We start from the raw sequence: 115343 nt of genomic DNA on the forward strand, positions 1-115343 counted from the left end.
TTTCGCAGGTGGCTAACCTAATAGACCAGCGCAAGGTTTACCAAACCGAGATAATATCGGCTACCTATATGGTAAATGCTACCGATAAATCTTACCAGGCAGGTAACAACTCCTTAAAAGACCTTATCCGTTTAAAGGCCCTGTTATTTGGTTTGCAGAATGATTTGGTTGAGATAGACCGCCAGATAAACGGCCTGCAAAGCGAATTAAAAACCCTGTTAGTTGCTAACCAGGAGCAATTTATAGCACCGCAAATTACTTTTAATAATACCGATACCACGCTTAACGCGAATGATCTGTCGGCCCTTGCAAAAGCAAACCGTGGCGATTATTTAGCCAACCAATATTTGTTAGATCAAAACAATCACAACTTGTCGCTACAAAAAGCGCTGGCCGTGCCCGATGTTACCATTGGTAGCACGTTTGACCAAAACAGCAGCTACGCCCGCAACTTTGTGGGTTTAGAGATAAGCTTGCCGCTGCCCGTGTTCAACCGCAACCAGGGTAATATTAAAAACGCCAAGCTTGCCGCGCAAAGCCAGGAATACACCCTAAAGAATAGTGAACTACAGGTGAAGAACGATGTATACTCGGCTGTGCAACAGTATAAATTAAGCCAGCAACTGTTGGGCAACCGCGAGAACGACTTTTACAGTAAGTACGATCAGTTGTTTAAAGGCATGTCTAAAGCTTACCAGTTGAAACAGATAAACCTACAGGAGTTTATAGACTTTTTTGACTCGTACCGCGAAACCAAGATCAAAATTTTACAGCAGCAGCTAAACCTGCAAAAAGCCATTGCCGACCTCAACTTTGCGGTAGGCACTACAGTATTAACCCCTTTATAATCAAACAATAGCACTAACACATATAATGAAAAAGCACATCATATACCTAGGCCTGGGTTTAATTGGCCTTAGCGCTTGCCAGGAAAAAAAGACCGGCACTATGGAAACCAAACAGGTTTGCGTAAGCGATTCATTGCAAAAAATGATCAAGATAGATACCGCCAAAAGCACACCAATGAAGGATGAGCTTACCCTATCCGGTGAGGTATCATTCGATGAAAATAAAGTAGTAAAGGTATTCCCGTTTACCAGCGGGCAGGTTATGGAAGTTAAGGTTTCCCTTGGCGATAAGGTGGTTAAAGGGCAAACGCTTGCCATCATCCGCAGTGCGGATGTTGCCGGTAGCTATACCGACCTGAGCGCTACAAAATCTGACCTGGCCATTAACAAACGCCAGTTAGAACAAGCCGAATACCTGTACAAAAATGGTATCTCCAGCGAGCGTGATTACACCGAGGCAAAAGAGAATTATAATAAAGCAGTAGCTGCGAATAGCAAAGTCCGCGACCAAATTGCTATTAACGGCGGTGGCAATACCAGCGCCAGCGGCTCGCTTATTATAAAAGCGCCGGGAAGCGGTTACATTGTAGAGAAAAATATCTCTGCCGGTAACTTCATCCGCCCGGATAATGCCAGCAGCTTGTTCACCATATCTGATATGAAGGATGTATGGATCTGGGCGAATGTGTTTGAATCTGACATCGCTAAAGTTAAAAAAGGGTATGATGCCAAAATAACAACCCTGGCCTATCCCGATAAAGTTTTTAGCGGCAAAATAGACGAGATCAGCTCGGTGCTTGATCCCGACAATAAGGTAATGAAAGTGCGTATCGCTTTAGAGAATAAAGAGATGCTTTTAAAGCCGGAGATGTTTACCAATGTGCTTGTATCAAACAAGGATATGCAAACTTCGATAGCTATCCCGGCATCATCGGTGCTGTTTGATAACAGTAAATATTTTGTGGTGGTTTATAACAGCAAATGCGACCTGCAGGTGCGTGCCGTAACCATGATAAAAACGGTTGACGATATTACTTACATCTCATCGGGCTTAAAAGCGGGCGAGAAGGTTATATCAAAAAATCAGCTGTTGCTTTATAATGCCTTGATCCAGGAATAATTGAGTCAAGACATTTTGAATTAATTATCGAGATAAGAAACAACAAGTTAATGTATGTAGTCAAATCAGACTTATAAGGATCTCTTGATTCTTGGCTCTTGATTCCTGACTCTCAAAAATATACAAATGAACAATTTCATTAAAAATATCATATACTTTTCGCTAAGGCACCGGGCGATGGTATTCTTTTTAACAGCGGTGCTGGCTGTATTGGGCGTCTGGAGCTACTTGAATACCCCTATAGAGACGTTTCCGGACGTTACCAATACGCAAATTATCATTATTGCACAATGGCCCGGCCGCAGTGCCGAGGAGATAGAAAAAATGGTGACCATACCAATGGAAACCGTACTAAACTCTGTTCAAAAGAAGGCTAACCTGCGCACAACCTCGTCATTTGGTTTGTCATACATCCGCATAATTTTTGATGACGATGTAGACGATGCCTTTGCCCGCCAGCAGGTACTAAGCCGCTTAGGTAACGCCGACCTGCCCGACGGTGTAAAACCGGAAGTAGAGCCGCCTTATGGCCCAACAGGCGAGATCTATCGTTATACGCTAAAAAGCAAAACCAAATCGTTACACGAGCTTACCGCTATACAAGATTGGGTGCTTGACAGGCAGTTTAAAGCCGTACCAGGTGTTGCCGATGTAAACAGCTTTGGTGGCGAAGAAAAAACGTATGAAGTAAGCGTTAACCCGGCGCTGCTGCAAAAATATGGGATGACATCCCTTGATGTATTTAACGCTATAAGCCGCAGTAATATAAACGTAGGGGGCGATGTAATTGAAAAGAACGACCAGGCCTTTGTGGTGCGTGGTATTGGTTTGATCAACAACATTAGCGAGATAGAGAACATCATTGTTAAAAACGTAAAAAACGTACCTATACTGGCGCGTAATGTTGCCGAAATTAAAGAAAGTGGCTTGCCACGTTTAGGCCAGGTAGGGCGCGATAAAAACAGCGATGTTATTGAAGGTATTGTAGTAATGCGTAAGGGCGAGAACCCTGCCGAAGTGCTTACCCGCATTCGCGCTAAGGTGCAGGACCTGAACAACAACATACTCCCTAAAGATGTAAAGTTAGATACGTTTTATGACCGTACCACGCTGATGGATTTTTGTACCGAAACGGTGATCCATAACCTGTTAGAGGGTATTGTGCTGGTAACTGTTATCGTGTTCCTGTTTATGGCAGATTGGAGGACAACCCTAACCGTAGCCATTATTATCCCGCTGGCGCTGCTCTTCGCGTTCATTTGTATGCGCATTAAGGGGATGACAGCCAACCTGCTATCGATGGGAGCGATAGATTTTGGTATCATTATAGATGGTGCCGTGGTGATGGTGGAGGGCATCTTCGTAGCGCTCGACCATCGCGCCAAAGAACTGGGCATGGAGAAGTTTAACAAGATAGCCAAGCTTGGTTTGTTTAAGAATGTAGGTGCCGAAATGGGTAAAGCTATATTCTTCTCCAAACTGATCATCATCACTTGTTTGATCCCCATCTTCGCGTTCCAAAAGGTAGAGGGTAAAATGTTCTCACCGCTGGCATACACCTTAGGTTTTGCCTTGTTAGGTGCATTGATATTTACGCTTACGCTTGTGCCTGCATTATCAAGCATCCTGCTTAAGAAAAATGTACGTGAAAAGCATAACCCGGTGGTACTGTTTTTTGAGAACGGCATCCGCCGCATGTTCAATTTTACCTATCGTAATCAAAAATTAAGCCTTATCGTATCGGTATCTTTCATGATACTAACCTTTATATCGGCTAAGTTTTTGGGTACCGAGTTTTTACCACAATTAAACGAAGGGGCGCTTTGGGTTACGGCACAGCTGCCAATGAGCACCTCGCTCGAAAATTCTGTTAACGTAACCAATAAAATGCGCCAGGTGCTGTCAACCTTCCCCGAGGTGAAACAAACGCTGTCGCAAGTAGGCCGTACCAATGATGGTACCGACCCTAAAGGCTTTTTTAACGTACAGATCCAGGTGGATCTTTTGCCTAAAAAGGAATGGAAAAGTAAAATAACCCAGGAAGAGCTGATTGCCGAAATGGATAAAAAGCTAAGCCAGTTCCCGGGTATTATTTTCAATTACTCGCAGCCTATTATTGATAACGTTGCCGAAGCCGTGGCGGGTGTGCCCGCATCCATGGCCGTAAAAGTATTTGGGCCCGATTTTAAAACACTGGATGCCAAGGCGGACCAGGTAATGGCGGTGCTAAAAAATATAAAAGGGGTTGAAGACCTTGGCGTATTGCGTAACCTTGGGCAACCCGAGTTCAGGATAGAGCTGGATCAGCGCAAAATGGCCGTTTATGGCGTATCAACCGCTGATGCGAACTCGGTGATAGAGATGGCGATAGGTGGTAAGGCTGTTACCCAGTTATACGAAGGCGAACGCAAGTTTGATATCCGGATCCGTTACCAAAAGCAATTCCGCGATACGCAGGAAAAAATAGAGAACCTGATGGTACCTACCATGAATGGTTCTAAAATATCCATTAAAGAAATATCGAGCATTACCTCACAAACCGGCCCTGCATTTATTTACAGGGATAACAACATGCGTTACATAGCGGTTAAGTTCTCGGTACGTGGGCGCGACCTGGGCGGTACTATAGCAGAAGCCCAGGAAAAGGTAGATAAAGCTGTAAAGCTTGACCAGGGGTACTCATTTACCTGGAACGGTGAGTTTGAGAACCAGATCCGCGCATCAAATACGCTTGCACGGGTGGTGCCTATATGTTTGCTGGTTATCTTCCTGATACTGTACGTTACTTTTGGCAACGCTAAAGATGCCGTACTGGTAATTATGAACGTACCGTTCGCGCTGATGGGCGGGATCCTGGCGCTGCATATTACGCACGTTAACTTCAGTATCTCGGCCGGTATTGGTTTCATAGCCCTGTTTGGGGTGTGTATCCAAAACGGTGTTATCCTCATCTCCGTGTTCCGCAAGAACCTGGAGGCGCATATGCCGCTTAACACGGCCCTGTTAGAGGGTGTGGTATCACGTGTGCGCCCGGTGGTGATGACCGCCCTGATGGCCGCTATCGGCCTGATGCCTGCCGCCTTATCAACCGGGATAGGCTCCGAAACCCAAAAACCCTTAGCCATTGTGGTGATAGGGGGCTTGGTTACCTCAACTATTCTTACCCTCTTAATATTACCTGTTATTTACGCTATGGTTTACAAGCTAATTCATAGGCGCGAAAACCGGAAACTATTAAAAAGGATGGGCGTAGTTAGTGCTTAGTTTATTGTTTGAAACATTGCACCCTAAGATGAGCCGCGAGGGATTATCTTAGGGACTGCAATGTTATTATGTTACACCCCGGATTTGAATATCATCCGGAAGCATTGTCCCTGCTTTGGTTCTACGATCTATCGGTTGGTTTTTAACTTTGAAAACATTTGCTTTTTGAATTTTATAGATTATCTTAGATAGAAATAACAACCAGCTAATCACAATGAAAAACTTCTACTTTAAAAATAAAACTTTTAAATCGGGATTAATTTTTCTTATGGCCTTCTGCGGCATCATCTACGGTTGCCGTAAAGAAATCTCTAAAACGGATAAGGCAGCAGCCTTAACTATTACCAACTCTCAAATACTGGCCGCCAAAAGCTGGTATGAAGTTAAGTTTACAAAACGCAATGAAAATTCAGGGAAAGTTACTAATTCTTTGGGTGATGAATTTGACCTGAGCCAGTTTTTTAATCCTGATTGGAAAGATGCAAAAAATTATAGCCGTTTTGATGATGATGTAATTGAAATGCCTGTAGATTCGGCATCAAAGATAGGCTTAAAGATAGGCTCCGCTCAGCCTTCGACAAACAACAGCCGCAGCACCGTATTGATCTTAAAGGATGGCGAAAGCTACAATGCCTATGTCATGACTATTATCGGGGATGACGGTTATATCAACGGAGATTCGTCAAAACTTGCAAAGAACACTTATGCTAAACATGATGATGATTTTAGCGGCATACTTTATTACTCGACCCCGCAGGGAAAGTTTGTAAGCGGGTATTTTTACAAAAATGGAATTATAACAGGCCAAATGGTAAAAGACGCGCCACCGGTAACCAATAGCAGCCTGGTTACACAAAGCATCAAAAAAGAGATTAACCTGGCGCAAATATGTACGGCATGGTATTATACTACCCAATATACACAAGCCGACGGTACGCTTACTTCCCCCAAATATTTTTACGGTGGCCAGGATTGCTATTACACGTCCATAGATATCGGTTCATCGGGCGGCAGCGGTGGTTCTGGCAACGGAGCCGGCAGCGGTGGTGGCGGTGGGTCAGGCAGCGGCACCACAACCCCGGCACCACCCAAAATACCCTGCGACCTGATGTCGCTTCCGGGAAGGCAGCAGATTAACGGCGTTAAAGTGCAAAAGTATAAGTCTGACCCGACATGGGATGGTGGTTTCCCGTCACCTACAACGCCTAGCCCATGCACGCAGGTGGCACCTAAACCACTAATTATAAATGTTTCTCAATTGAGAACTAATTTTCCTTGTGCTGTAAAATTGATATTGGATAAATTAATGCAGAACCCGAATTACAATAATCTCGTGTTGCCTTTTGCAACTACAAAAAAACCCGATTTAAACTGGAACAATGCATCATTGAGTTGGAATAGTCCAAATCCTATGATTCCAGGGAGTGCTAACACATACATGTTAGGAAAAACTTCAACATTCGGGAGAAGTGCTGACATTACACTGAATACAAATATGTTGCAAAATAGCTCTCAATTAATAATTGCAGCGGCTGTAATACATGAAACTATACACGCTTATATAAATTACAATATTAAGACGTATGTTGATGACTTTAAAATTCCAGCTAACTATAGTTCGGAGAAGCCGTGGCTGTACGCATTAAATACCTGGGCTATAATGGACGGTTTACCAACTAATTATAGAGACCATAATGAAATGATGACTGATTATTTTAATCAAGCAGTAAGCGCTTTAAAATCATGGGATAACAATTCACACACTGATAAGGAATACGCGATGACAATGCTTTATGGCCTTGATACCGGTGATTTCGCAGTTATGCAGTCTTCGCTGGCTCAAACATATTCTGCAATTATGGCTAGGTACAATATTACAAGTTCTAATTTACAAACGTTCTGGTCATCCCAGATAACTGCAAATGTGGGTAAATTGCCTACAGGTGGCTGCTAAAACAAATCCAATGAAAAAGATACTACTTTTGTTTTTTTTCTTAAACCAGTTGTCTGCCTTGGCTCAAAGCGTAGATTCTGTGTATTATATAATTAATACTAATAAAAATTATGATAAAGATGGGATGTGGAAATTTGAGTATGATGCCCCGGTAATGTATTGTATTTTACAATGCCCTTGTCTTAAAAACGATGAGAGACCTATATTTAGTTACAAAACGACGGAAAAGAATAAAGTAATTTTGAGTAACGACAAATTAAGTTTATATCACTTAGTGAATTTACCTGGACTTATACTGAAAGCTAAAACAGCTTTAACATATGAACAAGACAAAAAATATGTTTTCTTTTTTATAGAGCCTTCCAAAAAAAGATATATTGTACATAATACTCGATTAAGTCAAACACAAACAGCTAATTAATCATAATAATTTAACGCCGATCTCGCAATTTAATAAGCTATTTAAAAACGAATGAATAAAGGTATTGAATCATATTATGAAGTATATCTTAACAATCATTTTTTGCTTTAGCTTTTACAAAAGCTATTCACAAAACACAATCGGCAATATTGATACCGTTTATTATTTGGTTGATACCTTAAAACTCCTTTAAGAGATAGAATGTTAGAAGTTGGAATTGAATCTAACTTTAAATACTTTACCATAAACTGCCCCTGTTTGGAATTTGGTGCCAAGCCAACTTTTATATATAAACTTAAGGAACCAGGACAGAGAATAGATAAAAGTATTTTTGGTAAAATAACTACAAGAAGCTTACCGACCTTAATTGATTTAGCTAAGAAAACCTTAAATTTAACAGCTACTGTGTTATATATATATATATATATATATATATATATATATATATTGAAAAGAAAGCTGACGATTCTTACTTAATGCACAAAGTTAATTTAGTTACTCCAAAAAAGCCTTTAAAGGCGATTGATTATCAAAATATACCGCCCGGAAATTAACTTTTTAGTCGCACCCCACGTTCTTTATTCGGAGAATGTCCTGAAAGATACTCTGCGACGACAAAAAAGCAGCTTGATTCAAAATGTATTTAGTGGCTTTGCAAAAGTAAATATTACTTATAGCGACGATATGAATTTAATAGCAGGGCAAAAGGGTTTCACGCCTCCACCATCAAGTTTAGATCCTAATGGGAATCTTACTATTACTGTTAATTTGAACAAAAATGAGTTGCCTAATTCTTCTCAAGAGTTTATTCAACAGTAATTATACATGAGAGCCTCCACGCATATTTAACAACTATTGGAAACTTAGGTCAGTTGCAGCATAATACAATAGCTTCAACATTTGCTTCTCAAATGGCAGTTGATCTTCGACAAATGTTTCTTGGATTATCAGTTGATGATGCAACTAAACTTTCATGGGGTGGGCTACAGTCTACCGCCTGCGCAACAGACCTCCAAAGAAATTTATCTTACCCAGCCCGATTTACAATGGTTTACAGGTGAGTGGAAATACCTATCGCACTACATTATCTTTTCCATTAACTTTAAACTTGTGAAAACATATGTGAAAAACGGGGATGGTTTTTACATCGATTTAATTAAGGGGGATTATACCCTAAAAATAGGTGGGCAAGTTTTACAATCATCTATTGGTTGTTCCATCATTAAATCAGGGGGATATATAGATAAAGATAAAAGTAAGGATAGAGTCAAATTATATTCTATGATTTAGATAGAAAATCAAAAAGTGGCGATGTTATATTAGAATTATCTCAATGTATTGGTAATATAGCGAGTTGGACGCTATCAAACCGAGAAAGCGTTATATTTGGATCTGAAACACCCGAGTGTCGTCTTACTTGATATATCCCTTAAAATGCAAAGTATAATTAATCATACTTAAACTTACACGCCCGACTTAAATATCATCCTAAAAGACTGATCTCGACTTAAATAGGCAACCGCCCAGTTGTAAAGGGTACGCAGTTTGTTGCGGTAATTCACCAAGGAGATGAGGTGGATGAACAGCCACATAAACAAAGCTAACACCCCGCGGAAGTGTACCTTGTGCTTAAACAGATCTACCACCGCGCTGTTGCGGCCTATAATAGCCATATCGCCCTTATCAAAGTATTTAAATGGTTTTAAAGGCTGGCCTTTAGCCATGGCTATAAAGTTGATAGCCAATGTACGGCCTTGCTGTATGGCAACCTGTGCTATCTGCGGGTGGCCTTTGGGGTAAGCTTCATCCGTCATTAGGATACAGGCATCGCCAATAGCATAAATATTATCTAAACCTATTACTTTGTTGTTCCCGTCGGTTATCATCCTCCGTCCCGGGCCAAGGCTGGTTGTTGGGATGCCATCAAATGTATTGGCAGTGATCCCCGCCGCCCAAATCAGCGTGCTTGATTCAATCACTTCGCCGTTTGAGAGCATGATTTTGCCGTCAACATAATCCTTAACATGCAGGTTTAGCCTTACTTTTATACCAAGGCTGGTAAGCACCTTGTAGGCTTCCTTGTGCGTTTTCTCGCTCATGGCACCTAACAGGTTAGGGCTGCCATCAATAATATAGATAGCGCCGGGCTTGTTAACCAGTTCGGGGTAATCTTTTTTAAAGATATAATTCTTCATCTCGGCCAACATGCCCGATACCTCCACGCCGGTTGGCCCACCACCTGCTACCACAATGGTCAGTAGTTTTTTGCGCTCGGCAGGGTCTTGGGTAATGGTGGCGCGTTCAAGGGTTTGCAGCAGGGCGTTACGCATGCGCAGGCCATCGTCAATGCTTTTCATCGGGATGGCATTTGCCTCTATATTAGCATTCCCAAAAAAGTTTGTTTTGGCACCAGATGCAAACACCAGGTAATCGTAGTTCAGTTCGCCATCCTTTAAATAGACGGTTTGTGTGGCAGGGTCAACCTTCACGGGTTCGCCCATACGGAAACGGATGTTATCCTTACGGAACAATTTACGGAATGGGTAACTGATGCTTGATGGTTCCAGGAAACTGGTTGATACCTGGTACAGCAGGGGAGGGAAATAGTTGAAGTTATTTTTATCTATCAGGGTAACCTGGTAGTTTTTGTTTTTTGCCACGTTTTGCGCAAAGTTTACACCGGCAAAACCGCCCCCAATAACCACAATTTTTTTAATAGTTGCAGGCGCGCTACCTGTAAAAACTTCAGGGTTAGAAAGATCGCTCATTTCTGTATTTTTTTGTTTGTCACCATTATAAATAACAATGTAAATGTACGTAAAGTGTATAGAGCACACTAAAAAATCAACCTAATTTTACATAGCCTTGATAATGGCTATTAAGGGCGTTTTTAGGGCGAAAAAAGCCGCTTTTAAGTGATTTAAAAGCGGCTTTTTTATTTCTGCGGATGGTGCTGTTACAAGTAAGATTGTAGCGCGCCACTACGCGATGATTGCTTTATACGTTGCAAGGCTTTGTCCTTAATTTGGCGAACACGTTCGCGGGTAAGGACAAATTTTTCGCCTATTTCTTCTAAGGTATGGGTGTGATTGTCGCCCAAGCCGTAAAATAGCATCAATACTTCGCGGTCGCGCTCACCTAATTTAGACAGGGAACGGCCAAGCTCGGTAGCTAACGAATCGTGGATTAAACCACTGTCGGTAGTTGGGTCATCATTGTGCATAACATCAAGCAATGTACCTTCTTCGCCTTGTTGGAAAGGGGCATCCATAGATACCTGGCGGCCCGAGTTACGTAACGAGTCGGCAATCTTTTCAACCGTAGTTTCCAGGCATTCAGCCAGTTCTTCGGGGGTTGCTTCGCGTTCTAACTGTTGCTCAAGCGATGATTGTGTTTTGCGGATCTTGCTCAATGTACCTATCTGGTTCAACGGTAAACGTACCGAACGTGATTGGTCTGATATAGCAGAGATAATAGATTGGCGGATCCACCAAACGGCGTATGATATAAATTTGAAACCTTTGGTTTCATCAAAACGGCGGGCCGCTTTTATAAGGCCAAGGTTACCTTCGTTAATAAGGTCGCCAAGGGTAATGCCCTGGTTTTGATATTGTTTTGCTACAGATACTACGAAACGAAGGTTGGCTTTTGTAAGGCGCTCTAAAGCGGCCTGGTCGCCTTCGCGTATTTTTTGTGCCAGGATAACTTCTTCCTGTGCGCTAATGAGGTCTACTTTACCAATCTCTGTTAAGTATTTATCCAGCGATTGGGTTTCGCGGTTGGTAATAGATTGACTTATCTTAAGTTGTCTCATTTAGTGGAAATAATGCGGCCACCTTTGCCGGCAATTAAATAATAAATAAACTTTAAAAGAGCGGGAGCGGGCGTTTTGAATGGCCCGAAAAAAACATAAAAAGCATTCTCCGGATTAGGGAGAATGCTTCACGATTATTAATATAGTGTATTAAGCTACTTTAACTTTTACCGCGTTAGGGCCTTTTTTGCCTTCTTCTACTTCATACTGTACAGTATCGTTTTCGCGGATGCGATCAACTAAACCTGATGAGTGAACAAACACTTCTTTGCCACCGTTACTTGGGGTGATGAATCCAAAACCCTTTTCTTCGTTAAAAAATTTTACTGTTCCTTGTTGCATTATATTGATTTAAATAGTGACAAATATACCATTTATTATTCATTAAATGGTATTAATAATTAATTGATATGCTTTTAGTTAGGCTTACCGTAGTATTTATACGTAAAATGACAATGAATTGTTTTTTGTTATTGACCGATAAATGGCGTTTGTCATCCGCACATCACAATCATACACAACGTGTAAGTTTGCGTGATATTTTACGACCAAGCGGCAATACTTAAAACCGTTTTTTACGTTATTTAATAAACACGCTTAAAAAAGCGTGTGCATCTCAAAAATTACATGAAGAAGATAATCATTCAAATCGCACTATTATTAATAGGTTTTAGCGCCCTGGCAGGTACGCCTAAAACTGCTGTTACCGATAAGGTTAAATTAGACACCGCCACATTTGCCACAGGTTGCTTTTGGTGTACCGAAGCTAAGTTTCAGCAATTAAAGGGCGTTAAAAAGGTGGTATCCGGTTTTAGCGGTGGCACAGTTGCCAACCCAACCTACAAACAGGTTTGCACCGGCACCACCGGCCACGCCGAAGCCTGCAACATTGTTTACGACCCTAAAGAGATTAGCTATGATGATTTACTCGCCGCGTTTTTTGTAGCACACGACCCAACCCAGCTTAATCGCCAGGGTAACGATGTGGGCACACAATACCGCTCGGCTATATTTTACCATAACGCCGCCCAAAAACAAAAAGCCGATTATTATATTGGTAAGCTAAATGCCGAGAAAGTCTACAAAAGCAATATTGTTACCCTGGTAACGCCTTACAAAGTTTTTTACAAGGCCGAGGATTATCACCAGGGTTATTTTAACCAAAACAAAGGGAGCAACCCGTATTGCAAATATGTGATACAGCCAGAGTTGGATAAATTCAGAAGGGTATTTAAAAATAAATTGAAAAGCTAAAAATGAAACCGATATATATCACCGCTGTATTGTTGCTGAGTGTTACCTGCAGCACATTCGCGCAACATTTAAAGAGTAATAAAGGGCACGAAAATAACCCATACTATTCTAATACCGATACCACACCTTTAAAGGTTACGGATGCCCAGTGGAAAAAAATACTGCCACCAGCCTTATACGCAACCGCCCGCGAACAAGCCACCGAACGCCCTTTTACCGGCCAGTTCTGGAACAAAAGCGCCAAGGGGACTTACTATTGCGCCGTTTGTGGTAACAAGTTATTCCGTTCTGATGCCAAGTTTGCAAGCGATTGCGGCTGGCCAAGCTTTTACGAGCCGGTGAGGAAGAGCAGCGTGATCTACAAACAGGATAATTCTGTGGGGATGCTGCGTACCGAGGTGATCTGCGCGCGTTGCAGCTCGCACCTGGGGCATATATTTAACGACGGCCCTGCGCCAACCTACAAAAGGTTTTGCATGAACTCTGTTTCGTTAGATTTTCAACCCGACGGATTGTAAGAATATATTGTTAGCAAAAAGCCCGCACTGATTACCAGTCCGGGCTTTTTGCTGTAGTAAGTTTTATGAATTAAACGCCTTCGCAAAATCAACCGCGAAATCTGTTAATTTGGTTTTACCATGGCTATGCTCATGCTTATCATAGTCTTCCCATAAAATACCGCTGCGTACAGCAGTACCCATTTCTACATAGTTACGGGCAATCTCCGGTGGTAATCCGGCCTGCAAAAGACCCTGTAAGTTCTGCTCATCGGTAAAGTCAATCCATTTTAAATCAGGTTTACCAATTGCTGCGCCTAAAATAGACGCTACCTCATTGGTGGTTCTTTCGTCGGATGAAATGTAGCGGATGCTGGTGCCGCTAAAGTCGCTTTGCAATTCTGCGGCGGCCACTTCGGCAATATCATTGGGATGTACAAACACGATGCGGGAGTTATAGCCATAATTAGCACCCAAAAAACCAAGATGTTTGATCATATCGATGTTCGCCAATAAGTTGGTGTAGAAGAAAGCCGGGCGCAGGTGTTTTATCGCCACGCCATCGAGTTGCTTGTAAGTTTGCTCTACATCGTGAATGCCAGAGATAGGGCCGGTACCGCCATCAATGTGCGCACCAGTACTGCTTAGGTTCACCACTTTTATAATGCCCGATGCTTTTATCGCTTCTGCATAGTTTTTACCAACACCGCCAATGTACGCGCGGAAGTTTGCCGCGACAAAGTTATTGGGTATCATGGTGTAGATGGTATCGGCGCCTTTAAATGCGTTAGTTAGGAAAGCAATATCATCTACCGAACCAATTGCCGGGATAGCGCCAAGCTTTTTAATTTCTGCGGCTTTATCCGCGCTGCTGCTGATAAGCGTTACGGTATGGCCTGCTTGTACCAATTCAGTTGCCAGTGGTTTACTTATGTTGCCCAATGAGCCTGTTAATGTAATTTTCATGATATTTTTTTTTGTTGATGACAAAGGTATATTTGTACTTACTTTTTTACAAGTACTTACCCTAAAGTATGTATCTATGACCGCCATTAAAGAAAGCTCGACCCGCAACGAAAACAAAGAAATAGCCATTAATGCCTGCCCGGTAAGTTATTTGATGAACAAAATAGGCGGGCACTGGAAACCCATTATCCTTTACCAGCTAATGAGCGGGCCAAAGCGCTATAACGAATTAAAGAAAGCCATCCCAAACATTACCGAAAAGATGCTGATACAGCACCTGAAACAATTGCAGGAGGATGATCTGGTTATCCGTAAATCCGAGCCTGTAGTACCACCACATGTCACTTATAAACTAAGTAAAACAGGCGAAAGTTTAACCCCGGTTATGGAAGCTATAGCCACCTGGGGCTTTAAATTTATCGGCAAAAACTAAAAAAAATAAGCGTTTGCAAATGTTTGTACTTTAGCGTTTTATGGGGGTATAGGCAATGTTTATAGACGCGTTTTATTGCGTCTGTAAACAATTTTCGATTTTTGGGCGTTATAGAAGGCAGTTACCCACTTAAAACTAATACTACGATATAGATAAACTTATACGCTTTTAACCAAATAATTAATTGAATTAAAAACATGAATAACATGAAAAGATCCGTTTTAATGGTTGGCGCATTAGTCGTTTTAAACTTAACAGCCGGCCGTGTATTTGCACAGGTACAGGATACCACCAAAAAAACCACGACAACCACTACCACTACAGCAGCACCAGCAGATGGTGCAACTGATGTGGTTGGCGCATTAGCCAGTAACGCAGATTACTCTACCGCCCTTGCTGAAGTAAAAGCAGCGGGACTTGACGCTACCCTTAAAACAGGGGGGCCATATACCATCTTCGCGCCAAACAATGCCGCGTTCAGCGCATTGTCGCCTGCAAAGCTTGATAGTTTAAGTAAAGACCCTGCTAAACTGGCTACCGTGCTAAAAGGCCATGTAGTAACCGGTAAATATGCAAAGGCCGATATCATAAAAGCATTAAATGCCGGGAAAGGTAAAGCGACGTTAACCACTATCGACGGGCAAACGCTAACGCTTTCAGTTACTGCCGATAAGAAATTGCAGTTGGCAAACGCCGCGGGCAATACCGCCCAGGTAGTTTTATATGACTTGGTAGGCGCAAATGGTGTGGTAAATGGCTTAAATTCTGTTTTGGCACCTGCTAAATAATATAGCCAAAATAAAAATGCAAAAGCCCCCGACGAAGTTAGGGGCTTTTGCATTTTTATAGTTTTTGAAAGACTGTCTTTATTCTTCTTTTTCCTCTTTCAATTCGTCTTGTTTTTTGCCACGGCCAAGGCGCACTTTTGGTTTTTCCTGTGTGCCGGTAATGGTCATTGGTATGCCGAAAATACCCAGCGGTGGTAAGCCCAACCTAAATTTGAGGTTAAGCGCACCGCTAAAACTTACCTGGCCTTCTATCCTTGGCCTAAACCCTGCCATACGCATTTTAGTGCGCTCTATGGTGATGATATTATTGGCAATAGTTGTTTTTATATCTACTTTGGATAGGTTGTTTTTACCTCCGAGGCTATCCCTACCGGTTGCTTTACCAACTGCGCTGAATAGTTTAAAGCTCTTTACTTTTACTTTTTTAACCGAGAGCACACCGCCACCTTTTAATGAAGAATAAATGGGCATCATATCGCCGCTAAGTTTGCCGCTTAGTTTATAATTTAACGATATAATCCCTTGCACATGCGCCGCCGAAGATGCCATATCATGAAATAGTTTCACCTCGCGATATGCGCGTTGTATGTCAAAATCTTTGGCATCTATGCTGTAATCAAAAAATGCTTTTTGCGGGTTGATGCTGCCGTAGGTTGCATCCATAACCACCGGTGTGCCTATCATATTAAACCCGGCCTGTTTCAATATGATCTGCCCGTTGCTGATATTCATCTGCCCTTTGGCATCATTAATATTCAGCCCGTTATATTTTACTTTTTTAACATTGGCGTTAAAACTTAGGTCGAGGTTGTTGGGCACCAATATCACGCCCGATGCTTTGGTGGGTTTGGCTGTTGCAGGTGTGCCGGCAAATGCCATAAAATCATCCGCTATAATCAGATCGCTGTTTAAGTTAAACTCACCTTTTAGCGGGGCGTTAGGTTTAAGCGCGTAGTCGATAACGTTGGAAAGCACCCCGTTTAGAACAATTATCGATCTGCCATAATCAGCTCTAAACTGGTCAAATTTCATCTTGTCCTGATTAAAGCTAAAGTTGCCTGTGCGGATAAAGAAGGGCTTTGGGAACAGGTCGCTTCGCAGGCTTATGTCTTTAACCTTTAACGTGCCCGTGTTTGCTAACTGCGCGTATCGCCCTGCTGTAGCATCGCTTTGCTTACCTTTCAGACTAAAGTTGGTACGCACCAGGCCATTTACATCGTACCCTTTTAGCGCAAATACCTTGTAAATTTTGCCAATATCTAAAGTACCGCGCGAGCTGATATTATAGTCCAGGTCGTCAAAGTTTTTGAGATTGGCTTTCAGGGTAAAAGGCTTGTCCTCAAAATTAAAGGAGATAGGTTTAATATCCACCTTAAGCCCTTTAAGTGTACCTGTATTGTTTACAATGTTTACCAGTACGTTTATGTTTTGTACCGGGTGAGGGTAGTATTTGGTTTGGATAGCACCATTTTGCAGGCTGATGGTTGCTTTGGTATGCGGGAAGATCCTGCTTTTCGGAATGTACCGGCCCTTAGTTTCAAGGTCGGCAAACAGGTCGCCTTTCAGGTTAAGGCTATTAATCGGGTAAAACTTCTTAATGTCTGCCAAGTGGAACTTTGCTTTTATTACGGCATCAATTAAAGATCCTGCTGTATTGCTCATTTTTAGGCGGCCTTTGATGTAGTTATTTAGGGCCTCGGCGTTTATATTGCTCATATCCATGGTGGCGTGGGCAATGTTATTATCGGGGCAATTGGCGTTCAAGTCAAAACGAATATTCCTCAGGGCTTCGGGCAGGCGGGTGTATTTCACATAGCCATCCCTAAATGATGACCGTAACGTAAACTTAGGTATGCTGGTGATAACAGTATCCACCTTTTGCCTGATGCCCGTATGTTTTATGCCGGTACTGTATTTGCCTTCGGCAAGCAGGTTTAACTTGTACCTGCCCTTAAATTGGAAGGATTTTATACCGAATGCCTTATACCATTTCTCCAAGTCTATCTCGGTATTTATCTTAGCAAAAACCTGTGGCGATTTAAGGCCTTTAATTTTAATTACCGAGCCGAAATAGTCCTTACCAATATTAAAATATATTGAATCGATATTCAGGTTGAGGTTATTGGGGTTTAGTCCCGGCACTTTGGCATCCATATTCACATACAGGTTAGTAACCGGTGCAGGTGTGTTTTTATTAGCTACATATCCGTTGCGCACCTTTAGGTTAAGGCTCAAATCGGGCATGATGTTTTTGGCGGCGATGTATTTGCCAATTAGGTTCAGTTCTATTTTACCGATGCCTTTCAAGTTGGTGCCTTCCACGTATTTAGCATATTCAGACGGCAGGGCGGTAAAAATATCGTTCAGGTTATTTTGTTCGGACACGATCCTGAAATCCATATCATAACCATCCTTCAAAAACTCAAACTTACCTTTAAACTGTACTGGCAGGCGGTTGATAAGCAGGTCGTTTTTTTGAAAAGCAAAGGCCAGTGATTTGGTGTTGATACTAGTTACCAGGTTGGCATTTACTTTTTTATTGAGCACATAAGGCTTGTTGCCGTAGTAAAAATCAACAGATGATGCATCGGTATGGCTATAAAGATCAAACACGTCTTTGCTCAGGTCGCCGCTGCCTTTGTAGTTAAACCCGTGGGCATTAACCAGCAAGGGCATAGAGCGGTCGTTATAAACCAAACGGCTATTCTCTATCAGGATCTGTTCGATGCCTAATGATGCGCTTGCGGTATCGGCAGGTGTAGCCGTTTTATCGGTTTTGCCTTTATAAACGTTGTAATTTGCCCTGCCCGCGCTATCTACCCGGATATTAATATAGGCCTGGTTAAGGTATATTTTATTGATGTTGATCTTGCTTTTTAGTAACGATGAAAGATCGATAGCCAGCGAAATTTCTTTGGCAGATACCAGTGTGTCGTTATCAAAAGGCGCGCTGCCCCTTAACAAAAAATTATCCAGCGTAAGCGTAAGTGCCGGGAATTTCTTAAAAAAGGAGAGGCGCGTATCTGTAAATGCCAATTTGCCGTTGATACTGCCGCCTGCCCATTGCTTTATTTTTTGCGTAATCGTTTGCGGGAACAAATAAGGGAGCAAAAACATCAGCGCTAATAAAGAAACTATGGTAATAGCGCTTATTTTAATGGTTTTGAGAAGAATTTTTTTGACGGGAAACGACATAAATAACGGATAGGTGGCGTTAAGGTAGCCATAAAATAACCATCACCCTAAAAATGAAAATAGAATAAGCCAAAAGCACTCCTTTGTTTAAATAATGTGCTTTGTAGGAAATTTAATTTAACGGGGTGGGGCATATCCATCAAAGATCGCTCTAAAGATCAAACAGTTGATCTCTCTTTTATCATCGCCATAATATTTCCGCTTTTTTGTTTGCGGATAAGGTGCGATGTTATGGCAACGCTAATAATATCACCATCTTTTTTAATATGCCGCCATACGCCGTTGTCATTCATGCCTGGCTGTAATTCGCGTGCGGCGAAGTGTACCGCGGCAACATCTTCAGGCGGGCAAAAGTCCAGCATATTCATGTGGAGAAATTCTTCGCGGCTATAGCCATAAAATACAATAGCTGCTTCGTTCACGGCAGTAAAAGCAAACGTACGCAGGTCGAGGATCCACATAGGGTTGGGGTTGTCGTCAAAATAACTGCGGTAACGCAATTCACTTTCGGAAATGCGGCGGGTATGCAGTTTTATGAGTTGATAAAGCAGCAAGCCGGTAAGCAGTACGTAAGCTACGCCTTTAATGCTGCTGATAAACAGCACAAATTCCAGATCGAAATGATTTTGCATGGCAAACAAAAGCTTGTCGCTCAACATAATCCATAGCACCCCCACAATCACATATATAGCTGCTATTTTAAAAGCCCCTGACTTCATCTATTCTAATATATAAAATTTGCAGGTAATATATACCTACAGCACGCAAGTTTAGAATTAAAACAAACTCGCCTGGTCATTCTCCGGCCCCTGCTGATAAGCGCGGATAAGCGTAATAATGTCTGTACCGTATTGATTGGCCTTTTGCGGGCCAACGCCTTTTATGCCGCTTAAGTTTTTTAGGGTTGCCGGTAATTTTTCGGCAATGGCAGCCATTGTTTTTTCGGTGAATACCATGCCCTGCATTATTTTTTGTGAAGTTGCCAACTTTTCGCGCCAGGTTAATAGTTCGTTGTAAAGTTCCTCGTTAGGCAGGGCGTTCAATGCTTTCAGATAACTACGGTTATGCGTGGTAGCCTTATTTTTAACCTGTTCCAAATAGGTTTGTTTCGTAAACGGATTCGCCGCAAAATATTGCAGTAGCTGTATCCGGTTCATCAGCCATATAATTAGCTGGTCGGCTTTGGCTGCTTTTTCTTTGGACTTATCTATCAGGAAAGGAAGGTTAAGATGCAGCGTTTCTGTTGCCCCGGTTAGTTTCTCCAGGAAATAACCCGATGCCTGCTGACTGCGTTCGGCTTTTAGCTGCCTGTTGAATTTTTCTGCAACGCCGATGATGTCTTGCTCCAGATTGGGCAGCAGGCTGGTAAACTCCTTAAGCTTAGTTTGTAATGGACCAAAGTTGAATAACTCGCTTAGCAGGTATTGCTGGTATAGGTACCTGTCCTGTTCAAGTCGTTTCTCATCTGGCGCTATTTGTGCCGATTGTTCGTTAAAACGCGTAACCGCCGGGTCGCTAATAATGTTGCGTGCCGCGATTGGGTTACGTAAAACCATACCTGCCAAACTTCGGCAACGGCTCAAAGCCACATAAGCCTGCCCATGCGCAAAGGATTCGGACACATCAATAATTGCCTTATCAAAACTCAACCCCTGGCTTTTATGAATGGTGATAGACCAGGCCAGCTTCAAGGGGATCTGCGCGAAACTACCCGAGTTGGTTTCGTTGATCTCGTCGCCCTCCATCTGGTAATTGATGTTGGTCCACTCCATGGCTTCTACGGCAATTTCTTTATCATTAATGCCGCATTGTACATAAACCATGCTATCATCCAATGCGGTAACGGTGCCTATTTTGCCATTATAATAGAGCTTTTCGGCTGAGCTATCGTTCTTCACAAACATCACCTGCGAACCAATTTTTAGTTTCAGGCTGATGTCGGTAGGGTAGGCATCCCTCGGGAAATCGCCGCTAACCGTAGCTGTATATTCAACCTCGCGGGCATTAAGTGCCTCCAGGTATTCGTTATTTATTTTTTGCGCGATGCTGTTATGGGTGGTGAGGGTAATGTAAGGCTCTTCGGCTGTCGGCTTAAAGCCGGGCACGTGCCTGTTGTTTAAGGTTTGCAAACTTGCCGGGCTGATGGTATTGTTGCGCACCTCGTTTAAAATATCTACAAAAGCTTGCTCTTTTTGGCGGAAAACGTGGTTAAGTTCGATACGTACATAAGGTGCTTTTTGCATCACCCTGCTGCTAAAAAAATAAGGGGTGTTATAATAAGGCCTTAATATGCCCCATTCGTCATCTTTTATGATTGGACTAAGCTGCGAAAGATCACCTATGAGTAACAACTGTACACCACCGAACGGGTATTGCGAGCCTTTGATGTTGCGCAGTATCAGGTCAATTTGGTCGAGCACATCGGGGCGCACCATACTTACCTCATCTATAACCAAAAGTTCCAGGTTGGCAAGCAGATCTTTTTTCTCGGTGTTGAAATGCACTTCGGGCCTTTCAGTGCCTAATGGGATTATCGGCCCAAAGCCAAGCTGAAAAAAGGAGTGGATAGTCATGCCACCTGCATTAATGGCAGCAACACCCGTTGGGGCAACCACGGCAAGCTTTTTTTGGGATGTTTGCCGCAGGTTTTGCAGAAAGGTGGTTTTACCGGTGCCGGCTTTGCCCGTTAAAAAAACCACTGTATTGGTGCTTTCTAAATAATCATAAGCCAACTGCATCACCGTGTTCATCTCTGCCATTACGGGTGCAAAAATATAATTCTATTTTGCTAAAAATGTAAGCATATGAATTATTTTACTAAAAATCTTCGGGTATTTCAAAGGTGATGGTTTGTTTGGTTTGGGGATGTACAAACTGCAGGTAGGCAGCATGCAGGTACATCCTGTCGTCGCCTGTTCCATACAGATCATCGCCAACAATAGGCGCGTTAAGCCCCTGCGAATGTGCCGAATGCATCCTCAGTTGATGCGTACGGCCCGTTTGTGGCCAGAAATGGACTTTGGTGGTATCTTCATTACGCTGGATTACCGCCCATTTGGTAACTGCTTTTTTGCCATCCTCAAAACAAACCAATTGCCTTGGCCTATTCAGCAGATCGGCGCGAAGGGGTAGGTTGATCTCGCCTTCAGAGTCCCTAATTACTTTAGAAAGCAAGGCGGTGTAGCGCTTAGTTACCGTCCGTTTTAAAAATTGTGCCTGGATGAATTTGTGCGCTTCTTTGATTTTTGCAACTACGATCAAGCCCGAAGTGCCCATGTCCAATCGGTGAACAATCAGTGGCTCGATACCACCAAATTTCACCTTTAATCGACTATAAACCGAATCATGAACGTTTACGCCGGGCACAGACCGCAGCTCGGCAGGTTTGTTGACCACCACAAAAAAATCATCCTCGTAAATAATATCTATCTCATCGCTCTCGCCAGGGTTTTCTAAAAGCGGGTTATCATCAACAGGCATCCCCTCCAGCATGTGCGCCAAAATTGGTTTGCACTTGCCGGTGCAGGCCGGGTAAAATTGCTTGTGCTGCCTTATCTCTGATCTGGGTGCAGTGCCCCACCAAAACTCTGCCATGGCAATCGGTTTGTGCCCGTGCTTAAAAGCATACTGTAAAAGTTTGGGCGTTGCACATTCCCCGGCAGCGGCTGGTGGTTTGCCAAATACCGTGGCGCTAAAGATCTCCTGCAGGCTTTTCTCCTGCATATCTATATTCAGGAAAACGTATTGTTCAAAAAGCTGCTGTTGTAAAGCGGACGATCTTTCCCTGCGGTCTTTTTTCAATTCTTCCACCTCATCCTCAAACTTCGCTACGCGCGATATTAATTCGGTTAAATGCTGTTCCCATTTATTGTATAGTACATTAAACTCATGTTTATCGCGCAGGCTTTGTTTGATCAGGTCGGTTTCAAAAACTTCATGATCCTGTTCGCTTAAAATATCTTTTTGTGCTTCGCGAAGTGCTTTTCGGGCGTTTTTATTGCTTTTCAGGAGCTTTTTAAAGTCGGAAATTTCTGTTTGGGATAGCGTAGTGTCTTGCCCCAGTTCTTGTTTTAAGCTGATGTAGTTTTCATCCCTCTCAATAGCCTTTACCTGTTGGTTGATACTGTTGATAATGTCCTGTCCTTTCAAAAAGAAACTATCCTCTATCAGCATATCAAAAACCGGGGGCACAAATTTCGAGTGATTGTTAGAGCTGGCCATCTTACCCGAGAAGGCGGATAAATAACCTAATTTTCCCTCCGCATCCTGCACCACCAAAACGCCAAACATTTTGCCAATAACAGGGCCATCCTGCTCATCATCTAACCCGAAATTATGGTCAAGGTCGGTTTGCGTTTGTAAGTACTGCTGCAGATCGGCTACAGCTATTATCGTCAGTGGATGTGGCTCGTAATAAAACGGAAAGGTGAACTTTTCGGGTAAGGCAATAACTTTGATTTCGCCTTCGTTAAAATAAGAAATATAAGACTGACCTTTGTTACCCATTTACGGGCACAAAAATAGCAGATATAATTTGAAGATGGGATTTAGCCAACCATTCCGTCATCTTTTTGTTAAAAATATACGTTGGTAAACATAAACACATCTTAAATTCATACCTTTTCAGAATTAATATATTAAAGTCAATTTTAATATATAATCTTCTAAAAAAAAATGGAAAACGAATCAAACGACATCAGTAAATGCCCGTTTTTGAACGGTGAAATGAAACATAACATTGGCGGCGGCGGTACCCGTAACACCGATTGGTGGCCAAACCAGTTAAAGCTGAGCATCCTGCGTCAAAACTCATCCTTATCTGACCCAATGGGCGGCGATTTTAATTACACTGAAGCTTTTAATAGCCTCGATCTTGAAGCAGTAAAAACAGACCTGCATGCCCTTATGACCGATTCGCAGGATTGGTGGCCGGCAGATTTTGGGCATTACGGCGGTCTGTTCATCAGGATGGCATGGCACAGTTCCGGTACTTATCGTATTACAGATGGCCGTGGTGGTGGCGGCGCAGGCCTGCAACGTTTTGCGCCGCTTAACAGCTGGCCCGATAACGTAAGCCTTGATAAAGCCCGCAGATTGCTTTGGCCTATTAAACAAAAATATGGCCGCAAAATCTCCTGGGCCGACCTGATCATCCTTGCCGGTAACATCGCCTTAGAATCTATGGGCTTTAAAACTTTTGGCTTTGCCGGTGGCCGTGCAGATGTTTGGGAAGCCGATGAATCTGTTTACTGGGGTGCCGAAACTACCTGGCTGGGTAACGATAAGCGTTATGCAGACGGTGTGCCGGGTGTAGATGGGCATGGCGTGTTGGTATCTGACGAAGACGCCAATGGCGACGAACACACACGCCCGCTCGAAAAACCGCTTGCGGCTGCACACATGGGCTTAATTTATGTTAACCCCGAAGGCCCGGACGGTAACCCGGATCCAATTGCTTCGGCCAGGGATATCCGCGATACTTTTGGCCGCATGGCTATGAACGATGAAGAAACTGTTGCCCTTATTGCCGGCGGGCACAGCTTTGGTAAAACCCATGGCGCTGCCTCTTCTGATAACGTAGGTAACGAGCCAGAAGCATCTGATGTAGAGTTGCAGGGCTTTGGCTGGACCAATAAATATGGCTCAGGTAAGGGTGCAGATACCATTACCAGCGGACTGGAGGTGATTTGGACGACAACGCCAACCCAATGGAGCAATAATTATTTCGAGAACCTTTTTGGCTTTGAGTGGGAGCTTACCAAAAGCCCTGCCGGTGCGCACCAATGGGTAGCGAAAGATGCAGAAGATATTATCCCGGATGCGTATGATAGCTCGAAAAAACACAAGCCAACCATGTTGACAACCGATATCGCTTTACGTGCTGACCCAGCTTATGAAAAGATATCGAGACGCTTTTTGGAAGACCACGAAGCATTTGGTGATGCCTTTGCACGTGCCTGGTTCAAACTTACCCACCGTGATATGGGCCCACGTGCCCGTTACCTTGGCCCGGATGTACCGGAGGAAGTATTGCTTTGGCAAGACCCTATCACAGCTGTTGACCATGAGTTGATAAATGAGGGAGATATAGCTACGTTAAAAGCTAATATCCTTGATTCGGGCTTAAGCATTTCTCAGTTGGTTTCTACTGCATGGGCTTCTGCCTCAACCTTCCGCGGGTCGGATAAACGTGGTGGTGCCAATGGTGCACGCATCCGCCTTGCACCGCAAAGGTACTGGCAGGCTAATAACCCTGCCAAATTGCAGGAAGTATTAAGCGTGTTGGAGAATATTCAAAAAGAATTTAATAACGGCGGTAAAAAAGTTTCCCTCGCGGATCTGATTGTTTTGGCCGGTTCGACAGGGGTTGAAAAAGCTGCTAAAGATGCAGGGCATGACGTTGCTGTTCCGTTTACACCCGGCCGTGCTGATGCCACGCAGGAGCAAACCGATGTAGCTGCGATGGGTTACCTGGAGCCTGCTGCCGATGGTTTCCGTAACTATCGCAAAGTAAAAGGATCTGTAGCTACCGAGGAATTGCTGATAGATAAAGCGCAACTGCTAACCCTAAACGCGCCCGAGTTGGCGGTATTGGTTGGTGGTTTACGTGCTTTAGATACCAACTATGATGGATCTAAACATGGTGTGTTTACATCACGCCCCGGCCAGCTTACTAACGACTTTTTTGTGAACCTGTTGGATATGGGCACCGCCTGGAAAGCATCATCTGCCGATCGTGAACTTTACGAAGGGATTGATCGCGCAACAGGCGCCACAAAATGGACGGCTACCCGCGCCGACCTTGTCTTCGGTTCAAACTCCGAACTACGCGCCGTTGCCGAAGTTTACGGAAGCGCCGATGCACAAGACAAGTTTGTTAAAGACTTTATTGCCGCATGGGATAAAGTGATGAACCTGGATAGGTTTGATCTGAATTAACTAAGATCGAAAATTATAATTTTAAGAGGCATCGGAAACGATGCCTCTTTTTGTTTCCGGCAAATAATGTAAACAAAAAAACCGGTTGGACCGAAGCCTTTAGTTATATATTGATTAGGCAAATTTGCCCTGTATTACGTTAGCGCATTATGACCCATAGATCAGGAGGCATTTGCCAAAAGATACATAAGGCTGTTTTGTCTTTCTGTTTTAATAGGTAGCGTTTTACGCTCAGCATCTATCTTGGCATATTTTGCCTTTAGCTTGTTTAGCATCTCAAAACTGAACGCATCTGCAAGCGGCATATGGTAAAGCCCAACGGTTTTAGAATGAACTGCCAAACTTTCCATGCCAACGCGCAGGTTCTTATGGTTAATTTGGGTTAAACCTGTTACTTCATCAGTATCAAAAATTACGAAGGTGTCTATTTGTTTGCCGTCTTTATCCGTGAAGACCACCGAGGCATTTGCTTTGAATTTTGTCATCGATGGTAGTATTCCAAAAGGCATGCCACAGGGGTGCTCACGCATTACTGTACATTATATTCAGGTGCGGTTGTATTATTTTTTAGACATTTAGTGGCTTATTTGCACTCCAGGGCTGTTTTTTACTTTTTTTAATCTTTCTTTAGAGGTGTGAGGACGGATTCGAACCGTCGTTTGAGGTTTTGCAGACCTCCGCCTAACCACTCGGCCACTCCACCTTATAAAGGCCATGTAATTAAATACATGGCCTTGTGTTTTTAATTAATTTACATCAAACCAAAGTTTGGTGGTAAGCACATCTGCACCCTGGCTGGCAACGGCCGCTTTATAGTTTACTCCGTTTAATGATTGCTCTGTTCCCGGGTATATAAACCTAACCGGCAGCTTTCCGTTAAGCGTACCTGCAACTGCGGGTGCCAATTGCGGGTAATCTAACCTGCGCCATTCGGCAAAGGCTTCTAAACCCTGCCCAAACAGGGCCAGCCATTTTTGTTCGCCAATAGATTTTTTATAGTTTGCAGCATTGTACTGTACAGCCGGTAAAGCGGTGTAAGTGGATATGGCCGCATCGGCAATGCCATACTGTTTTAAAGATGCTGTAACCGCTTGCTTGTAAAGGTCAGCAGCATCTTCGGTAGTAAAGCCACGGGCCGCGGCTTCGGCACGGTCAAACAATACTTCGGCATAGCTTATAATTACCGCCGGGGCATTTGGTGCTAAAAAGTAGGTACCTGGTTTTGACGTTTTGGTAAAGCCCAGGTTGCTGGCATCGCCCACTAATAAACCATTAGGGATCCCCACATAAGTGTTAGGGGTTGCATCCTTTGTTGGGCTGGCGTAAACCGGCAGGCGCGGGTCGTTTAGTGTAAATAATTTATCCACAACGGTTTTACTAATGCGGTAATCATCGCGGGTATCAAACAAATTGCTGATAGGATTTTGATTTGGCGATGACATGTAAACTAATTGCGCTGTCTCGGTATTCACGCTGATGTAGCCGCTGCCTTCAGCCTGTATATCTGCCAGCACTTGCTTTGCTTTATCCGGTTCGCGGTCTGCAATTCTTAGGGCTATACGCAGGCGCAACGAATTGGCGAATTTTTTCCAAAGAGCGATATTGTTGTTATAGATCACATCACCAAGGATAGGTTTTCCTGACGCGGTTAACGATGCCTGCGCGGTTTTCAAATCGTCAAGTATGGCAAAATAAACATCTTTCTGTTTATCATAAGTAGGGGTAAGGTGCTCGCTTATGTTTGCGGCCTGGGTGTACGGGATATCGCCGTAATTATCTGTCAGCAGTGCAAACACCCATGACCGTAGCACAAGCGCCACACCTTTGTAATTGGGGTTGGCCTGTGCATCTGCCAGTTTAATGATCTGGTTTAAATTGATGATACTGCGGCTATAACCCACAGTCCATAATTCCTGGAACGAAGTGTTAGTGTAGATATACCTGTCGGGGTCAGTATACTGTATTTTTGCCCAATATTGTACAAATAGCAGGCTGGCATCCATGTTGTTGGCGGTGCCCCAGTAGGTATCGGCAGTAGCTTTAATTGCACCTGTAAGCAAATAATCAGGCTGGGCGGTTTGCGACGCGTTGGGGTTCTGGTTAATTTCTACCAGGCTTTTCTTGCACGATACTGCCGTTAGCAAAAGCGTTCCGGATAATAGTAGGGTTGTATATTTAAGTTTCATGATCGTTAGAATTTAAGATTAATGTTAAAACCAATATTACGTACCGTAGGCAGTGTAAGGTCCTCAAGGCCCTGGCCGTTACCGGTATTGAAGGCAGTTTCCGGGTCAATATTAGGCGCGTTTTTGTGGATGATCCAAAGGTTACGGCCAACTAATGATACCGTGGCAGATTGTAAGCCTATTTCCTTAACCCATTGTGACGGGAAGGTGTATCCGATTTTTACTTCGCGAAGTTTTACGTAAGATGCGCTGTAAACAAATGCTTCGTCTACATTGGTAAAACCTTTGTAGTACGACTGTGCAGGTAAAATAGTGGTGTTGGCTGTACCGTCGGCTTTTACGCCTTTAAAGATCATACCGTCATCATACACGGTTTCTCCTGCAGGCGCGCTTGCACCGGTGTTTACCTGTATAGCTCCTGCCGATGCGATATTGCCTGGGTAGTAGTAACTTAAACCACCATTTGCTGCGCCACGGCCCGGAAGGGTAGAGGCCAGCACACCTGTATATGTACCGGTACGGTTGGTATTAGAATAAATTGAACCACCAATACGTGCATCTACCAAAAAGCTTAGGTTTATACCTTTATAGCTAAAGCTGTTGGTAATGCCGCCCAGCCAATCTGGTGTAAATTTACCAAGGTCCTGGTTGGTAGGGTTAATAAGAGGTGTGCCATTTGCACCAATAATAATATTGCCAGATGCATTGCGCTGATAAGCGGTTCCAAATAAAGTACCATATGGTTTACCAACAGCTGCCAGCACCTGCACTGTACGGTTTGTGCCTATCGTATAACTTTGCAACCTGCCTTCGTCATCAAGCGAATTCACTTTACTGCGGTTACGGGCATAATTCACATTTATATCCCATGAAAAATCTTTTGTTTTAACCGGTGTAAGGCCTAATTGCACCTCTAGCCCTTTGTTATTAATTCGGCCGCCATTAATAAGCTTTTGGCTGTAGCCGGTTGTAGGGCTAACCAGTACGCTCAAGATCTGGTTAACGCTATTAGTGTTATAAACACTTACATCAAGCTTAACACGGTCCTTTAAAAAGCCTAATTCTACACCTGCTTCACCAGAGGTGGTTATTTCCGGTTTCAGATCGGGGTTAAGATATATACCTGAAGCATTTTGCTGCGGGCTTGAGCCAAATGGTGCAATAAAATTATAAGTGTTTATCAACTGGTAGGCTGTTGCGGGTTTACCCACACGAGACCAGCCTCCCCTTAGTTTGGCATAGCTTAAAAAGTCACTTTTAATATCAAGGGCCTCAGATAAAATCAAGCTACCATTAACCGATGGATAAAAGTAGGACAAGTTATTTAACGGCAGGGTAGATGACCAATCGTTACGGGTGGTAAAGTTTAGGAACGCGTAATCCCTGAAACCAATTTGCGCCGATGCAAAATAACTGTATGTTTTTGTTTTGTAGTATTCGTTTGATGAAACCAGCGGGTCGCGCGAGTTGCTTAGCGTATATAAGCCGGCTACCGCCAGTTTTGGCGCAAGCTGGTAGTTGCGTTCGTTTAAATTAGTAGCGATGTTACCACCGGCCAGTAGATCGATACTGAAGTCTTTATTCAGCTTTTTAGTGTACTGTAAACGGCCCTCGGTATTGGTTAGGGTAACGCCGTAAGCATCCTCTTCGTACGAACCGAATGGCGTACCGTTGGTACCATAAGCAACGCGGCTTTTGCGGCGGTCATTAGAATAATCGGTACCTATACGGAAGTTGGCAGATAACCCGCTAATGATTTTGTAATTTAATTCCACGCTACCGATCAGGCGGTTTTTATGTTGGCCAACAGTATTTTCATGTGCAATAAAATAGGGGTTGCTGTAATAGCTGTTGTTCCAGTTGAATGTGTTGCCGTTTGCATCGCGGTAATTTTTGAGTTGATTAACATCAACCTGGCGGCCAAACCAGGTAAACTGTAGCATGGTACTGGTGGCCCGCCTGCCATAGGCGCCGGGCAGGTTGTCGGCATCGTCTTTAATATAGTTAGCTATAGTAGTAACTGTTAATTTGGGCGTTGGTCTAAATGTACCATTAAAAGAAAATGTGTTACGGCCCTGCGAAGAATTTGGCACTACCCCTGTTTGATGCAGGTTGTTATACGAGATCCTGTAGTCGAATTTTTCGCCGCTACCTGCCAATGCAACGCCATTGTTGTAGGTAACACCTGTTTTAAAAAAATCGCGCACGTTATTAGGGTGGGCTACAAATGGTACAGGTTGCCCGTTAGAATAAAATTGCGGTATCAGCCTGCCATCCAAAGGCGGCCCCCAACTTTCGTCCACACCATCATTTACGCCTCCACCTTTACCATCAACGTAACTAAATTTTCCGTTCGAGCCCTGGCCATATTGGTTTTGATAATCCGGAAAAACCTTGAGGGTTGCAAATGAAGTGTTGGAATTAATGGTGATGCCCAGGCCGGCTGTTCCTTTGCCGGTTTTTGTTTTTATGAGTATAACACCGGCTGCAGCACTCGAGCCATACAACGCGGCAGCATTAGGCCCCTTTAACACACTTACGCTTTCTATATCATCGGGGTTAATATCTGCCAGGGGATTTGCGAAATCGCGTGAGCCATTGGTGCCAAGGCGTTGAGCATTGTCGACTATAATACCGTCAATAACAAATAATGGTTGGTTTTCACCGGCGATAGAAGTTTCCCCTCTGATGATAATGCGGGACGAGCCCATATCGCCCTGACTGCCGGTTACCTGCACACCCGCGATTTTTCCGGCGAACGAGTTGATCAGGTTAGTTTCTTTAGCTTCCGAAAAATCTTTTGATTTTAAGCCCTGTACGGAATAACCCAGCGACTTTTTATCTTTAGAAATATTAAGCGCGGTTACTACCACCTCATTAAGGGAGTTGGGAGCTTCCAGTAAAATTATCCGCAGGGGTGCGCCGTCGTTAGTAACCGTTACCTCTTGTGTGGTAAAGCCAATGTAAGATGCCTTTAATACATCGTTTATGTTTGCGCTAACTGTAAATTTGCCCTGAATATCCGTTTGGGTACCTGCGGCAGACCCTTTAACGCCAATGCTTACACCGGGTAACGGCTGCCCGTCTGACGCCGCGGTTACCACACCGCTTATTTTTACAGCCTGGGCATTTGTCTGCTGTATGGTTAGTAATAGCAATGCAATTGCCAGTATCTGTTTGTAAATTTTAAACATGTTGTTTATTCTTTTTGATAAAAATGCCAATACAAAATATAACAAGCCTGTGCAGGTTTGCGGCGAACGATGCCGAACCAGCGAGCTTAATAAAGTGTAAAGAATGAATTGGTAATAATTTTTTCCGGGGATTAGCAGGAATGCCTATACCGGTAACGTGGCTGTAAGATTAACAGCAACAACACATGGCAGGCATGCGGGTAATTAGGTTTAAATTGATGTAGAAGTTTAATGTACTAAGCAAACGACTTCGTTTAATGAGAGTAATGATTGTTTTCATATATAGACTGATTTTATGTTCAGTTCTAATTAACAATTAAACAGGCAGGGTTATGGTGATGGTCTAATGAGTGCCTTTACAGGCATGCAATAACTTGCGAACATTATCTTTTCTGCATTGCTGCAAATAGGAATTAGCACCTTTATACCTTTGGCGTACAGGTTGCTAAGACATCATCGGGCCTATCCCTCAGTCTTTCTTGATAATTATTAAGAACTATTTAGATGCAAATATATAATATATTCCATAATATCTACGGTTTTTATAGAATATATTCATTTTTCTGTTCCGTGTGTTTTATAGTGTTGATTTACAGGGTTATTTAAGTTTTTTTTGGGACTAAATAAAAGCAAAATGCCCACCCGTTATCCGGGCAGGCATTTTGCTTTGGAGCCAAAAGGATTGAGAACGAACCCTAATGCTCTTTTTCTTAATTGGATTCGCTTTAATCAGGATTGCTTAATCCTTAAAAATTGGGATCGAAATTAAAATATATGGGGTTAGACAGCCCTATCATATTTCCGGCTAATGCGGCCGCGCCCGGCACCTGCGGGTAATTAGTTGAAGGCCCATCTACCGTTACACGATAATAAGTTCGGCCTGATGTTTCCGGGGTTTCTGTAAACTCTACGAATGGTGCTTTGTCGATTGTTTGATAGGTGCCACACTTATTGCCGTTTTTAATAACATTTATGGTGAAATTTCCGGCAGGGATGCTCTGACCGGATAGCCGGACGCGGAACTTTACTTGTTTGCCCGTTGCTTTGGCATTATCGCCCATCATCATATCCATTTTTTCATCACCATTGATATCCGCATAAAATTCTACATGGGGCGCATACGGGTTAGTACTGATGGAAACCCGGCCATTTTTAAGCGCATCAATCACCGCCTGGCTGGTGCGCTGCTTAGCAAAAAACCATGTTGTTGGGGTGCCTACATAGTTAGCATTTCGTTGGCTGCTGTTAGGAGTTGCCTTATCGGGCGAATTTGGCGTACCATGGTGGGCGTCGCTGCCACCTCTGCCGGTGAGTTTGCGACCAGAGGATAGCATATCGTCCCAGATCATTATTGCATTGGCGTTTTTGCTCCAAAGCACCGAATTCCATACTTCAATGGAGTTGACCAGGTCGTAAGAATATCCAAAATTATCTTTGCCACTCGGGTGGTTGGCCGATAAATGGATATTAAGCTGCCTTTCACCCGCCCTATTACCGTATCGCGCTGATCTCGGACATCATAAAGCGACTGATGGTTATAGGGTTTAGCAGAAAATACATTGCCATGCCCCCGTGTGGTGGTCCATTCGGCACCGTACAATAACAAAACAGAATCTGATTTAAATTCGGGGTCTGCCCAGGTGTTATGAGCAACGTCTCCGTCAACATGGTTGTCGTGGTCGGTGATGCAAAGGAAATCCATCCCAACAGATTTGGAAAATGCAATGTTTTTGTAACCGAATTATTTCAGGATTCTTTACTGTGGCGGGAGTGTACGTGTAGTTCACCTTTCAACCCAAAACCATCGGTTAGGCTGCTAACGGGCGGCAGTACACCAATCTCTTTAACCCAGGGGTTTTTGCTTTTGGATTGCCCGAACAAGGGCTTGGCAATACCTGTTATAGTAATGATCAAGAGAAGAATATTAAAAATACCCAAACCCGGGCGTAATGTTAAACTGTTTTTAAACATGATCTAATAATGTAAGCTAAGTTATGTAGATGATAAACGTAACCGGCAATCTTATGAAAGAGATGTGAACTGGCTTTTATCAAATGTTACTTTATGATTGGTGGTAAACACCCGATAGTTTAAGTACCATACAGTTGATGAGATTAACATAGCATAAGTTAATTAAGCCTCCTTATTATAGCAAAGCTTGCCCAAGCAGCCCACCTTTATTTATTATTAAATCAACGTTAAGCACCTGTAGGTAATTAGAGCCGGCGCGTGTAAAGGGATTGATAATATTATTAATAAGCTAACAACCAATTGATAATTTGCTAATAAAGCTTGTTTTACTTTGCATTTAATTTAAAAGAAGTTCTATAACATTAAAATCATTTTACATATGAAACAAATTTACCAGCGCTTCATTAAGGGTTTCAATTATCATACAAGGCACTGGATAGTGTTGCTTTGTGCCATGATATTTGGCTTATCGCCGGCCTTGTCACAAACCGGGCGTAATGTAAGAGGCACCGTTACCGACGAAAAAAACCAGCCGCTCCCCGGTGTTTCGGTAGTAATTACAGGTAGCAGCACAGGGGTGATGACAGACGGCAAAGGCGAATTTGCCGTAACGGTTACCGGTAACATAGTTACCTTAAGATTTAGCTTCATAGGTTACCAGCCTAAAGAAGTAAAAGTAGGATCGGACAATACCATCAACGTTAACTTATTGCCCGATGCCAGGCAACTTAAAGATGTTGTGGTTATTGGTTACGGCACATCAAGTAAAAAGGATGTAACCGGTGCCATTACCTCGGTTAAAGCAGAAGAGTTTAATGCAGGTGTTTTAACTACCCCTGCCGAATTGTTGCAGGGTAAAGTTGCTGGTTTAAATATAACCAAAAGCGGCGACCCCAATAAACAAGCTGCTACTATACTACGTGGCCCCTCTACATTCCGCGAAGGTGCTGCACAACAGCCATTTTATGTTATAGATGGTGTGCCCGGTGCATCTATAGACCTGCTTGCACCTGCGGATATCGAAAGTATCGACGTTTTAAAAGATGCATCATCCACAGCTATTTATGGTTCGCGTGCAGCAAATGGCGTTATCATTGTTACCACCCGCAAATCAAAAGCCGGCCAAACCAGGCTAACCTATAGCGGTTACGGCGCAGTAGAAAAAATATCAAAAAACATTGATGTTTTAACAGCGGATGAATTGCGCAAATACTTAGCGGACAATGGTGTGGCCCCTTTAGCGAAACCATTAGATGATGATGGCTCTAATACAAATTGGCAAAAACTTGCCCAAAGGACGAGCTACTCGCAAAATCATAATCTTTCATACAGCGGCGCAGGCAACAGCGGCGAGTATGGCGCCAGTGTAAACTACTTTAAAAACAACGGTGTATTAAATAACACCAATCTGGAGCGTACTATTTTTAAAGGTTATATTAACCAGCGTTTTTTTAACGACAGGCTTAAGCTGGGCATAACACTTACTAACAGTGGAACTAAAAGCGATGATATTTTACAAAGCCAGGTGTTGCCCGGCATATTGTTTTACCTGCCAACGGTAAGCCCTTTTAACCCGGATGGTAGTTATAAGGAAAACTTTGCCCGTACAGGCAGCGGTACGTTAAACCCGCTATCATTAATTGACAATAACTTTATTAAAACCGATAATAACAAAACCTTGGTAAACGGTTTTGTACAGGTTGATATATTGAAGGGATTGAAATTTACGCTTAACGGTTCTACTCAAAAAGATCAGAACAATGTTAATACCTACTACAACAGCAAATCTGGCGTTGCGGTAGGTCTTGGTGGTGTTGCTAACCGCACCGCATATAAAAACACCAGCAATGTGGTAGAAGCTTTTTTGAATTACGATAGGGATTTTGGCCTGCACAGCCTCAAATTGTTAGGTGGTTACTCTTATCAGCAAGACCGTACAAACGATGGTTTTGGTGTACAAACGCAAGGCTTTTCTAACGATAATTTGACTTTCAATAACCTGTTCCTGGCAAACCCAAGCAACCTGGCGCAAATAAAATTCGACCCTAATTACATTTCTACTTTAAGGTTGATATCTTATTATGGCCGTGTGCAATACCAGTACAACGATAAATACCTTTTACAGGCATCGTTAAGGGAAGATGGTTCTTCGGCCTTTGGTATCAACCAACGCCACGGTTATTTCCCGGCTGTTTCTGTGGGATGGAGAATTATCAGCGAGAAATTCATGGAGAAGGCACCCGTGATCAGCGACCTTAAACTAAGGGCAGGGTACGGTGTATCCGGTAATAGTTTGGGTTTTGATGCCTTTACCGCACAATTGATATATGGAATCCCCCCGGGTGGTGGTAAATTCTTAAACAATGGCGTTATTACAAACCCAATAGGCCCAGTACGTAACGACAATCCCGAACTGAAATGGGAGAGTACCGCCACTACCAATATTGGCTTAGACTTTGGTTTTCTAAACAACCGCATCACCGGCTCGGTAGATTACTACATCAAAAAAACCTCCGGTCTTATCTATACTCAACAAGTATCTACCACCCAATACTTTTACCCATTGCTAACAGCTAACGTTGGTAAAATAAAAAATAGCGGTATCGAGGTGGTTTTAAATGCCACCCCGGTAAAATCTCAAAGTTTTACCTGGCGCACATCTTTCAACGTATCGCATAACAAAAACGTAGTAGAGAGTTTATCCAACACTCAGTTTGCCGTTAATAATATCCCTTCGGCGCAGTTAGGCGGTAAAGGTCAATCCGGCAACTATAGCCAAATTATTCAACCTGGTTATGCAATTGGTACTTATTACCTGTGGCATTATTTGGGTAAAAATGCAAATGGCGTTAGTACTTACCAAAAGGCAGATGGCAGTACAACTGCCAGCCAGCCGCTTACAACAGACCAGCGCATTACAGGCAACGCGCAGCCAAAATTGATTTACGGTTGGAGCAATAGTTTTTATTATAAAAGCTTCGACCTTAACTTCCTGATTAGAGGGGTTTACGGCAACCAGATATTGAATGCAACGCTTGCATCATTAAATAACCCCGCGGATGCTAAATTTCAGAATATCCCGCGGTTTACGCTGGGCGAATCTTTCAAGGATATCAATGCCTACCTGGTATCAGACCGTTACCTGGAGAGTGGCTCGTACCTGCGTTTAGATAACGCAACATTAGGTTATACGCTTAGGCCGAATGTAAAAAGCATAAAAAGTCTGCGCTTTTATCTTTCGGGCAATAATATTTTTATTATCACTAAATACCGCGGTGTTGATCCCGAGATTAACATCGGCGGCTCAACCCCGGGTATCGATAATAAAGACTTTTATCCTAAAACCCGCACGTTTAGTGTTGGTGTAACCGCTTCATTTTAACATCCATATCAATAAATAAAGATGAAAAAGATATTTTTATTATGTGCCGGCATCGTATTACTTGCAGGCACATACTCGTGCACAAAATTAGATGTGCCGGTAGAGTCACAATACGTTAAATCAAACTTCCCGGTTACCGATGCAGATTATAATGCCCTTTTAGGTACCATCTACTCCAATTTATCTTCCAACTACGCGGTACCTTACTGGCGCATGCAGGAGCTATCTACAGATGAGGCTATCCTACCGGCCCGCGATGGTAACTTTGACGATGGTGGCCAGTACCGCCAGTTGCATTACCACACCTGGACTTTTGACCACCCCAATGTTATCACTATTTGGCAATGGGGTTTTGGCGGTGTTAATACGTGTAACCGGATCATCAGTTTGGTAAATGCTTCGCCTTCAACAGAGGCCAAAAAGACTGCTACCATTGCAGAGATAAGGGCAATGCGCGCGCTTTACAACTACTTTATGATGGATCTGTACGGTAACATCCCGCTTATTACCGAGTTTCCGGTTGCTACCCAACCTGCAACACAATCCCGTGCCAAAGCCTATCAATACATCGAAAGTGAGTTACTGAGCGTAGTACAGCAACTGCCGGCTAAAACGGCTGCTAATGCTACCCTTTATTATGGCCGCCCTACAAAAGGAATGGTGTTTACTTTGTTAGAGAAAATGTACCTGAACGCGCAGGTATATACCGGCACACCAAAATATACCGAGGCGGTTGCCATGGCCGATAGCGTTTTAAAAAATAACAACTATAGTTTGGATGCCAAATTTCGCGATGTGTTTTTGCCAAATAACGGCCCGCAGATCAACGAAACCATATTTGCTATCCCATATGATCAGCAAATACCGGGCAACCAGTTTACCCGTTTTGGCTTTTTTTACTACCTGGTTAATGCTTATGGCTTTAATGTTGGTTTAAGTATAGCCATGAGCACCACGCCCGAGTTTTACAACAGGTTTAACTTACCTGGGGATGTACGCACCAAAACCTGGCTTGCAGGCCCACAGTTTGCACCAGACGGCAGCGGAGGTTTTACTACACAACCGGTTTATTACCCGGGCACTACAACACAGATCTATATCGAACCAAAATTAACGTTGGTACCGGGTAAACCAATGGATCTGGGCAACACCATTGCCAGCCAGTCAGAGGGTGTGCGTTCGTTAAAGTACTATCCCGATCCAACAATAATACAAGCCACCCGTTTAAATGGTAACGACGTGCCTGTTTTACGTTTGGCTGATGTAATAATGATGAAAGCCGAAGCTATTTTACGTGGGGCGAACGCCACGGTAGTAAATGGCGAATTGCAAACGCCCGATGTATTGGTGAACAAGATCCGTTCACGTGCAGGTGCCTCTGCTGTTGCGGGGATTAACCTAAATGGTTTATTAGATGAGCGTGCCCGCGAGTTTTCGTGGGAAGCATGGCGCCGTAACGATCTGATCCGTTTTGGGCAATTTGAAGTAGAGTACCCATTGCCAAATGATGTACTTACCATGAATAAGGATATAAATCGCAGGTTGTATCCTATACCTGCACAAGAAATTAAACTTAACCCCAACCTGGTTCAAAACCCGGGTTATTAATCAGATTGAACTAACAGCCGGCGTTAACGCCGGCTGTTATAATAAACAACTATGAAATTTATATTCGCGTCACTCCTCATTTCCCTTTTACCGGCTGCCACCAGTTTAAATAACCCGGGGGATAATGTTCGTATGAACCGTATCCAGGTAATTGGATCGCACAATAGTTACAAGCAATCTATTGATCCCAAACTTTTTAAAATGTTGCAAGCCAGGGATTCTGTTGCGATGAGCAAAATAGATTATAGCCACAGCAGCCTTACCGATCAGCTTAATTTGGGGCTTTTAGATTTGGAAATAGATGTTTATGCTGATACAGCAGGGGGGAAGTACAGCCACCCAAAAGGTTTGGACTGGGCGCCCGGCCAACCCGCGTACGATCCCGATGGGATAATGAAGAAACCGGGATTTAAGGTATTCCATATCCAGGATATTGACTTTAGAAGTAACTGCGCCACATTTAAACAATGTTTGCAGGAACTGAAGAGATGGTCTGACGCGCACCCGGGTCATCGGCCCATATTTATCACTATGAATGCTAAGGATGAGTTGGTGAAAAGGCCTGGTTTTACTATACCCGATAAATTCACCCCGGGTATTTATGATAAGCTGGACAAGGAAATTGCGGATAACCTTGGGTTAGCCCATGTGATAACCCCCGATAAAATACGGGGTAACTACAAAACGCTGGATGAGGCGGTGTTGCACCAAAACTGGCCAACTTTAAAAGAGGCCAAAGGCAAATTCATTTTCCTGCTGGACGAATCCGAACCAAAGTTAAGCGAATATATTAAAGGCCACCCATCGCTTAAAGGCAGGGTGCTTTTTACAAATTCGGAACCCGGCACGCCCGAAGCTGCGATATATGTATTGAATGACGCCAAAAAGGATTTCGCTCAAATATCTGCCCTGGTGAAAAAAGGTTACATCATTCGCACCCGTGCAGATAGCGACACACAGGAGGCGCGAAATAACGACAAACGTACTTTTAACGCGGCAATGCTGTCTGGCGCGCAAATTATTTCTACAGATTATTACAAAAAAAGCGAACATTTTAAATCTGATTACATCATCAGTTTTGCTGATGGTAAATATTTTAGATGGAACCCTTTATTCTCACCCAGTAAATAGTAATTACTTAGCTGTTAATTAAAAGCCGGGGTTGGTTTCTGCTTTTAAGTTTAGCTATAGTCATCCATATTAATTATACCAGCCATGAAACGTAGAAATTTTATTAAGAATACCGCGCTTAGCACATTGGGTGCATCGCTTATTGCTAACCCAATTTTTGCTTTGGCCGAGAGCCCGAATATCACCCACCTGGAAAGTGATGACCTCTCCCCGTCGGTTTTAAAAGATGAGTTTGATGTACATTTCATAGCAGTTGGCGACTGGGGCCGCAACGGCGAGTATGACCAGAATGAAGTTGCCAAACAAATGGGCGATTGGGCTAAGAATAATCCCAATAACTTTGTGATCTCGGTTGGAGATAATTTTTATCCGCGCGGTGTAGTGAGTGAAACAGACCCCTTGTGGCATTATTCATTCGAAAATGTTTACACCTCGCACTCTTTACAATGCGACTGGTATCCTGTTTTAGGTAACCATGATTACGGCTCGGATCCCGAAGCGCAAGTTCGTTATAGTAAAGTAAGCCGTAGATGGAACATGCCTGCACTTTATTATGCAAAAGAGTTTGCTTTGGGTAACCCCCGCAACAAAGTTTTAATGCTGATGATAGATACCGACCCTATGCTGCATGAAAACAAGCAGCAGCAGGTGGCAGAACAAATGATATGGTTAAATGAAACTCTTAAAAATGCCTCCGCAGATGTGAAATGGCGAATTATAGTTGGGCACCATCCTTATTACACAGTTGGCCCGCGCATAAAAAATTATGACACTTTAACCGTGAGAGAAAAGCTTGCCCCCGTTTTTGAGGCGCATAAGATTGATATTTATCTTTCAGGGCACGACCATTCCCTGCAACACCTTAAACCCGATGGTTTTACCCATCAGTTCATATCCGGTGCAGGTTCGGAGTTAACGGGTGTTAGTACCGGGGTGCCATACAGCCGCTTTCAGGCATCAGACCACGGCTTTTTATACTTTGCAGTAAACAATAAAAAAATTAATGTTAAAGCTGTAAATGCTTCGGGAAAGGTTTTATACCAAACAGAACTGGTTAAATAATGGAATGATTGCCTTGCAAATTAATTACATTAATTCAAACTTCTTGAATTTTATACAATTTAAAAAACCTTGTAAATATCTTATTTACAAGGTTTTTACGTTAAGAAATACACTTAACTTAGTTTAAGTTACCTGATAGGATTGAAGTAATAAACGTGACCCCGAACATCCGTGGTTACACGTTTATTAGTTATTTTTTTATCCTGGTCGCGGTTAATAGGATAAACGATACTATACTGCGTCTATAGCTTCGCGTAATGCTTTAGCAGCAGCAGCAGGATCTGCAGCTCCGTAAATGGCTGCACCAGCAACCGCTACCTGGGCACCGGCTTTAATAACAGCGGTAATATTGCTTAAATTTACACCTCCTGCAATAGAAACAGGTACACCTGCTCTGGCTGCTTCGTCGATAAGTACCTGGATAGAGTATCCTGCTGTCCACTGTTCATCTAATCCGGCGTGTAGTTCTACAAATTCAACGCCTAATTCAATTACTTCTTGTGCACGTTTCACACGGTCCGGGTAACCAATTGTATCTACTACCACACCTTTGCCATGCGCTTTAGCGGCTTTAACTGCACCAATGATAGTGGCGTTACCTGCTGCTCCCATAACGGTAACCAGATCTGCACCTGCTTTGAATGCGATATCAGCTTCCAACTCTCCGGCATCAGCCGTTTTTAAATCAGCAAATACCAGTTTATCCGGATGTGCTTTTTTCATTGCGGTGATTACTGCCGATCCCATGTTTTTGATCAGCGGGGTACCCAGTTCAATAATGTCTACATAAGGTGCAACTTTTGCGGCAAGTGCTAATGCTTCCTCTGTTGTCAATAAATCTATTGCTACTTGTAATTTTGCCATTGTTTTATTTATTAATTTGAATTGATATGATTTATTAATACTTAATTATTCCATGTTCGCATGACGTTTCCAAAGCTCTTCGGCAGGCGTCCCGTCAATTTTCCATAACTCCATAAATACAGCGTCGCCTAATAAAAGGACTGTCTGTTCAAAAAGGCTTCCCGCATATTGCTTTGATTTCGCTCCGTTGTGATCCTCTTTTTCAGCTGCTGGGATTAGAATGTGCACATCTGCCATTTCGGCCAGCAAAGAGGACGCGTTAGTAGTTGTCGCGATTACCCTGGCACCCATCTGTTTAGCCTTTTCGGCTGCTTTCACGATAGTACTCGTCGTTCCTGAGCCAGATGCTGCCCATAACAGGTCGCCTGCTTTGATAGCCGGGGTGGTTGTTTCGCCTACGAAGAAAACTTTCAGTCCCAGGTGCATTAAGCGCATCGCTACTGAACGCATAGAAAAGCCAGAACGACCGGAAGCGATCAGGAAGATGGCAGATGCCTCATTTATAGTTTTGATCAGTTCTCCGAAATTGCGATAGTCGATCTTTTCTGCCAGTTTATTATTCTCGTGTAACACCTGTATCAGGTTTCCTTTTATAGCAGCGGCAGTATCTTCGTTGTATTGATTTGTTAGCTCCATTTCAAGCGTTTAATTCTTCTGCAAAAGTATCGCCTCTGCCAGCGCAAACGGTTATACAAACAGCCACATTGGGTGGACTATCTGGAAATAAGATCACTTAAAAGTCATAAACACAAAGCTTCAATTCTGTAATTTCTGAATAGTCCACCATAATTATCTGATTATCCACCAAGTTAGTGCTGAAGTAGCTATCTTTACGTAATGACGAATGATACTAAGGACAATCGCCTGGAAAGCGCGATGATCTACATCAGGAATTTAAATAACTGTCCACCAAGTTATTTGAATGATCCGGGTAGAAAGGACTTCTTTGAGATTGTATGGTTAAAAAACGAAGATCCGCTGCACGCATTAAAAACCAATGATTTTGAGGTTAAAGGAGACTGGATTTATCTGATTCCGCCATACCGGGTACACCAGTTGAATAAAGCCGGAAAAAACGGGGAATTGATATCGTTCAAAAGAGAGATTCTGGAAGAAGAGGATAAAGAGTTTTTACTGGACATATTCAAAATCTTTAATGTTCAGGGCGAATTCTCATGTCTGCGTTTAGACAAAGCTGCAGCAGATGATCTGGGCGGCATTTACAATTTATTGATCGGTGAATACCAGAAGTCGTCCGAGGACCTGATGATCTTAAAAACTTTGCTCAAAGTATTTCTGTTAAAACTGATCAAAGTTAAAGAGCAAGAATTTACTGCGCATGATATTCATCAGAAAAGGGTGTATGAGTTCTTGATGCTGCTGGAAGGAAACTATCTGCAGGTTCGAAATATTGATTTCTATGCTGGCAAACTGGATATCAGTTCCAAGCGACTTAACCAGATATTGAAGGATAAATTAGGCAAAACAGGCACCCAGATCATCCATGACCGCATTATATTGGAGGCCAAGCGGCTGATCATACACAGCGAGGACACTATTAAAGAAATAGCCTTTGAACTTGGATTTTCCGACCGGCCCTACTTTAGCAGGTTCTTTAAAAAGCAAACGGCGCAAACGCCGGACGAATTTCAAAAACAGGCGCAAAATCATTTGAAACTGAAATCTAATACGCTAATTTAACCATAAACTAAACTAACGTGGATGCTCAAAATTTACACGTTGCAATTAATGTACCGGTGCCTGTAAAGTCTAAAGCGCGATTGTTTTTTTTGTGAAATTTTATTTCAAAATCTTCATTTAAAATCAATGAAAGCGCTTGTCAAATAATTAAGATGTGGGAAGCAAAATCACATAAAATATCGAACTCTATTTCAAGTCCTATTTTTTAATTTGATTCTCTGTTAATAAGTGTCTGGTGTAAATAAAAAAAGGAAATAACCGATCTGGTTATTTCCTTAAGTGGAGCCGGAGGCTTTAATGGTTAAATTTCATTTGCTTACTAAGTATGATTAACACTTACTTACGTAACCATTGGCCAAATTCAAATCCCATAGTTCCCAATTTTACAATAATTACAATTGTAAAAATTACCAATGCAGCTTTAGCCATTGGCTGATTCTTGTATTTGTCGATAATTGACTGGTAGTCCATATCTGTAAATTAAGTATCTAAGATAAAATATTTGATTGAGATTAAGTGAATTTTACCTAACTTTATTGACAGTGCAATTGACCGTAAAAACAAAAAACCCTTGTAAGTATCTAACTCACAAGGGTAATCTGATAATCTAAGTAGCCCGTAGGGGACTATCAGTAACAACTGCTAAAGTGACACAGAATTTGTACTTCTTAAAAGACTTAATCAATAAACCAAAATTAAAATTTCAATTGAAATTAACCAGTTTTTACTAAATTTGATTGTCACCGCATTTGACACTTAAAAACAAAAATCGCCTATAAATACTTGATCTATAGACGATTAATTAATTGCTTAGTGGAGCCGGAGGGAACGACTGTTGTTAAATTCGTAGCTGTTAATCAGTTTTTTATGTTTTTATAATCTTTGTAGGTCACCGAATAGGTCACCTACTGACGGATGGCAAACCGAAAACGCTACAAGCTGGTAAACGCACGATTATTTTTCAAACCGCCGCCCCAAAAAAATTGCGGCTAAAGGGCAGATTAGTAGCCTTGTTATACAGGCGTTGGAAGCCTTGGGCAGAACAGGTACAACACCGGAAGTAATTGACCGCATTACTACCTTGTTAAAGAAGGAAGATCAGAAGTTTCTTAAAGAGGATGCAAAATTGGCACCGGCATAGATTGTGCAGTTGCTTATTTCGATAAACAATAAAATGAACAGCTGTGATTGAATTGTTGCAATAACAGAAAAGAGGCGCATTTAAATTTTAAATGCAGCCAATAATCAAACCGGGTTACCGGAAAATGCAATAGAAAAAGACTGGTGGGTAAAGCAACTTGGTCTAAGTGTATCGGGATACTTACGGGAATTGGGATTGAAAGGCACGGTAAAAGCCAAGGTTAAAACCCTGCCACGAGATGTTTTGCTGTTATGCGGTACGCTTAACCATAGCGGCGAACCTGAATCAGATAGCCAAAAAACGGAACAGCTTCGACGAATTGAGCGTGCTTGAAGGGGCGAAGCTCAACGCGCAAAGCACAGGCTTGCAAGAATTAGTGAAAGATGTTAAAAGCTATTTACAATGATTGGTAAGATAAGTACAGGTAAAAGTTTCCGGGGGTGCTTTAACTATCTGCATGAAGGCAGATTGCAACAGAACAAAGCTTTGCAGGAAATAGAACCAGAGAAAAAGTAGGCGCAGGTTATTTGCTATAATCAATGCTTCGGTAATAAAAAAGAATTGATACAGCAATTTAACGAAGTGAGAAATTTAAATCCGAATGTATCAAAGCCTGTACTATACGCATCTTTAAGCTTTGCCCATTCCGACCAGTTAAGTAACCAGGATAAGGTTGACATTGCGAAACAGATGGCCAAAGATTTTGGGTTTGAGGATAACCAGTGTGTGGTTATAGAGTATGGCGACCGTCAGCACCAGCATATCGTGGCTAATAGGGTTGGTTATGATGCCAAAACGGGTTCCGATAGCAGCTGTTGCAATATTTGAGAGAAGTGTTTTAAAATCCATTCCGTTATATAGTACTATCTTCTACAATGAGACGGATCTTTTCATCAAGTTCAGTTACAGTTAGTTCTAACATGCTAATAATTTCTTCATTATAAGCGTAAGATTCGTCTTTCCAAATATCCATAAGTCCAATAATGGAGGCGACCGGTTTTCTCATTTCGTGCGACTGCATATAAGCGATTGCCCTCAATTTATTAATCAATTGCTTCTCATAAAAAATATTTGAAATTGAAAAAACTGTGGTTAAAAGTATTGCCGATGCAACGTTTGAATACATTATCTGTTTAGCAATAGGAGTAGAAATGTTTTCAATAGAAGAAAATGTGTGCCCCACATAGAAACAAATGGCAAATGAGGTCAAGACGGCGAAAAAAAGTAAAACAAACTCCAACTGACTTGCAGTTTTATTATCAACCACAATCGGAATGGCAACCGTTAAGGGGAAAAAATAAAAATATTGTCCTGTTGATGAGCCCTCAACGAACGAACTTATAATAAGTAATATACAAACGGCGGCAATGATCAGGACATGCGTATTAAATATTATTTTAAAAAACTGCAGCGTAAGGATAGAGGCAACGCTGATGGAAAAACAACCTACCATAATTGCAGAGAGACTCAGACCAAGGGTGTGGAAATAGATTGCGATGCCGATGCTTATTGTTAAACCAATCAACCCTAATTGCAACGTCCGGGTTGGAGTATTTTTTATACTGCCGATTTGATTATTTTTCTTCATATACTATTCAAACTCTTTTATACGTAGTACAACGAAAAAAAGATTTTTAGTTTCTCTTTTTCAGGCAGGTTGCGGTAAAGGAAACACAATAAAAATCAAGGAAAGTGTTGGACTAACGTTGGATTTAAAAAATTAGGCTTTCAGATTTTACTATAAAATACTGATTATCAAGTGATAATATCGGAGTCGAATCGATGGCTTCTTGCATGCCAAGCATTTTTAGCGAAGTAATGTTACTGCTTCAATTAGCCAATTTTAGCTTTAATAATTGCATATCCTCACTCACTTTTGAATCCAGTATTTTGGCGTAATGCTGCGTTGTCCTGATGTTTTTATGACCGAGCATGTTACTTACACTTTTAATAGATACACCATTGGCTAAGGTTACGGAAGTTGCAAAGGTATGCCGCGCAATGTGAAAGGTCAATTCTTTATTAATTCCGCAAACATCCGCTATATCTTTTAAATAACTGTTCATTTTTTGGTTGTATAACACAGGCAGTACTTTATCCTGATCCGTACATTCCGGGTGATCTTCATATTTTGTGTAATTTGTAAGGCTTGTGTTAAAAGTGGTATCCGGGAAGCCGAATCGGTTTTTTGCCTTGTAGTGAAAATCCATTGTTGCCCGTCTATACCCTTAATAATTTCAGAGCGTTTAAGTTGTTTAACATCTATATAGGCCAACCCGGTGTAGCAACAGAAAATAAAATATATCTTTCACCTGCTCAATCCGCAAACTGGAATTGGTTTTAAGAGCCATTGTTTGCAATTCTTCTTTAGTCAGGTAATCCCGTGCCACTATTTTTACTTTAGGCTTATACTTGATAAACGGGTCTTTGTCGAGCCAACCATTATCAATACACATCAGGATGATTTTTTTAAAGTTCTTCATGTATTTTACTGTAGAGTTATTGGCACACTTGCGTGGATATTCCGGAAGGCTTGACCAGGCGATTCCGTAGGATGTAGAGCACCGATTTGTGTAACCACTTTAGAAAATGGCAATTAATAATCAATGAACTAACATGGTCAAAGTGTTTCTGAACCAACCGTTCGCTATTTCGGAACGAGGTGATTAATGGTTCCGGAATATCCAACTTGCCCTAATAATAGTAGGATTTACGTGCAATCTTTAAACCTGATGTATGAACGTTTTTATAATATGGAGGATATTTTCAATTAAATTTATAAATTTATAGCATAAAGGCATGTCTTTCGTAAAAGTCTATTGGCGGTGATATCAGGGAACGGTAGCGTTGTCGATACGGCAGGAAATTCGAAGCCAAAAAAACCTAATTCTATTTTTCGATTGAATGAAAACAAAAATATGGCTCAGTATTTTATCGCTTTTTTTTGGCAATTGGTGCTGGGCATATCACTATAAGGTTGAACCGGATAGCCTGCGGAACGAATTACTTAAATCGATAGCTGGTAAAAAACAGTTAAATGATACTGCCGATGTAAACAAATTAAATAAACTAGCCGTCGCCTATACCTCCAGCTACCCTGATAGTACCATTTATTACGGGCAAATGGCTACCCGTTTATCCCGCGATATAAACTATAGCAAGGGTATCGCGGATGGCTTACTGGCCTCAACCACCGTATACATCAACCAATCAAAATATGCTAAGGTCATAAAAAACCTGAAAGAAAGCATGACCTTGTACACCAGGGAAAATGACTTATTGGGCATCAGCAATTGTTATAAGCTTTACGGCAATTTGTATTACCAGTCAAGTGCCTATGATAAAGCTTTAATCTTTTATAATAAAACCCTGTCAATAAAACTTAAAATTAATGATTTGGCGGGTTTATCCCGCTTATATTTAAGCATGGGCAACAATTATGATAACCTTGGACACCCATCCACAGCGCTTGATTACTATTTTAAGGCACTTAATATCGATACTAAGCTTCATAACAAGAAAGCTATATCTGCAGATTATAATAACATCGGCGTTATGCTGCAAAACATGGAGATCTATCCGCAGGCGCTTTCTTATTTTACCCAGGCCTTAAAAACATGGACAAAAATGCACTCCGATGGTGGCATCTCTGTAGCCAAACAAAACATCGGCGAAGTGTTAATTGCCCAGGGAAAGTATGATGAAGCCATTAAGTACCTCACAGATGCACTTGCTATTAATCAAAAACAGGATGACAAGGATGGTATCAGTTCGGGCTATAATGATCTGGGCTTATGTTATATTTACAAAAAGCAAAACCAAAAGGCATTAAGTTACATACAACAGGCATTAAAAGTATCATCAGATAATAAGATAGATTATAACAAGGCAGCGACGCTGATCAATATTGCCTTGTATTACAACGTAAACCACGACTATTCCAAGGCATATAATTTTGCGCGGCAGGCCAAAATGCTTGCCGATCATATAGGTAGTGTTTTATTGCGTACTAATGCTGCTGTTCAATTGATTGAAACGCTTGGCGGGTTGAAATTATACGAGAAGGCGTTTATGGCCCAAAAGGATTTCGAAAAAATGAAGCGTACTTTCAAAAAGGACGAAAGTATTCAGAAGTTTACCTTATACATTACCGAATATAACTATGCCGAAAAACAACGGCAGCAAATCTTACAGCAAAAGGCAAGTGCATTATTGTATCAACAAAAACTGCATGATAAGGATTTGTTAAACATTATATTTTTTGTCATTATAGCCGCGGCATTGTTAATCGCTCTTATGTATTACCGGCAAAAGCAGCAGCAATTGCAGATAAATGCTCAGCTTAAGAACAAAAACAATGAGGTTTTAGAACAAAAGGTAAATATAGACCAGCAGGCCGACAAGTTAAATGACCTTAATAAGTTAAAAGATAAGCTGATATCCATTTTAGCGCATGACCTGCGATCGCCGTTAAGCACTTTGCGCGGCTTATTCGATCTCCTGTCCGACGAATCGATCAGTCACCAGGAAATGCTGAAAATGATTCCAACGGTGATACGAAAGCTTGACTATACATCCGATTTCCTGGATACGCTTTTGTTCTGGATCAATAGCCAGCTGGAAAACTTCAACAGCTCAGGCAAAAGTTTTTTAATTTACGATGTAATCCAATCAGAAGTTCGAGATCAGACCGAACAGGCTTTATTGAAAAATATAACTATGGTATGCGGCAGCAATTATGAATTACGGGCGCTCGCCGACCCTAATTCCATCAGGATAGTGATTCGGAATTTAATTACCAATGCCATCAAATTTTCGGGGGGAGGCGATGTTATCGAAGTGTCGGTAATTGAGCAAGATGAAAATGCGATGGTATCTGTGACAGATACCGGCGTGGGTATGTCGGCGGCGCGGGTAAAAAAGCTTTTTAAAAGTCAGGTAGACAGCAAATCAGGCACACTCAATGAATCTGGTACCGGCATGGGGCTGTTGCTTTGTAAAGACCTGATCGAAAACTGTAACGGCCGCATTTGGGTAACCAGCGAAGAAGGCGTTGGCACCAAATTCTTTTTTGTGATTCCGTTGCAAATAGTTGCAAACATCTATTGAACCGGCATCCGAAACTATAGATTTAACCGAGTAAGCTGGCCAATGAAACTTATTACTACAGATAAACAAACCTATTGCTAGGGTAGTTTGGGCAAAGCTTCAGGCAAGTTAGCTTTGGTGACCAAATCATCCAAATTAATGATGAATTGTATGAAATAATGCAGCATTACGCCAAAATTTTAGATTCTAAAGTAAGTGAGGATATGCAATTATTGAAACTAAAATTGGCCAATTGATTAGCAGTAACACATCTTTACCAAAGTGCATGGCATGTAAGAGATAATCGGTTCGACTCCGATATTTTCCACGTTGATAATCAGTATTTTAGATTAACTTGTGGAAATCTGTATTTTTTTTAGTCCAACATTAGTCCGATATTTTTATTGCGTTTTATTGATTCAACGGTGCGAAAAAGAAGAACAAGTAAGTTTTTAAGACAAAGCTTAAACCCGGAATAGCGATCCACTATTGAGGGTATATAGATACCTTCGCCATTAAATCTCAAAAGAAAATCCTTTTTCAGTTAATTTATCATAGACTATTTTGTCAAACCTAAAAAGTTTTGCGGCACGATGCGGCACATTTTGTTGGATTTCAAAGCTTGGTACCAATAAATTCATTTTAATTAATTTCCGTCTAAAATTCGGCTTGTCCAACTGTTTGCCTAAAATTGCTTCATAAAGCTCTTGAAGTTCTAATAAAGTGAACTTTTCTGGTAAAAGATTAAAACCTATTGGTTCATGCTGGACTTTATGTCTTAGAAATCGAAAACATTTATCTAAAATCTTATTGTGGTCAAATGCCATAATTGGTAATTTTCGCACATCAAACCATTGCGCATCTGACACCGTAATACCTGGATAAATTTCTAAATCCTCTGTATTTACCAACGCATAATAAGAAACTGTAATTACGCGCCTGTTTGGATAGCGGTTCACCTCGCCAAATGTTTGAAATTGTTCCAAATATATTTTTGCCACAGATGTTTGTGCCCTGAGTATATGGTATGCAGCGGCTTCCAGATCCTCATTATATTTTATCCAGCCTCCCGGCAAAGCCCATTCACCTTTTGTAAGCCCTTGTCCGTGTTTTACCAACAAGGCGTACAAAACCCCATGTTTAAATCCAAATACTACACAGTCAATTGAAAGTGCATCAATTATTTCGTCTGAAAATTCCATTTAATTTATATAATAGAAATACTAAGGGGTTAAATTATTAAAAATCTAAATATAGCCAAAGTTATGCTTACTAAAGCCCCTTTCATTACATAAGCTTCAAATAATGATGAGTGTTTTAATTTTTAAAATGCTGAATATCAGTATTATATGATATTTTTCATAAAATAGATTAGGAAAAATTTGGTTTTAATAATAGTTTTTAAATACCTTGTAGTCATATTAACCATAAGGCTTAATTCTTTAAGCGCAATTCATCCAATTACAAATTTAAAAAATTAATAAATTCAAGCGTATGGAGAAAAAATAACACAACCTATCCGGATTCATTTTAATTCAATTATTTGATATTCAATTAATTATTAAGTTCAATATAAATGGATTTTGGAATAATATTGTCCTAACCGTTCTAATAAACCCAATATTAACTCAAAACTTTAATCAATATGAAAAAATTAATTTACAAATTGAGTTGCGCCCTAATTTTAATGCTTTTTTCAGCAACTGCACTTTTTGCACAAAGTGTTACCTTAACAGGTAAGGTAACTAATAGTACAGGTGCTGTGATGCCTGGCGTAAGCATTTCGATTACAGGTACAACTAACGGAACAGTATCCGACTTAGATGGTTTCTATAAGCTTTCAATCCCAAATTCAGCTATTAATCCGACAATCAAGGTTTCATTTCTTGGTTATATAAGTCAGGAAGTCCCTGTTATGGGCAAAACTGTTGTAGATATTATTTTAAGTTCTTCTAATTCATCATTATCTGAAGTGGTAGTTATAGGCTATGGCACACAGTCCAAGCATAATTTAATTAGTGCAGTTGGAACAGTTAACTCTAAAACTATCGAATCTTTACCTGTATATCGGGTTGAGCAAGTATTACAGGGAACTGTCGCAGGAATTACAGTTACTCAAAATTCAGGATCACCAGGCTCGCCATTAACAATCCGCCTCAGGGGAACGGGTACTGCCGGTTTGGCCCAACCGTTATTCATAGTAGATGGACTGCAAGTACCAGATTTAAATTATTTAAATCCATCAGATATTGACAACATATCTATTTTAAAAGATGCAGCCGCTTCAGCAATATATGGTGCAAGAGGTGGGAATGGAGTGGTCTTGGTACAGACTAAAACTGGAAAGCGAAATGTCGATAAGCCATCAATATCATTAGACGCCTATCATGGGTATCAAAATCTTGGACACACCCCAGATCTAATGAACAGAGATCAATATGTGGCGTATTATAATGATTATCAAAAATTAAATAAAGGTACACCTATATCCGATGCTGACAAGGTAAAGTTGCCTAACACAAATTGGTATAAAGAGGTTTTTAAAAAAAATGTTCCGACATCAAACGCTAATTTATCGATCGCTAATGGTGGTAAAAATTATTCGTATTATTTATCAGGTGGTGATTTTAATCAGGATGGATTAGTTGGAGGTAAAGAAGGGAAATCTAATTATAATCGCAAAAATTTGAAGTTTAATTTTGAAACAGATGTATTTAAAAATTTAACAATTAAAGCAAGGGCTGATATTGTTGGAGCTACCAGGAATTTTCTGTTCGAAAATCAAGCAGGGCCTGGCTTGGCGGCATTAAATTTCATCCCTGCCTTGCCGCCAATTTACCCAGCTTTTGATCCAAATCATCCAAATGTGCCTTTCAACCCAGGGGATCTGTCGAACCCTATAAAAGTAAATGGAGTAACCCTACCAGCTGTTGGGGCTGTTACTAATCCATTTTTAGCATTATTATTAAATAATAACAGAGAAACTTCTAATATTAACGTTTATAATATTTCGGGGACATGGAAACCGATTGAAAATTTATCGATCACATCTTCCTATGCATATTATCAGGATAACTCCACTGTTAAAAGTTTTTATCCATCATTTGATTTTAGACCTATTCAAAATTTCTTCAACTCATTTGGAAGTTTAACTCAGTCAGATTACCACAGTTCTTATTCGCAGTGGGAAGGTAATGCGAAATACTCATTCGTAAAGATTAAAAACCAGGCTTTAGATTTGCTTGGTGGTTTTTCAGTATTAAGATCATCATCCAATGTAAGGTCACTATCGGGTTCAGACTTCTTTGTTAATACTTTTGACCAGGTTAACTTTGCATTGATCAGAGACCCTACAAAAATCGTAAATGCTATACCCGCAACTTCTGAAACGGGTTTATTATCCTATTATGGCAGGTTAAACTATAACTTTAAAGAAAAATATTTATTATCCGGCACGATACGAAGTGATGCATCATCATTATTTGGCCCTAAAAATAGAACGGGTATATTTCCTTCTGTTTCCGCAGGATGGATTGTTTCAGAAGAATCATTTCTAAAAAATTCTAAAGTTATTGATCTGTTAAAATTAAGAGCAAGTTGGGGTGTTAATGGTAATAACTTTATTAATCCATATCAGTACAGTACCATTGTTGACCCAAATTCCGGACCATCATTTGGAGGTCAAAACACATCAGGAATAAGTATTCCTTTCCTCGCAAATCCTTCTGTAAAATGGGAAAGAGTAGCACAGACAGGTTTGGGTGTTGATATTAGCATGTTTAACAATTCATTAGGTATTACTGTGGATTATTATAATAAGAAAAATTCTGACATACTAATACCAGTTGGTACCCCAATTTACACAGGATATAGTACAGCATCAGCTAATTCTGCCAGTGTAAAAAATACGGGTATAGAATTATTGATTGCATATCACAAAAGCTACACCAGTGGTTTTGCATGGAATGCCTCATTTAATATTGGAACAAATAAAAATGAAGTTACAAGTTTAGGGGCAAATGGTCAGCCATTAACAGGTGGAAATATAGGGTATATATTCAGCGATCCCATTACAAGAACTGATATTGGTCACCCAATTTCCAGTTTTTATGGCTTCAAGGTTGACCATTTGGATGCCAACGGAAATTTTGTATTTAAAGACATAAATGGTGATGGAAAAGTTGATAATAATGACAAGACATACATAGGAAACCCATTCCCTGATTTTACCTACGGTTCAACTTTGGGCCTTTCGTATAAAGGGTTTGATGTTAGTGCCTTTATTTATGGATCACATGGCAATAAAATTTATGATGCTACTGTAAGACTTGATGCCAGTTATGCAAACAGGCCGGTTTCTTATGGTCTGCCGGGTGCACCAAGAAACATTTTGGGATCAGGAGGTAGTGGTGATGTGCAAACATCTGTATCTGATTATTACGTAAGAGACGGATCGTTTGCAAAATTAAAAACCTTAAGTCTGGGTTACACTTTACCTTCATCCATACTACGATCAATCAGGCTATCTAACTTAAGAGTGTATGTTTCCGGCCAGAATATTTTTGTGATTACGAATTATAAAGGGATAGATCCTGAAATTGGTCAATCTTCTGCTGGTAATCAACTCGATATTGGTATCGACAGAGGATTCTATCCGCAGCCAAAAATTATTTTATTAGGCATTCAGGCTAAATTTTAACTTTAAAAATAACGAATATGAAAAATAATATATACAAAATTGGCACAACACTAATTGTTAGCTGCCTAATAGCATGTAATATCATCTCCTGCAAGAAGGATACGTTATTAAATAAGACACCAATCACTTCTTTAGATAATACAAAGGCCCTGAAGACAGAAGCCGATTACACAGCTCTTTTAAATTCAGCATATGATCCTTTTCAATGGCAAGTTTACAATGGGCCTCAAACACACATGTTTCCAGTAATGTGGCAGGATATAAGGGCAGATAACTGTATTTCACAATGGGCTAGTTATTGGACATTTGGGGCAGTTTTAGATGACCTTACAAAGATTCAAGCCAACAATACCAACATAACCGCAATGTGGAGAAAATGGTACACAGCAATTTCCAGGGCTAACACGGCAATAAATTTCATTTCAACATATAACGGATTTACTACGCCAGGTTTAAAAGAGCGTTTATTGGCAGAAGCAAAATTTGTTAGAGCTTTTTCTTACTTCGAATTGGTAAAACACTTTGGAGATGTTCCTTTGATAGTAACTTACATTGGAAGCACCAGTGATAACCTTAAGTTTCCTCGTACAGCCAAAGCAGACGTTTACTCCCAGATTGAAAAAGACTTGGGAGAAGCATATCCTATTTTGCCAGCTAACTATGCGGATGTCTCAGATAAAGGCAGAACAACTAAAGGAGCGGCCTTAACTCTTTTGGCGAAAGTAGAATTATATCAAAAGAAATGGGACAAAGTAAAAACATACACGGAGATGGTGATGGGTTTAGGATATCAGTTAGAAGCAAATTTCGCTGATAACTGGAGCCTTTCGAATGAATATGGCAAAGAGTCTATTTTCGAAATCGGGTACCAATCCGGTATCTACAACAATGCATTTGAATCCCCGGATGCCTTTAAAAACCAAGGATCAGCTTCTTACCAAATGTTTGGGTTTATACCTGCCGGTACAGGCGCATTTGGAAATAGTGTTCCAAGACAACAACTAATAGATTTATATAATAGTTCAGATCAGAGAAAAGATGCGACTTTTATAATTCCAACTACTTATTTACCGGACTTAGGGCAAACAGGATTTGATGCAGGAACACAATATTACCACTATTACTGGACGAATCCGGATGCTTTAGTTTCGCAGGCAAGCATGCGTAAATATTATATCCCTAAGTCAGTGGCAAAATCGTTGAGCAATCTTGGTAGTGACCCGTTAAATGAAAAAGTTTTCAGGTACGCAGATGTATTATTAATGCATGCCGAGGCTTCGATTATGGGAGCAGGCGGAGATGGCTTAGGATCTTTAAATCAAGTAATTCAAAGAGCTTATGGTAATGCGTCCCATAACCTATCGACTTATACATTGGCTGATGTTAAATTGCAAAGAAGACTTGAACTCGCTACTGAAGGTTGGGACCGATTTACGGATTTAGTGCGCTGGGGCGATGCGTCATCTGCCCTGGCGTTTAAACATTTTACTGTGGGAAGAGATGAATTATTACCTATTCCACAAGCAGAAATAGATATAGTTGGCTCAAATATATTGAAACAAAATCCTGGGTATTAACATGAATTAATATTTAATAAGAAGGGAAAATAAGAAATTATTAGGCCTTCTTATTAAATTATTTAAAAGTATGGAATTTTATTTAGCAGCTTTTGAACTAATTTCCATTTTGGTAATATTATTTTGTGATACCAAAACATAACATAGGGTTTTATTATCGCAGTAAGTCAATCAAGTTTCAAAAAACATCTTAATTTATATATGAAAATTAAAAACTTTTACACAATTTCAATAGCATTCACGGCTGCAATTGGTGGGTTTTTATTAGGCTTCGACGGCTCTGTAATATCAGGTGCTGCGCCGTTTTATAAATCATTTTTTAATTTAAACAATGATTCTCTTATTTTTGGTTTTTCTGTATCATGTATAATTTGGGGGGCTATTTTTGGCAATCTTTTTGCCGGAAAATTAAGCGATAAGTTTGGAAGAAAGCCCGCGTTACTATTGTCAGCTATTCTATTCTTATGCAGTTCACTCATAACGGCACTGGCGGGGAACATTACCATTTTCATTGCTGGAAGGATTATGGCCGGGGTTGGTGTGGGTATTGCCATTTTGTTGGCACCTGTTTACATAGCAGAAATAGCGCCACCTAAAAAACGTGGGTGGCTAGTCTCCTTTAACCAGTTACTTATTGTTATTGGCCTATCAGCAGCGTATTTTTCCAATTATTTCATTTTAAATGCAATTCATGATCCATTAATTAATTGGCGTTGGATGCTTGGTATAGAAGCTTTCCCCTCTTTATTATATTTCATTTTCCTATTTTTTATTCCTGAAAGCCCGAGATGGCTAATTATGAAAAACAAGGATGAAAAGGCAATAAGCATCTTGGAGGATATATGTGGTAAAGAACATGCCATTATTGAATATGATCATATAAAAAAATCGCTCCAGCACACAATCAATGCAAATACGCTTAGCCACGCAAAAGAATTTTTTTCCGGCAAAATGAAACTCACTCTTATTATAGGTTTTGGGTTGGCTATCCTTCAACAATTTTCCGGCATCAATGCTGTACTTTATTATGCCCCAATGATATTTGAATCAGCAGGCGGAGCCAGGGATACCGCATTTATGCAAGCAATAGTCTTGGGATTGGTATTTATGATAACGACCATCGCCTCAATGTTTTTTATAGATAAACTTGGAAGAAAGCCACTGCTTTTTGCAGGGGTTGGTATTATGTCCGTTTCACTACTTGTTACCGGATTTGCTTTTAAAAATGCTTCTTACACTATCAACATAGCTAGCATAAACAGCGTTGCTAATCAAATTTTTAAGGATGAGGTATTTCTGCAAGCAAAAAAAACGACCCCAGGTTTAATTACCTATAGTAAAATCAATCTAAATGGTGACTATGCAGAAGTTTTCTATGAAAATAACCCTTCGATACAAATCCCCTATGCCAACAGTAATTTATCAAAAGGCGTGGAAAATAGGAACCAATTTATTAAAGCGATAATTTCATTGAAAGGGCAAAAATTCAATGACGAATTAACATTTCTTGCTTCGGTAAAAAAGGTTTTAAAAACAAAGCAAAATATAGATCAATACTTATCCCTCGTGCTAAAAGAAAGTATTAATGTTAATTCCTTGCTCGTACTATTAAGTATTTTGGGATTCATTACCGGTTTTTCCATTTCTTTAGGGCCGGTTATGTGGGCTATGTTTTCAGAGATATTTCCAAACCATTTGCGTGGCTTTGCAATATCAGCTGTAGGAGTTGCTAATTCAATATCCAGTTTTTTGGTTGCCACATTCTTTCCGATACAATTAGCAACATTTGGGAGTAGTACCACCTATTTTATTTACGCAGGATTTATGATTTTTTGCTTTTGGTTCGTATGGAAATACGTCGTAGAAACTAAAGGGAAATCATTAGAAGAAATTGAAAAAGAATTAATTAAAGCATAATGAATGTTGTTAAAAATCCGATATTAAAAGGTTTTAATCCCGATCCTTCTATCATACGTGCGGGTGAAGGTTATTATATTGCTACCTCTACATTTGAATGGTTTCCTGGTGTCCAAATTCATCATTCAACCAACCTGCTGAACTGGGAACTAGTTTCAAGGCCGTTAAACAGCATATCAAAGCTGGACATGAAAGGCGTACCAGACTCATGTGGAGTTTGGGCTCCTTGCCTTTCGTATGATAATGGTACATTTTACCTTGTTTATTCCAATGTAAAATCTTTTGCCGGAGTTTGGAAAGACACGCCCAATTATTTAATCACAACGAATGATATTAAGGCAGAATGGTCCGATTCAGTTTTTTTAAATGCAAGTGGTTTTGATGGCAGCCTGTTCCATGATGATGATGGCAAAAAGTGGTATGTCACTATGCTTCTTGATCACCGAAAGGGGAAAATGTTTGGAGGTGTTATCCTACAGGAGTATAGTGCAGCCACAAAAACCCTAGTTGGCCCGGTGCATCATATTTTTAAAGGATCGTCGTTAGGCCTTACAGAAGGCCCGCATCTTTATAAAAAAGATGGATATTATTATTTGCTGACAGCAGAAGGTGGCACTGAATACGGACATGCAGCTACTATGACCCGGTCAAAAAATATTACCGGGCCTTATGAATTAGGCCCAAATCATCCATTTATCAGTTCTCGTGAGCATAAAGACTATTATTTACAAAAAAGTGGACATGCGGATTTGGTACAAACAAAGGCTGGAAATTGGCTGGCTGTTTTTTTAACTTCAAGACCGTTAAGTCCTCTTGGGTTGTGCATCCTTGGAAGGGAAACTTCCATTGAAACTGTCAATTGGGAAAAAGATAAATGGCCAATATTAGGAAGCGGAAGCAGTATTCCCCGTATTAATGTTGAAATAAAAGAATTTACTGCAGATGGGTTCACTGAAATTCCGTTTAAAGATGATTTTAATAGCAGTTATCTCAATATTCATTTTCAATCATTACGCATTCCTATAACCGAAGATTGGGCGTCCTTAAATGTCCGTCCCGGATTTCTTTGTTTATTTGGCCGGGAATCACTGAGTTCTATCCATGAACAAAGCCTGCTTGCAAGAAGAATACAAAGCCTAAAAATGGAGGCTGCTACTTGCCTGAACTTCTCACCAACTTCTTTTCAGCAAATGGCAGGATTAGTATGTTATTATAATACCGCACATTTTCACTATCTGCATATAAGCGCTAACGATAAAGGGCAACGTTGCCTACAGATTATCACCCACGATCATTTTGAACAGGTAGAGGCTTATGAAGAATCATTGACTTTGCCTGAAAATGGAGCAATTTATTTAAAAGTGGTGCTTAATGGGGCAGCGTTACAATTTTATTACGCCCTTAATGAAAAGGAGTGGATAAAAGCCGGCCCAGTACTTAATGCTGGGATTTTATCGGACGATTATGTACGGGAAGGAGGCAGCCGGTACCGCCCGGCTTTCACTGGTTCTTTTGTTGGGATATGTTGCCAGGACTTATCAGGGAAGAAAATTCCAGCTTATTTTGATTGGTTCAGTTATCAGGAAGACGAATATGAATTCCCTTCTTCTATCAAATATTCCACAAAAAAGGAAATCGTATGAGAAAGTTTTTTTTTACAAAAGCACTCTGTATTTTTTTTACATGTGTTTTGTTGTCATGTAATCGCCAATCAGTTAAAAATCAAACAACGGATAGTACCAGGTTGGCAAAGTTCGAACCCGCAAATGGGAAAGTAATTCTTTTTGTAGGTCAGGAACCCGAATCAATTGGGGGAACGAACTGTTACACCGATGGTTATTTTGATCATTTTCCAGCTCCAGGCGGATTTACTCAATATACTGATTTTTTGACTGGAATCAATGCCTACGGTTTAATACATAAAGGATTGGATGGCTTAACAACTTTGGATAATTGGGGCGATGGGCCAGAGAATATGTCTGTTACTGTTAAAAGTCCCCATTTAAAAAAATCATGTTTGGCAATTGGTTTGGATATTAGCCAGGGAAACGATAGCATAACAGCCGTAGGTGGTCATGATACCTTAATTTACAAGCTAGGCAACTGGCTCAAAGCCTTGGGTAATAGGCCTGTTTTTCTTAGGATTGGATATGAATTCGATGGTTTTGAATGGAATCATTACAAAAAAAAATTTTATATCCCTGCCTGGAGAAGGATTAAGAAAAAGTTGGATTCTATGGGAGTTAATAATGTAGCTTATGTTTGGCAATCAAAGGGAGCTGGTGCAAGCCGTAAGATTTTTAATGAATTTTACCCTGGGGATGAGTATGTTGATTGGGTGGCTTATTCATTTTTCACTGCCGCCGAAGAACATCACCCTATGCTGCAGTTTGCCAGAGATCATAAAAAACCGTTATTTATCGCAGAATCAAGTCCAGTTTTTTTAGATGCAAAGGGGGTATGTGTTGCCCTTGACTTAAGCAAACAGAAAGATGCTGAAAAGGCTTGGAAAGATTGGTTTGTACCTTACTTCCGCACAGTAAGGAATAACCCGGATGTTGTGAAGGCCGTACATTATATCAACTCTCCCTGGAAAACCAGGCCTTTGTGGAAAAACAATATTTATTTTAAGAATATCGATGCAAGAATCACTAAAAATGATTCATTAAAAGCATGGTGGTTAAAAGAAACTTCAAAAACTAAATATCTAAAGGCCTCAGATACATTATTCACATATCTACGGAATAGAAAATAATGGTTATGGAAAAATATAGACAATATGCAGAACAATTTTGGAAACAAGGATACCTAATTCTAGAAAATTTCTTTTCGCATGATATAATGGATGATGCGAACGAAAAGATCCTAAAGCATTACGGTATGAACCCAACATGGCAACATACCGATGAATTTATCACAAAATCTGCTGTAGAGGTAATACCCTGGTTTCCTTATCGGGAAGGGATTACCGATTTAGATACTATTGACCAAAACGAGGTTATGAACGCCATTACAGATGCCATAGTGAAAGATGGCTGGAAAAATTTGTATTGCATGGCTATGTTTTCAAAACAAGGTAGTATCGGTCAAGCATGGCATCAGGATAGCCCTCCGGAAAGTAAATCAGACTACAATTTAAACCGACTTGTTTACACACATGACATCGCCCATGAAACGGGTGGGGAAATTGTCATATATCCCCAAACACACAAAGCAGGGGCCATACCGACAGGTATTCCAGACGCTGATATTGATGGCCAAATAGTGTATGCACCCAAAAAGGGGACTTTGATTTTTTTGCATGGACATTGCTGGCACAGGGTCATGCCAATTAAGGGTGCTTACCGTGTATCTACCAATTTTAGAGCAATACCATTAGGAACACCAGATGACATTACCGACATATGCGTTTACCGGAATATGCGCTATAAATTTTCTACAAACGAAGTTGTAGAAACCCGTTAAAAAACATGAGAAAAGATAAGATCCGCTGGGGTATTTTGGGAGCAGGAGGAATTGCGCATGCCTTTGCTAGTGATTTTAAATTTATGCAACATGCAGAGTTGGTAGCCGTTGCTGCCAGTGATATAGATAGGGCAAGGTCTTTCGCCGCTCAATACCAAATACCGCAAGCTTTAAGTTATGAAAATCTGTACAACAGTAAGGATGTTGATGCAGTTTATATTGCAACTATACATCATTTACATTTTAAGCAAACCTTCCGGTGTTTAAAAATGGGGAAAGGAGTTCTATGTGAAAAACCAGTCACCATTAATGACAAAGAATTTAAAACCTTGGCAAGGATAGCCAAAAAGAAATCTGTTTTTTTAATGGAAGCAATGTGGACCTATTTTCTGCCCTCTCTTCAAAAAGCTAAGCAATGGGTTGATGAAGGTAGAATAGGTAATATTAAAGTAATTCAAGCGGATTTTTCCTACCCAATGGATAAGGAAATTCAAGCTAAACTGTTCGACCCCAATCTTGCAGGCGGCTCGCTTCTTGAATTAGGAATTTACCCTATTGCATTAGCTTATTATTTTACTGATAAGAAGCCTGAAAAAATCATGGCTTCAGGACAGCTTACACCAACGGGAGTAGATGAACGACTGGGCGTTATATTGCAATACGGGGATATAACAGCTACGTTATTTTCTTCCATTTCTACTCGCATGACTAATATGGGAAGAATATTTGGAGAAACTGGATATATAGAAATCCCCGATTTCTGGCGGGCATATGGCTGTACTTTATACAATAAAGATTACATCATCACAGAAACTTATGAAGATAAACGATCTTCTCATGGTTTTATTTATGAAATGCAGCATGCTAATGATTTGATACTTGCATGTAAATATGAGAGTACACTAATGCCACATTCCCGCAGTAATGCTATACAAGAAACTATGACAGAAATACGCAAACAAATAGGATTAGAATATCCTATGGAAAAGTAAAGTTTAATATGCGTAATAATAAAATGAAATTTTTTATTGACACCGCTAATCTTTTTCAAATTAAAGAAGCCAACGCATTCGGGATACTGGATGGTGTAACCACCAATCCATCGCTAATAGCAAAGGAAGGTATTGTAGGAAAAAAGCAATTCATAATCATTATAAGACCATTTGTGAAATTGTAGATGGCGATATAAGTGCGGAAGTAATTTCTACAGACTTTGAAGGCATTATATGGAAAGGAAAAGAGCTATATGCTTTACATGCAAATATTGTGGTGAAAGTCGCAATGATTAAAGAAGGAATAAAAGCTGTCAAAAATTTGTTACAACTCAGAGGAGCTAAAGAGTGCTTTTTCTCCGAAATAAATAAATACAAACCGGCTAAAAACAATAAAAAGGAAATTTTTTTAATAATTCAATGACCTAATATTTTGAACTCTTCGAATTAATTCTATTTGAGATATAGATTAGTTGATTTTAGTTGATTAAGCACTCTTCAAGGGGTGCTTTTTTTATGCATATAAAATTAGTTAATCCAGTTTTCGAGATATGTAGACAATAAATAGTCAGTCCTTAAAAAGTCAATAATAATATTGCACAGATATTTCTGTAGAAATAAGTATTTGGGAAAGTATCTGATTACTCCACATAAATAAAGCAAAAAGATGATTTTTCCATAGATTCATCATCCTTTTGAAATTCATTGCGGCAGCAGCCAGCATCACATTGATGTTATCGCCTTTGATGCCTATGTAAAAGTTACGACTTAAACGGTGATCTGCTTTCAGATGACCGTTTTTAGGTTCAATGGCAGCTCTGTTTGTAAAGCCTTCCTTCAACTTTGATTTTCGATAGTTCGTTACCAAAGGTTTTGGGCGTATGGATAAGGGTACCCTCGACTTCTTTTCTACCCCGGTAGCCCCGGTCAACGAAGGCTTCTTTGAGTTTATGGCCTGTAAGCCGCTGCTGTTGCTTGAGGGCTACATCAAGCGTATGTCCGTCGTAATCATTTCCCGGGATATTCAGCGACCCAATGATTACGCCACTATTTTGGGTGACCGTAATGGATACTTTACTGCCAAACTCATATTTCTTATGCTCTTTACCTTTGCTGATGCATACCACTTCCGGTTCGTGGAGGCTATAGACCTTGTTTTTGTCATGCCGCTTTTGCCCAAGTACCCGCTCGAATAACTCCAGTTCGCTGCTGTAACTTTCTGCAGGTAATGTTCTTTTTAGTTCTCTTACCAGTCTGCCAGCTATTGTTTTTACTTTTTTGTCTGCCTTAAGCTAAGAATTTGTTTTTTAGGGTTTCAGCAGTAACCATGCAATTTGCCTCGGTTAATAAACGGTGTGCTCATAAACCTGATTTTGCAGGTTGTCCAGATAAGCATTAAATGCCCTAATATCTTCTTCTGTGCCGTTGGCACGGCTTGCGCCTGTATTCTAACGGGAAGGTTCGCATTCACGTCCGGTGGTTGTTTCTGATCGTTTCCCGCTAACTGTGAGGCGAATGTAGATAGGCGCAGAGCCAGATTGGTAGTTTTTTGCTTCTTCATATAGAAGATTAAGCTGAAATTAGTTTTCATAATGTTTTTACATTAAAAAGTGAAACAAATTTAGCTTTGCAGATACGTCCAGTCAAGATGTTAAGCATGTTTTAACATGCTGTATATCAATTATTTATAATCTACTCGGTGAGTAGTAATGTATCCGAAATCTAATCACCGAATTACGCCCCTTTTTGCCGGGAATTGGTGTATAATTAAGGACTTTGACTAAAAAAACAAAAGCCTGCAATCATTTGATTTGCAGGCTTTTAGTCTGTTTTAACATTGAACTTAGTGGAGCCGGAGGGATTCGAACCCTCGTCCAAACATGGTATAAGTAAAGCTTTCTACATGTTTAGCTGTTATTTAATTGTAGGGACTATGGAAGGTTAACCGCTTACCTGTACCTTAATCCTTAGGTGTTTTGTTTCGCTTGCTTTCCACACCTTAAAGCAGGCTATTTCCGTTTTTCGATGCCCCGGTTGCCGATCCAACAGAACAGAAAACCGGCGGGACAAAAGCTATGCTAATTCTAAATTAGGCAGCTAAGGCGTAGTTATTTTCGCCATTTGTAAGTTTGAGCGTTCAGTTTTAAGCGCTAATTCACACAACGCGCTACATGCTTACTTAGTTATCTCCATCCTGTCAATTCCGGTCGACCCCATTTTTTTTGGGCCTGCTGTAGCAGTTTGCAGAACACAAATATACAGTATTTTGTTGGCAGTAGGCAGCTTGCAGTTCACATTTTAAAATTGTTTGCTGCCGGCCGCCAACTAAAAATCACTTATCCCACAACGTATTTTATTAAAGGTAGTTTGCTTAAAATATAAATTAAAAGCCATGCTATGGCGAAGCAGGCCAAAGCTATAAGCGGGATGCTAAGGGCAGGATTAAGAATAGTATAGTGAACATCCATCAGCTCAAAACCATTGAGTACTAATGGATGGCTTAAGTAAATGCCAAGGGTATATTTACTGGCATTATTCATCACTATGTTAACTGTTGGGTTAAGTTTTACAACCGTATGCTTTGCGATGAGGAACGCGCTGGCAGATAGCACCAGCACAAACGGGCCGATAGGTTCGTAAAATAAAGTGCTTAAGCCCTTGCCCTCAACTTCATCATAATAAGTGCCCGTGGCGATTATAGCCGTAAAAGCCACAAACAAAACCACGGCTATAAACAGCAATCCGCGGATGCAAAATTGTTTGTAGGTGAGATAATGCCCCAGTACCAGGTAGCCAATATAACCTGCAAAATTATGCAGGTCGACAGCGGTATCAAACCTGGTAAAGTACGGTTTACTGATGAGCATGGTAATAAACCAGATCGCCAGGAAATACAGGATTTCTTTTTCTGTAGCGTTGCGCACAAAACTGCTTAGGATCGGGATGAACAAGTACAAGCCAAACAATAGATATACATACCAAAGATGGTAGTAGCTGCCCAGTTTAAGGTTATGTAGAACCATTCGGATGTTTGTCCATGCATCTTTGGTGAAGTAAAACTCCTCGTTATTCCAGCGGTAGGTAATGTAGATGAGGCTCCAGAAAAGGAAGGGGATAATGAGCCTGCCAATACGTTTCTTCAGAAAATCCGTCAGTTCATATTTGCGATGGAGCAGCAGTGCACCCGTTATCATCACAAAAACCGGCACCGCAAAACGGACTACGGCATTATAAATATCGGCAGCCATCCACCAATTTAGCGGACTATCAGCATACTTAAAAAGCAGCGGCGAGGCGGTATGCAGTACGATCACCGCGAACATGGCTATCAGCCGCAGGTTGTTTATCCAACTGATGTTTTGGGTGCCGCCTTGCGTTATGCTGTCGCTGAATTTCAAGTTAGGTTTGAGTTAATTAATCAATATAATTGATATGAAAGCATAAACGCTAAGCAGCATAAAATGTCGCTTAGCGTTTATATATAATTAGTTGTTATGCCTACTGCAACTGTTTACGGCCAACTAAACTCGTCCAGGGTATTGCTTTAAGCCTTCGGCTAAACATTCCATGGCTTTGTTCAGGTCGTCGTTATTTAATACGTAAGCCATGCGTACTTCGTTTAACCCTGCGCCTTTGGTGCTGTAAAAGCCGGTTGCAGGTGCCATCATTACCGTTTGGTTGTTGTGGCTAAAGCTTTCCAGCATCCACTGGCAAAACTTATCCGAGTTATCGATCGGGAATTTTGCTACCACGTAAAACGCGCCGCCCGGATTGGGGCAGTACACACCTTCAATTTTATTAAGAGCGGTAACCAGCGTATCGCGGCGTTTAGTGTATTCTTTATTTACGGCGGTAAAGTATTCGTCGGGGGTATCAACGGCTGCTTCGCCGGCAATTTGCTCAACCATACCTGCTGACAAGCGTGCCTGGGCAAACTTTAATCCCGCTACCAACACAGCTTTGTTCTTAGTGATCAAACAACCTAAACGGGCGCCGCATGCGCTATAACGCTTGCTTACGGTGTCCATTACAATCACATTTTCATCCAAACCGCTCAGGTGCATAGGCGATATAAACTTGCGGCCATCATAGCAAAACTCGCGGTATGCTTCGTCGCTAAACAGGTACAGGTCGTATTTCAGGGCAAGTTCTTTCAAAGCGTCCAATTCTTCCAGCGAGTATAAATAGCCGGTTGGGTTATTGGGATTGCAAATGATGATCGCCTTGGTTTTATCTGTTATCAATTTCTCAAACTCGCTGATCGGCGGCAACGCGAAACCGTTATCGATATATGATAAAATTGGTTTTACCACAATATCACTTTGGTTTGCAAAACCATTATAGTTGGCGTAAAATGGTTCGGGGATAATTACCTCGTCGCCCGGGTCAAGGCAGGCCATCATACCAATGGTAATGGCTTCAGATCCGCCGGTGGTAACAATAATATTGTCGGGCGTAATATTGTAGCCCAGTTTGTTATAGTATTCGGTTAGTTTTTTGCGATAGCTTAAAGTGCCTTCAGATGGCGTGTACGCCCACACCTTAAAATCGATGTTTTTGATCGCGTTTAGCATACCTTCCGGGGTCTCAATATCCGGCTGGCCTATGTTTAAGTGATATACTTTTTTCCCTTCAAGCTTAGCTTTATCGGCAAAGGGCGTTAATTTACGAATAGGAGAGGCGGGCATGCGCTGCCCTTTTTCAGATATTTTTGGCATGGGGCAAAATTAGTAAAAAAAAGCCCCTTCTGTATCTCCCCCGGGAGGGGAGAATTAAAAATTTTCTTTAAGCCCCTCTCCCTCGGAGATGAGTCGGGGTGAGGCCACAAAAAAGGCACCCATTTATGGATGCCTTAATTTTTTTAGCCCTCCCTTCCGCGGAGGTTTTGAGTGGAGCTGCCTTCTTATTTGCTGCTAACCGGTGCTTTTGCAACCACTTCACCCACAATATTTAAATATTTTGTTGGGGTTTTAGCGTTTGATGTTACCACAATGGTTTTGTTAAAAGCCGAGGCTACAGCTGCGTTATAAGTAATTTTGATCGAGCCTTTTGCGCCTGCTAATACAGGTGTTTTGGTGTAATCGGCAATGGTACAACCGCAGGTAGGTTTTACCTCTGTTAAAATAAGGGGCTCTTTACCAACGTTAGTAAATTCAAACACAGTGGTTACCGGGGTTCCTTGTGCAATTTTACCAAAATCGTGTTTCTCTTCGTTGAATTTAAACTCGGCTTTTGTGTCGGTTTGGGCAGATGCATTAAAGGCAAAGCCTAAAACCACCGCGCATATCAGTAATATTTTTTTCATGGTTACGTGTTTGATTAACACAAATATAAAAGGTTTAACGTAAATACAAAACTATTGTAAAAACTATATGTTTTACACTAACCAATACAAATAACAAAATAGAATTTCCTAATTTTACCGCCTAAACAAAATTTTATATGCCCGAAACTGTATTGAACACAGGCAACACCGAAAATGCTGCCGAACTCAGTTTTGACGATTTTAGAAAAATTGTAATTGATGATTACCGCGTTGGTTACGAGAGCCGCCAGGCCAGTATTATTGGCAGGCGCGAGGTTCTAACAGGTAAGGCCAAGTTTGGTATTTTTGGCGACGGCAAAGAAGTCGCCCAACTGGCTATGGCCAAAGCTTTTAAAAAGGGCGACTGGCGAGCGGGATACTATCGCGACCAAACTTTTATGTTCGCCACCGGCATGAGCAACCTTAAAGAGTTTTTTGCCCAGCTATACGCCAACCCCGATATTGAGAAAGACCCTGCATCTGCCGGAAGGCAAATGAACTGCCACTACGCTACACGCTATGTTGATGCAGACGGTAACTGGACAAACCAGGCCGAAACCATGAACTGTGCCGCGGATATATCTACCACCGGCGGCCATATGCCGCGTTTGCTTGGTTTGGCTTATGCCTCAAAACTATACCGTCAAAATAAAGAACTGGAGTACCTGAAGAACTTTTCGGTAAATGGTAACGAGGTTGCTTTTGGTACTATAGGCAACGGTTCAACGTCCGAAGGTTTATTTTTTGAGACCTTTAATGCTGCAGGTGTTTTACAGGTGCCCATGGCTATTTCTGTTTGGGATGATGCCTACGCCATATCTGTACCGGCAAAGCTGCAAACTACAAAAGAAGATATATCCGAAGTGCTTAAGGGTTTCCAAAGGGATGCCAAAGGCAACGGGTACGAGATATTTAAAGTACGCGGATGGGATTACGTCGCCCTTTGCGAAACTTACGAACGCGCCATCAAAATTTGCCGCGAAGAGCATGTGCCGGTATTGATCCACGTAGTGGAAATGACCCAGCCGCAAGGCCACTCAACATCGGGCAGCCACGAGCGTTATAAATCTAAAGACCGCCTGGCCTGGGAAGAAGAACACGATTCCCTGCTGCAAATGCGTAAATGGATGATTGAAACAGCCATTGCTACTGGCGAAGAGATTGACGCATTAGAGGCAGAAGCTAAAAAGCACGTGCGTAATTGCCAGCGCGAAGCCTGGAGCGAATTAGAGAACGAGATAAAAGCGGAAATGGCCGAGGCTGTTTACCTGATAGACAAGATCGCGCAGCAATCTGCACAACGCGATGAGTTATTAGGTTTAATGTCGGGCCTGCAAACTTGTGTTGACCCGGGCCGCCGTGATACTATTGCCTGCATCCGTAAAGTATTACGCTTAACGGTTAAAGAAAACAGCGATGGCCGCCAAAATCTGGTAAACTATTTGGCTGCCGAAAAAGGTAAAAATACCGAACGCTTTAACTCAAAACTATTTACCGATACCCCAAAATCGCCATTGTACGTGCCAGTTATTGCACCGACTTATGATGACGATGCCAAAGTAATGGATGGACGCGAAGTGTTGAACGCCTGCTTTGATGCTAACTTCGAACGCGATAAATCTATTGTTGCTTTCGGTGAAGATGTTGGTGCCATAGGCGATGTTAATCAGGGATTTGCCGGTTTACAAACCAAATATACCGACCTGCGCATTACAGATACCGGCATCCGCGAAGCGACTATTATTGGACAGGGAATGGGCTTAGCCATGCGTGGCTTACGCCCAATTGCGGAGATCCAGTATCTGGATTACCTGCTGTATTCTATCACCGTTTTAAGTGATGACTTGGCAAGCCTTAGCTACCGTACCCGCGGCGGGCAGCGCGCACCGCTTATTGTGCGTACACGTGGCCACCGTTTAGAGGGTATCTGGCACTCGGGTTCGCCACTTGGTTTTATACTGAATGCGCTGCGTGGTATGCACATCTGCGTTCCGCGCGATATGACCCAGGCTGCCGGCATGTACAATACCCTGCTGCGTGGCGATGAACCTGCACTGGTTATTGAATGCCTTAACGGTTACCGCTTAAAAGAAAAATTACCTGCCAACGTTGGCGAGTTTACCGTGCCATTAGGCAAGGCCGAGATATTGAAAGAAGGTACAGACGTTACCGTAATTACCTACGGCTCTACCCTGCGCATAGTAATGGAAGCTGCCGAGGAGCTAAGCAAAATGGGGATCAATATAGAAGTGATAGATCCGCAAACACTTTATCCTTTCGACACTGAAAACCTTTGTGGTAAATCGCTACAGAAAACAAATAAGCTTTTGGTGGTTGATGAAGACCTGCCGGGTGGTGGTTCTGCATTCATCCTGCAAAAAGTTATCGAGGCGCAAAACGGCTACTATTCGCTTGATTCGCAACCCAAAACCCTTTGCGGCGCCGAACACAGGCCACCATATGGCTCAGATGGCGACTACTTTAGCAAACCATCACATGATGATGTAATTGAAACCGTTTACAAAATGATGAACGAAGCTAACCCGGGTAAATATCCGGCCATATTTTAAAGAGTAAGTTTTTAGATATATAATTAAGGGCCTGATATGTATCAGGCTTTTTTGTTTTACAAATACTGAAATCACTATATTCATTAAATGAAAAAACTATTTTTAAACATTGTTATACTAACATTATTTACAGCAATTAGCGCAGTAGCCCAACAAAAGAAACAAATAGTAAGGCTCGCAAAAATTAAGGTGGACCCCGCGCAATTAGAACAATGAGGCGCTTAAACTACAAATGACAACAGCGGTTTCCGTTGAACCCGGAGTGCTGAACTATTATGCCGTGGCTGATAAAAATGACTCCTCACATATAACCATCCTCGAGATATATGCTGATGTAGATGCTTACAAAGCTCATGTAGAAACCCCGCATTTAAAAAATACAAAGCCACAGTACAAAACATGGTTAAATCGCTGGAATTGGTAGATGTGGACCTCATTGGCAAAGCTGTAAAAGTCGATAAGTAACATTAATTGTCGTGCTCACCACTAAATAATTACAGCAGCTACTTATGAAGATGTCTATTCAATAACCGGCTGCTTTCCGCCGGCAAACCTATTAATCAACATCGCGGCAGCTGTATCGCCTGTGGCGTTCAAAAGCGTGGCTACCGGGTCAATCAATGTGCCGATGATAATGGCAGGCGGTAGGGCTTCGGGCGGGAAGCCGTAGGCCGAGATAAAGAGCAGTTCGCCGATGTAACCGCCATTGGGGATGCCACCTTCAACAATACTTACCAAAACCGTCATGCCCAGCGCCAGTACGATCACTTCGGCGCTATCAAAGCTTCGGCCGAACATGGCAAATACTACCGACATTTTCAGGATCGAAGAAATGCTGGAACCATCTTTATGCAAAGTGCCTAACAGCGGGATAGTTATCCCTGCAATGGCATCTGTAATTCCCATTTTTTTGGCTGCATCTAAATTGGCCGGTATGGTAGCAATACTGCTGCAGGTACCCACCGCAGTAGCCGAGGGGATGATGTTATTTTCCCAATACCGTTTAATACCTTTTACACCACCTGCAATAAATGCGTAAAGGCTGTAAAATACGGCGTAGTAAAACAAACTTACACCGTAACCTATACCCAACACATGGGCATAAGTACCAAATAGCGATGGCCCAAATACAGCCACCTGGTAAGCAAAATAGGCGCCCAGGCCTATCGGGCCGGCTTTCATGATGATGCCGAATACCTGCTTAAATACCTCGTTACCCGCGTTTAAAAATTGTACAAATGCTTGTCCTTTTTCTGCCGCGCTGCGTACACCAAAACCAACCAGTATGGCAAATATGATCATTGCCAGCATGTTCTTACGCGATAGGAGGTTGAAAAATTCGCTGGTGGTAAACAGCTGGGTTATCTGATCGCCGGATAGGTTCTTGCCTGTTGCTGCAGGCGTTGCACCCACTGCCGTAAATGATGTTTGTCCTATCGGGAAAAGCCACAAAGCAAAAATAGTAAGCAGTGCCGCCATGATTAACGTACCCAAAAATACTCCCGACATTACGCCCATAATACGCCCCAGCTTTTGCGAGCCATGTAAATTGGCAATGGCCGAAGAAATGGCAAAAAACACCAAAGGTATCACGGCAACAAACAGCAGGTTCAGGAATATATCGCCGATTGGTTTTAGTACCTCGGCCCGTTCACCAAGTACAATACCGGCTATGCTGCCTGCAATAATACCGGTTATCAGCCATATCATCCCGCTATAATTTTTTATCCAGTTACTCATTTATTCCCTGACGTTTTGGTGCGAACTAATCGCTTTGAAAGGTAAATAATATCCCTCTTAAAATATTTATTCATGTAAGTTATTTCTCTATTTTTGCGCATGCCTAAAACAGGCTGTTATATATTACAACTATGGATACTACATTTTCAGCAATCGCAAATAACATTAAGGCCCGCCGTACCATCAAACCGTCAACCATGAACGGTAACAAGATCCCGAACGGCCACATAGCTTCAATACTTGAACTTGCCGACTGGGCGCCTAACCACGGCAATACCGAGCCTTGGCGCTTCATCGTATTTGAAGACCCTAAAGTTTACTGCGAGCAACATGCCGAGCTGTACAAAGCCGCCAACCCCGGCGAAAGCTTTAATCCAACTGTTTATACCAACTTTCAAAATCAGGCTAACAATGCATCGCATGTTATTGTAGCTTACCAAAAACGCGGCGATCTGCCAAAGATCCCCCAGTTTGAAGAAGTGATAGCTGCATCATGTGCCGTTCAAAACCTTTTATTAGGTGCAACAGCGTTGAATATCGGCGCTTTCTGGAGCACTGGTGGTATGGTTTTAAAACCTGCTTATGCCGAGCATTTTGGTTTAGGTGCTGAGGATAGCGTACTTGGTGTATTGTTTATGGGCTACACAGACGCACAGCCAGAAGGCAAAAGGAAGACACCGATAGAAGAAAAGATCACCTGGAATAAATAGTATATCCGACTTTAATTTCGTTTTCTGCAAAGTAGTTTTCATTAACTTTTAAGTATCAATATTTCTTTAAAGTGGATAATTAGACTACTGTGACAATATTTTGGGCATTTTTTCGTATATTTGTTTTAACAATATCAACTAATAGTATATCATTAGGTGTGTTGTACCAAAAAAACTAAACGATTAAACCCAATATTTATGAGGAAACACTTGTGGTGGATCATTGGCGCTTTATTGTTATTTTCTATTACGGTTATCAGTTGGAAACCGACAAGCGCGATCAAGAAAAACGAAATTTCGGCTAAAACATTCGGTGTTAAAGAATACTTTGCACAGTATGTGGCTAATATTTACGCAACAGCTAACCTGCAGCAATCAGGTATGGATGTTGCCGTATTCCAAAAAGCAATTACCGGTTATTTAAACCTCAAACTGGCTAATAAATTAGCCCCAAACAGCAATATCATTACCGTTGTCGATTTTAGTAAATCGAGCCGCGAGAAACGTATGTGGATCATAGATGTATTGAATAAATCGGTATTGTTAAACACATGGGTTGCCCACGGGCAGGGTAGCGGCGATGATAGGGCAAGCCATTTCTCCAATAATAACGATTCGCACCAAAGCAGCCTTGGTTTTTATTTGGCAAGTGAGGTTTACATGGGTAAACACGGTCGTTCATTAAAGTTGGATGGTTTGGATGCGGGCATTAACAGTGCGGCACGTGCACGTGGTATAGTTATCCACGCTGCCGATTACGTATGCCAGAATACCATCAACCAAATTGGCCGTTTGGGCCGTAGCTTTGGTTGCCCTGCGGTATCGCCTGAGGTATCTGACCAGGTTATCAATACCATTAAAGGCGGCTCTATGCTGTTCATCAACGGTAATGATAGCAACTATACATCTAAATTATTAGATGATACAGCCCCCGCTAATGCTATTACGCCCGATACAACAGCGGCGGCTACTATAGACAAACTTTAAACAAACTAATCAACTATAAAAAAGCCCGTCAGCAGCAATGCAACGGGCTCCTCTATTATACGGATTTCACCGATTTATTATGATTTACCGATAAAGATGATTTCAAAGATTGAAATTGATTTTATCGATTAAGTAACTATCTCTAACCTCTGATCTCCAATCACTACAACGCAGCGATCTGACCTGTATTAGCTAAAAACTTTTGCAGGTGGGCATATAGTACAATATCTAAACCGTAAACATCCGGGCGGTATTGTAATGTGTTTGTGCTATCTGCCCAGCAGGTAACATATGTAATATATACCGGCATTTTCTTAGGTACGCTAATGGTAGTAGGCTCGGGGTTATCCTCGCTCATTGCTTTTGCAATCTTTTCGTAAGTAGCGCCTTCTCCAAACACTACTTTAGCTAAAGCTTGCGGGTCGCTAAGGCGAACGCACCCATGGCTTAGGGCACGCATCGTTTTGGTGAAACCGCTTTTTGCGGGGGTATCGTGCAGATAAACACTGCTGTTATTATTAAACAGGAATTTAATTTTACCTAAGGAATTATCATCGCTTGGGCGTTGTTTAAACTCGTATTTATCTTTGGAAACACTTTCCCATTTGATGGTTTCAGGGTCTTCAACCTTTTTGCCGTTTTCGTATACATCGATGCCTTTATTAGACAGATAATAAGGATCTTGCGCGGCTTCCATCATTATCTCTTTACTGGCGATGCTTTGCGGGATATTCCAAACCGGGTTAACCTGTACACTGTGAATCATGCTGTTCAATTGCGGCGTTTCACGGCTGAACGGGCGATCTATTTTATCACTGTCATTATACTCAATCAAAGTGTTGGTATTGTCGGTATTACGGCCTTCGCCAACAACCACTTTCATATTTAGGATAGATGCACCATTATCCATTACATCCAAACGATAATCGGGAATGTTAACAATGATATATTTAGCCTGGCTTGGCTTATTTTTCCAACGCAGGCGTTCCATATTTACTGCCAAATATCGGGTAGTTTCCTCTTTGGTCATGCCTTGTGCGGTGCCACCTGCTATTAAAGCTTTTTGCAGCATCAGGTATTGCGGGTCTTTTGGCTGGATACTATCCAGGTAAGTTCTCAAGTTTTCAGCGTTCAAAGCCTGCATCATCGAGATGCTATCGGGGCGTTTTGTAGCTGTAAAATAGCGCGAATAGATCTTCCGCGGGCTGATCATTCCAAATTGCAACGCGCTCGAATAGGTGATGAGTGAGTTAGCCATTAATATTTCCAATTCAGCAATATCCTGATAAGCCTCATCAATAGTTTTAATGCCTATTTTGTCTTTGAATTTGGCAACTAATTGTTTGATATGTTCCGCCTTAAACATTTTAGGATCTAAACCATGTTGACTGGCCTTTTCAAAGTAATTAGCAGTGATATCTACATCACCGTTAAAAATATGGTCCATCACAAAAACGGGGTCATAATCGTTCTTTTCGTAAAAGGCAGTGATCAGTTTAGGATTGTCCATTTTGCCTTTGTTGGTTTCCAAAACCTGTTTAAAAACTTCGGTCAGGCCCTCGGGGGTGGCATCTTTAAATACCTTGTTTTGCGTTTTTTTGAAAAGCGCTGCACCCAGATCAGAGCGGCTTTTTTTCTTACAGCTTTGAACGGTTAGGGCAAGCATAAAAAGTAAGGATAGGAACACCGGCATGGCCGATTTTTTTATAGTAGATATGGTCATATTTTATGATTGTTTAATTGCTGCAATGCAATTGCTATACCACAAAGCCGTGCAAACATTTATTTGATGATTTACTTTAGGCTGATGCAATGCCCGCACAGCTTTATTTATATTTGTTTATGGCAAACAATAAGCTCCCCGAGGTTTGGCTGCGAGGCCCTTTAAGTGATATACCTGCTTTGTTACAGCCGGTTGCATATGCTTTATTGCAGGCCCGGGAGGAATTGAATGTTTTAATGATAACTTTCCCTGACGAACTATTGTGGAACAAAGTTGCCGGGATGGCCTCTCCTGGTTTCCATTTGCAGCATTTGACTGGTGTTTTGGATAGGCTTTTTACTTATGCCCGTGCCGAAGCTTTGAATGAAGAGCAAGTCAGCTACCTATCCACCGAAGGTAAACCGACTACTAAAATATACAATGCCATTGAATTAGTGGAGGCTTTTAACAAACAAGTTGATGAAGCGCTAACCCAATTAAGTAATGTTGATGAAACTACATTAACCGACTTTAGGGGGGTAGGCAGGGCGCAATTGCCATCTACAATCATGGGGCTTTACACCCATAGCGCCGAACATACCATGAGGCATTTGGGCCAATTGATCGTAACGGTGGCGGTGTTGAAATCGCCTTAAAATAACGACCTAAAACCGACTTTTTTTCACCAAAAAACGGCCGCTAATCACCGCGCAAATGGTTGAATATGGTTCTTAGAAGACCATTACTTTTACTTCATCACAATTTCGGCGACATCACGGTAATCGCGGGCGTGGTGGGTTACATTTTCGTTGGTGTATTTGTCTGTCGGGTCGAAGAGGAAGGTGTCGATGCCTAATTCGATGGCAGCCTTAATTTCGGATTTTGGGTCATCGCCAATTACTAATACGTCCTCAACCGAATAACCATTCTCATTCATTATTTTTTGGAAAATGTCTTTCTTGGTAAGAGTGGATTGATCGGGGTCTACAACATAAACCTGTTTAAAATCGTCGGCGATGTTTAGCATTTTTACTTTGCTCATTTGTAGTTTGGTAAAGCCGGTTGTTACCAGGTATTTATCAATCGGGATCTGCTTTAGCTGGTTATACTCCTCATAAGCAAACATCGGTTCGTCATAAGTGCATTCGCGCAGCATTTGCATGCCTTGCTCTTTCAGTTCCTCACTAAAACTAAATTCATTTGCCACGTGCTGGTAGGGGCGGCGGGTAAGTTCGTGCTTTGCCTTTTCGGCGGCTTGCCTGTCGGCTTCGCCAAGGTTCTCGTCTATCAGTTTAAATAGCTTGCCAAAAAGATAGTCGGCAATGGAAAGGACAGGATAGATGGTATTATCGAGGTCTAAAATTAAAACGCGTTTCATGGGTGCAATTTAAGGTAATTGTTCGGGCAGAGCGGCAATCTCTTCGGCAGGAACAGTTTCAATAGCGGTTTTGTTGCCATTGCGATAAAGTAAATAGTAACCCAATGCCGCTAAAGCCGATAAAATGCCCAACAGCCACCACAAGGATGCAAAGCCGCCGTAATTGATCACCTGGCTGCCCAATGCAGGCGCAAAAACCTGCGCCGCCGACCACGACATGGTATACAACGCCGCGTACTCGCCACGGTTATAGTTATTGGTGCGGGCTATCCAAAAGCTGTTCATAAAGGGCATACTCATGATCTCGCCTAAGGTTACCAATATTACCACCAGCACAGCAGTTAACACGCCGGGCGGCAAAATATTGAGCAGTATAAAGGCAAACCCGGTTATCATCACGCCCCAAACTATGTAGGTAAGCGCATGCCTTTTACCTTCCAGGGAATTGATGAGCACCATCTCTATAGCCACGATAATTAATCCATTTAGCGCCAGCAGCGCGCCTATCAAACGTTCATCAAGGTGCCAGTTTAGTTTGTAAAATACCGGTTCCATAATAAAGAACTGGAAGAAGCAAAGGCCAAAGATGGTGGACAGGAAGATGAACCAAAGGTAGGTAGTGTCCTTGTAAGCCGATGATACCGGGCCTGTCGCCACAGGTTTAATCTCCGACTTTTTAATAGCTGCACGGGGCATCAATTTCAAAAGCATCAGCGCGGCTAAAATGTTGGTACATCCATCCACCCAAAACAATAAATGATAGTTGATGGATGCCAAATAACCGCCCAGTCCGCCGCCAAAGGCCCAGCCAAGGTTTACCGCAAGTCGGTTTAAAGAATAGGAGCGGGTTTTGTTTTCTGATGAGCTGTAATGCGCTATTGCTGTGGAGTTTGCAGGGCGGAACGCCTCGCTGCAAAAGCTTAATACAAAGGTACCAATTGCCAGCGACAAAAACGTACGCTGGTACCCTAAAATAATAAACATAATTCCACCGCTTAACAGGGTAAAAACCTGCAGGTCGTAAAAACCAAATCTATCGGTAAGCTTGCCGCCAATGAACGCGCCGAGTATAGCACCCACACCGAATAAGGCCATCACATATCCTGCCTGCAGCACATTAAAACCAAGCTGATTGATACAATAAATACTGAGGAACGGCACTACCATGGTACCGCTGCGGTTGATGAACATCACCACGCTTAAGTACCAGCTGTTTAACGATAAACCGCTGTAAGCTTTTTTGTATAGGTGGATTATTGACACGATACAGGTTTAGTTGGTTGACTTACAAAAATAGTGTTATGGGTTTTAGGGTGTATGCACTAAATGTAAAAAACAGCTAACACTGGGCTAACACTGGTCTAAGTTGGAAACTTAGATTTGGAGCGCTTTTTTTATAACACGGTATAATTATACCTTTAAGTAAACGTCTTCAATATTTTCGATGACTACAGTTTTTACAAAAGTTATTTTATTCTCTAACAAGTTCGCTACTTGATTTGTAGGCTCAGCATTAAAAGGATAGCACTCATCAACAGACTTTCCTGATTTTATATGCTCTATCCAAGCTTCTGCTAATTCCACATATGTCCTTAAAACTTCCCTCGTCGATTTAGGCCCATATATATCTAAGTACATTGAAGGAATATCACCAGTAATTATCCACAACATATTATCTTCTCTACTGGCCAAATTATCTATTTCAAAAAGAAATATACATAGCTTCGATCCGAGGTTAGTGTATAAACTACTGCTATTTATTTTTTTGCACCATTTAAATCCTAACAAGTAATCTTCGGCTCTTTTATGTAAATCAATAACCTCGGAGTAATATTCAACATCGGTTGTAAACTGCTCATGATTTACTGGATAATGCATATTATAGTTGATTGCGTGTCCTTTTCTTTGAGTTCACTTCTTAAAATATATCACTGGTTTAACATGAAAACTTAGACCGGTAATTGGCACACCACTACAACTTCGAAACCCTGTTCCTCAGCCAATGATCTGCTAAAACCAATGCTGCCATGGCTTCTACAATGGGTACTGCACGAGGCACCACACAAGGGTCGTGGCGGCCTTTGCCGGTAATTTCGGCGGCGTTGCCTTCACCATCAATGGTTTGCTGGTTATGCATAATGGTGGCAACGGGCTTAAAGGCTACCTTAAACTCTATGGGCATACCATTGCTGATGCCGCCCTGGATGCCTCCCGAGAAATTAGTGCGGGTACCAACCTTGCCTTGCGCATCCTTTACAAAAATGTCGTTATGTTCTGATCCGCGCATTTCGCTGCCGCTGAAACCCGAACCAAATTCAAAACCGTGTACGGCGTTGATGCTCAGCATGGCTTTGCCCAAGTCGGCGTGTAGCTTGTCGAACACCGGGTCGCCAAGGCCAACGGGTGCACCAATGATATGGCAGCTAACTTTGCCACCAACGGTGTCGCCTTCCTTGCGGATGCTGTCGATAAATTCTATCATCTCCACGGCAGTGGCCGGGTCGGCACAACGCACGATGTTTTGTTCGCGGGTCTCTAAAAACTCTGCGGCGCTCTCAATAAACACATTTGGCGCGTTAATGGCCCCTACGCTGCTTACGTGCGCCAGTACCTCTATGCCCTGCGTCTTCAATAAAAGCTTGGCTAAGGCGCCCGCAGCTACCCTTGCGGCGGTTTCGCGTGCCGATGAACGGCCACCCCCACGATGATCGCGGATGCCGTATTTGGTGGCATAAGTATAATCGGCATGTGATGGACGGAAAATATCTACATTGTGGCCGTAATCCTTAGATCGCTGATCTTCGTTAGGGATGATCATGGCGATAGGGGTACCCGTGGTTTTACCCTCGAACGTGCCCGACAGGATCTGCACCACATCGCTCTCTTTACGTTGCGTGGTGATCTTAGACTGGCCCGGTTTGCGCTTATCCAGTTCGCCCTGTATGTACTCCAGGTCTACATCGAGCCCGGCGGGGCAGCCGTCGATAATTACGCCTATAGCTACGCCATGCGATTCGCCAAATGTTGTGATTCTGAATAATTGACCGAATGAATTACCTGCCATAAGCCCCCTCTAAATCTCCTCCGCTGGTTAGCGGAGAGACTTTATTTAAATTGTTTATCAATATTTTATTTCTTCAAAGCCCTCCCTTTGGGGAGGGTTGGGCCACGTCAAACCCCGCCTTTACCAGATCCTTCCAGAACGCCGGGTATGATTTTTCTACCACGTCGGCATCCTCAATTTCCAGTTCGGGAATTAGGATTGCCAGCGGTGCAAAAGCCATCGCCATGCGGTGATCGTCGTACGTGTTTACAAACATACGCTGCGGGATTTGTTTTTCGCTGGTGTCCAGTTTATAAACCTGCCCTTTTTCTGTCAGCTTTACGCCAATTTTTGCCAGTTCGGTTTGCAGGGCTAAAATGCGGTCGGTTTCTTTAATTTTTAAAGTCTCGAGGCCGGTAAAGCTTGCATCGTGGCCAAGTGCCGCGCATACTACAATAACGGTTTGCGCCAGGTCCGGGCATTCTTTCAGATCAAAGATCTTACGGAAGATCGGCTTGGGCTCTTTGGTTAAGTACACGCCGCCATCTTTGAATACCGATGTGATGCCAAAGTTGGCCATAAGCTCGGTGATGACGCTATCGCCTTGTAGACTGTATGATGTTAATCCCGGCAGGAAAAGTTCCGCCTCGTCGCTTAAAGCAGCAATGGCGTACCAGTAGGAGGCCGCGCTCCAATCCGGCTCAACCAAAAGCGCTGTTTCTGCAAAAGGCTGATTTTCGATGCTGATGACATGATCGGTCCAGCTATGCTGGATGCCCGCCTGTTTTAGCATTGCTAAGGTCATCTCTACATACGGGCGGGAGGTTAACTCGCCCTCGATCTCTAAACTTAAACCCTGCGGCAAGCTCGACGCGATAAGCAACAGCGCGGTAATGTACTGACTGCTGATATCACCCTTAATGCTGATGCGATCTGTTTTTTGCTGAAACCCGCGGTGAATTTTGATAGGCGGGTAGCCCTCGTTGTTCACGTAATCGATCTCCGCACCCAGTTTACGCATGGCATCTACCAATATGCCGATTGGGCGCTGTTGCATCCGCTCGGAACCGGTAAGGGTTATCTCTTCGCCTTGCAACGGCAGATATGCCGTTAAAAAACGCATAGCAGTACCCGCAGGGCCAATATTTATGAGGTGTGGGATGTGGGTGGCGAGGTGCGGGTGTTCGTATAAACCTTTATCGCTCTCCGCTCCGGAACCCTCACTCTCCTTTAAAATTCCCGCAAGTGTCACCGCATCCGCAGCATCCGACATATTCTCGACCTTAACCTTACCCTCGCTTAGCGCCCCGATAATTAAGGCGCGGTTACACTCACTTTTTGAACCCGTGAGCTGTACCGTACCTTTTACCGTTTTGCCTTGTTTGGTAAGTATGATGTTATGTTTTGCCATAATAATATAAAGCCCCCTCTAAATCTCCCCCGGTAGGGGAGACTTTTTTAAATAATTTTTTTTAAAGTCCCTCTCCTTCGGAGAGGGGTTGGGGAGAGGCTATGCGTGTGTTAATTTTTCTGCCGGTGCAGTTTCCTGGCCCGCGTTCATGATCTCGGTTTGTTTACGGATAGATTCGCTGTGCATTAGCTCAAGCAATTTCTCGGTAAACTCGGTGCTTAACTGTAAAGCTTTCGCGTAACCGGTACGTTTGTGTAAGATCTCGTCCCAACGGTTTACCTGTAAGATGGTGATGTTGTTGTCTTTTTTGTAGTTACCTATCTTCTCCACAATTTTCATACGCTCGGCCATTTTCTGGATCACCAGGTCGTCAATCTTATCGATCTGGTTACGCAGTTCGGTCAATTTGTCGTTCAGTTCAGCGCCTTTAACTTCCGGTTTACGTAAAGCTAAGTGTTCGATAATGTCGGCCAAAGCAGAAGGGGTAACCTGTTGCGCAGCATCTGTCCAGGCAACGGTAGGGTCAATGTGCGACTCTATCATCAGGCCCTGCATATCAAGGTCAAGTGCTTTTTGAGAGATGTAACCGATCAGGTCGCGGTTACCGGTAATGTGGCTTGGGTCGTTAATAATAGGCAGGTTTGGTGCCAATGTTTTTAATGCTATCGCGATATCCCACATCGGTTCGTTACGGAAAGCTGATTTTTCGTAAGATGAGAAACCACGGTGAATAGCTGCCAATTTAGTGATACCCGCGTTGTTAATACGCTCTAACGCGCCAACCCATAATGAAAGATCGGGATTAACCGGGTTTTTAACCATTACGGGTACATCAACACCGCGCAAAGCATCGGCAATTTCCTGTACGGTGAAAGGGTTAACTGTAGAACGTGCACCAACCCAAAGGATGTCTACACCAGCTTTTAAGGCTTCTTCTACGTGTTTAGCGGTAGCAACCTCAACAGCGGTTGGCAAGCCGGTTTCTTCTTTAGCGCGTTTTAACCACTCTAAACCAATGCTGCCAATGCCTTCAAACTCGCCGGGGCGGGTACGTGGTTTCCAGATACCGGCACGCAGGGCGCTTACTTTACCTGTTTTTGCCAATAAATGCGCGGTTGCTACTAACTGGTCTTCGGTTTCGGCGCTGCATGGGCCGGCAATTACCAAAGGTGCTTTACCCGATTGATTGATCCAGGTATTAAGGGGCTGTATGTTTAAATTGTGTTTCATGTTCTTGTTTTGTTGGTCCGGAAGTCGGTATGTCCGTAAGTCCGGAAGATGCTTTTTAAATTTTACTTATTTGTTATTATAATATTGTGTTTCTGTTTCTTTTTGTCTTTCGGACTTTCCCGACTTTCGGTCACCCGACTTTTATTTTTTTCTTCCGGACTTTCCGACTCCTTCTCACTCATCCTTCTGTTCATTTAGTTTTTTTATGCTGATATATCGCCTTGGTCGCTCGGCCTTTAATGGCTTTGGCGTAGTATCTTCCTCGTAGCGCTGATACTCGCCCAGTATGTTAAAGTTGTGCGTATATTTTAAGATCTGGCGAATGGCGTTATCATATTGTTTGCTTTCGTCCCACTCTATGTCTACATAAAAGTTGTATTCGTTACGCTTGCCTAAAACCGGCATGCTTTGAATTTTGCTCATGTTAACACTTTCCTGCGCGAAGATGTTGAGCACCTTTGCCAATGCACCAACCTGGTTAGTTACCTGGAAACATAGTGATGCTTTGTTTGGTGTGCCCTTTTTCTTGGCATTTTCATGCGTGGTGAGGATCAGGAAACGGGTAAAGTTAAGTTTGTTCGATTCTATACGGCGTTCTAACACATCCAACCCGTATAGCTGCGCGGCCAAAGTGTTTGCTATCGCGACTGTATCGGTCAGCTGCTCGTCGCGGATGCGTTTGGCGCAAGCGGCGGTATCGTTGCTTTCCACAATTTTAAGGTGCGGGTACTCGTCAAAAAAATCGATACACTGGCGAATGGCGATAGGGTGGGAGGTTACGTATTTGATATTCTCGAACCGTACGCCGGGCAAAGCCATCAGGTGCAGTTGTATCGGCACATAAACCTCGCCCACAACCGGGAAACTGTAGCCCATCATTAGCGAGTAGTTTGGCAGGATGCTGCCTGCTATGCTATTTTCTATGGCCATCACTACGTAATCGGCTTCTTTATTTTGCAAAGCCTCAAACGTTTGTTTAAAAGAGTTGCACTCAATGGTTTCAATGTCCTGCCCAAAATATTTGAATGCGGCCTCTTCGTGGAACGAGGCGCGGATCCCTTGTATGGCAACTCTTGGTTTCTCGGTTTTCATAAGTGTTATAAAGCAAAAAATCCCGGCTTTTAGGGCCGGGACTTTTTAAAGTTTTGTATGTTTTGTTAGTACATATCAGTCCCGGTTCTTACTGCTAAAGTAAAAATAGAAACCATAAAAATATGTAGCTTGTAATTTCATGTTGTTGTTGATGTTGTAAATGTACAAGTAAAATTCATTTTGTCAATAGATAATTTTATTTTTTGTAAAATAAATATACCGAACAGAATTTTATTCTGTAAAACACGCGGTCGACTTATTTTGGCGCGTAAACTACCGCGTCTGTTTTACCGTAAATTTTAATACTGACTAAATAAAACAGTAAATTTATAAACCTCAATATCGTACACTTATCAATTCAGCAATGACATTTGACCATATAAAAACTATCCTGGGTATTATTTTAGGCTTAAGCATTGCCCATTTAATTAAGGGCATCATTAAGTTTGTACAACACCCTAAACTGGCAAAGCCCTATTGGGTGCATTTATCCTGGTGCTTATATGTATTGTTACTGATCATGCATTTTTGGTGGTGGGAATCGCAGTTGCGGCTGATAGACCACTGGACTTTCACCGAATACTTTTTCCTGTTTATTTATACCTCGGTTTATTACTTCCTGTGTTCGCTGCTCCTTCCGGAAAATATGGAAGATTACACGGGGTATTATAATTACTTCTATTCGCGCAAAAAATGGATCTTCGGCACACTTGGGCTAAGCTTTATACTCGATTTTATAGATACCTATATAAAAGGTAAGGCTTATTATGCTGCACACTACGGGTGGGAATACCCGGCAAGGAATATCTCGCACCTGTTGCTGTGCATTGTTGCCATGAACACCAGCAATAAAAAATTCCACGCCACGCTGGTAATTGTGTTTTTAGTTTATGAGCTGAGTTATATATACAGACTTTTTTAAGGAAGGATAGGATGCGTTTCATTATCGATAAATATATAGGAAATTGTGTAAGCGTGGGCGCTTACACTTTTGTGTGTTGAAGCGTGGACGCACAACAGGCGCAATTTTATACTCCCTCTGCATCACCCTTGCTGTTTGTGTGCTATCATCGTGGCTCCAGCCTGGTGAGTTAAACAGGTATTTGAATTTATTGCCGATACCGGGCGCACGCTTAACATCATGCAGCAAGGCTTTCCATTCGTGGAAGAGGACGTTTACCGGGCCCGTATTACCGGGCTGGTGGGTAAGGCCGTATTTAACGGGTTCGCGGGCATCTTCATCATGGAAGGTGCCGAACATCCTGTCCCAAAGGATCAGTACCATACCCATGTTTTTATCAAGGTAGGGGATATTTGATGCATGGTGAACGCGGTGATGCGCCGGGGTTACAAATATAGCAGCGTACCACTTTGGCAGCGGTATCTGGTATTGGGTGTGTACCATGTTGCCATAAAGCTGGGTTACCAGGTAAGCATATAAAATATCTATCGCGCTAAAGCTAAACAGGGCCAATGGCAGGTAAAAGAAGGTGCGGTAAAGCGGCTCGAACACTGTGGAACGGAAACCCGTTGTAAAGTTAAAATGCTCGGAAGAGTGGTGCGTGACGTGCATCGCCCAAAACAGGCGGCAATAGTGCCCGGTGTAGTGGAGCACCCAGTACAAAAAATCCTGCATTACAACCAGCACAAACCAATACAAAAAGCTGTTGTGGATCTCAAAAAGCCTGAATTGATAGGTGTAGTTGAGGATCAGGAATGTGCTGCCGGTAACTACCAGGTTTAGCAAAAAGGCAAGCGTGGTTAAATAAATATTGGTAAGCGTATCGCGTTTTTCGTAGTAATGCCTGTTTTCGCGGTAGCTAAACCACATTTCGGCAAGGGTGAGCAGCACAAGCAAACTCACCAATATTATTACAGCTTCGGAACGTGGATTTATAGGGGGCATCTACAGTGTTGCGTAATATCTTAAACTTTCACAAAGTTCGTCCTCTGTGCAGATATTATCAATACTGTATTCGCCAATATGTTTCAGCAAAGTGCAATTTATTTGCCCGTTTTGGTTTTTTTTGTCCTTTTGCATGTGTTCTAACAAAGTAGGGAAGGTATCTTCCTTTACTTTATAACGCGGATAAAGGTGAATAAGCACTTCGGTAATTTCCAATAATTCGCTATCCGGCAGACCGATCTTTTTGTTAGATAACCAGCTTTCGCAGATCATCCCAATGGCAATTGCTTCGCCATGCGACAGCGGATCTTTATCATTCATCAGCGAATACGTTTCCACCGCATGCCCAACGGTATGCCCAAAGTTTAGCGCTTTGCGGATGCCTTTTTCCTGCGGGTCTTCTATAACTACTTCGTTCTTGATCGCTACCGAGCGGTGTACTAACTCATCAGATGGTAAACTTAGGTCGCTAACTTTTAACTGATCCCAGTACTTGGCATCTACGATCAGCCCGTGCTTTAACATTTCGGCCAAGCCGGAAAGGATCTGGCGTGGGGGCAGGGTTTCTAAAAAGCCAACATGCATAAACACCGCTTTTGGCTGGGTGAACGTACCGATAATGTTTTTAACCGCATCCATATCCACACCGGTTTTACCACCAACAGAGGCATCAACTTGTGATAACAGGGTGGTGGGTACCTGTACAAAATCTATCCCGCGTTTGTAGGTAGAGGCCACAAAGCCACCCATATCGGTAATTACACCGCCGCCAAGGTTTATCATCAGCGCTTTGCGGTCGGCACCAAAATCGATCAGGGTATTCCATATGCCTATGCAAAAATCAATGGTTTTGCTTTCCTCGCCGGCGTTAACCTCTATCAGGTCAAAGTTATCCAGTTCGTCCAGGTATTCTTTAACTATGGGCAGGCAATATTCGGTGGTGTGCTCGTCGGTAAGAATAAATGCCCTGGAGTAATTTCCCAGCTCAACAAAGTTACGCAGTTCGGTAAGGCTATCTTTAAAATATACAACGTATCCGTCGCTCTGTATGTTATTCATTACGTGATCTTGATCTTTTGGCCCCTAAATTCAACCAGGTCGCCCTGTTTTACTTTAAGGCGTTTGCGGTAGTCTACCTCGCCGTTGTAGATAACTTCGCCGTGTTCAACAACTATCTGCGCTTCGCCGCCGGTTTGCACCAAACCTGCCGCTTTTAGCAATTGTATCATGGGGATATAGTCGCCCTCAACTTTAAATTCTATCATAGCCGTCAAAATTAAACTATTCGTGTGATAATGAGTTATCATTTTATAATTTTGCACAATACTTTAAAGAGTTGATAGTTCATAGATGATGGTTCATGGTGTTTGATTTTACACCCGACACGAAGCTGCTATGAGCGATGAACTATTAACAATGAACTTGAAAAATACATGACTCCAAACGATAAATTATCCTTCGAAAATACCGAGATCGCTTTCCGCCACTCTACCAATACCGACCTTAACCGCGCTTACTGGCTGTTTAAGGTTATCAACGTAAATTTTTTAGTGAAGATAGGGCCGCCGATAACCAACTTTGCGGTTAAAATTGGTTTGCCTATTAAAGGGCTGATCAAGGCGACGATATTTAAACATTTTTGTGGTGGCGAAACCATTGCGGAGTGTACCCAAACCATTAAAAACCTTGCTGATGGCGGCGTAGGTACTATTCTCGATTATTCTATCGAGGGGGAGGACGATGAATCGGTGTTCGATAACACCCGCGACGAGATCATCCGTACCATCATCACCGCATCAAAAAGTAAAAGCATCCCGCTTACGGTATTTAAAATTACCGGCGTTGGCCGTTTTCGCTTGTTAGAGAAACTGGACGATGGCTTAAAACTAAGTGTTGACGAGCAGATTGAATGGCAAACCGTGCAGGACAGGGTATTGGCTATTTGCGAAATGGCCCATTCTGAGGGTGTACCGGTAATGATAGATGCCGAAGAAAGCTGGATCCAGAAAACGATAGATAACCTTGCGCTGAATATGATGCGCTTTTTTAATAAGGAACAAGCTATTGTTTACAATACCTATCAGCTTTACCGCCACGATAAACTGGCTTCGCTGGTGCATGACCATGCCGTTGCCGAAACCGAGGGTTTTATAATGGGTGCCAAAATTGTACGTGGTGCCTACATGGAAAAGGAACGCAGACGTGCAGAAGAGAAAGGTTACCCGTCGCCTATCCAACTCAATAAAGAAGCTACCGACCGCGACTATAACGACGCCCTTATTTACTGTGCCGATAATATTGCCAATATTGCTATTGTTGCCGGTACCCATAACGAAGACAGCTGCCGCCTGCTTGCCGACTTGCTGAACGAGAAACAAATTGAGCACAAGAACCCTCATGTGTTTTTCTCTCAGCTGTTGGGCATGAGCGATAACCTCAGCTTTAACCTTGCCAACGCGAATTATAACGTTGCCAAATACGTGCCTTACGGCCCTATCAAAGCCGTTTTGCCATACCTGTTCCGCCGTGCGCAGGAGAATACCGCCATTGCCGGGCAAATGAGCAGGGAGTTAAGTTTAATTGTTAAAGAGAAGAAGAGAAGGAGTAAGTAATAAAAAGTGTGTTATGGTGAGCCTGTCGAACCATTTGCAATCCTGATAAGTCTTCGACAAGTTCAGACTGTCATATTAATACTTAATACCTTATAATCTTACCGCATCCGTATCCACAGAAACTAAATGTTCGCGCTTGGCAAATGCAGCTAAGGTATCCGGCGCGGTCATTAAAAAGGTTTGGATGCCCAGGGTTTTGGCGGCCTCTAAATGCTGCGGACTATCATCAATAAACAAAGTTTCTTCCGGCTTTAAATTATTCTCGGCCAGTACCTGCTTAAAAAAATCGATCTGCGGTTTGCGTTTGCCCACCAGGTGCGAGTAATAGGTACGCTCGAACAGGTGTTCGTTATCATCAAAACCAAAATCGGTTTTTAGATAGTTCATGATATAAGTATAATGAATGTCGTTGATATTGCTCAGCAAAAACGTTCGATATTTAGCCTTGAACTTCAACAACAGATCGTGATTGCCGGGGGCGATACCCAGTAAAAGACTGTTCCAGGCGTCGGTAATTTGCTGGTCGGTAATGGCGGGATTACCAATCTTTTCCTTTACGTAGGCCCTAAACTCATCCGCACTAACTTCGCCGCGGTCAAACTTGTCAAAGATCTGATCCTGCTGGCGATGGCCGAAAAATTCGTCGGGGTTGCTGATACCCAACTGCTTAAAGGCCTGCTGCGCCTTGCGGAAATCGATAGTGAAGATAACGTTGCCGTAATCGAATATAATGTTTTTAATATTTTTCATTTTTGGCTTTTGTAATTGCATTCAAATACGTAATATTGCGGCCTCGAAAATAGTAAATATTTTCTGCGCCTATAGCTCAGTTGGTTAGAGTAGAAGACTCATAATCTTTTGGTCCCTGGTTCGAGCCCAGGTGGGCGCACAACTTACCCTTTGAATGGGTCTTAAAACCCCTTAAATAGCTTATTTAAGGGGTTTTTTCATTTATTATACCCTCAACAACCCTTAAGAAAGCCAAACTTCTGTGCACTTAACTGAGCACCTGTTTTAAGTATTTAACTTAGTGCTCAGTTTTGATCTTATGTGCTAATTAACAGCATTTTACAAGGAATAAAAATCTTTGAAAGCTGAATGATTGCAAATTATAGCCATCGCAATACAGCGCGGCCATAACCAACAATGGATCAAATTAAAATTATATTTTATGAAAACTGCACAATCGTTTCGAATTCACTTTGTCTTAAGGGCGTATTTAGCCAAAAATGGAAAAGCGCCGCTTTATGTCAGCGTAACCGTAAATAAAGAAAAATGCCTGATCGGGTTAAAGCAAAGTATTGACCTCAATAACTGGGATACTGAAAAAGGGATACCCAAAGGAAACCGTGAACAAGTAAAGTTGCTGAATAACTATCTAGATGAAGTTAAACTGGCCCTTGGCAATTGCTATAAGGAATTAATGCTCAAAGGACGATTACCGTCTGCGACCGCCGTCAAAAATTCTTACCTTGGCGAAGCTGATGAAGGTTTCACGTTAAGCAAGCTTTTTACTTATCATAACGAATCATCTACCGACGACCTGAAATGGAGTACACTTAAGCATTACCATGTGACCCAGCGGTATCTGGTAAAATTCCTCGAAGAGTATTATAAAGTCACCGATATATACCTGAGAGAATTGAATTACAAGTTTGTTAAGGACTTTGAGGTTTATCTGCGGAACCATAAACCAAAGGACCATCAAAAGCCACTTGCCAATAACGGGATCATGAAGCACATTATCAGATTAAAGAAAATGGTTAATCTGGCGCAAAACCTTCGCTGGGTCGATAATGATCCTTTTGCCACCTATAAACTTAAAATGCAAAAGGTAAATCGCGAGCAACTTTCTGAAGTCGAGCTTAAATCGATTGAAAACAAAAAGCTACCTATTGAACGCCTGGATATGGTTAGGGATATGTTCGTTTTCAGCTGTTATACCGGTTTAGCTTATGTCGATATGATCAATCTGACACCTGAAAATATTATTGCCGGTACAGATGGTGACCGTTGGATTAGGACCTGCCGGGAGAAAACCCTGATTCCGGTGAATGTGCCATTATTACCCAGTGCTTTAAATATTATTGATAAGTATAAAGCCAATGAACGTGCTTTAGCAGACGGCAAAGTATTTCCAACCGTTTCAAATCAAAAAGTTAATAGCTATTTGAAAGAGATTGCTGATCTGTCAGGCATTACAAAAAACGTAACCTTCCATATTGCCAGGCATACTTTTGCTACTACCATTGCGCTATCAAATGGAGTACCCATTGAAACAGTAAGTAAAATGTTAGGGCATACAAAAATTACGACCACGCAGATTTATGCGAAAGTGGTGGAAAGGAAATTGAAGGAGGATATGCAAAATCTGAAACACCGATTGGCAGAAAAATAAATTATACGATTACATTGTATTGCCCACTTCGACATGATGTCCTATTCCGTAATAATTTTTTACAAGTATCTTGTTGCATATTTGTACCAAGATACTATTTTCATTAACGCTTATTTGCAGTTAATATTTATAAAACCAATATTATTATCTCCTTCAGTAAGACTTGCTTTAATTTTGAAGTACACGAGTAAATGATAAACATCAACAAATTGAACCACTATCATACAATGCTTTTTATCTAAGACACTAATTATTAATTTTGAATCATTTAGATAATTCCTTTTTCCTTTTATAACGATGTCTAATCGAAAAGTCTTTATTCAAATTATTCGGTTTTTCTTACTCACAATTTCTATAATTGGAATTTGGTATATAATTCAGGATTGGCAGCGAAAAAAGCTATTCAAACAACACTTGCTTGCTATAATTGATCATGTCAGGAAAGCTAATTCGCATTTTGAACAGCAAACCAATTTCGAGAGATATTTCGCAAACATAGATGAACAGTTATTTTTAAACACTTACCGGGATACCCGCAAAGTCATTATTAGAGAGTTTGACCGAATAGGTCTGACAATTGATATTGTGGAGGCTCTAAGACGTTTTTGTGATTACTTTGATCGGTCTACCACCATTCGACAAGATTATAACAATCAGTTTGTTCAAGTGGAAGCGGAAAAGTTCGCAGATTTTTTCGCAAATCTTGAAAAATATCCTTTATCCGATGATCAGATAGAAGCGATCATTCGCGATGAAGATAACAATTTAGTTATCGCTGGTGCAGGTACGGGAAAAACTACAACCATCTCTGGTAAAGTAGCTTACCTACTTGAAAAAAAAATAGCGCGCCCTGAAGAATTACTGATCATTTCTTTTACTAAAAATGCCGTACGAGAAATGTATGACCGGTGCACGCGATTTTGCCAGCATATTCCGGAAGCCGAAGGTTTGGAGGTTCGCACTTTCAATAGCTTTGGTTTTCTGGTGAGCCGCAGTTGCTCGGCGCGCGAAATTCTGCTAGCTTTTGATGGTAATGATGAAGAGGCCAAGGCATTCATCCAACAGCAGTTCGATGAGCTGTTTATTGGCGACACTGATTTTCAGCGTAAAGCTATCAATTACCTGGCTTTCTTTAACCGTCATCCAAGAACCGAATTTGAATTTGAATCAAAAAACGACTATCTCACCTATGAGCAAAGCTTCAAAAATATAACCCTTGACGGTATAAAAGTAAACAGTAAGGAAGAAGTGGAAATTGGCAATTTCTTTTGTCTTTTTAACGTCGAATACGAATATCAACGTCATTTTCCGCTTAATGAGGAAGACCGGAACGCAGAATACGGAGTTTATCAGCCCGACTTTTATTTAACCGATTATCAAATCTGGCATGAACATTTTGGAATTGACCGAAACGGCGATGTCCCTAAGTGGTTTAACACCCGACCGCCCTATAAAACTGCTCGGGAATACTATCATGCCGGAATGGCTTGGAAAGAGAGAATCCACGATAAATATCAAACACGTTTAATTAAAACTTATTCTTTTGAAAATCGTGAAGGCAGGCTCATTACAAACCTGAAAGAAAAACTTATTAGCGAAGGGGTTACAATGAGTGAGCGAAGTCCCGATGAAATACTTGAACTAATTAAGAAATCCGAGGACTATAAGGACTGCATGCAACTTATTTACACTTTCTTGGGCTTAATGAAATCGAATGGCAGAACACCGTCTGAACTGATACCGGCTAAAGGGGATAAACGGTTCAAGGTGTTCCTGGATGTTTTTAAGCCTCTATTCAGAGCGTATGACAGCCACTTGAAGAAGATACCTGCGGTTGACTACAATGATATGATAAATCACTCGGCAGAGCATTTCAGAAATGGCAAATTCAAAAAGCCTTATAAATATATTATGGTTGATGAGTTTCAGGATATGTCGCTCGGGCGCTATCAATTGCTGAAAGCAATCCGTCAACAAAATCCTGGCGTAAAACTTTACGCGGTTGGCGATGATTGGCAATCGATCTTTCGCTTTGCAGGTAGCGATATATCGATTATAACTCAATTCGAACAACATTTCGGCTATACCAGTCAGACTGCCATTTTAAAAACGTATCGCTTTAACGAACAGATCCTTCACGCGAGCAGCGACTTTGTGCAAAAAAACCCGTCACAGATAAAAAAACAACTGACATCCCACCAGCCAGCTCCCGAGGGGCATTTTAGTTTTGAATTTATCAGAACTCCGCAATTGAGTGGAGGCCGCGAACAACTTATGAAAGTAAAGTCGCACTATTTGACCGAAGTATTGTCCAAGATAAGTTTGCAGCAACCGAACGCGACCGTTTTTCTTATTGGCCGGTATAAGTTCAATTCGCCAAAAGATTTCACAGGATTACGCAGCTTATTTCCAAAGCTTAGCATTAACTATTTTACGGCGCATGGCGTCAAGGGTATGACTTGTGATTATGCAGTTCTTTTGGATGTCGATTCTGGGATACTAGGATTTCCGTCGGAGATGGCAGATGACCCAATGCTAAGCTACTTGCTTCATGAAGGTGATAGTTTTGAAAATGCAGAAGAACGTCGGGTATTCTATGTAGCGATAACGCGTGCCCGGTATAAAAACTATTTGATTTATGACGAAAGCCAGCCAAGCAAATTCCTGTTAGAACTACAGGCGGCGACAGGTTACTCACGAGAGTTTCCTGCAAAAAAATGTCCGGAATGCCAAGGGATACTCATAAAACGAAAAGGCCCTTACAGCGACTTTTACGGATGTGTACATTATCCCCGCTGTAACGGCAGGATTGCTGTACCCACGGTCTCTCCAGTTACGTTAATCCAATAATATCGTTATTGCTTCACCGTTAAATATGAAGTTCGTGTTTTATTGCATTTCTAAATCGGGCGTAATTTAGAAAAGGTTTCCACAGATACTCAATTAAAAATACAAAATTTTGGAGTTTCGTTAATGGATTAGCGATTAAGCTATGTCTTTAAAATAATAATCCTTTAGAACTTCATAAAACTTGTTAGTTTTTAAGTTTTTAGCTTTACTTAAAATCCCCTCCTTGTCCAAAAAATCAATTTGATATTTCTTCGTTTTATCTTTCGCAGCTTGGAGTTCTGATAATGCTTCTTTTGTAAATCCACCTGTACTCCATATTTCAAAAGAGTGTTTTTTTTCAGGGAACTTGTCTAACATCCATTTTCTCGTAGCTGGAATAATTTCTGTAAGATAACGCTTTATGTATTCTTGGTCAATCGGATAATTATACCCTTTACATTCTACCGCTTTTGCCTCCTCTTCAAAAAGCGCAAAAACATCAATGTCTCGTTTTATTTCGCCCAAGCCAGGCATAACCTTTTTGCCAATTTCGAGGTATTTGCAGTATTGTGGATATACCGCTGATATTGACCACCCAATTCCGGCGGAATGTGACCAGTGATTCCGCGTCAAATTGACCACCCCATTCCGGGCCAAACTGACCAGGCATTCCGGGCCAAATTGACCACCCCGAACGAGCAGCTAATGCTGTAGAAGCACCCATCTTTACGAGGTTTAACATAACCTCCAAAAGCATGGCCAACACTACGATTAGTATGAGTAAGATTAGAAAGATTTTAAGGATGTACAGCAATGGGCGCAGTATCATGTCGATAGCTGCCCAGGCGGATGCATCCCGGAATACTGTAAAAAAGTACCTGGCCTCGTTTAAAGATAGTGGCTTTACGTTCGAGGAGGTAGATGCGCTGAACGATAAGGAACTGGAGGACTTCTTCGGAAAAAGCAGGGAGATGCCTCCTACAAGCCGTATGCAGTCCATGCTGCGGTGCTTTCCACATGTTGACAAAGAGCTCAAACGCACCGGCGTAAACCGCCATATCTTATGGGCGGAATATTATAGAGAGTTCCCTGACGGCTACCAGTACAGCCAGTTCTGCTTCTATTATAACCAGTGGAAGAACCGGGTCAACCCGACCATGCACATGGATCACAAAGCCGGCGATAAGTTGTATGTGGACTTTGCAGGGCAAAAGCTCAGCATTACCGATAAGGATACCGGCGAGATCATTACCGTTGAGGTATTTGTAGCTATCCTTGGGGCCAGCCAGCTTACTTATGTGGAAGCGGTGGGCAGCCAGCAAAAGGAAGACTTTATTACGGCCTGTGAGAATACCCTGCATTATATCGGTGGCGTGCCTGATGCGATCGTACCTGATAACCTGAAAGCAGCGGTGACCAAAAGCAGTCGCTATGAACCAACCCTTAATGAATCATTCGCTGACTTCGCTGATCATTATGGCACTACCATTCTACCAGCTCGGGCGTTCCGCCCTCGTGATAAAGCCCTGGTCGAAGGAGCGGTTAAGATCATGTATACCCGGATCTATGCTCCTTTAAGGAAAGGGATCTACCACTCGTTAAAGGAATTGAATGAGGCGATCAGGCAAGTGCTCGAAGAACACAACAACAGGTTCTTACAGGGCCGGAACTACAGCCGCAGGCAACAGTTTGATGAGATAGAGCGCGAAGCGCTTATGCCATTACCAGTGTTGCGTTATGAGCTTAAAAAGCAGTTCCATGCCACCGTGATGAAGAACGGGTATGTATGCCTTGGGCCTGATAAGCATTATTATAGTGTTCCTTACCGGTTTATCGGCAGGAAGATCAAACTACTTTATTCCAGTTCTTCTGTAGAGGCCTTTTATCATTATGAGCGTATCGCCATGCATAAACGTACAAGAGGACTATACCTTTATACGACCGAAAAAGACCATCTGGCTTCTACGCACCAGTTCGTTGCTGACTGGTCACAGGACAAGTTCCTGGGCTGGGCCTCTTCCATCCATGAGGATGTCAGGCTTTACATCCATAATATATTCGACCGCAAACAACACCCGGAGCAAGCTTATAAGTCCTGCCTGGGTATCCTTGGCTTCTCCCGCAAAGTAGGTAACGAACGCCTGATCCTGGCATGCAGGCGGGGCCTGCACTATGGCGTTTATAACTACAAGACCATTCACATGATCCTGGAAAAGAAAATGGATCAGTATGAAGAAAGCATATTCGCTGATGAGCTACCTATGCCCAGCCATGATAATATCAGAGGAGAAGACTATTACAAATAACTTTTAAACAACCAATGAAATGAACACAAACACGTTAGACAAAATGCGGAAGCTCAAGTTCTTCGGCATGTACCATGCTTTTCAAAGCACCCTGGAAACAGGTAAAACAGAGGATTATACAGCAGATGAGTTACTGGCACACCTGGTGGACGCAGAGTGGGATGACCGGCATAACAGGCGTATCGAACGGCAGATCTATTATGCAAAGTTCCGCTATAAAGCCTCGGTAGAGGACGTTCACTATCATGCCGACCGAAGTATCGACCGTAACCAGATCATGCGCCTGGCGGACTGTACATTCATCGAGCGCAATGAGAACCTGCTGATCACAGGCAGCACAGGTATCGGTAAAAGCTATATCGCCTCTGCTATTGGTTACCAGGCCTGCACACTCGGCTACAGGGTCTTTTATGCCAGTACGCCCAAGCTGTTCTCTAAACTCAAAATGGCTAAAGCTGATGGTTCATATCTCAAAGAGGTAGCCAAGATCGAGCGGCAACAATTACTGATATTGGATGACTTCGGTATCCAGCCTTTTGATGCGCAAAGCAGGGCTGCACTGATGGAGATCATTGAAGACCGGCATGGTAAAACCTCACTGATCATTACCTCTCAATTGCCGGTTAGCAAATGGTATGATGTAATAGGTGAAAAAACAATTGCTGATGCTATCCTGGACCGGATCGTACACAGTGCCCATCGTATCGAGCTGAAAGGTGAATCGATGAGAAAAAAACGAAGAACTGATGATAAAGAAGTCAGTTATCAATAACCACTTTTAATAACTAACTTTGAAAACGCTTTTACAGCTCTCGCTGCTATCGTTCGCCAGCTAATTGCCTGGTCACATTCCGCCGGAATTGGGTGGTCAACATCCCCGGAATATCAAGTATTGCCCATAATAGTAACCAACGGCTAATTCAAAAAGATCTCCTCTTAAATTATTTGTCTTTCCGTCGACCAGCTTTGTAAGCTGTTCCATTAGTTTAATATAGCTCTCAGGATCTTTCTTTAAAACAGTTCCCGCATTTGTAATTGTGTTAATCAACGTTTTTAATAGCTCGTTATAATCCTCGCCAAATAGTTCTCTTATAGTCCCAATCATTACACCCGCTTGCTTCAACTGATTCAATGCAGTGGGCTCGACCCCGTCTATTAAAATTACAGGAAAAACGCGAATAGTTTTATTTGAACCTTTTATAGCCTCTATTTTATTTATAAAGAACGTAACATCCTGGCTTTTGGTAGAATTCCCAATTACCACATCGGCGGCTAAGAAACCCGGTTTTGGATGCCCATCCTTGTATTGTACAAATCCATTGATATAAGAGGGGGACGTAAAGCCAAATTGGAATCCACCAACTTCAGAATTTAAAGTACCTGTATTAAATGAAACTAATCCGGTATTTCGACTCCATTGCGAAAATTGATTTATAACTAGATTCTGTGTAAACTGGATTGCCTTATAATGTTGAAGATTTTGACTTTTATAATCGTATAAGTATGGGTGTAACTCGTAGTGGTTATCATCATAATCTCTTAGTACATCTATATTTTTAAGTTTGCTAATTAACGTCGAAAAGGTAACATGACCTTTGATATTCTTAATTGGGCTGAAGGAATAGTTCGCCAGGTCTGTTTTGGAAATTAAGCCGTGATGATACTTTATTGCGTTGATTATTGCAGCACATCTTTTACCAGCAATTTCAAAAACATCGTTAAGTTTTTCAAAGTATTCTTCCGAACCGAAATAGTCGGAGTGGTATATGAAAGATTGATTATCTACAAATAAGCCTCTGACTTTGTGAATCGGGCTTTGTGCTCTTTCAATTCTTTTACGAGCTGCCTCGATAGACACGCCATCGTTTTTTACAATCAATGCTGCCAACACACCGGATAGCATTGCCTTTTCATTGTATATAATGTCTTCAATATCTGTCACACCACACTATTTATAATATCCTAACATACAAGGGCGAACGAACGTTTTTTAAACTACTGATTTACAGATTATTATGGTATTTACTAATTTTTTTTATTTGATTTTAACGCGAATTTTTTATCGTTTTTCAGATAATGCGTTAAATTTCAAATATGCTTTTCTTTTATCACTGAAATGATTCTCAACCGCAACAGGGATTACTAATAATTTATAATCTCTAACATCGGAACATATTTCATCTTGGTAAATCTTTCCGTCGTCTTTCCTGAAAATTGTAAAATGCGAGGCCGCATATTTGGTTCCGAAATAGTTATTGATTATTTGAGTGACGCTTTTGGCAAGAGCTTCGCGACTATTTGGATCAAATTCCGGATTTAGACTTTGAACTGCCAAGCCATCTTCCTGAACCACATAGAGAGAAATCTTTGCTGCTTTTGATTGGTTCGTTTTTTCTAAAATATTAGGAGAAAAAAAATACATCAAACAGAAAATCGCTATTGCACCACCAGCTTTAACAACACCCTGGTACTTAAATTCTATAAATCCCGGTATAACTGCTGCACATGCCGCCGCTGCAAGGCTTAATATTACCCACAAGGTGGCGGATTGAATTTGTGTTGGGAATGGGGTTAAGAAAGTTGCTCCAAGAATCAATATTAAAAACAAGGCACCGGCTACGGGTAAATAAATGGTTTGAAAATTATTTTTCATGCTGTCATCGGAAAATAGTTGACTAATAGATTTGACGTAGGCCTTCCGTTCCTCTGCCGGATAGTTTTTGGCGTGGTCATAAGCATTCTTTATGATTTCTACTCTTGTTAAGTATTCACCACCAAAATTATATTTTAGTGGCTTACTCATTTTTCCAATTCAAAAACCACGTCAACAAAAAAGTGGTCACGATCCACTTTTTTTCCTGTTGCCTGATTAAAGATTTCATTTGGGATACTCTGAGTATTTTCGTAATCACCCAAAAAGCTTTCGTTCTCGGTCCATACCTGGAATTTCTTATGTAGAATGCTTTCTTTTTCAGCTAGCGAAAGAATAAAAAAAGCGTCGGTTTCAGGAATATTTAATTTTTTTGAAACTACATAGGGCGTAATAATAGGTGCGTCTATGCTACCCGTATTTAATGAACTTAAATAGGATTGCAAAGACTCAATAGTCTTGGTAAAGTTTTTAAACTGTACCTTGTATTTCTCTAATCTTACTAATTCCATAATTAAGCTCTTTTTCAAGGCAACCTCTTTGAACCCTAATTTGGGAATATTTGCGTGATATACGCATGAATAAATCCTTTCTTAAACTATCTTCTGATTCGCTAGCAACCCAGTAACCAGTAAGATCTTCAGCTAGCCAATAGTCAGTCCCTTTGGATGCTGCAGCAACATATTCGGGTAAATTTCTAACATCAGCTTGAATTGATGCCGTGGCAAATGTTTGTTTAGCGTTGTTAGTAATTGTTGTAACGCCCTTCGTTATTCTGAATTTTTTGACTTCGACCGTAGCCAGATGATTAGCCACCTTATTCAAATTCAATTCTTTAAATGTCAAATCTTGAAACAGGTCTAACAAGAGTTCTTTATAGAACCCTTCATAGGCAGCCTCACTGATTTTTCCCGTATCATTTTTATGCCTATGAATGTTGCCAGGCGAATCAAATCTGATTTGTACAAAGCCGTCTTTCGGGTCAATAATAAAAATGATATTTACTCTTTTTTCTGTTTTAACGATTTTTTCAGTCTCGTAATCTGTTTCTACATTGTATTGAATTTCAGAATATTTTATTTTTAAAATATCTTCATCCCAGTACATGTAAATGAACGTTGGATTACCGTTTTTAACATCCCCATTAACCCATTTTTTATCAGAGGCAACAATACCCTTTCTCTTGTGTAAGTCTTGTAAAATACTTTTTTTGTTGGTTAATAGCTTGTCAACCTGATCAATAGTCATTAATATGATTTTCTTATCACTATTTTCATCCAGTTCCGATATTGCAGCATTCAATTGATCGCTCCTTATTGCACCTTCAACTAATCCTTTCGCGAGCGAATCAAGAAAATTATCTGATTTGGGCAATTCTATTTTATTTTCACTTATCCAACTTAGCAAAGAGGCATTGCCTATTCTTTTTACGTCTTTGGACAAATCAGCCGGAAGTTGAGGATTCTCGCTCATTTTGGTTTATATAAGATTTAGATGTTAAATGTAGTAATAGTATATTATATTTTCATTTTCAATGATTTATAATAATTATCGATCAAAGTATTATTTTAATAAGGCTTTAAAATAATCCTCTGCCTCCTTATCAACAAAATACACATAACATCCTTTCATACCCCTTGACATCAATGTTCTGTAGGTGTTTTTGATAATATCGTTCAGCAAGGATGCAGTATGCTCCGGATTTTCCTTCATCATTTTTTTATAACCATGAATTGATTTATCCATACCTGAACGTTTGCTGGCATCTACCAATACTTCTTCGTTCCTCACTACCAAATCAGCCCCAATTATTACACCAACGTAGTCTACCTCTAACCCTTGACATGTATGAATGCAGCCGACTTCGCTCACCGATTCAGGGCTAACGATCCAAAGCATCCCGTCACTTCCCAAATTCCACTGCATTCCAAAATCAAATTCCGGCATCACAATATCCATCGCGAATGGATCTTTTTTACTGGCCCAATTCCAACAATAACCGGCTACTAAACGTGCTTTATTTCGGTCTTTATTTTTTTCGTAAATGACGTCGCGCAATTCATTAGGATCATCAAATATTTTGAAGTCATATTCTTGCGTGTCTAAGACAGTATTGGCCGTTTCCCTGATCTGCAACACATTATCCAACCAAGCCAGGTAACCATCAGAACCACCGCAACGGAATTGAGAAGTTAACTCCATGGTGGTTACTTCTGCATTGTAAAAAGTTGCCCACTTTCTTATTTCTTCATCGGTGCCAATATCGTGCAGGGTGACTTTTTGATCCTCATCTAAAAAGAAAACCGAACATTTAGACGAGTTAATAATTTCTTTGACCTGGTTTTCACCCATGTTTTTAAACATGCCGGACTTTTCATTCAGGCGGTGAGCTTCATCAACGATAAGTACATCGTAAGCATTCGTTTTAGTATCTGTGAAAGCGCCTGACCCTTTGAAGAAATTCGAGATTTCACTTTTCTTCATGCTGCCTGTGAGTTTACTCTCATAAACTACGCGAGGTGCTGAGTTACGCGTCACGTAGGATGCAAATAAGCCTTTCTTGGAAAGCTTTGCCAACAAGTTAATAGCTACCACAGATTTACCAGTACCAGGTCCACCGTGTACGATCAATACATTTTTTTGAGATGCCCGTGATCCTGTAGCAATAGCCAATGCTTCTTCCTGTACCATCTTCTGCGCATCGATCATGACAAACTCCGCATTACCCTTGAGCATGGAATTGATATTATCGGCTAGAGCTTTTGACGGCCTGATCCGGCCATTTTCGATTCGCAGTATCATATCCCGTTTATCACCGTGTTTAATAAACGAAGCGATAAATTCCCGGAGTTCGATCTTATCATCCTTACAGAATACCGGAGCTTTAGCGATATACTCACTATAAAATGCATTGGTGATCACTGAAAGATCTTTACAGTTATGTAAATAGGCGCAAGGCTTTAACTGTATATTTTCGGTATAGACGGTTTCATTAAAGCCGTATAACAAAGCAGAGTACGACCATGCCTGATAGCTTGGGTGCAGCTCATCACTTGGCCCGTGCGCGAAACGGGTTCGCACCATGGCATCCTTTGTGGTGAGTTGAATATTATCCCACTGTTTTAACTCGATCAATACTGCATGTTCAATACCAGTATCATCCTGCCCGGATACAATGAAATCTATCCTGTTACCTGTACGGGGGATATTATATTCTATAGCGATCCCAGCATCACCGGGAATTTTTTCGGAGCGCAGGATGTTGGCCATGTACTGCAAAGAATTCTGCCATGAACGGTATTCGCTGTCGCCAACTTTACGGTGGAGTTTGTTATGTACATTTTCCCTTACAATATCTTCGATGATAAAGTCCTCTATGTCAGTCAGAAATTCACCTTTGGACTTTTTATAAACGATCATAGTTCGGTGTACTTTTTGGCGTTACCTTTTGCTTTATCTGCGGGGTATTTTAAGTTGTTTTTGTCGATTTTCTCCTGAATGATATCAGGGATTGATAACTGGTGCTTTTCAGCCAATAAAAGGCAGTAAGATAAGATATCGGCTAATTCTTCTTTTAATTTTTCTTTGGAAACATCTTCGTTCGCCTTCCACAAAAAAAGCTCTAACAATTCAGAAGACTCAATAGAGATTGCTAACGCCAGATCTTTAGAATTATGAAACTGTTGCCAGTCCCTTTCATCTCTAAACTTTATTAACTTTTGTATGATCTCTTTGATTTCCGTCATGCTTATTTATTGGCCAATTGTGTAGCGATCTTATACTCTTGGTCAAACGGCAAACCTAATTGAACTAACATCTCAGGAATGGCAATCGCCCAGCTTACGTAATAATAGGCAATCATATGATAACCACTAAATTTCATGCCTGCAAGTGAAGGTACAGAATAATTATCTTTTTTAGGGTCAATCCCTGTACGCCCCAACATAGCTATTTCAAAGGCTGTTTCCTTTACCTTGGCTTTAGGCTGTTTGCTAAATAACTGGATCGCGCCAACCATAAATATGCAAACCGCCATGTTTACTTCACCGGTTGAATGCGCTTCGATAAACTGCTTCATCTTTCGATCTTCAGCAGGATCGGTTTCGTTAAGTTGAAAAGGATCGTTTTCAATCTCCTCTAATACATTTTCTACGGTCCGGGGTCGATGCTCCAGTTCCGGAACCAGTTCAAAAAATTTATCCAATTTTAAATCATTGCCCCAGTGCTGCACAATTTCGTATTCTTCGCCCGGTCCTTTATCTGCGCGGTACTCCAAAAATTCGTCATACATCGTTTGCGCCCGGTCAGTTTCCAATTTTGTTGGCTTATGATCGGCAAGCAAATCAACTTTGTACAGGTTTTTAAAATGCAGGGCGTTAACCAGGTTGAAAGTTTTAGAGATAGATAACATACCCGGATGCATATTTTTTACGATCTCGGGTTTGGTCGTGGCTTCAATACCCTCCTGAATTAACGCTAATAAAGATAAAAACTGGAAAGGCCTTAACTGCGGGTAACGACTATATAAAATATCCTCAATAAACAGATCAACCGGCGCGTTGAAATTCTGTCGATTAATCCCTTCAAATAAAGCTGTAAAAAATGTTGCTATATTATTTTCGGGGATACCCTGTTTCGCTAAACGTTGTGCTTCCTTCTCCAATGAATAGAAGAAGCTATTTTTATGGTGGGGCTTGGTGATATACAACTGGTTGACACCTTCAGCTCTGGCATCCTCGGCCAATTCCAAATGCACCAATTCGTGCATCATTAAATGCTCAACTGCCGGATAAGCAGATTTATATTTAACCAAATGATAATCTCGGCTGTGATTTTCAGCAATTTCCAATTTGGCTGCTGTTGGGATTTCATTGTCAACTTCAATTTTGATAGCCTTACCGTATTTACCGTAAAGCTCTTTGGCGTATTTATCGACAATGGCTTTACCGTCGCGCTCTTTAGTTAACTGGGAGGCGGTATCAATAGCCAAATGGAAGCTATTGCTGTATAGGCCGTCTCTCCGTTTATTCTTTTCCAAAGCAATCAAAGAACGTTCAAATGCCTTTTCATAATCACCCTGCATTTCTGCGGTAAAAGCTAAAGCGTATTGGGTATTTGGATAGTCGTCGTTAATGGCAATGGCGCGTTCAAAATAAACAGCGGCTTCCTTAGCCTGCCCGTTCTGCATCAGGTTGGCACCAATATTATTGAGTGTGATATGATCGTCGGGTTTCACTTTTAAAACTGCCTCATAATATTTGAGGGCGGTTTCCGTATCGTTTTTGTATTTGGAGAAAATATTACCCATCATGAGCAAACCCCATTCATTTTTCGGATTCCAGCGTAAGGCATCTATAAGCGCATCAATTGCGGCTTCCTGATCACCTTCTTCAGAAAGGATCTGTCCTAAAATTCGGTGATATTCGGAAATTTGAGGCGATTCTTTGATCAGTTCAATGACATCCTTTTTGGCCTGTGCAAATTGGCCACGCTCACAAAAAGCAATTACCTTATCATAACGAGCCTTTTGCTGAATAATCGTATTATCATCAATTTCAACGATCAAGCTGCCGTTGGAAATTTGCACTTTAGGATCATACGGGCCTACGGCATAATAACGACGGGCAGCATCAATGAGCTTTTGGTCGTCACCTTCGGCATCAGGAAAAAGATCATAAATAAGGCTTTCTAGCGGGTGTATTATCGTCATATCAGGCGCAAACAAATTAAAAAAGTGCTATTAAGGCACCCAAAAAAATATTATTCAAAGTTACGAATATATTACCATAGCTCAAGTCCGATTAGGGGAAATGGTCAATCTTCAAACAATGGCTGCCGGGCTTGTCATTTTTTATTTCCTGCCAATCGAGAAACCAGTTTGCGTTCTTATAATCGTCAGTGAAACAATACTCATATAGTTTAAGGTCTAAGCTTGGGCTAAAACCATCGGATAACCAAGCCGGAAATACCGACACCCAACCATTACAAATTAAAATCGCCAATTGAGATTTAAAAGGTACTTTCGTATTTGTGAACTTACCATACCAAGAAGAACTACCTATCCATTTATTGGCAGCCTGTTTTAACAAAACATCTGCTACTTATAAATTTTATTGGTTCCTTTCTATATTAGGAAGAGCGGAATTGGGCGAAACGAAGATTAATAAAAATGATCTTTTTGCTGAGATGGTCGCTCATTCTTGGTTTACTGTAAACTACTTTCACGTAAGCTTTGGTAAACAAGACAAATTGCAGCAGGCCATTGAAAAGATTAAATGGGGAGAGAATCTTACTGTTGATGCCGACCGGGGCAGTATCTTTAAAAGACTATCGACTACAAATAACAAAAACACGATTAAAGAATTACGCTATTTCAATTCAGAGGTACCTCACCGGTTTTTAAGCCCATGGTTCCGGGCAGATGATTTAAATTCAGCCCATGAATATTCACAAGCGTATTTAAATAATTGTCCTTATAGCTTACATAAGGATTATATAGAGATTAACCCTAATTGGGCTGAATACTTCAAAAGAAATACAAGGCTATTGAAAGATTTCTGTTACTGGAATCTAGCTATGTATCTTCAAACTAAAAATCCCAATGTGCCGGACATTCCCAATAAACTAATCAGATCACCAATTCGAAAAAACCTGAATGAACAGCGTAAATTCTGGGATATTGTTATCGAAGAATTGGGAAGCGTAAATTGCATTTATACAAATAGCAGGATAGAAAAAGGACATTATGCCGTTGAACATTTCATTCCTTATGCCTTTGTATCTCACGATTTGATCTGGAACTTGATACCCGCCAATCCTTCTTTTAACAGTTACAAGAGTGATAAGCTGCCGCCATTGGATAAATACTTTGAACCATTTTATAAATTGCAGCAAAGCGCGATGGAAATCATCTTGGATAAGTCACCCAAAAACAAATTGCTACAAGATTATTTGACAATCTTTCCATCTTTAGATCTGAAACATATAAATCAACAAAAATTTCTCGAACAATTTCAGCCAATGATTACTATCGCCAGCAATAATGGCTTTGAATTTTTTAAAGTTTAGACAGTGAGCTTGCATTCTGATGCAACAAAAAACACCTACCTCATGTATAGGGTGTGATAAATATATTTTAGCCTTCCTCACATTTGCTACAGTAAATTATAAGCTATGGCAAATTACAATGAAACTCAGAACGACTTTCCAAAAGTTCACCGGGATCAGTTGATAACTGTTCAGGACTTGATTGATTTTAAACAGCAACTTATTGGCGACATTAAGAAACTGCTAAAAGAACAATCCGGGCATCCGGGCCACCAATGGCTTAAAGCTTTTGAAATAAAAAGAATGCTACGCCTTTCGGAAAGCAAGCTTCAAATCCTGCGGGATAAAGGCGTGATACCTTTCAAAAAATTGGGTGGTGTAACATACTATAACCTGGAAGAGATTGAAATCCTAATGAACTCCGGAACATTATTTGATCAGATGAAAATGGTATGAAGCGGAAGGCCAAACGTATCATTCCGCAATCGCCAAAAGCATCACAGGCAAACCTCAAAATCAGGGGTCAAAACCGTCCCGGTTTTGGGGGCATTGTGCCTCCAGACAGGTTTGTGGTACACATCTATTTTGACCAAAAAGACTTAGCAGAATGTGCAGATGTGTTCTTAGCGCAACAGGAACTATTGCAATGGAAAACGATTACAGGCGCGCCAATTCGGAACTGGAAAGTCTGTGCGGCTGATTGGATTTTTGACCATCGGCAGCGAATGAAACGGAGGTCCAGACTATCGCCATATTGCAGCGAATCATTTTGAGTATGGTTGTTTGACAAATCCAATCGAGGACTTTGAAAAAGGAGGAGATTGCCTGTTTCAGCAATCAGCAAGATGTACGTTTGTCTGACAAACGAAATCTTGCCCTCCCTTCCAAAGTCAGTCCGGGACATAGAAAAATCCTCCGAGGTCTGATTTTTTAAAGATTAAGAAGATGGAAAATGAAGAAGTAAACAGGTTGAAAAGAGTTACTACCAGGTTTAAGCCTAATGAATTTTTAATCTTAGATAACAGGTTTAAGAAGACACGGTTCCGAAAGTTAAGCGAGTATATAAGGAGCGTTTTGCTTGAAAAACCAATTACGGTCACCTACCGCGATAAGTCAATGGACGAGGTACTGGAAGAGCTCATTTTGCTGCGGAAAGAACTGAATGCCATTGGTAATAATTTGAACCAGGCGGTACGTAATATTAATAGCGCACGTGGCCATGCTGACACCCGGTTATGGGTGAATTTGCTTGGTGTAATTAATAGCAAACTGGAGCCGTCCATCCTCCAAATAAAAGATCAAATGAACAAATATGCAGATATATGGTCGCGAAAATTATAAGCGGAAAAAGCCTCATCGGCGCATTGAATTACAATGAGAATAAATTGCGAAACGATAAGGCGCAGCTTATTGAGGCGAGCGGATATTTCAAGGATTTGGAGGACCTGAATTTCTATGACAAGCTGTTACGGTTGACAGATTTGGCATCAAGAAATGAAAGAACTAAAACCAATACTGTCCATATTTCTTTGAATTTTGCGATAGGTGAGCAGCTTGAAAAACACATACTTCAGCAGATCGTAAATGATTATATGGAGCAGATCGGGTTTGGCAATCAGCCTTATTTGGCCTACCAACACTCCGATGCCGGGCACCCGCACGTTCATATTGTTACTACTAATATCCAAACATCGGGTGAACGGATAAGCCTGCATCTATTGGGTAAAACCAAATCTGAAACAGCAAGGAAAGCAATAGAAATTCAGTATGGTTTGCAACAGGCCGGCAACAAATCCAATGAGCTAAGGCTGCCGGAAAGGATACCATTAAAACAGGTTAGCTATGGGAAAACAGAAACTAAAAGAGCCATAACCAATGTGGTTAGTGAGGTAATGAAAAGTTATAAATTTACCAGCATACCCGAATTAAACGCAGTACTTAACCAGTTTAATGTAACCGCAGACAGGGGCTCTAAAGATTCAAGGATGTATGAAAAGAACGGACTTGTTTATTGGGTACTGGATGAAAAGGGCAACAAGCTTGGCGTACCAATTAAGGCCAGCAGCATTTATGAGAAGCCCACTTTAAAAACCCTGGAAGATCGTTTCAGGCTAAATGAAGTATTACGCAAACCATTAAGGGAGCAATTAAAAAACGCCATTGATGCGGTATTGTCTAAACCCATTAATAAAGCAAAATTTCAACAAGACCTTCATGAAAAAGGGATACAGGTAATATTCAGGCAAAACGAGGAGGGCCGATTATATGGGGTAACTTTTGTGGATCATCAAACTAAATCTGTTTTTAATGGCAGTGATCTCGGTAAGGCCTACAGCGCGGCCTCATTTATAGATCGCTTTTCCAATACAGATAGCCTGAAAAATCAGCCTTCTACCGCAACTAAATATACTGGTAGCGGTAATGACAATATCAATACCATAAAAGATAATTCAGGCAGCCAGGGCGACTTTAATTCAGGTAATACCTTAGTGGATAATCTCTTTCAGGAAGAACATCAGGATATGTCTGCTTTAGGAAGGCTGCAACAAACAAAAAGGAAGAAGAAACGAAAAGGACACTCACTATAAATTCAATTATTATGCAAACTGGAGAAAATGAACAGGCCCTCAGAAAGATCATTGATTTTACAAGGCTACTGAGTTTAGGGGTATTGCTGATCCACTTCTATTTAAGTTGCTATCCGGCATTTATGCAATTGGGGCTAACAAAACCCATAATAAATCACGTACTGCTACCCCTTTCTAAAATGATGATTTTTAGACAGGTTATGTATGCGAAGGTTTTTGCCCTGTTTCTACTACTGGTTTCGTTAGTGGGTAGTAAAGGTAAAAAGGATGAAAAGATAAGGACGAAAACGATTATTACTTATTGCATTACCGGGTTGTTGTTATACTTCATTAGTAATTTGGTATTGACATTAGGTTACCCTGCCTATACCATTGCTATCCTTTATATCGGTTTAACTTCGTTAGGGTATATTCTATTGCTTTCAGGTGTAAGCCTCCTTTTTAGAATGTTAAAGCTTACATTAGGTAAAGATATTTTCAATAAAGACAACGAATCATTTCCGCAAGAAGAAAGGCTGCTTGAAAATGAATACTCCATCAATCTACCGGCTATTTATAACTTAAAGGGTAAAAGCCGCAAAAGTTGGATTAACATCATAAATCCTTTTAGGGGGACATTAATTGGCGGCAGTCCAGGATCTGGAAAATCATATTTTGTGATCCGGCATGTTATCACTCAGCATATTCAAAAAGGTTTTACCATGTTGGTATATGATTTTAAGTATGATGACCTTTCTAAGATCGTTTACAACGCCCTGCTAAAATATGGGCACCTGTATAAAGTAAAACCGTCACAATATATCATCAACCTTGAACAGATCATGCACCGTGCTAATCCGTTAGAACCACAAACCATGCTTGATATAACAGATGCGATAGATTCCAGTCGTACCATTATGCTGGGCCTTAACCGGGAATGGATAAAGAAGCAAGGCGATTTTTTCGTAGAATCACCGATCAACTTTATTACCGCCATTATGTGGTTTTTGAAGAAGTATGAGGGTGGCCGCTATTGCACCTTACCGCATGTTATTGAACTGGCACAGGTAGAATACCAGGAACTTTTTGAAGTTTTATTGCAAGAGCCTGAAATTGAGGTGTTGATAAATCCCTTTGTTTCAGCATGGAAGAATGAAGCTTACGAACAATTGGAAGGTCAGGTGGCCAGCGCGAAGATCAGTTTGGCCCGATTATCATCCCCACAACTATATTACGTATTGAGTGGCAATGATTTTTCATTGGATATTAATAACCCCGAGGAGCCTAAAATCGTTTGCCTGGCTAATAATCCGGTAAAATCACAGGTTTATGGCGCTGTGCTATCTTTGTATATCAACAGGATCAATAAATTGGTCAATCGTAAGAATCAGCAAAAGTGCAGCATGATTTTCGATGAGTTCCCTACAATTTATTTTAACGGCATAGATAATCTCATCGCGACAGCAAGATCAAATAAAGTGGCAGTTACATTGGCCGTACAGGATTACAGTCAATTAAAAAAGGATTATGGACGTGAACAGGCGGAAGTGATCTTAAATATCGTAGGCAACGTAATTTTTGGTCAGGTAACAGGCGATACCGCAAAACAGCTATCAGAACGATTTGGCAAGATCAACCAGGAGAAGGAAAGTATTTCTATCAATAGTTCGGATACCTCAGTTAGTAAATCTGTACAATTGGATTATGCTGTACCAGCTTCCAAAATATCAGGGCTTTCATCCGGCGAATTTGTGGGCATGGTTGCCGATGACCCGGATAACAAAATTGACCTCAAAACTTTTCATTGTGCTATTCAAAATGACCACGATGCCATAAAAAAGGAAGAAGAAGCCTATCAGCCGATCCCTTCGGTGAGAGAGGTAGATCACGCAGAGGTCTTGATGAACTACCACCAAATTAAAGAGGATATTAAAGTTTTGGTGGAAACGGTTTTGAGCCAACTTTGTTGAATTAAGCAATTTCTTTGCTTAATATTCACAAGTAGGCAATTTTACAAGGTATTCTTCGTTTTAAAATCACTTTGTTTACAATTCTTTTACAATTCTATTAAAAAGTAAGCCTCAATAAAGAGGTTGTTAACGAATCTTTGTAAACGAAAATACAAGGTCTTGCGCAAATGCAATTCGCCCAATTAATTGGGAAAGATCAACAGTGAATTCAACGTTTAGAGGCCGGAAATATCAATCCATCCTGTATTTATCTTTGTGGAATGGCTAACGGCTTAAATGTATGGCTGTTAGTTATCATGAATAGTTTGCCAACCTGTTTTTAGGTAAACTTGTAGTCCTTTTATTTCAGTTAGTGCGTATTAAACAACAGAGCCTATAGCGTAAGACCTTACTCCATATAATATTTCTTTCACCTGATATAATTGTCTATGAGAAAATTTGCGGAGCGGTTAAATAGCGCACTTGAAAACCAATTAAACGAAGTTTCTTCCAACGGAGAAACATTAGCAAAACGATACAGGGCCTCTATTATGCTTTCCAAAAAAGCGATGGCCAAGCTTAAAAATTATATCCATAGCTATTCCTTTGAAAATACAGAGGATGAGATCCATTTCTTTAAAAAAGTGAAACCTCAGTTTTATAACCGGTACATTTATTTTATAAATGTATATAATCTCATTATGCAAAAACCGCTTGGTGGGGATGAGATATTAAAAGAATACATCAACATTGAATTAACTGATTTAAAGCGTTTTTTTGACCACAATCAATCGTTTTATCAATATTATAGGTCTGGGTCAACTCAAATGGATGAAGTCTATTTTACCCGTGGAGGATTTGATGTTCATGTGGAATTAGATGATTTTGAGGATGATGAAATCTATTCAACCAGCCATGATTATAAATTATCTAAGATCATAGCTAATGAAAAATACCAGGATTATCTCAACCTCGAACTGGTGAATATCAATAACAACGCAAATCATTCACAGGAGACCGCTCTTGAACTTCCCCTAACATGGACTTCTAATAAAACCGATATGGTAGAGCTGATTTACGCTCTGGTCGCTTTAGGTGTATTTAATAATGGGAACGCTGAAATTAAATCAGTGATCACCTTCTTTCAGCATATTTTACAAGTCGACCTAGGGGCCTATTATCATAAATACACCGACATTACCCGAAGAAAAAAAGAACGTACTTGCTTTTTAGATAAACTCAAAGTCGCACTTTTAAGGCGCATAGATGAAAAATTCGCTCTTGATGAACCCATTCAACAATCTATGCACTTTAATTGAAACCAAATTGCCATGTTATAGCCTGTTTTTAGTTTGATTTAAACATTCCCCCTAATATTCCCAATAAAAAACACCTACCTCATGTACAAGGTGTGAATTTTAAATTTTTGGTACCCTCACCTTTGTTTTCAGGTTACCGCATGGAGTGGTAACTTTTAAACTAAAATCCTATGTTGTCTTCAATTTCCTGGCAGCACTATCTGGCAGCCATAATTATTCTATCCCTCATTTATTACGGGTATGTAGTACTTCGTTATTACCAAAAAGAAATTAGCAGCTTGTTTAACCGCAAGCAAGATGCGACTTCACTATTCTCAAATGTTCAAACCGGGCCTTATAAGGTAATGGGCGATGCGAAGTTAGATAGTGGCGTATCCATCACCGAATCTCAGGACTTGGTTTTTTCCGAACCATTAGAAGATCATCCGGCAGCAGGTATAACCAGCGCGGCGGACATTACCCCATCGCAGGAATTAGCGGTTGAGGCCGGTAATTTAATAGAAGCTTTTAAAGACATTGATAACAAGCCGGAGTTTATAACCCTGCTACGGATATTGGTTGGATCTTATAAAAGATATAAAGATGAAATTGATTTACCAGTAACACTAAACCGTGTTGTGGAATTGTCCAAAGAAAAACTAATGTTTCCCATTGCCTTGACGGATTTGCAAGTTAGCTGGGCATAACGCTTATTAAATCTATAACCCATTTTAAATTAATCATTATGGAATCTCAAAAAACAAACTTCCGTTTTAGGACGGTAGCCATTTTCAAGCAGGCGATAGCAATAATTTCCTTTTTGCTGATTAGTCTGTCACTTTATGCTCAGGATGGTAACGCTGGCATAACCCAAGCCACGACACAGGTTAAAGGTTATTTTTCAACCGGCACCAGTTTAATGTATGCCATCGGGGCGATCATGGGCTTAGTCGGTGCTATAAAAGTCTTCAAAAAATGGAATGACGGTGAGCATGATACAGGCAAAGTAGCATCAAGTTGGTTTGGTAGCTGTATTTTTCTCGTGATAGTTGCGACGGTTTTAAAATCATTTTTTGGAGTATAGGCTAAATAAAAGATCATGTCAATGTATCAGATCAATAAAGGTATTAACAAACCCATAGAGTTTAAAGGGCTCAAAGCACAATATATTGGTTATCTCGCGGTAGGGCTGGTTATACTATTAATTGGTTTTGCGATCATGTACCTGATAGGCGTGCTTGTTTATTGGTGCATTATCATAGTTGCCGGATTAGGGAGCGCCTTATTTTACCAGGTATTCAGGTTAAGCCATAAATACGGAGAGCATGGCCTGATGAAGAAAGCAGCCAAACATTATCTGCCCAACCATTTAAAATTCAGCTCCCGGAGGATTTTTTTACGATTAAAACAATAATCATGGCATCACATAGCAAAGCGGAACAAGTATTCCCCATTTATAAAGTTGAGCATCAATGTATGATTTCAGCACAAGGCGATTTGACAATTGGTTACAAAGTCAATCTGCCGGAGATATTTACATTATCTAATGATGAGTACCATGCTTTCCACGAGGTATTGATCAAAGCCCTGAAACTGCTTCCTAAAAACAGCATTTTTCATAAACAGGATTGGTTTATAAATGACCAGTATGAAGCCGTCTTTACACAGGATAACCAGGAAAATGTTAAAACATTTTTAGCTCATTCGAGTGAGCGGTATTTTAATGAAAGGGCCTTTTTACATCATCACTGTAATATTTATTTGACTAAAAAGCCGGATAAATTTAAGCGGTATTCCAGCGGGGTGAGTTTGCTGATGCGTAAACGCATTGTTCCAGTTCAAACCACTTGTGAGGAGTTGTTTAGGGATTTTGAAGACAGCGCGGGTCAATTCATAAGAGTTTTAGAAGATAGTGGGTTAATATCCTTAACCAGGTTAAATGATGACGAACTTGTCGGAACGATGAAGGTGCCAGGAATTTTAGAGCAATATTGTTTCCTGTTGAATAAAGATCAATCCCCGGTTTTAAAGGATATTCATATCGAGGACGAGATCAGGATCGGCGATAATCATTGCCAGCTTTATACCCTAAGTGATGCGGAAGACTTGCCCGCGCTTTGCGGCCCGAGGATAACCTATGATAAGTACAGTACTGATAAAACGAAATTCAGCACAGGCTTTGCTACACCTATTGGCACCCTGCTAAGATGCAATCACTTGTATAACCAGTATATCTTTATTGGCGATAGCCAACAAACCTTAAAAAAACTGGAATCCAAAAAGCTTCGGCTTCAATCCCTTTCCGCCTATTCGCGGGAAAATGCGATTGGCAGGGATGCTACACACGATTTTTTGAATGAAGCAATTAGTCAGCAACGGTTACCTGTTAAAGCACACTTCAATATTTTAGCGTGGACGGATAACCCCGCAAATTTAAAGGACCTTAAAAATAGGGTGAGTTCTTCGCTGGCGCAAATGGATGCGCAGCCGAAACAGGAAACAGATGGGGCGGCGCAGATCTGGTGGGCGGGATTACCGGGTAATGAAGCAAGTTTTCCGATGAACGACACCTTTGATACCTTTGTTGAGCAGGCTACCTGTTTCCTTAATCTCGAAACTAATTATCAATCCAGCATTAGTCCTTGCGGTATTCGCCTGGGCGACCGCTTATCAGGTAAACCTGTTCATGTTGATATTAGTGATGCCCCGATGACCAAAGGTATAACCACTAACCGCAATAAATTTATTTTAGGACCTTCGGGTAGCGGTAAGTCTTTTTTTACAAATCACATGTTGCGCAGCTATTTTGAACAAGGTTCCCATGTGGTGATCGTAGATGTTGGACATAGTTATCAGGGTTTATGTGAATTTGTGGGTGGCTATTACTTTACCTATACCGAGGATGAGCCGATTAGCTTTAATCCATTTTATGTTCCCGAAGGCGATACCCTGGACACGGAAAAAAGAGAAAGTATAAAAGCCATGATCCTTGCCTTATGGAAGAAGGAGGACGAGGATGTGCAACGATCTGAATATGTAGCCATATCAGATGCCTTGTATCATTATTATGAAAAGCTAAAAGTCGAAACAGACATATTTCCTTGCTTCGACAGCTTCTATGATTTTTTATCAAATGAGTTTTATGAAACAATGAAGCAATCTAAAGTGAAAGATATTCGTTTTGATATTGACAATATGCTGTTTGTATTAAAACCATACTATAAAGGTGGGGAATATGCCTATCTTCTAAATGCAAAAGAGAACCTTGATTTATTACAGAAGCGCTTTATTGTCTTTGAATTAGATAACATTAAAGATCACCCAATTTTGTTTCCGGTTGTTACCCTAATTATCATGGAAACATTTGTTTCCAAAATGCGGAAACTCAGTAAGGAGACCCGCAAAATGATATTAATTGAAGAAGCTTGGAAAGCGATTGCACGGGAAGGTATGGCAGAATACATTAAATACCTGTTTAAAACAGTCCGTAAATATTTTGGTGAAGCCATTGTGGTAACACAGGATATTGAAGATATTATAAGTTCACCTGTAGTAAAGCAAGCCATTATCAATAATAGCGACTGTAAAATATTGCTTGACCAGCGGAAATATCAAAACGACTTTCCGAAAGTTCAGCAGCTATTGGGTATCACGGATAAGGAAACCGCGTTAATAATGAGTATGAACAAGAACAACGATGAGAAACTCCAATACAAGGAGGTTTTTATTAGCCTGAATGGACAATTATCTAAAGTTTACCGTACCGAAGTAAGCCGGGAAGAGTACTGGACTTATACAACGGAATCGGCTGAGAAAGCAAAGGTACATACCTATGCCAAAAAATATGGCAGTATGCAATTGGGCATTGCCGCCATTGTCAAGGAAGAATTAGAACAAGCAGCATAACTTAATTCAAATATTATGAAAGTATCAACCATTTTAATCGCCTTAGTTACCCTAAGTTTCATGAGTTGCACCAATAAAGCGAGCCAAGATGATTTACCAGGCTCTTACACCAATAAATCCAAAAGCGAGTACAGTACAGCTTCCGATACGTTAATATTAACTGCGATAAGTCAATCTTCTAATACTTATCAAATTGAACGTAAAACGGGCTTTCAAAAAATTCGTAATAACATAATGCAGCCTAAACAATACAAAAACGAAAAATGGCAGGCGACCTGGGATGCTGATAAACAAATTCTATCTGAAACAGATCTTGGTAGGCAAATTATTTTTGATAAGGCCAAACATTCTTTGTCTTTAAAAAACACTCAATACCAAAAGATTAACTAAATATAAAACATTTATTTCCAAAATATAAACTCTCGTTTTTCGAGGGTATGGGAGGATTTTATGAAAAATTTAAGGATAAAAATCATTTCTGGATTAGTGTTAATGATCCTATCTACAGCGGTTAATACTGTTAAAGCGCAATTTGTAATAGGCGAAGTAATTAAGCTAACGGTTACCAAAGTGATAAAAGCGATTGACCTGAAAGTTCAGCGGATGCAAAACAAAACAATCTGGCTTCAAAATACGCAAAAGGTTATTGAAAATCAGATGTCAAAAACCAAACTTTCCGAAATTTCCGGCTGGACAGAACAGCAAAAACAATTGTATAGCAACTATTATACGGAGTTATGGAAGATAAAATCAGCCATTGCAAACTACCAGCGAATTAAGGATATAACCTTGAAGCAAGCAGCCTTGGTCAGTGAATATAAACAAGCCTGGAATTTGTTCCGGCAGGATAGTCATTTTAACCCGCAAGAACTAAGTTATATGCAGCAGGTTTATTCAGGGATTTTAGATGCCAGTGTCAAAAATTTAGACGAAATCATGCTTGTGGTTAGCCCAACAAAAACGCAAATGACAGATGAACAGCGTTTAGAATTAATTAACCATGCCAGCGATCACCTTGATGAGAATTACAATGACCTGCATCAATTCAATAATCAGGGTATTCAATTGAGCCTGCAACGCAGTAAGGATTTAAACGATACGCAATCAATTAAAAAACTTTATGGAATCAATTAATCGCGCGAAAATTCAGGCAGATGAGGTCCGCCGGAAAAGTAAAAAATTACTTGCCTTTGCAATTATGACCGTAACGGCATCGACCTTTATTACAAAGGTTAC

99 protein-coding genes, 2 tRNA genes, 1 other RNA gene, 2 pseudogenes and 1 riboswitch (2 of these 105 cut by a window edge) are annotated in these 115343 nt (G+C 41.2%); of the genes and pseudogenes, 54 read left to right on the top strand and 50 right to left on the bottom strand.

Annotated features, from left to right (window positions below; translation table 11 throughout):
- From RHM67_RS08140 to RHM67_RS08170, 7 genes are all read left to right on the top strand, one after another.
- Positions 1–848, top strand: the 3' portion of a protein-coding gene (locus RHM67_RS08140; RefSeq protein ID WP_322231637.1) for a TolC family protein. 397 nt of this gene lie to the left of the window's left edge; the window shows 848 of its 1245 coding nt (coding positions 398–1245); its start codon lies off the left edge, out of view; its stop codon occupies positions 846–848.
- Between the two features lie 25 nt (positions 849–873).
- The gene (locus RHM67_RS08145) at positions 874–1968 is read left to right on the top strand and encodes an efflux RND transporter periplasmic adaptor subunit (protein ID WP_322231638.1); all 1095 of its coding nucleotides are present in this window, start codon (positions 874–876) and stop codon (positions 1966–1968) included.
- 126 nt (positions 1969–2094) lie between these two features.
- Positions 2095–5232: a CusA/CzcA family heavy metal efflux RND transporter gene (locus tag RHM67_RS08150; RefSeq protein WP_322231639.1), complete on the top strand. Its 3138-nt coding sequence runs from the start codon at positions 2095–2097 to the stop codon at positions 5230–5232.
- Positions 5233–5446: 214 nt separating this feature from the next.
- Positions 5447–7186: a hypothetical protein gene (locus RHM67_RS08155; RefSeq protein ID WP_322231640.1), complete on the top strand. Its 1740-nt coding sequence runs from the start codon at positions 5447–5449 to the stop codon at positions 7184–7186.
- 10 nt (positions 7187–7196) lie between these two features.
- The gene (locus RHM67_RS08160; RefSeq protein WP_322231641.1) at positions 7197–7607 is read left to right on the top strand and encodes a hypothetical protein; all 411 of its coding nucleotides are present in this window, start codon (positions 7197–7199) and stop codon (positions 7605–7607) included.
- 522 nt (positions 7608–8129) lie between these two features.
- Positions 8130–8426, top strand: a complete 297-nt coding sequence (locus RHM67_RS08165; RefSeq protein WP_322231642.1) for a hypothetical protein — start codon at positions 8130–8132, stop codon at positions 8424–8426.
- Positions 8427–8546: 120 nt separating this feature from the next.
- Positions 8547–8897, top strand: a complete 351-nt coding sequence (locus RHM67_RS08170) for a DUF6705 family protein (RefSeq protein WP_322231643.1) — start codon at positions 8547–8549, stop codon at positions 8895–8897.
- A 173-nt stretch (positions 8898–9070) separates the two neighbouring features.
- Here the strand turns inward: RHM67_RS08170 and RHM67_RS08175 are convergent, their stop codons facing one another.
- The 3 genes from RHM67_RS08175 to RHM67_RS08185 form a co-directional block, all read right to left on the bottom strand.
- The gene (locus tag RHM67_RS08175; protein WP_322231644.1) at positions 9071–10375 is read right to left on the bottom strand and encodes an NAD(P)/FAD-dependent oxidoreductase; all 1305 of its coding nucleotides are present in this window, start codon (positions 10373–10375) and stop codon (positions 9071–9073) included.
- Between the two features lie 188 nt (positions 10376–10563).
- Entirely contained in the window at positions 10564–11421 is an 858-nt protein-coding gene (locus RHM67_RS08180; protein ID WP_252758377.1) for a sigma-70 family RNA polymerase sigma factor, read from the bottom strand.
- 150 nt (positions 11422–11571) lie between these two features.
- Positions 11572–11763 carry a cold-shock protein gene (locus RHM67_RS08185; RefSeq protein ID WP_129875592.1) on the bottom strand — a complete coding sequence of 64 codons (192 nt, stop codon included), beginning with the start codon at positions 11761–11763 and terminating at the stop codon, positions 11572–11574.
- A 285-nt stretch (positions 11764–12048) separates the two neighbouring features.
- On the opposite strand from RHM67_RS08185, the gene msrA reads away from it, so the two are divergent.
- Complete coding sequence (msrA, locus tag RHM67_RS08190; RefSeq protein ID WP_322231645.1) at positions 12049–12675, top strand: peptide-methionine (S)-S-oxide reductase MsrA; 627 nt, start codon at positions 12049–12051, stop codon at positions 12673–12675.
- Positions 12676–12677: 2 nt separating this feature from the next.
- Positions 12678–13193: a peptide-methionine (R)-S-oxide reductase MsrB gene (gene msrB, locus RHM67_RS08195; RefSeq protein ID WP_322231646.1), complete on the top strand. Its 516-nt coding sequence runs from the start codon at positions 12678–12680 to the stop codon at positions 13191–13193.
- Positions 13194–13256: 63 nt separating this feature from the next.
- Here msrB and RHM67_RS08200 read toward each other — a convergent pair whose 3' ends face one another.
- Entirely contained in the window at positions 13257–14138 is an 882-nt protein-coding gene (locus RHM67_RS08200) for an NmrA family NAD(P)-binding protein (protein ID WP_322231647.1), read from the bottom strand.
- On the opposite strand from RHM67_RS08200, the gene RHM67_RS08205 reads away from it, so the two are divergent.
- Positions 14137–14571 (top strand): helix-turn-helix domain-containing protein, encoded by a 435-nt coding sequence (locus RHM67_RS08205; RefSeq protein ID WP_322231648.1) that lies wholly within the window; start codon positions 14137–14139, stop codon positions 14569–14571. The genes RHM67_RS08200 and RHM67_RS08205 overlap by 2 nt on opposite strands.
- A gap of 206 nt (positions 14572–14777) precedes the next feature.
- Positions 14778–15359 (top strand): fasciclin domain-containing protein, encoded by a 582-nt coding sequence (locus RHM67_RS08210; protein ID WP_322231649.1) that lies wholly within the window; start codon positions 14778–14780, stop codon positions 15357–15359.
- Positions 15360–15437: 78 nt separating this feature from the next.
- Here RHM67_RS08210 and RHM67_RS08215 read toward each other — a convergent pair whose 3' ends face one another.
- From RHM67_RS08215 to RHM67_RS08230, 4 genes are all read right to left on the bottom strand, one after another.
- The gene (locus tag RHM67_RS08215) at positions 15438–18554 is read right to left on the bottom strand and encodes an AsmA family protein (protein ID WP_322231650.1); all 3117 of its coding nucleotides are present in this window, start codon (positions 18552–18554) and stop codon (positions 15438–15440) included.
- Between the two features lie 158 nt (positions 18555–18712).
- Positions 18713–19273, bottom strand: coding sequence for a PAS domain S-box protein (locus RHM67_RS08220; RefSeq protein ID WP_322231651.1), 561 nt, complete (start codon positions 19271–19273; stop codon positions 18713–18715).
- Positions 19274–19330: 57 nt separating this feature from the next.
- Positions 19331–21313, bottom strand: coding sequence for an HRDC domain-containing protein (locus RHM67_RS08225; RefSeq protein WP_322231652.1), 1983 nt, complete (start codon positions 21311–21313; stop codon positions 19331–19333).
- A 58-nt stretch (positions 21314–21371) separates the two neighbouring features.
- Positions 21372–23060: an RluA family pseudouridine synthase gene (locus tag RHM67_RS08230; protein ID WP_322231653.1), complete on the bottom strand. Its 1689-nt coding sequence runs from the start codon at positions 23058–23060 to the stop codon at positions 21372–21374.
- Positions 23061–23228: 168 nt separating this feature from the next.
- Here RHM67_RS08230 and katG point away from each other — a divergent pair, with 168 nt between their 5' ends.
- The gene (gene katG / locus RHM67_RS08235) at positions 23229–25493 is read left to right on the top strand and encodes a catalase/peroxidase HPI (protein ID WP_322231654.1); all 2265 of its coding nucleotides are present in this window, start codon (positions 23229–23231) and stop codon (positions 25491–25493) included.
- A gap of 161 nt (positions 25494–25654) precedes the next feature.
- Here katG and RHM67_RS08240 read toward each other — a convergent pair whose 3' ends face one another.
- From RHM67_RS08240 to RHM67_RS08270, 7 genes are all read right to left on the bottom strand, one after another.
- Entirely contained in the window at positions 25655–25978 is a 324-nt protein-coding gene (locus RHM67_RS08240; RefSeq protein WP_322231655.1) for a hypothetical protein, read from the bottom strand.
- A gap of 146 nt (positions 25979–26124) precedes the next feature.
- Positions 26125–26196 (bottom strand) — tRNA-Cys (locus tag RHM67_RS08245).
- A gap of 43 nt (positions 26197–26239) precedes the next feature.
- On the bottom strand, positions 26240–27679 hold the full coding sequence (locus RHM67_RS08250; protein WP_322231656.1) for a SusD/RagB family nutrient-binding outer membrane lipoprotein: 1440 nt from the start codon (positions 27677–27679) through the stop codon (positions 26240–26242).
- Positions 27680–27684: 5 nt separating this feature from the next.
- Positions 27685–30873 carry a SusC/RagA family TonB-linked outer membrane protein gene (locus RHM67_RS08255; protein WP_322231657.1) on the bottom strand — a complete coding sequence of 1063 codons (3189 nt, stop codon included), beginning with the start codon at positions 30871–30873 and terminating at the stop codon, positions 27685–27687.
- Positions 30874–31253: 380 nt separating this feature from the next.
- Positions 31254–31362, bottom strand: a riboswitch (SAM riboswitch).
- Between the two features lie 257 nt (positions 31363–31619).
- A complete protein-coding gene (locus RHM67_RS08260) occupies positions 31620–32252 on the bottom strand; it encodes a hypothetical protein (protein ID WP_322231658.1) in 633 nt (210 codons plus the stop codon).
- Positions 32222–32575, bottom strand: coding sequence for a hypothetical protein (locus RHM67_RS08265; protein ID WP_322232213.1), 354 nt, complete (start codon positions 32573–32575; stop codon positions 32222–32224). Before RHM67_RS08265 ends, RHM67_RS08260 begins: the two co-directional genes overlap by 31 nt.
- A gap of 44 nt (positions 32576–32619) precedes the next feature.
- Positions 32620–32844, bottom strand: a complete 225-nt coding sequence (locus tag RHM67_RS08270; protein WP_322231659.1) for a hypothetical protein — start codon at positions 32842–32844, stop codon at positions 32620–32622.
- 379 nt (positions 32845–33223) lie between these two features.
- On the opposite strand from RHM67_RS08270, the gene RHM67_RS08275 reads away from it, so the two are divergent.
- The 4 genes from RHM67_RS08275 (at position 33224) to RHM67_RS08290 (ending at position 40027) form a co-directional block, all read left to right on the top strand.
- Positions 33224–36226 (top strand): TonB-dependent receptor, encoded by a 3003-nt coding sequence (locus RHM67_RS08275; RefSeq protein WP_322231660.1) that lies wholly within the window; start codon positions 33224–33226, stop codon positions 36224–36226.
- Positions 36227–36247: 21 nt separating this feature from the next.
- A complete protein-coding gene (locus RHM67_RS08280) occupies positions 36248–37834 on the top strand; it encodes a RagB/SusD family nutrient uptake outer membrane protein (RefSeq protein ID WP_322231661.1) in 1587 nt (528 codons plus the stop codon).
- A 51-nt stretch (positions 37835–37885) separates the two neighbouring features.
- A complete protein-coding gene (locus RHM67_RS08285; RefSeq protein ID WP_322231662.1) occupies positions 37886–38965 on the top strand; it encodes a phosphatidylinositol-specific phospholipase C1-like protein in 1080 nt (359 codons plus the stop codon).
- 84 nt (positions 38966–39049) lie between these two features.
- Complete coding sequence (locus RHM67_RS08290; RefSeq protein ID WP_322231664.1) at positions 39050–40027, top strand: metallophosphoesterase; 978 nt, start codon at positions 39050–39052, stop codon at positions 40025–40027.
- A 231-nt stretch (positions 40028–40258) separates the two neighbouring features.
- Here the strand turns inward: RHM67_RS08290 and hxlA are convergent, their stop codons facing one another.
- Positions 40259–40891: a 3-hexulose-6-phosphate synthase gene (gene hxlA / locus RHM67_RS08295; RefSeq protein WP_322231665.1), complete on the bottom strand. Its 633-nt coding sequence runs from the start codon at positions 40889–40891 to the stop codon at positions 40259–40261.
- A gap of 45 nt (positions 40892–40936) precedes the next feature.
- A complete protein-coding gene (hxlB, locus tag RHM67_RS08300; protein WP_322231666.1) occupies positions 40937–41527 on the bottom strand; it encodes a 6-phospho-3-hexuloisomerase in 591 nt (196 codons plus the stop codon).
- 201 nt (positions 41528–41728) lie between these two features.
- On the opposite strand from hxlB, the gene RHM67_RS08305 reads away from it, so the two are divergent.
- The gene (locus RHM67_RS08305) at positions 41729–42592 is read left to right on the top strand and encodes a helix-turn-helix domain-containing protein (RefSeq protein ID WP_322231667.1); all 864 of its coding nucleotides are present in this window, start codon (positions 41729–41731) and stop codon (positions 42590–42592) included.
- 336 nt (positions 42593–42928) lie between these two features.
- On the opposite strand, the gene RHM67_RS08310 is transcribed toward RHM67_RS08305, so the two are convergent.
- A complete protein-coding gene (locus RHM67_RS08310; RefSeq protein WP_322231668.1) occupies positions 42929–43063 on the bottom strand; it encodes a hypothetical protein in 135 nt (44 codons plus the stop codon).
- 437 nt (positions 43064–43500) lie between these two features.
- Here RHM67_RS08310 and RHM67_RS20600 point away from each other — a divergent pair.
- A pseudogene (locus RHM67_RS20600) lies at positions 43501–43733 on the top strand (DUF6088 family protein).
- A 525-nt stretch (positions 43734–44258) separates the two neighbouring features.
- Positions 44259–44561: a relaxase/mobilization nuclease domain-containing protein gene (locus RHM67_RS08315; RefSeq protein ID WP_322232180.1), complete on the top strand. Its 303-nt coding sequence runs from the start codon at positions 44259–44261 to the stop codon at positions 44559–44561.
- Between the two features lie 25 nt (positions 44562–44586).
- Here the strand turns inward: RHM67_RS08315 and RHM67_RS08320 are convergent, their stop codons facing one another.
- From RHM67_RS08320 to RHM67_RS08330, 3 genes are all read right to left on the bottom strand, one after another.
- On the bottom strand, positions 44587–45321 hold the full coding sequence (locus RHM67_RS08320) for a hypothetical protein (RefSeq protein WP_322231669.1): 735 nt from the start codon (positions 45319–45321) through the stop codon (positions 44587–44589).
- Between the two features lie 241 nt (positions 45322–45562).
- Positions 45563–45943, bottom strand: coding sequence for a tyrosine-type recombinase/integrase (locus RHM67_RS08325; RefSeq protein ID WP_322231670.1), 381 nt, complete (start codon positions 45941–45943; stop codon positions 45563–45565).
- A gap of 45 nt (positions 45944–45988) precedes the next feature.
- Positions 45989–46279, bottom strand: a complete 291-nt coding sequence (locus RHM67_RS08330; RefSeq protein WP_322232181.1) for a phage integrase SAM-like domain-containing protein — start codon at positions 46277–46279, stop codon at positions 45989–45991.
- A 358-nt stretch (positions 46280–46637) separates the two neighbouring features.
- Here RHM67_RS08330 and RHM67_RS08335 point away from each other — a divergent pair, with 358 nt between their 5' ends.
- Positions 46638–48842: a tetratricopeptide repeat protein gene (locus tag RHM67_RS08335; RefSeq protein ID WP_322231671.1), complete on the top strand. Its 2205-nt coding sequence runs from the start codon at positions 46638–46640 to the stop codon at positions 48840–48842.
- 494 nt (positions 48843–49336) lie between these two features.
- On the opposite strand, the gene RHM67_RS08340 is transcribed toward RHM67_RS08335, so the two are convergent.
- Positions 49337–50023, bottom strand: coding sequence for an NUDIX hydrolase (locus tag RHM67_RS08340; RefSeq protein WP_322231672.1), 687 nt, complete (start codon positions 50021–50023; stop codon positions 49337–49339).
- Positions 50024–50466: 443 nt separating this feature from the next.
- Between RHM67_RS08340 and RHM67_RS08345 the strand changes: the two genes are divergently transcribed.
- The 8 genes and pseudogenes from RHM67_RS08345 to RHM67_RS20605 form a co-directional block, all read left to right on the top strand.
- On the top strand, positions 50467–53520 hold the full coding sequence (locus RHM67_RS08345) for a TonB-dependent receptor (RefSeq protein ID WP_322231673.1): 3054 nt from the start codon (positions 50467–50469) through the stop codon (positions 53518–53520).
- 17 nt (positions 53521–53537) lie between these two features.
- Entirely contained in the window at positions 53538–55097 is a 1560-nt protein-coding gene (locus tag RHM67_RS08350; RefSeq protein ID WP_322231674.1) for a RagB/SusD family nutrient uptake outer membrane protein, read from the top strand.
- Between the two features lie 201 nt (positions 55098–55298).
- Positions 55299–57014, top strand: coding sequence for a sugar porter family MFS transporter (locus tag RHM67_RS08355; protein ID WP_322231675.1), 1716 nt, complete (start codon positions 55299–55301; stop codon positions 57012–57014).
- Positions 57014–58657: a glycoside hydrolase family 43 protein gene (locus RHM67_RS08360; protein ID WP_322231676.1), complete on the top strand. Its 1644-nt coding sequence runs from the start codon at positions 57014–57016 to the stop codon at positions 58655–58657. The genes RHM67_RS08355 and RHM67_RS08360 overlap by 1 nt, the downstream gene beginning before the upstream one ends.
- The gene (locus tag RHM67_RS08365; protein WP_322231677.1) at positions 58654–59769 is read left to right on the top strand and encodes a glycosyl hydrolase; all 1116 of its coding nucleotides are present in this window, start codon (positions 58654–58656) and stop codon (positions 59767–59769) included. Before RHM67_RS08360 ends, RHM67_RS08365 begins: the two co-directional genes overlap by 4 nt.
- 5 nt (positions 59770–59774) lie before the next feature.
- Entirely contained in the window at positions 59775–60479 is a 705-nt protein-coding gene (locus RHM67_RS08370; RefSeq protein WP_322231678.1) for a phytanoyl-CoA dioxygenase family protein, read from the top strand.
- 5 nt (positions 60480–60484) lie between these two features.
- Positions 60485–61471: a Gfo/Idh/MocA family oxidoreductase gene (locus RHM67_RS08375; RefSeq protein ID WP_322231679.1), complete on the top strand. Its 987-nt coding sequence runs from the start codon at positions 60485–60487 to the stop codon at positions 61469–61471.
- A 23-nt stretch (positions 61472–61494) separates the two neighbouring features.
- Positions 61495–61796: pseudogene (locus RHM67_RS20605) on the top strand (transaldolase family protein); the annotation flags it as partial.
- 258 nt (positions 61797–62054) lie between these two features.
- On the opposite strand, the gene RHM67_RS08390 reads toward RHM67_RS20605, so the two are convergent.
- From RHM67_RS08390 to RHM67_RS08420, 7 genes are all read right to left on the bottom strand, one after another.
- On the bottom strand, positions 62055–62312 hold the full coding sequence (locus RHM67_RS08390; protein ID WP_322231681.1) for a transposase: 258 nt from the start codon (positions 62310–62312) through the stop codon (positions 62055–62057).
- Positions 62278–62598, bottom strand: a complete 321-nt coding sequence (locus RHM67_RS20610; protein WP_369124771.1) for a transposase — start codon at positions 62596–62598, stop codon at positions 62278–62280. The genes RHM67_RS08390 and RHM67_RS20610 overlap by 35 nt, the downstream gene beginning before the upstream one ends.
- Positions 62599–62919: 321 nt before the next feature.
- Entirely contained in the window at positions 62920–62994 is a 75-nt protein-coding gene (locus RHM67_RS20615; protein WP_369124854.1) for a hypothetical protein, read from the bottom strand.
- Between the two features lie 321 nt (positions 62995–63315).
- Positions 63316–63686: a transfer-messenger RNA gene (gene ssrA / locus RHM67_RS08405) on the bottom strand.
- Positions 63687–63807: 121 nt separating this feature from the next.
- On the bottom strand, positions 63808–64869 hold the full coding sequence (locus RHM67_RS08410; protein ID WP_322231684.1) for an acyltransferase: 1062 nt from the start codon (positions 64867–64869) through the stop codon (positions 63808–63810).
- A 123-nt stretch (positions 64870–64992) separates the two neighbouring features.
- The gene (locus RHM67_RS08415) at positions 64993–66189 is read right to left on the bottom strand and encodes a pyridoxal phosphate-dependent aminotransferase (protein WP_322231685.1); all 1197 of its coding nucleotides are present in this window, start codon (positions 66187–66189) and stop codon (positions 64993–64995) included.
- Between the two features lie 185 nt (positions 66190–66374).
- Entirely contained in the window at positions 66375–66776 is a 402-nt protein-coding gene (locus tag RHM67_RS08420; RefSeq protein ID WP_252758404.1) for a DUF1573 domain-containing protein, read from the bottom strand.
- A 137-nt stretch (positions 66777–66913) separates the two neighbouring features.
- On the opposite strand from RHM67_RS08420, the gene RHM67_RS08425 reads away from it, so the two are divergent.
- Complete coding sequence (locus tag RHM67_RS08425; protein ID WP_322231686.1) at positions 66914–69346, top strand: alpha-ketoacid dehydrogenase subunit alpha/beta; 2433 nt, start codon at positions 66914–66916, stop codon at positions 69344–69346.
- 232 nt (positions 69347–69578) lie between these two features.
- A complete protein-coding gene (locus tag RHM67_RS08430) occupies positions 69579–69770 on the top strand; it encodes a putative quinol monooxygenase (RefSeq protein ID WP_322231687.1) in 192 nt (63 codons plus the stop codon).
- 95 nt (positions 69771–69865) lie between these two features.
- On the opposite strand, the gene RHM67_RS08435 is transcribed toward RHM67_RS08430, so the two are convergent.
- Positions 69866–71086, bottom strand: coding sequence for a dicarboxylate/amino acid:cation symporter (locus tag RHM67_RS08435; RefSeq protein ID WP_322231688.1), 1221 nt, complete (start codon positions 71084–71086; stop codon positions 69866–69868).
- A gap of 131 nt (positions 71087–71217) precedes the next feature.
- On the opposite strand from RHM67_RS08435, the gene RHM67_RS08440 reads away from it, so the two are divergent.
- Entirely contained in the window at positions 71218–71796 is a 579-nt protein-coding gene (locus RHM67_RS08440; RefSeq protein WP_322231689.1) for a nitroreductase, read from the top strand.
- Positions 71797–71994: 198 nt separating this feature from the next.
- Entirely contained in the window at positions 71995–72783 is a 789-nt protein-coding gene (locus tag RHM67_RS08445; RefSeq protein ID WP_322231690.1) for a murein L,D-transpeptidase catalytic domain family protein, read from the top strand.
- Positions 72784–72946: 163 nt separating this feature from the next.
- Here RHM67_RS08445 and RHM67_RS08450 read toward each other — a convergent pair whose 3' ends face one another.
- Positions 72947–74506 (bottom strand): L,D-transpeptidase family protein, encoded by a 1560-nt coding sequence (locus tag RHM67_RS08450; protein ID WP_322231691.1) that lies wholly within the window; start codon positions 74504–74506, stop codon positions 72947–72949.
- Positions 74507–74625: 119 nt separating this feature from the next.
- On the opposite strand from RHM67_RS08450, the gene RHM67_RS08455 reads away from it, so the two are divergent.
- Positions 74626–75141: a DinB family protein gene (locus tag RHM67_RS08455; protein ID WP_322231692.1), complete on the top strand. Its 516-nt coding sequence runs from the start codon at positions 74626–74628 to the stop codon at positions 75139–75141.
- 92 nt (positions 75142–75233) lie between these two features.
- Here RHM67_RS08455 and RHM67_RS08460 read toward each other — a convergent pair whose 3' ends face one another.
- The 7 genes from RHM67_RS08460 to RHM67_RS08490 all read right to left on the bottom strand — a co-directional run bounded on the left by RHM67_RS08460 (position 75234) and on the right by RHM67_RS08490 (position 82639).
- The gene (locus RHM67_RS08460) at positions 75234–75863 is read right to left on the bottom strand and encodes an HAD family hydrolase (RefSeq protein WP_322231693.1); all 630 of its coding nucleotides are present in this window, start codon (positions 75861–75863) and stop codon (positions 75234–75236) included.
- A 9-nt stretch (positions 75864–75872) separates the two neighbouring features.
- Complete coding sequence (locus tag RHM67_RS08465) at positions 75873–77126, bottom strand: MFS transporter (protein ID WP_322231694.1); 1254 nt, start codon at positions 77124–77126, stop codon at positions 75873–75875.
- Between the two features lie 147 nt (positions 77127–77273).
- Positions 77274–77741: a hypothetical protein gene (locus tag RHM67_RS08470; RefSeq protein WP_322231695.1), complete on the bottom strand. Its 468-nt coding sequence runs from the start codon at positions 77739–77741 to the stop codon at positions 77274–77276.
- A 94-nt stretch (positions 77742–77835) separates the two neighbouring features.
- The gene (aroC, locus tag RHM67_RS08475) at positions 77836–78927 is read right to left on the bottom strand and encodes a chorismate synthase (RefSeq protein ID WP_322231696.1); all 1092 of its coding nucleotides are present in this window, start codon (positions 78925–78927) and stop codon (positions 77836–77838) included.
- A 73-nt stretch (positions 78928–79000) separates the two neighbouring features.
- Positions 79001–80317, bottom strand: a complete 1317-nt coding sequence (gene aroA / locus RHM67_RS08480; RefSeq protein WP_322231697.1) for a 3-phosphoshikimate 1-carboxyvinyltransferase — start codon at positions 80315–80317, stop codon at positions 79001–79003.
- Positions 80318–80416: 99 nt separating this feature from the next.
- Entirely contained in the window at positions 80417–81547 is a 1131-nt protein-coding gene (locus tag RHM67_RS08485; protein ID WP_322231698.1) for a chorismate mutase, read from the bottom strand.
- 174 nt (positions 81548–81721) lie between these two features.
- Positions 81722–82639, bottom strand: a complete 918-nt coding sequence (locus tag RHM67_RS08490; RefSeq protein WP_322231699.1) for a prephenate dehydratase — start codon at positions 82637–82639, stop codon at positions 81722–81724.
- Between the two features lie 364 nt (positions 82640–83003).
- On the opposite strand from RHM67_RS08490, the gene RHM67_RS08495 reads away from it, so the two are divergent.
- Positions 83004–83561: a hypothetical protein gene (locus RHM67_RS08495; protein ID WP_322231700.1), complete on the top strand. Its 558-nt coding sequence runs from the start codon at positions 83004–83006 to the stop codon at positions 83559–83561.
- A 21-nt stretch (positions 83562–83582) separates the two neighbouring features.
- On the opposite strand, the gene RHM67_RS08500 is transcribed toward RHM67_RS08495, so the two are convergent.
- From RHM67_RS08500 to RHM67_RS08510, 3 genes are read right to left on the bottom strand one after another with little or no spacing between them, the layout of a single operon-like run.
- On the bottom strand, positions 83583–84545 hold the full coding sequence (locus RHM67_RS08500) for a sterol desaturase family protein (RefSeq protein WP_322231701.1): 963 nt from the start codon (positions 84543–84545) through the stop codon (positions 83583–83585).
- A complete protein-coding gene (gene aroB, locus RHM67_RS08505; protein ID WP_322231702.1) occupies positions 84546–85604 on the bottom strand; it encodes a 3-dehydroquinate synthase in 1059 nt (352 codons plus the stop codon). It lies immediately after the preceding gene.
- The gene (locus RHM67_RS08510; protein ID WP_322231703.1) at positions 85604–85810 is read right to left on the bottom strand and encodes an RNA-binding S4 domain-containing protein; all 207 of its coding nucleotides are present in this window, start codon (positions 85808–85810) and stop codon (positions 85604–85606) included. Before RHM67_RS08510 ends, aroB begins: the two co-directional genes overlap by 1 nt.
- A 168-nt stretch (positions 85811–85978) precedes the next feature.
- Here RHM67_RS08510 and RHM67_RS08515 point away from each other — a divergent pair, with 168 nt between their 5' ends.
- Positions 85979–87157 carry a proline dehydrogenase family protein gene (locus RHM67_RS08515; protein ID WP_322231704.1) on the top strand — a complete coding sequence of 393 codons (1179 nt, stop codon included), beginning with the start codon at positions 85979–85981 and terminating at the stop codon, positions 87155–87157.
- A gap of 90 nt (positions 87158–87247) precedes the next feature.
- On the opposite strand, the gene RHM67_RS08520 is transcribed toward RHM67_RS08515, so the two are convergent.
- The gene (locus RHM67_RS08520; RefSeq protein WP_322231705.1) at positions 87248–87907 is read right to left on the bottom strand and encodes an HAD family phosphatase; all 660 of its coding nucleotides are present in this window, start codon (positions 87905–87907) and stop codon (positions 87248–87250) included.
- A 65-nt stretch (positions 87908–87972) separates the two neighbouring features.
- On the opposite strand from RHM67_RS08520, the gene RHM67_RS08525 reads away from it, so the two are divergent.
- From RHM67_RS08525 to RHM67_RS08535, 3 genes are all read left to right on the top strand, one after another.
- Positions 87973–88046 (top strand) — tRNA-Ile (locus tag RHM67_RS08525).
- A gap of 282 nt (positions 88047–88328) precedes the next feature.
- Positions 88329–89555 carry a site-specific integrase gene (locus RHM67_RS08530; RefSeq protein ID WP_322231706.1) on the top strand — a complete coding sequence of 409 codons (1227 nt, stop codon included), beginning with the start codon at positions 88329–88331 and terminating at the stop codon, positions 89553–89555.
- 297 nt (positions 89556–89852) lie between these two features.
- Positions 89853–92405, top strand: a complete 2553-nt coding sequence (locus tag RHM67_RS08535; RefSeq protein WP_322231707.1) for a UvrD-helicase domain-containing protein — start codon at positions 89853–89855, stop codon at positions 92403–92405.
- A gap of 135 nt (positions 92406–92540) precedes the next feature.
- Here the strand turns inward: RHM67_RS08535 and RHM67_RS08540 are convergent, their stop codons facing one another.
- Positions 92541–92909: a hypothetical protein gene (locus RHM67_RS08540; RefSeq protein ID WP_322231708.1), complete on the bottom strand. Its 369-nt coding sequence runs from the start codon at positions 92907–92909 to the stop codon at positions 92541–92543.
- 251 nt (positions 92910–93160) lie between these two features.
- On the opposite strand from RHM67_RS08540, the gene istA reads away from it, so the two are divergent.
- Both istA and istB read left to right on the top strand, forming a co-directional pair.
- Positions 93161–94690 carry an IS21 family transposase gene (istA, locus tag RHM67_RS08545; protein ID WP_322231709.1) on the top strand — a complete coding sequence of 510 codons (1530 nt, stop codon included), beginning with the start codon at positions 93161–93163 and terminating at the stop codon, positions 94688–94690.
- A gap of 19 nt (positions 94691–94709) precedes the next feature.
- Positions 94710–95462: an IS21-like element helper ATPase IstB gene (gene istB / locus RHM67_RS08550; protein WP_183568824.1), complete on the top strand. Its 753-nt coding sequence runs from the start codon at positions 94710–94712 to the stop codon at positions 95460–95462.
- Between the two features lie 96 nt (positions 95463–95558).
- Here istB and RHM67_RS08555 read toward each other — a convergent pair whose 3' ends face one another.
- The 7 genes from RHM67_RS08555 to RHM67_RS08585 form a co-directional block, all read right to left on the bottom strand.
- On the bottom strand, positions 95559–96632 hold the full coding sequence (locus RHM67_RS08555) for a hypothetical protein (protein ID WP_322231710.1): 1074 nt from the start codon (positions 96630–96632) through the stop codon (positions 95559–95561).
- 117 nt (positions 96633–96749) lie between these two features.
- Complete coding sequence (locus RHM67_RS08560) at positions 96750–97493, bottom strand: hypothetical protein (RefSeq protein WP_322231711.1); 744 nt, start codon at positions 97491–97493, stop codon at positions 96750–96752.
- A complete protein-coding gene (locus tag RHM67_RS08565; RefSeq protein ID WP_322231712.1) occupies positions 97490–97852 on the bottom strand; it encodes a hypothetical protein in 363 nt (120 codons plus the stop codon). The genes RHM67_RS08560 and RHM67_RS08565 overlap by 4 nt, the downstream gene beginning before the upstream one ends.
- A complete protein-coding gene (locus RHM67_RS08570) occupies positions 97812–98813 on the bottom strand; it encodes a hypothetical protein (RefSeq protein ID WP_322231713.1) in 1002 nt (333 codons plus the stop codon). Before RHM67_RS08570 ends, RHM67_RS08565 begins: the two co-directional genes overlap by 41 nt.
- 90 nt (positions 98814–98903) lie before the next feature.
- The gene (locus RHM67_RS08575; RefSeq protein WP_322231714.1) at positions 98904–100760 is read right to left on the bottom strand and encodes a DUF2075 domain-containing protein; all 1857 of its coding nucleotides are present in this window, start codon (positions 100758–100760) and stop codon (positions 98904–98906) included.
- Complete coding sequence (locus RHM67_RS08580; protein ID WP_322231715.1) at positions 100757–101086, bottom strand: nucleotide pyrophosphohydrolase; 330 nt, start codon at positions 101084–101086, stop codon at positions 100757–100759. The genes RHM67_RS08575 and RHM67_RS08580 overlap by 4 nt, the downstream gene beginning before the upstream one ends.
- Positions 101087–101088: 2 nt before the next feature.
- Positions 101089–103050: a tetratricopeptide repeat protein gene (locus tag RHM67_RS08585; RefSeq protein WP_322231716.1), complete on the bottom strand. Its 1962-nt coding sequence runs from the start codon at positions 103048–103050 to the stop codon at positions 101089–101091.
- Between the two features lie 320 nt (positions 103051–103370).
- On the opposite strand from RHM67_RS08585, the gene RHM67_RS08590 reads away from it, so the two are divergent.
- From RHM67_RS08590 to RHM67_RS08655, 14 genes are all read left to right on the top strand, one after another.
- A complete protein-coding gene (locus RHM67_RS08590) occupies positions 103371–104408 on the top strand; it encodes an HNH endonuclease domain-containing protein (RefSeq protein WP_322231717.1) in 1038 nt (345 codons plus the stop codon).
- A 105-nt stretch (positions 104409–104513) separates the two neighbouring features.
- Complete coding sequence (locus RHM67_RS08595; protein ID WP_322231718.1) at positions 104514–104843, top strand: helix-turn-helix domain-containing protein; 330 nt, start codon at positions 104514–104516, stop codon at positions 104841–104843.
- On the top strand, positions 104840–105160 hold the full coding sequence (locus RHM67_RS08600; RefSeq protein ID WP_322231719.1) for a hypothetical protein: 321 nt from the start codon (positions 104840–104842) through the stop codon (positions 105158–105160). Before RHM67_RS08595 ends, RHM67_RS08600 begins: the two co-directional genes overlap by 4 nt.
- A 172-nt stretch (positions 105161–105332) precedes the next feature.
- Positions 105333–105728, top strand: coding sequence for a plasmid mobilization protein (locus tag RHM67_RS08605; RefSeq protein WP_322231720.1), 396 nt, complete (start codon positions 105333–105335; stop codon positions 105726–105728).
- Positions 105710–106975 (top strand): relaxase/mobilization nuclease domain-containing protein, encoded by a 1266-nt coding sequence (locus RHM67_RS08610; protein ID WP_322231721.1) that lies wholly within the window; start codon positions 105710–105712, stop codon positions 106973–106975. The genes RHM67_RS08605 and RHM67_RS08610 overlap by 19 nt, the downstream gene beginning before the upstream one ends.
- A gap of 11 nt (positions 106976–106986) precedes the next feature.
- Entirely contained in the window at positions 106987–108924 is a 1938-nt protein-coding gene (gene mobC / locus RHM67_RS08615; protein ID WP_322231722.1) for a conjugal transfer protein MobC, read from the top strand.
- 428 nt (positions 108925–109352) lie between these two features.
- Complete coding sequence (locus RHM67_RS08620; RefSeq protein WP_322231723.1) at positions 109353–110222, top strand: RteC domain-containing protein; 870 nt, start codon at positions 109353–109355, stop codon at positions 110220–110222.
- Positions 110223–110392: 170 nt separating this feature from the next.
- Entirely contained in the window at positions 110393–110908 is a 516-nt protein-coding gene (locus tag RHM67_RS08625) for a hypothetical protein (RefSeq protein ID WP_322231724.1), read from the top strand.
- Between the two features lie 38 nt (positions 110909–110946).
- Positions 110947–111285, top strand: coding sequence for a DUF4134 domain-containing protein (locus tag RHM67_RS08630; RefSeq protein WP_322231725.1), 339 nt, complete (start codon positions 110947–110949; stop codon positions 111283–111285).
- 15 nt (positions 111286–111300) lie between these two features.
- Entirely contained in the window at positions 111301–111615 is a 315-nt protein-coding gene (locus tag RHM67_RS08635) for a DUF4133 domain-containing protein (protein WP_322231726.1), read from the top strand.
- A 2-nt stretch (positions 111616–111617) separates the two neighbouring features.
- Positions 111618–114107 carry a TraG family conjugative transposon ATPase gene (locus RHM67_RS08640; protein WP_322231727.1) on the top strand — a complete coding sequence of 830 codons (2490 nt, stop codon included), beginning with the start codon at positions 111618–111620 and terminating at the stop codon, positions 114105–114107.
- Positions 114108–114122: 15 nt separating this feature from the next.
- Positions 114123–114497, top strand: coding sequence for a hypothetical protein (locus tag RHM67_RS08645; RefSeq protein ID WP_322231728.1), 375 nt, complete (start codon positions 114123–114125; stop codon positions 114495–114497).
- A 60-nt stretch (positions 114498–114557) separates the two neighbouring features.
- Positions 114558–115241, top strand: coding sequence for a conjugal transfer protein TraI (locus RHM67_RS08650; protein WP_322231729.1), 684 nt, complete (start codon positions 114558–114560; stop codon positions 115239–115241).
- A protein-coding gene (locus RHM67_RS08655; protein ID WP_322231730.1) for a hypothetical protein crosses the window boundary here: on the top strand, positions 115228–115343 show its 5' end (the start). It continues 577 nt past the right edge of the window; 116 of the gene's 693 nt are visible here — the first part of the coding sequence; the start codon lies at positions 115228–115230; its stop codon lies beyond the right edge, outside the window. The genes RHM67_RS08650 and RHM67_RS08655 overlap by 14 nt, the downstream gene beginning before the upstream one ends.

This window comes from Mucilaginibacter sp. 5C4, from assembly GCF_034345625.1.
GTDB lineage: Bacteria > Bacteroidota > Bacteroidia > Sphingobacteriales > Sphingobacteriaceae > Mucilaginibacter > Mucilaginibacter aurantiaciroseus.

Coding starts and splice junctions, on each gene's coding strand:
- RHM67_RS08485 (WP_322231698.1), bottom strand. CDS start 81,547: ATGAAACACAATTTAAACATACAGCCCCTTAATACCTGGATCAATCAA.
- katG (WP_322231654.1), top strand. CDS start 23,229: ATGGAAAACGAATCAAACGACATCAGTAAATGCCCGTTTTTGAACGGT.
- RHM67_RS08610 (WP_322231721.1), top strand. CDS start 105,710: ATGGTCGCGAAAATTATAAGCGGAAAAAGCCTCATCGGCGCATTGAAT.
- RHM67_RS08325 (WP_322231670.1), bottom strand. CDS start 45,943: ATGGATTTTCACTACAAGGCAAAAAACCGATTCGGCTTCCCGGATACC.
- aroA (WP_322231697.1), bottom strand. CDS start 80,317: ATGGCAAAACATAACATCATACTTACCAAACAAGGCAAAACGGTAAAA.
- RHM67_RS08445 (WP_322231690.1), top strand. CDS start 71,995: ATGAGGAAACACTTGTGGTGGATCATTGGCGCTTTATTGTTATTTTCT.
- RHM67_RS08210 (WP_322231649.1), top strand. CDS start 14,778: ATGAAAAGATCCGTTTTAATGGTTGGCGCATTAGTCGTTTTAAACTTA.
- istB (WP_183568824.1), top strand. CDS start 94,710: ATGAACACAAACACGTTAGACAAAATGCGGAAGCTCAAGTTCTTCGGC.
- RHM67_RS08145 (WP_322231638.1), top strand. CDS start 874: ATGAAAAAGCACATCATATACCTAGGCCTGGGTTTAATTGGCCTTAGC.
- RHM67_RS08440 (WP_322231689.1), top strand. CDS start 71,218: ATGGATACTACATTTTCAGCAATCGCAAATAACATTAAGGCCCGCCGT.
- RHM67_RS08595 (WP_322231718.1), top strand. CDS start 104,514: ATGGCAAATTACAATGAAACTCAGAACGACTTTCCAAAAGTTCACCGG.
- RHM67_RS08185 (WP_129875592.1), bottom strand. CDS start 11,763: ATGCAACAAGGAACAGTAAAATTTTTTAACGAAGAAAAGGGTTTTGGA.
- hxlB (WP_322231666.1), bottom strand. CDS start 41,527: ATGGAGCTAACAAATCAATACAACGAAGATACTGCCGCTGCTATAAAA.
- RHM67_RS08520 (WP_322231705.1), bottom strand. CDS start 87,907: ATGAAAAATATTAAAAACATTATATTCGATTACGGCAACGTTATCTTC.
- RHM67_RS08360 (WP_322231676.1), top strand. CDS start 57,014: ATGAATGTTGTTAAAAATCCGATATTAAAAGGTTTTAATCCCGATCCT.
- RHM67_RS08430 (WP_322231687.1), top strand. CDS start 69,579: ATGACAACAGCGGTTTCCGTTGAACCCGGAGTGCTGAACTATTATGCC.
- RHM67_RS08355 (WP_322231675.1), top strand. CDS start 55,299: ATGAAAATTAAAAACTTTTACACAATTTCAATAGCATTCACGGCTGCA.
- RHM67_RS08575 (WP_322231714.1), bottom strand. CDS start 100,760: ATGATCGTTTATAAAAAGTCCAAAGGTGAATTTCTGACTGACATAGAG.
- aroC (WP_322231696.1), bottom strand. CDS start 78,927: ATGGCAGGTAATTCATTCGGTCAATTATTCAGAATCACAACATTTGGC.
- RHM67_RS08640 (WP_322231727.1), top strand. CDS start 111,618: ATGGCATCACATAGCAAAGCGGAACAAGTATTCCCCATTTATAAAGTT.
- RHM67_RS08215 (WP_322231650.1), bottom strand. CDS start 18,554: ATGTCGTTTCCCGTCAAAAAAATTCTTCTCAAAACCATTAAAATAAGC.
- RHM67_RS08510 (WP_322231703.1), bottom strand. CDS start 85,810: ATGATAGAATTTAAAGTTGAGGGCGACTATATCCCCATGATACAATTG.
- RHM67_RS08280 (WP_322231661.1), top strand. CDS start 36,248: ATGAAAAAGATATTTTTATTATGTGCCGGCATCGTATTACTTGCAGGC.
- msrB (WP_322231646.1), top strand. CDS start 12,678: ATGAAACCGATATATATCACCGCTGTATTGTTGCTGAGTGTTACCTGC.
- RHM67_RS08570 (WP_322231713.1), bottom strand. CDS start 98,813: ATGAGCGAGAATCCTCAACTTCCGGCTGATTTGTCCAAAGACGTAAAA.
- RHM67_RS08220 (WP_322231651.1), bottom strand. CDS start 19,273: ATGAAGTCAGGGGCTTTTAAAATAGCAGCTATATATGTGATTGTGGGG.
- RHM67_RS08560 (WP_322231711.1), bottom strand. CDS start 97,493: ATGAGTAAGCCACTAAAATATAATTTTGGTGGTGAATACTTAACAAGA.
- RHM67_RS08290 (WP_322231664.1), top strand. CDS start 39,050: ATGAAACGTAGAAATTTTATTAAGAATACCGCGCTTAGCACATTGGGT.
- RHM67_RS08225 (WP_322231652.1), bottom strand. CDS start 21,313: ATGGCAGAGATGAACACGGTGATGCAGTTGGCTTATGATTATTTAGAA.
- RHM67_RS08230 (WP_322231653.1), bottom strand. CDS start 23,060: ATGGGTAACAAAGGTCAGTCTTATATTTCTTATTTTAACGAAGGCGAA.
- RHM67_RS08585 (WP_322231716.1), bottom strand. CDS start 103,050: ATGACGATAATACACCCGCTAGAAAGCCTTATTTATGATCTTTTTCCT.
- RHM67_RS08565 (WP_322231712.1), bottom strand. CDS start 97,852: ATGGAATTAGTAAGATTAGAGAAATACAAGGTACAGTTTAAAAACTTT.
- RHM67_RS08415 (WP_322231685.1), bottom strand. CDS start 66,189: ATGCCAAAAATATCTGAAAAAGGGCAGCGCATGCCCGCCTCTCCTATT.
- RHM67_RS08255 (WP_322231657.1), bottom strand. CDS start 30,873: ATGTTTAAAATTTACAAACAGATACTGGCAATTGCATTGCTATTACTA.
- RHM67_RS08450 (WP_322231691.1), bottom strand. CDS start 74,506: ATGACCATATCTACTATAAAAAAATCGGCCATGCCGGTGTTCCTATCC.
- RHM67_RS08600 (WP_322231719.1), top strand. CDS start 104,840: ATGAAGCGGAAGGCCAAACGTATCATTCCGCAATCGCCAAAAGCATCA.
- RHM67_RS08345 (WP_322231673.1), top strand. CDS start 50,467: ATGAAAAAATTAATTTACAAATTGAGTTGCGCCCTAATTTTAATGCTT.
- RHM67_RS08425 (WP_322231686.1), top strand. CDS start 66,914: ATGCCCGAAACTGTATTGAACACAGGCAACACCGAAAATGCTGCCGAA.
- RHM67_RS08285 (WP_322231662.1), top strand. CDS start 37,886: ATGAAATTTATATTCGCGTCACTCCTCATTTCCCTTTTACCGGCTGCC.
- RHM67_RS08240 (WP_322231655.1), bottom strand. CDS start 25,978: ATGACAAAATTCAAAGCAAATGCCTCGGTGGTCTTCACGGATAAAGAC.
- RHM67_RS08350 (WP_322231674.1), top strand. CDS start 53,538: ATGAAAAATAATATATACAAAATTGGCACAACACTAATTGTTAGCTGC.
- RHM67_RS08305 (WP_322231667.1), top strand. CDS start 41,729: ATGACGAATGATACTAAGGACAATCGCCTGGAAAGCGCGATGATCTAC.
- RHM67_RS08365 (WP_322231677.1), top strand. CDS start 58,654: ATGAGAAAGTTTTTTTTTACAAAAGCACTCTGTATTTTTTTTACATGT.
- RHM67_RS08605 (WP_322231720.1), top strand. CDS start 105,333: ATGGAAAATGAAGAAGTAAACAGGTTGAAAAGAGTTACTACCAGGTTT.
- RHM67_RS08470 (WP_322231695.1), bottom strand. CDS start 77,741: ATGCATTATCCAGTAAATCATGAGCAGTTTACAACCGATGTTGAATAT.
- RHM67_RS08620 (WP_322231723.1), top strand. CDS start 109,353: ATGAGAAAATTTGCGGAGCGGTTAAATAGCGCACTTGAAAACCAATTA.
- RHM67_RS08460 (WP_322231693.1), bottom strand. CDS start 75,863: ATGAAACGCGTTTTAATTTTAGACCTCGATAATACCATCTATCCTGTC.
- RHM67_RS08335 (WP_322231671.1), top strand. CDS start 46,638: ATGAAAACAAAAATATGGCTCAGTATTTTATCGCTTTTTTTTGGCAAT.
- msrA (WP_322231645.1), top strand. CDS start 12,049: ATGAAGAAGATAATCATTCAAATCGCACTATTATTAATAGGTTTTAGC.
- mobC (WP_322231722.1), top strand. CDS start 106,987: ATGCAAACTGGAGAAAATGAACAGGCCCTCAGAAAGATCATTGATTTT.
- RHM67_RS08275 (WP_322231660.1), top strand. CDS start 33,224: ATGAAACAAATTTACCAGCGCTTCATTAAGGGTTTCAATTATCATACA.
- RHM67_RS08535 (WP_322231707.1), top strand. CDS start 89,853: ATGTCTAATCGAAAAGTCTTTATTCAAATTATTCGGTTTTTCTTACTC.
- RHM67_RS08340 (WP_322231672.1), bottom strand. CDS start 50,023: ATGGAATTTTCAGACGAAATAATTGATGCACTTTCAATTGACTGTGTA.
- RHM67_RS08200 (WP_322231647.1), bottom strand. CDS start 14,138: ATGAAAATTACATTAACAGGCTCATTGGGCAACATAAGTAAACCACTG.
- RHM67_RS08650 (WP_322231729.1), top strand. CDS start 114,558: ATGAAAAATTTAAGGATAAAAATCATTTCTGGATTAGTGTTAATGATC.
- RHM67_RS08455 (WP_322231692.1), top strand. CDS start 74,626: ATGGCAAACAATAAGCTCCCCGAGGTTTGGCTGCGAGGCCCTTTAAGT.
- RHM67_RS08175 (WP_322231644.1), bottom strand. CDS start 10,375: ATGAGCGATCTTTCTAACCCTGAAGTTTTTACAGGTAGCGCGCCTGCA.
- RHM67_RS08270 (WP_322231659.1), bottom strand. CDS start 32,844: ATGTTTAAAAACAGTTTAACATTACGCCCGGGTTTGGGTATTTTTAAT.
- RHM67_RS08310 (WP_322231668.1), bottom strand. CDS start 43,063: ATGGACTACCAGTCAATTATCGACAAATACAAGAATCAGCCAATGGCT.
- aroB (WP_322231702.1), bottom strand. CDS start 85,604: ATGAATAACATACAGAGCGACGGATACGTTGTATATTTTAAAGATAGC.
- RHM67_RS08420 (WP_252758404.1), bottom strand. CDS start 66,776: ATGAAAAAAATATTACTGATATGCGCGGTGGTTTTAGGCTTTGCCTTT.
- RHM67_RS08370 (WP_322231678.1), top strand. CDS start 59,775: ATGGAAAAATATAGACAATATGCAGAACAATTTTGGAAACAAGGATAC.
- RHM67_RS08160 (WP_322231641.1), top strand. CDS start 7,197: ATGAAAAAGATACTACTTTTGTTTTTTTTCTTAAACCAGTTGTCTGCC.
- hxlA (WP_322231665.1), bottom strand. CDS start 40,891: ATGGCAAAATTACAAGTAGCAATAGATTTATTGACAACAGAGGAAGCA.
- RHM67_RS08490 (WP_322231699.1), bottom strand. CDS start 82,639: ATGAAAACCGAGAAACCAAGAGTTGCCATACAAGGGATCCGCGCCTCG.
- RHM67_RS08580 (WP_322231715.1), bottom strand. CDS start 101,086: ATGACGGAAATCAAAGAGATCATACAAAAGTTAATAAAGTTTAGAGAT.
- RHM67_RS08205 (WP_322231648.1), top strand. CDS start 14,137: ATGATATTTTTTTTTGTTGATGACAAAGGTATATTTGTACTTACTTTT.
- RHM67_RS08635 (WP_322231726.1), top strand. CDS start 111,301: ATGTCAATGTATCAGATCAATAAAGGTATTAACAAACCCATAGAGTTT.
- RHM67_RS08155 (WP_322231640.1), top strand. CDS start 5,447: ATGAAAAACTTCTACTTTAAAAATAAAACTTTTAAATCGGGATTAATT.
- RHM67_RS08625 (WP_322231724.1), top strand. CDS start 110,393: ATGTTGTCTTCAATTTCCTGGCAGCACTATCTGGCAGCCATAATTATT.
- RHM67_RS08530 (WP_322231706.1), top strand. CDS start 88,329: ATGAAAACTGCACAATCGTTTCGAATTCACTTTGTCTTAAGGGCGTAT.
- istA (WP_322231709.1), top strand. CDS start 93,161: ATGAGTAAGATTAGAAAGATTTTAAGGATGTACAGCAATGGGCGCAGT.
- RHM67_RS08495 (WP_322231700.1), top strand. CDS start 83,004: ATGACATTTGACCATATAAAAACTATCCTGGGTATTATTTTAGGCTTA.
- RHM67_RS08630 (WP_322231725.1), top strand. CDS start 110,947: ATGGAATCTCAAAAAACAAACTTCCGTTTTAGGACGGTAGCCATTTTC.
- RHM67_RS08265 (WP_322232213.1), bottom strand. CDS start 32,575: ATGGATTTCCTTTGCATCACCGACCACGACAACCATGTTGACGGAGAC.
- RHM67_RS08375 (WP_322231679.1), top strand. CDS start 60,485: ATGAGAAAAGATAAGATCCGCTGGGGTATTTTGGGAGCAGGAGGAATT.
- RHM67_RS08435 (WP_322231688.1), bottom strand. CDS start 71,086: ATGAGTAACTGGATAAAAAATTATAGCGGGATGATATGGCTGATAACC.
- RHM67_RS08645 (WP_322231728.1), top strand. CDS start 114,123: ATGAAAGTATCAACCATTTTAATCGCCTTAGTTACCCTAAGTTTCATG.
- RHM67_RS08180 (WP_252758377.1), bottom strand. CDS start 11,421: ATGAGACAACTTAAGATAAGTCAATCTATTACCAACCGCGAAACCCAA.
- RHM67_RS08515 (WP_322231704.1), top strand. CDS start 85,979: ATGACTCCAAACGATAAATTATCCTTCGAAAATACCGAGATCGCTTTC.
- RHM67_RS08150 (WP_322231639.1), top strand. CDS start 2,095: ATGAACAATTTCATTAAAAATATCATATACTTTTCGCTAAGGCACCGG.
- RHM67_RS08250 (WP_322231656.1), bottom strand. CDS start 27,679: ATGAAACTTAAATATACAACCCTACTATTATCCGGAACGCTTTTGCTA.
- RHM67_RS08500 (WP_322231701.1), bottom strand. CDS start 84,545: ATGCCCCCTATAAATCCACGTTCCGAAGCTGTAATAATATTGGTGAGT.
- RHM67_RS08320 (WP_322231669.1), bottom strand. CDS start 45,321: ATGAAGAAAAATAATCAAATCGGCAGTATAAAAAATACTCCAACCCGG.